Annotated in this window: 106 protein-coding genes, 2 tRNA genes, 1 other RNA gene and 1 pseudogene (1 of these 110 running past the window's edge); 46 read left to right on the top strand and 64 right to left on the bottom strand. The window is 55.9% G+C overall.

Annotated features, from left to right (window positions below; all coding sequences use genetic code 11):
* The 3 genes from USG84_RS11115 to USG84_RS11105 form a co-directional block, all read right to left on the bottom strand.
* On the bottom strand, positions 1–2,125 hold the 5' portion of the coding sequence (locus USG84_RS11115) for an outer membrane usher protein (protein WP_320738265.1). Its footprint begins 386 nt before the window's first position; the window shows 2,125 of its 2,511 coding nt (coding positions 1–2,125); its start codon is at positions 2,123–2,125; its stop codon lies beyond the left edge, outside the window.
* An 8-nt stretch (positions 2,126–2,133) separates the two neighbouring features.
* Positions 2,134–2,652: a fimbrial protein gene (locus USG84_RS11110; RefSeq protein WP_151412348.1), complete on the bottom strand. Its 519-nt coding sequence runs from the start codon at positions 2,650–2,652 to the stop codon at positions 2,134–2,136.
* Between the two features lie 66 nt (positions 2,653–2,718).
* On the bottom strand, positions 2,719–3,273 hold the full coding sequence (locus USG84_RS11105) for a fimbrial protein (RefSeq protein WP_151412347.1): 555 nt from the start codon (positions 3,271–3,273) through the stop codon (positions 2,719–2,721).
* Between the two features lie 210 nt (positions 3,274–3,483).
* Between USG84_RS11105 and USG84_RS11100 the strand changes: the two genes are divergently transcribed.
* Positions 3,484–4,338, top strand: a complete 855-nt coding sequence (locus tag USG84_RS11100) for a hypothetical protein (protein ID WP_320738264.1) — start codon at positions 3,484–3,486, stop codon at positions 4,336–4,338.
* A 268-nt stretch (positions 4,339–4,606) separates the two neighbouring features.
* Here the strand turns inward: USG84_RS11100 and USG84_RS11095 are convergent, their stop codons facing one another.
* Positions 4,607–5,953 carry an IS4 family transposase gene (locus USG84_RS11095; protein WP_320738291.1) on the bottom strand — a complete coding sequence of 449 codons (1,347 nt, stop codon included), beginning with the start codon at positions 5,951–5,953 and terminating at the stop codon, positions 4,607–4,609.
* On the opposite strand from USG84_RS11095, the gene USG84_RS11090 reads away from it, so the two are divergent.
* The 5 genes and pseudogenes from USG84_RS11090 (at position 5,894) to USG84_RS11070 (ending at position 8,595) form a co-directional block, all read left to right on the top strand.
* A complete protein-coding gene (locus USG84_RS11090) occupies positions 5,894–6,418 on the top strand; it encodes a tyrosine-type recombinase/integrase (RefSeq protein ID WP_414146789.1) in 525 nt (174 codons plus the stop codon). The genes USG84_RS11095 and USG84_RS11090 overlap by 60 nt on opposite strands.
* Positions 6,412–6,620 (top strand): annotated as a pseudogene (locus USG84_RS11085) (hypothetical protein). Before USG84_RS11090 ends, USG84_RS11085 begins: the two are co-directional and overlap by 7 nt.
* 116 nt (positions 6,621–6,736) lie before the next feature.
* Positions 6,737–7,198, top strand: a complete 462-nt coding sequence (locus tag USG84_RS11080) for a hypothetical protein (protein ID WP_253543253.1) — start codon at positions 6,737–6,739, stop codon at positions 7,196–7,198.
* 10 nt (positions 7,199–7,208) lie between these two features.
* Positions 7,209–8,342, top strand: coding sequence for a PAAR domain-containing protein (locus USG84_RS11075; RefSeq protein WP_151412611.1), 1,134 nt, complete (start codon positions 7,209–7,211; stop codon positions 8,340–8,342).
* Entirely contained in the window at positions 8,332–8,595 is a 264-nt protein-coding gene (locus tag USG84_RS11070; protein WP_035889611.1) for a hypothetical protein, read from the top strand. Before USG84_RS11075 ends, USG84_RS11070 begins: the two co-directional genes overlap by 11 nt.
* Before the next feature lie 508 nt (positions 8,596–9,103).
* On the opposite strand, the gene USG84_RS11065 is transcribed toward USG84_RS11070, so the two are convergent.
* Positions 9,104–9,177 (bottom strand) — tRNA-Gly (locus USG84_RS11065).
* Between the two features lie 80 nt (positions 9,178–9,257).
* Positions 9,258–10,001 (bottom strand): amidase activator ActS, encoded by a 744-nt coding sequence (actS, locus tag USG84_RS11060; protein WP_041908359.1) that lies wholly within the window; start codon positions 9,999–10,001, stop codon positions 9,258–9,260.
* Between the two features lie 163 nt (positions 10,002–10,164).
* On the opposite strand from actS, the gene idi reads away from it, so the two are divergent.
* Positions 10,165–10,707: an isopentenyl-diphosphate Delta-isomerase gene (idi, locus tag USG84_RS11055; RefSeq protein WP_151412612.1), complete on the top strand. Its 543-nt coding sequence runs from the start codon at positions 10,165–10,167 to the stop codon at positions 10,705–10,707.
* A 38-nt stretch (positions 10,708–10,745) separates the two neighbouring features.
* Here idi and lysS read toward each other — a convergent pair whose 3' ends face one another.
* The 5 genes from lysS to xerD all read right to left on the bottom strand — a co-directional run bounded on the left by lysS (position 10,746) and on the right by xerD (position 16,839).
* On the bottom strand, positions 10,746–12,263 hold the full coding sequence (gene lysS / locus USG84_RS11050; RefSeq protein ID WP_014885130.1) for a lysine--tRNA ligase: 1,518 nt from the start codon (positions 12,261–12,263) through the stop codon (positions 10,746–10,748).
* A gap of 9 nt (positions 12,264–12,272) precedes the next feature.
* A protein-coding gene (gene prfB / locus USG84_RS11045) for a peptide chain release factor 2 (RefSeq protein ID WP_096059326.1) occupies positions 12,273–13,371 on the bottom strand; the annotation gives its coding sequence in 2 pieces (ribosomal slippage) (positions 12,273–13,295 and positions 13,297–13,371; 1,098 coding nt in all).
* A gap of 90 nt (positions 13,372–13,461) precedes the next feature.
* The gene (gene recJ / locus USG84_RS11040) at positions 13,462–15,195 is read right to left on the bottom strand and encodes a single-stranded-DNA-specific exonuclease RecJ (protein ID WP_253543254.1); all 1,734 of its coding nucleotides are present in this window, start codon (positions 15,193–15,195) and stop codon (positions 13,462–13,464) included.
* A 5-nt stretch (positions 15,196–15,200) separates the two neighbouring features.
* Positions 15,201–15,914 (bottom strand): bifunctional protein-disulfide isomerase/oxidoreductase DsbC, encoded by a 714-nt coding sequence (gene dsbC / locus USG84_RS11035; RefSeq protein WP_049136419.1) that lies wholly within the window; start codon positions 15,912–15,914, stop codon positions 15,201–15,203.
* A gap of 28 nt (positions 15,915–15,942) precedes the next feature.
* Positions 15,943–16,839 carry a site-specific tyrosine recombinase XerD gene (gene xerD, locus USG84_RS11030; RefSeq protein WP_061097153.1) on the bottom strand — a complete coding sequence of 299 codons (897 nt, stop codon included), beginning with the start codon at positions 16,837–16,839 and terminating at the stop codon, positions 15,943–15,945.
* Between the two features lie 101 nt (positions 16,840–16,940).
* On the opposite strand from xerD, the gene fldB reads away from it, so the two are divergent.
* Complete coding sequence (fldB, locus tag USG84_RS11025) at positions 16,941–17,462, top strand: flavodoxin FldB (RefSeq protein ID WP_061097152.1); 522 nt, start codon at positions 16,941–16,943, stop codon at positions 17,460–17,462.
* 6 nt (positions 17,463–17,468) lie between these two features.
* Here fldB and USG84_RS11020 read toward each other — a convergent pair whose 3' ends face one another.
* Positions 17,469–17,879 carry a protein YgfX gene (locus USG84_RS11020; protein WP_028014322.1) on the bottom strand — a complete coding sequence of 137 codons (411 nt, stop codon included), beginning with the start codon at positions 17,877–17,879 and terminating at the stop codon, positions 17,469–17,471.
* A complete protein-coding gene (gene sdhE, locus USG84_RS11015; RefSeq protein ID WP_014071654.1) occupies positions 17,860–18,126 on the bottom strand; it encodes an FAD assembly factor SdhE in 267 nt (88 codons plus the stop codon). Before sdhE ends, USG84_RS11020 begins: the two co-directional genes overlap by 20 nt.
* 294 nt (positions 18,127–18,420) lie before the next feature.
* On the opposite strand from sdhE, the gene ygfZ reads away from it, so the two are divergent.
* A complete protein-coding gene (ygfZ, locus tag USG84_RS11010) occupies positions 18,421–19,401 on the top strand; it encodes a tRNA-modifying protein YgfZ (protein WP_253543256.1) in 981 nt (326 codons plus the stop codon).
* A gap of 110 nt (positions 19,402–19,511) precedes the next feature.
* On the opposite strand, the gene trhA is transcribed toward ygfZ, so the two are convergent.
* Positions 19,512–20,171 carry a PAQR family membrane homeostasis protein TrhA gene (gene trhA / locus USG84_RS11005; protein WP_023331242.1) on the bottom strand — a complete coding sequence of 220 codons (660 nt, stop codon included), beginning with the start codon at positions 20,169–20,171 and terminating at the stop codon, positions 19,512–19,514.
* Between the two features lie 265 nt (positions 20,172–20,436).
* On the opposite strand from trhA, the gene USG84_RS11000 reads away from it, so the two are divergent.
* Together USG84_RS11000 and bglA are read left to right on the top strand one after the other, a co-directional pair.
* A complete protein-coding gene (locus USG84_RS11000; RefSeq protein ID WP_061097150.1) occupies positions 20,437–21,168 on the top strand; it encodes a MurR/RpiR family transcriptional regulator in 732 nt (243 codons plus the stop codon).
* 116 nt (positions 21,169–21,284) lie between these two features.
* The gene (gene bglA / locus USG84_RS10995) at positions 21,285–22,718 is read left to right on the top strand and encodes a 6-phospho-beta-glucosidase BglA (RefSeq protein WP_151412613.1); all 1,434 of its coding nucleotides are present in this window, start codon (positions 21,285–21,287) and stop codon (positions 22,716–22,718) included.
* A gap of 47 nt (positions 22,719–22,765) precedes the next feature.
* On the opposite strand, the gene USG84_RS10990 is transcribed toward bglA, so the two are convergent.
* The 8 genes from USG84_RS10990 to USG84_RS10955 form a co-directional block, all read right to left on the bottom strand.
* Complete coding sequence (locus USG84_RS10990; RefSeq protein WP_151412614.1) at positions 22,766–23,509, bottom strand: SDR family oxidoreductase; 744 nt, start codon at positions 23,507–23,509, stop codon at positions 22,766–22,768.
* Between the two features lie 70 nt (positions 23,510–23,579).
* The gene (gene gcvP / locus USG84_RS10985) at positions 23,580–26,453 is read right to left on the bottom strand and encodes an aminomethyl-transferring glycine dehydrogenase (protein ID WP_253543257.1); all 2,874 of its coding nucleotides are present in this window, start codon (positions 26,451–26,453) and stop codon (positions 23,580–23,582) included.
* Positions 26,454–26,523: 70 nt separating this feature from the next.
* Entirely contained in the window at positions 26,524–26,913 is a 390-nt protein-coding gene (gene gcvH, locus USG84_RS10980) for a glycine cleavage system protein GcvH (RefSeq protein WP_014885143.1), read from the bottom strand.
* A gap of 23 nt (positions 26,914–26,936) precedes the next feature.
* Positions 26,937–28,031: a glycine cleavage system aminomethyltransferase GcvT gene (gcvT, locus tag USG84_RS10975; RefSeq protein ID WP_151412615.1), complete on the bottom strand. Its 1,095-nt coding sequence runs from the start codon at positions 28,029–28,031 to the stop codon at positions 26,937–26,939.
* 397 nt (positions 28,032–28,428) lie between these two features.
* Entirely contained in the window at positions 28,429–29,631 is a 1,203-nt protein-coding gene (gene ubiI, locus USG84_RS10970) for an FAD-dependent 2-octaprenylphenol hydroxylase (protein ID WP_151412616.1), read from the bottom strand.
* 12 nt (positions 29,632–29,643) lie between these two features.
* Positions 29,644–30,822 carry a 2-octaprenyl-6-methoxyphenyl hydroxylase gene (gene ubiH / locus USG84_RS10965; RefSeq protein ID WP_151412617.1) on the bottom strand — a complete coding sequence of 393 codons (1,179 nt, stop codon included), beginning with the start codon at positions 30,820–30,822 and terminating at the stop codon, positions 29,644–29,646.
* Positions 30,819–32,132 carry a Xaa-Pro aminopeptidase gene (gene pepP / locus USG84_RS10960; RefSeq protein ID WP_151412656.1) on the bottom strand — a complete coding sequence of 438 codons (1,314 nt, stop codon included), beginning with the start codon at positions 32,130–32,132 and terminating at the stop codon, positions 30,819–30,821. The genes ubiH and pepP overlap by 4 nt, the downstream gene beginning before the upstream one ends.
* Before the next feature lie 31 nt (positions 32,133–32,163).
* Entirely contained in the window at positions 32,164–32,742 is a 579-nt protein-coding gene (locus USG84_RS10955) for a YecA family protein (protein ID WP_028014333.1), read from the bottom strand.
* Between the two features lie 167 nt (positions 32,743–32,909).
* Between USG84_RS10955 and zapA the strand changes: the two genes are divergently transcribed.
* The 3 genes from zapA to USG84_RS10940 all read left to right on the top strand — a co-directional run bounded on the left by zapA (position 32,910) and on the right by USG84_RS10940 (position 34,085).
* On the top strand, positions 32,910–33,239 hold the full coding sequence (gene zapA / locus USG84_RS10950; protein WP_006811891.1) for a cell division protein ZapA: 330 nt from the start codon (positions 32,910–32,912) through the stop codon (positions 33,237–33,239).
* A gap of 41 nt (positions 33,240–33,280) precedes the next feature.
* Positions 33,281–33,464, top strand: a non-coding RNA gene (ssrS, locus tag USG84_RS10945) — 6S RNA.
* A gap of 24 nt (positions 33,465–33,488) precedes the next feature.
* On the top strand, positions 33,489–34,085 hold the full coding sequence (locus USG84_RS10940) for a 5-formyltetrahydrofolate cyclo-ligase (RefSeq protein ID WP_151412618.1): 597 nt from the start codon (positions 33,489–33,491) through the stop codon (positions 34,083–34,085).
* Positions 34,086–34,182: 97 nt separating this feature from the next.
* Here the strand turns inward: USG84_RS10940 and serA are convergent, their stop codons facing one another.
* A complete protein-coding gene (gene serA, locus USG84_RS10935; protein WP_041908347.1) occupies positions 34,183–35,415 on the bottom strand; it encodes a phosphoglycerate dehydrogenase in 1,233 nt (410 codons plus the stop codon).
* A gap of 266 nt (positions 35,416–35,681) precedes the next feature.
* Positions 35,682–36,341: a ribose-5-phosphate isomerase RpiA gene (gene rpiA / locus USG84_RS10930; RefSeq protein ID WP_022649322.1), complete on the bottom strand. Its 660-nt coding sequence runs from the start codon at positions 36,339–36,341 to the stop codon at positions 35,682–35,684.
* Between the two features lie 127 nt (positions 36,342–36,468).
* Between rpiA and argP the strand changes: the two genes are divergently transcribed.
* Positions 36,469–37,362 carry a DNA-binding transcriptional regulator ArgP gene (gene argP / locus USG84_RS10925; protein ID WP_003860089.1) on the top strand — a complete coding sequence of 298 codons (894 nt, stop codon included), beginning with the start codon at positions 36,469–36,471 and terminating at the stop codon, positions 37,360–37,362.
* Positions 37,363–37,410: 48 nt separating this feature from the next.
* On the opposite strand, the gene USG84_RS10920 is transcribed toward argP, so the two are convergent.
* From USG84_RS10920 to tkt, 7 genes are all read right to left on the bottom strand, one after another.
* Positions 37,411–38,151, bottom strand: coding sequence for an oxidative stress defense protein (locus USG84_RS10920; RefSeq protein ID WP_253543260.1), 741 nt, complete (start codon positions 38,149–38,151; stop codon positions 37,411–37,413).
* A 92-nt stretch (positions 38,152–38,243) separates the two neighbouring features.
* Positions 38,244–38,879: an arginine exporter ArgO gene (argO, locus tag USG84_RS10915; RefSeq protein ID WP_151412620.1), complete on the bottom strand. Its 636-nt coding sequence runs from the start codon at positions 38,877–38,879 to the stop codon at positions 38,244–38,246.
* A 145-nt stretch (positions 38,880–39,024) separates the two neighbouring features.
* Positions 39,025–39,879 (bottom strand): small-conductance mechanosensitive channel MscS, encoded by an 855-nt coding sequence (mscS, locus tag USG84_RS10910; RefSeq protein ID WP_151412621.1) that lies wholly within the window; start codon positions 39,877–39,879, stop codon positions 39,025–39,027.
* A 186-nt stretch (positions 39,880–40,065) separates the two neighbouring features.
* The gene (gene fbaA / locus USG84_RS10905; protein WP_061097137.1) at positions 40,066–41,145 is read right to left on the bottom strand and encodes a class II fructose-bisphosphate aldolase; all 1,080 of its coding nucleotides are present in this window, start codon (positions 41,143–41,145) and stop codon (positions 40,066–40,068) included.
* A 92-nt stretch (positions 41,146–41,237) separates the two neighbouring features.
* The gene (gene pgk, locus USG84_RS10900; protein ID WP_023309116.1) at positions 41,238–42,401 is read right to left on the bottom strand and encodes a phosphoglycerate kinase; all 1,164 of its coding nucleotides are present in this window, start codon (positions 42,399–42,401) and stop codon (positions 41,238–41,240) included.
* A 49-nt stretch (positions 42,402–42,450) separates the two neighbouring features.
* Positions 42,451–43,470: an erythrose-4-phosphate dehydrogenase gene (epd, locus tag USG84_RS10895; RefSeq protein ID WP_061097136.1), complete on the bottom strand. Its 1,020-nt coding sequence runs from the start codon at positions 43,468–43,470 to the stop codon at positions 42,451–42,453.
* Positions 43,471–43,807: 337 nt separating this feature from the next.
* Positions 43,808–45,799 carry a transketolase gene (tkt, locus tag USG84_RS10890; RefSeq protein ID WP_151412622.1) on the bottom strand — a complete coding sequence of 664 codons (1,992 nt, stop codon included), beginning with the start codon at positions 45,797–45,799 and terminating at the stop codon, positions 43,808–43,810.
* Between the two features lie 271 nt (positions 45,800–46,070).
* Here tkt and USG84_RS10885 point away from each other — a divergent pair, with 271 nt between their 5' ends.
* Positions 46,071–46,829: a M48 family metallopeptidase gene (locus USG84_RS10885; protein WP_028014340.1), complete on the top strand. Its 759-nt coding sequence runs from the start codon at positions 46,071–46,073 to the stop codon at positions 46,827–46,829.
* A 210-nt stretch (positions 46,830–47,039) separates the two neighbouring features.
* Positions 47,040–48,308: an OprD family outer membrane porin gene (locus USG84_RS10880; protein WP_151412623.1), complete on the top strand. Its 1,269-nt coding sequence runs from the start codon at positions 47,040–47,042 to the stop codon at positions 48,306–48,308.
* Positions 48,309–48,402: 94 nt separating this feature from the next.
* Here USG84_RS10880 and USG84_RS10875 read toward each other — a convergent pair whose 3' ends face one another.
* The 14 genes from USG84_RS10875 to USG84_RS10810 all read right to left on the bottom strand — a co-directional run bounded on the left by USG84_RS10875 (position 48,403) and on the right by USG84_RS10810 (position 61,093).
* Positions 48,403–50,043 carry a thiamine pyrophosphate-binding protein gene (locus tag USG84_RS10875; protein WP_253543262.1) on the bottom strand — a complete coding sequence of 547 codons (1,641 nt, stop codon included), beginning with the start codon at positions 50,041–50,043 and terminating at the stop codon, positions 48,403–48,405.
* 13 nt (positions 50,044–50,056) lie between these two features.
* Entirely contained in the window at positions 50,057–51,526 is a 1,470-nt protein-coding gene (locus USG84_RS10870) for an aldehyde dehydrogenase (protein WP_253543263.1), read from the bottom strand.
* 9 nt (positions 51,527–51,535) lie between these two features.
* A complete protein-coding gene (locus tag USG84_RS10865; protein WP_061097131.1) occupies positions 51,536–52,306 on the bottom strand; it encodes an aspartate dehydrogenase in 771 nt (256 codons plus the stop codon).
* 9 nt (positions 52,307–52,315) lie between these two features.
* Positions 52,316–53,110, bottom strand: coding sequence for an SDR family oxidoreductase (locus tag USG84_RS10860; RefSeq protein ID WP_151412624.1), 795 nt, complete (start codon positions 53,108–53,110; stop codon positions 52,316–52,318).
* On the bottom strand, positions 53,094–53,864 hold the full coding sequence (locus tag USG84_RS10855) for an alpha/beta fold hydrolase (protein WP_253543264.1): 771 nt from the start codon (positions 53,862–53,864) through the stop codon (positions 53,094–53,096). The genes USG84_RS10860 and USG84_RS10855 overlap by 17 nt, the downstream gene beginning before the upstream one ends.
* Positions 53,865–53,873: 9 nt before the next feature.
* Entirely contained in the window at positions 53,874–54,404 is a 531-nt protein-coding gene (locus tag USG84_RS10850; RefSeq protein WP_112791640.1) for a cupin domain-containing protein, read from the bottom strand.
* Between the two features lie 10 nt (positions 54,405–54,414).
* Positions 54,415–55,671: an MFS transporter gene (locus tag USG84_RS10845; protein WP_253543265.1), complete on the bottom strand. Its 1,257-nt coding sequence runs from the start codon at positions 55,669–55,671 to the stop codon at positions 54,415–54,417.
* A 21-nt stretch (positions 55,672–55,692) separates the two neighbouring features.
* Positions 55,693–56,880 (bottom strand): NAD(P)/FAD-dependent oxidoreductase, encoded by a 1,188-nt coding sequence (locus USG84_RS10840; protein ID WP_151412626.1) that lies wholly within the window; start codon positions 56,878–56,880, stop codon positions 55,693–55,695.
* Complete coding sequence (locus tag USG84_RS10835; protein ID WP_253543266.1) at positions 56,877–57,803, bottom strand: VOC family protein; 927 nt, start codon at positions 57,801–57,803, stop codon at positions 56,877–56,879. The genes USG84_RS10840 and USG84_RS10835 overlap by 4 nt, the downstream gene beginning before the upstream one ends.
* 78 nt (positions 57,804–57,881) lie before the next feature.
* Positions 57,882–58,670: an IclR family transcriptional regulator gene (locus USG84_RS10830; RefSeq protein ID WP_151412657.1), complete on the bottom strand. Its 789-nt coding sequence runs from the start codon at positions 58,668–58,670 to the stop codon at positions 57,882–57,884.
* A 12-nt stretch (positions 58,671–58,682) separates the two neighbouring features.
* Positions 58,683–59,432: an SDR family oxidoreductase gene (locus USG84_RS10825; RefSeq protein ID WP_151412627.1), complete on the bottom strand. Its 750-nt coding sequence runs from the start codon at positions 59,430–59,432 to the stop codon at positions 58,683–58,685.
* Positions 59,432–60,454 (bottom strand): Rieske 2Fe-2S domain-containing protein, encoded by a 1,023-nt coding sequence (locus tag USG84_RS10820; RefSeq protein WP_151412628.1) that lies wholly within the window; start codon positions 60,452–60,454, stop codon positions 59,432–59,434. Before USG84_RS10820 ends, USG84_RS10825 begins: the two co-directional genes overlap by 1 nt.
* A 10-nt stretch (positions 60,455–60,464) precedes the next feature.
* On the bottom strand, positions 60,465–60,773 hold the full coding sequence (locus tag USG84_RS10815; RefSeq protein WP_061097122.1) for a recombinase-like helix-turn-helix domain-containing protein: 309 nt from the start codon (positions 60,771–60,773) through the stop codon (positions 60,465–60,467).
* A complete protein-coding gene (locus USG84_RS10810) occupies positions 60,770–61,093 on the bottom strand; it encodes a Rieske (2Fe-2S) protein (protein WP_061097121.1) in 324 nt (107 codons plus the stop codon). Before USG84_RS10810 ends, USG84_RS10815 begins: the two co-directional genes overlap by 4 nt.
* A 414-nt stretch (positions 61,094–61,507) precedes the next feature.
* Between USG84_RS10810 and USG84_RS10805 the strand changes: the two genes are divergently transcribed.
* Positions 61,508–62,719, top strand: a complete 1,212-nt coding sequence (locus USG84_RS10805; RefSeq protein ID WP_253543267.1) for an MFS transporter — start codon at positions 61,508–61,510, stop codon at positions 62,717–62,719.
* A 3-nt stretch (positions 62,720–62,722) separates the two neighbouring features.
* Here USG84_RS10805 and speB read toward each other — a convergent pair whose 3' ends face one another.
* A complete protein-coding gene (gene speB, locus USG84_RS10800) occupies positions 62,723–63,643 on the bottom strand; it encodes an agmatinase (RefSeq protein ID WP_042290372.1) in 921 nt (306 codons plus the stop codon).
* A gap of 439 nt (positions 63,644–64,082) precedes the next feature.
* On the opposite strand from speB, the gene USG84_RS10795 reads away from it, so the two are divergent.
* The 6 genes from USG84_RS10795 to USG84_RS10770 all read left to right on the top strand — a co-directional run bounded on the left by USG84_RS10795 (position 64,083) and on the right by USG84_RS10770 (position 78,227).
* On the top strand, positions 64,083–64,643 hold the full coding sequence (locus tag USG84_RS10795) for a fimbrial protein (protein ID WP_151412630.1): 561 nt from the start codon (positions 64,083–64,085) through the stop codon (positions 64,641–64,643).
* A gap of 63 nt (positions 64,644–64,706) precedes the next feature.
* Positions 64,707–65,441: a molecular chaperone gene (locus USG84_RS10790; protein WP_151412631.1), complete on the top strand. Its 735-nt coding sequence runs from the start codon at positions 64,707–64,709 to the stop codon at positions 65,439–65,441.
* Positions 65,442–65,473: 32 nt separating this feature from the next.
* Positions 65,474–68,056, top strand: coding sequence for a fimbria/pilus outer membrane usher protein (locus USG84_RS10785; RefSeq protein WP_320738263.1), 2,583 nt, complete (start codon positions 65,474–65,476; stop codon positions 68,054–68,056).
* 6 nt (positions 68,057–68,062) lie between these two features.
* Entirely contained in the window at positions 68,063–69,073 is a 1,011-nt protein-coding gene (locus tag USG84_RS10780; RefSeq protein WP_151412632.1) for a fimbrial protein, read from the top strand.
* A gap of 17 nt (positions 69,074–69,090) precedes the next feature.
* Positions 69,091–70,824 (top strand): ShlB/FhaC/HecB family hemolysin secretion/activation protein, encoded by a 1,734-nt coding sequence (locus USG84_RS10775; RefSeq protein WP_151412633.1) that lies wholly within the window; start codon positions 69,091–69,093, stop codon positions 70,822–70,824.
* Positions 70,825–70,838: 14 nt separating this feature from the next.
* A complete protein-coding gene (locus USG84_RS10770; RefSeq protein WP_320738262.1) occupies positions 70,839–78,227 on the top strand; it encodes a hemagglutinin repeat-containing protein in 7,389 nt (2,462 codons plus the stop codon).
* A gap of 54 nt (positions 78,228–78,281) precedes the next feature.
* Here the strand turns inward: USG84_RS10770 and speA are convergent, their stop codons facing one another.
* From speA to USG84_RS10750, 3 genes are all read right to left on the bottom strand, one after another.
* Entirely contained in the window at positions 78,282–80,258 is a 1,977-nt protein-coding gene (gene speA / locus USG84_RS10765) for a biosynthetic arginine decarboxylase (protein WP_253543270.1), read from the bottom strand.
* Between the two features lie 8 nt (positions 80,259–80,266).
* The gene (yqgB, locus tag USG84_RS10760; protein WP_127312443.1) at positions 80,267–80,398 is read right to left on the bottom strand and encodes an acid stress response protein YqgB; all 132 of its coding nucleotides are present in this window, start codon (positions 80,396–80,398) and stop codon (positions 80,267–80,269) included.
* Between the two features lie 306 nt (positions 80,399–80,704).
* Positions 80,705–80,923, bottom strand: coding sequence for a hypothetical protein (locus USG84_RS10750; protein ID WP_151412634.1), 219 nt, complete (start codon positions 80,921–80,923; stop codon positions 80,705–80,707).
* A gap of 138 nt (positions 80,924–81,061) precedes the next feature.
* Here USG84_RS10750 and metK point away from each other — a divergent pair, with 138 nt between their 5' ends.
* The 8 genes from metK to ruvX all read left to right on the top strand — a co-directional run bounded on the left by metK (position 81,062) and on the right by ruvX (position 88,131).
* Complete coding sequence (gene metK / locus USG84_RS10745) at positions 81,062–82,216, top strand: methionine adenosyltransferase (RefSeq protein ID WP_061097111.1); 1,155 nt, start codon at positions 81,062–81,064, stop codon at positions 82,214–82,216.
* 358 nt (positions 82,217–82,574) lie between these two features.
* Complete coding sequence (galP, locus tag USG84_RS10740) at positions 82,575–83,972, top strand: galactose/proton symporter (RefSeq protein WP_059355451.1); 1,398 nt, start codon at positions 82,575–82,577, stop codon at positions 83,970–83,972.
* Between the two features lie 58 nt (positions 83,973–84,030).
* Positions 84,031–84,528, top strand: coding sequence for a SprT family zinc-dependent metalloprotease (locus USG84_RS10735; RefSeq protein ID WP_061097110.1), 498 nt, complete (start codon positions 84,031–84,033; stop codon positions 84,526–84,528).
* 94 nt (positions 84,529–84,622) lie between these two features.
* Entirely contained in the window at positions 84,623–85,330 is a 708-nt protein-coding gene (gene endA / locus USG84_RS10730) for a deoxyribonuclease I (RefSeq protein WP_061097109.1), read from the top strand.
* A gap of 51 nt (positions 85,331–85,381) precedes the next feature.
* Entirely contained in the window at positions 85,382–86,113 is a 732-nt protein-coding gene (rsmE, locus tag USG84_RS10725; RefSeq protein WP_041908327.1) for a 16S rRNA (uracil(1498)-N(3))-methyltransferase, read from the top strand.
* A 19-nt stretch (positions 86,114–86,132) separates the two neighbouring features.
* Positions 86,133–87,080, top strand: coding sequence for a glutathione synthase (gshB, locus tag USG84_RS10720; RefSeq protein ID WP_023331278.1), 948 nt, complete (start codon positions 86,133–86,135; stop codon positions 87,078–87,080).
* 74 nt (positions 87,081–87,154) lie between these two features.
* Entirely contained in the window at positions 87,155–87,715 is a 561-nt protein-coding gene (locus tag USG84_RS10715) for a YqgE/AlgH family protein (protein WP_028014368.1), read from the top strand.
* Positions 87,715–88,131 carry a Holliday junction resolvase RuvX gene (gene ruvX, locus USG84_RS10710; protein ID WP_021242076.1) on the top strand — a complete coding sequence of 139 codons (417 nt, stop codon included), beginning with the start codon at positions 87,715–87,717 and terminating at the stop codon, positions 88,129–88,131. The genes USG84_RS10715 and ruvX overlap by 1 nt, the downstream gene beginning before the upstream one ends.
* Positions 88,132–88,141: 10 nt before the next feature.
* Here the strand turns inward: ruvX and USG84_RS10705 are convergent, their stop codons facing one another.
* Positions 88,142–89,122, bottom strand: a complete 981-nt coding sequence (locus USG84_RS10705; RefSeq protein WP_061097107.1) for a type IV pilus twitching motility protein PilT — start codon at positions 89,120–89,122, stop codon at positions 88,142–88,144.
* Positions 89,123–89,139: 17 nt separating this feature from the next.
* Here USG84_RS10705 and USG84_RS10700 point away from each other — a divergent pair, with 17 nt between their 5' ends.
* The 6 genes from USG84_RS10700 to USG84_RS10675 all read left to right on the top strand — a co-directional run bounded on the left by USG84_RS10700 (position 89,140) and on the right by USG84_RS10675 (position 92,856).
* Positions 89,140–89,841, top strand: a complete 702-nt coding sequence (locus USG84_RS10700; RefSeq protein ID WP_253543272.1) for a YggS family pyridoxal phosphate-dependent enzyme — start codon at positions 89,140–89,142, stop codon at positions 89,839–89,841.
* 21 nt (positions 89,842–89,862) lie between these two features.
* Positions 89,863–90,429 carry a YggT family protein gene (locus USG84_RS10695; protein WP_116341962.1) on the top strand — a complete coding sequence of 189 codons (567 nt, stop codon included), beginning with the start codon at positions 89,863–89,865 and terminating at the stop codon, positions 90,427–90,429.
* Positions 90,426–90,722, top strand: a complete 297-nt coding sequence (gene yggU / locus USG84_RS10690; RefSeq protein WP_008499758.1) for a DUF167 family protein YggU — start codon at positions 90,426–90,428, stop codon at positions 90,720–90,722. Before USG84_RS10695 ends, yggU begins: the two co-directional genes overlap by 4 nt.
* Before the next feature lie 3 nt (positions 90,723–90,725).
* Entirely contained in the window at positions 90,726–91,319 is a 594-nt protein-coding gene (locus USG84_RS10685) for an XTP/dITP diphosphatase (protein WP_253543273.1), read from the top strand.
* Positions 91,312–92,454: a radical SAM family heme chaperone HemW gene (hemW, locus tag USG84_RS10680; protein ID WP_151412636.1), complete on the top strand. Its 1,143-nt coding sequence runs from the start codon at positions 91,312–91,314 to the stop codon at positions 92,452–92,454. The genes USG84_RS10685 and hemW overlap by 8 nt, the downstream gene beginning before the upstream one ends.
* Positions 92,455–92,517: 63 nt before the next feature.
* Positions 92,518–92,856 carry an endonuclease domain-containing protein gene (locus tag USG84_RS10675; protein WP_151412637.1) on the top strand — a complete coding sequence of 113 codons (339 nt, stop codon included), beginning with the start codon at positions 92,518–92,520 and terminating at the stop codon, positions 92,854–92,856.
* A gap of 84 nt (positions 92,857–92,940) precedes the next feature.
* On the opposite strand, the gene USG84_RS10670 is transcribed toward USG84_RS10675, so the two are convergent.
* Genes USG84_RS10670 through trmB form a run of 3 tightly spaced genes read right to left on the bottom strand, consistent with a single transcriptional unit; the run spans position 92,941 to position 94,760 of the window.
* On the bottom strand, positions 92,941–93,657 hold the full coding sequence (locus USG84_RS10670; protein ID WP_151412638.1) for a DUF2884 domain-containing protein: 717 nt from the start codon (positions 93,655–93,657) through the stop codon (positions 92,941–92,943).
* 57 nt (positions 93,658–93,714) lie between these two features.
* Complete coding sequence (locus tag USG84_RS10665) at positions 93,715–94,041, bottom strand: YggL family protein (protein ID WP_151412639.1); 327 nt, start codon at positions 94,039–94,041, stop codon at positions 93,715–93,717.
* Positions 94,041–94,760 carry a tRNA (guanosine(46)-N7)-methyltransferase TrmB gene (gene trmB, locus USG84_RS10660; RefSeq protein ID WP_151412640.1) on the bottom strand — a complete coding sequence of 240 codons (720 nt, stop codon included), beginning with the start codon at positions 94,758–94,760 and terminating at the stop codon, positions 94,041–94,043. Before trmB ends, USG84_RS10665 begins: the two co-directional genes overlap by 1 nt.
* A 144-nt stretch (positions 94,761–94,904) precedes the next feature.
* Between trmB and mutY the strand changes: the two genes are divergently transcribed.
* The 4 genes from mutY (at position 94,905) to USG84_RS10640 (ending at position 98,936) form a co-directional block, all read left to right on the top strand.
* Positions 94,905–95,957, top strand: a complete 1,053-nt coding sequence (mutY, locus tag USG84_RS10655; RefSeq protein ID WP_253543274.1) for an A/G-specific adenine glycosylase — start codon at positions 94,905–94,907, stop codon at positions 95,955–95,957.
* Positions 95,958–95,982: 25 nt separating this feature from the next.
* Entirely contained in the window at positions 95,983–96,255 is a 273-nt protein-coding gene (locus USG84_RS10650) for an oxidative damage protection protein (protein ID WP_023309138.1), read from the top strand.
* A gap of 56 nt (positions 96,256–96,311) precedes the next feature.
* Positions 96,312–97,388, top strand: a complete 1,077-nt coding sequence (gene mltC / locus USG84_RS10645; RefSeq protein WP_061097099.1) for a membrane-bound lytic murein transglycosylase MltC — start codon at positions 96,312–96,314, stop codon at positions 97,386–97,388.
* Positions 97,389–97,679: 291 nt separating this feature from the next.
* Positions 97,680–98,936, top strand: coding sequence for a nucleoside permease (locus USG84_RS10640; protein ID WP_151412641.1), 1,257 nt, complete (start codon positions 97,680–97,682; stop codon positions 98,934–98,936).
* 33 nt (positions 98,937–98,969) lie between these two features.
* Here USG84_RS10640 and citG read toward each other — a convergent pair whose 3' ends face one another.
* The 8 genes from citG to USG84_RS10600 are packed head-to-tail and all read right to left on the bottom strand — an operon-like array spanning position 98,970 to position 106,278.
* On the bottom strand, positions 98,970–99,773 hold the full coding sequence (gene citG, locus USG84_RS10635) for a triphosphoribosyl-dephospho-CoA synthase CitG (protein ID WP_151412642.1): 804 nt from the start codon (positions 99,771–99,773) through the stop codon (positions 98,970–98,972).
* Positions 99,751–100,290, bottom strand: a complete 540-nt coding sequence (citX, locus tag USG84_RS10630) for a citrate lyase holo-[acyl-carrier protein] synthase (RefSeq protein ID WP_151412643.1) — start codon at positions 100,288–100,290, stop codon at positions 99,751–99,753. Before citX ends, citG begins: the two co-directional genes overlap by 23 nt.
* Positions 100,291–100,292: 2 nt before the next feature.
* Entirely contained in the window at positions 100,293–101,810 is a 1,518-nt protein-coding gene (gene citF, locus USG84_RS10625; RefSeq protein WP_320738290.1) for a citrate lyase subunit alpha, read from the bottom strand.
* A 10-nt stretch (positions 101,811–101,820) separates the two neighbouring features.
* Positions 101,821–102,696 carry a citrate (pro-3S)-lyase subunit beta gene (citE, locus tag USG84_RS10620; RefSeq protein WP_253543276.1) on the bottom strand — a complete coding sequence of 292 codons (876 nt, stop codon included), beginning with the start codon at positions 102,694–102,696 and terminating at the stop codon, positions 101,821–101,823.
* Positions 102,693–102,986, bottom strand: a complete 294-nt coding sequence (citD, locus tag USG84_RS10615; RefSeq protein ID WP_061097093.1) for a citrate lyase acyl carrier protein — start codon at positions 102,984–102,986, stop codon at positions 102,693–102,695. Before citD ends, citE begins: the two co-directional genes overlap by 4 nt.
* Before the next feature lie 16 nt (positions 102,987–103,002).
* Complete coding sequence (citC, locus tag USG84_RS10610; RefSeq protein WP_253543277.1) at positions 103,003–104,025, bottom strand: [citrate (pro-3S)-lyase] ligase; 1,023 nt, start codon at positions 104,023–104,025, stop codon at positions 103,003–103,005.
* Between the two features lie 10 nt (positions 104,026–104,035).
* The gene (locus USG84_RS10605; protein ID WP_151412645.1) at positions 104,036–104,899 is read right to left on the bottom strand and encodes a fumarylacetoacetate hydrolase family protein; all 864 of its coding nucleotides are present in this window, start codon (positions 104,897–104,899) and stop codon (positions 104,036–104,038) included.
* Between the two features lie 17 nt (positions 104,900–104,916).
* Positions 104,917–106,278: a 2-hydroxycarboxylate transporter family protein gene (locus USG84_RS10600; RefSeq protein ID WP_023333366.1), complete on the bottom strand. Its 1,362-nt coding sequence runs from the start codon at positions 106,276–106,278 to the stop codon at positions 104,917–104,919.
* A gap of 345 nt (positions 106,279–106,623) precedes the next feature.
* Here USG84_RS10600 and USG84_RS10595 point away from each other — a divergent pair, with 345 nt between their 5' ends.
* Positions 106,624–108,249 carry an ATP-binding protein gene (locus tag USG84_RS10595; RefSeq protein ID WP_253543278.1) on the top strand — a complete coding sequence of 542 codons (1,626 nt, stop codon included), beginning with the start codon at positions 106,624–106,626 and terminating at the stop codon, positions 108,247–108,249.
* Complete coding sequence (locus tag USG84_RS10590) at positions 108,239–108,931, top strand: response regulator (protein ID WP_151412646.1); 693 nt, start codon at positions 108,239–108,241, stop codon at positions 108,929–108,931. The genes USG84_RS10595 and USG84_RS10590 overlap by 11 nt, the downstream gene beginning before the upstream one ends.
* Positions 108,932–109,039: 108 nt before the next feature.
* Here USG84_RS10590 and USG84_RS10585 read toward each other — a convergent pair whose 3' ends face one another.
* Positions 109,040–111,175, bottom strand: a complete 2,136-nt coding sequence (locus tag USG84_RS10585; RefSeq protein ID WP_320738261.1) for an ornithine decarboxylase — start codon at positions 111,173–111,175, stop codon at positions 109,040–109,042.
* Positions 111,176–111,356: 181 nt separating this feature from the next.
* On the opposite strand from USG84_RS10585, the gene USG84_RS10580 reads away from it, so the two are divergent.
* Both USG84_RS10580 and USG84_RS10575 read left to right on the top strand, forming a co-directional pair.
* On the top strand, positions 111,357–112,070 hold the full coding sequence (locus tag USG84_RS10580; protein ID WP_151412647.1) for a DUF554 domain-containing protein: 714 nt from the start codon (positions 111,357–111,359) through the stop codon (positions 112,068–112,070).
* A gap of 95 nt (positions 112,071–112,165) precedes the next feature.
* Positions 112,166–112,241, top strand: a tRNA-Phe gene (locus tag USG84_RS10575).
* 700 nt (positions 112,242–112,941) lie between these two features.
* Here USG84_RS10575 and USG84_RS10570 read toward each other — a convergent pair.
* Both USG84_RS10570 and USG84_RS10565 read right to left on the bottom strand, forming a co-directional pair.
* Positions 112,942–114,156, bottom strand: a complete 1,215-nt coding sequence (locus USG84_RS10570) for an SIR2 family protein (RefSeq protein ID WP_253543280.1) — start codon at positions 114,154–114,156, stop codon at positions 112,942–112,944.
* 185 nt (positions 114,157–114,341) lie between these two features.
* Positions 114,342–115,343: hypothetical protein (locus tag USG84_RS10565; protein WP_320738260.1), on the bottom strand; the 1,002-nt coding region annotated here is incomplete at its 5' end.

Below are 115,343 nucleotides of genomic sequence, written 5' to 3'. Positions count from 1 at the left end.
AATAGTCGTTCATGCTGCCCACCACTGCCTTACCAAAATAGTTGGTATAGGTACTGCGTCCTGAATCAGCGATGGGGATACCCGACACGCCGTGCGTATCAATTAGCATACGCGTCCCCCCCGACGAGCTAATGCGGTGCAGGGCTGCGCCCTGGGGTGTGACGGTCGCGCCCCCCTGCACTGACACGCCGTACGACTCATACTGACCTTCAACCCAGCTGCCGGTCGCCGTTACATCCGCAATCGAGCCGTTATAACCATAAAAGCCGTTGACTTCGTTTCGCAGCTGCGATTTACCAAAACCAATTTGATAGCTTTGGTTATCGCCGGGACGATCGTAATAACTCACGTTGTTGCGCTGCTCACGTCGGGAATACGCGCCGTTATAGCTGAGACGCGACCGCTCGCCCAGCGGCATGGAGAGCGTTAAATACATGCCTTCATCGTTATCATTCCTGTATTTATTTCGGAATCCCGTCAGCGAGAGATTCACGTTACGGAAACGCCAAAAATCAAAACCTCGCGACATCGTCAGCGTATAGCTGTCGCTTTCCGGGCGATCCCAGTAGGTCTGGTGGTTGTAATTGAGATTGGCCGTCAATCCCAGCGGCTCGATATACTGGTTGAAACTGAGCGTATACATCTCTTTATTACGACCATAACGAGACCACTCGCCCTGAAGACGCGCCGCCAGATAATCATTCATGTTGGCAAAGTCCTGTTCCGAGAAGCGATAGCCCGCAAACGTTATCTGGCTGTTCGTGCTGTCAAAGCGTTTCGAGTAGCTCAGACGGTACGAACGCCCACGCAGCAACGCCCGGTCGGCAAGGCGCATTCGTGACTCTGTGATATCGCCAGAAAGGGCACCGAACATCATTAAGTCACGGCCTACGCCCAGCGACAGCGCCTGATATTGACTGTCGCCCAGCAGTCCGCCATATAGCGACCAGCCGTTGCTGACGCCCCATGCAAATTCACCGCCGGCAAAGAGTGAACCGTTTAAACGGTGTTCCCAGTCAGAGGGCTGCCCCACCGTCACTTTGTAACGCACCAGGCCGGGTCGCGTCAGATAGGGAATAGTTGCCGTGTCAACCTGCAGGCGCTGCTCGTTGCCATCCTGCTCTTCAATCAGCACGTCTAACGTCCCGTTTACCGCGCTGCTCAGGTCCTGAATGCGAAAGGGGCCAGCGGCAACCTGTACTTCTTTAATTAAGCGCCCTTGTTGCGAAATCACTACGCGCGCGTTGGTGCGTGCCACCCCTGTGACCTCTGGCGCATAGCCGCGCAGGTTGGGTGGCAGCATGGCGTCATCCGTTGCCACATTCACGCCGGTGTAGCGAAAACTGTCAAACATGGCGGAGTTGAGATAGTTCTCGCCTATCGTCAGTCTCGCCCCCATCTCACCCAGCGTGCGATAGGCATAAATACGACTCCACTGCCAGGGTTGCTCAGTCCCGGTCTGGTGTGGGGTTTTCTCATGACGCGCTTGCCAGTCGCCGCGCAAACGCCATGCGCCGGCATTGACGCCTGCGGTCCCATTCGCTGACAGATAATGCGAGGCACCGGCGCTTTTCTGTTTTTGTGTCTGCACATTGACGTTGTAATCAAATAGCGCGCCTGAAATACCGTTTTCCCAGCGTACGGGTGGATCCCAGTCCGGATGGCTATATTCCAGATAAGCCTGCGGCACGCTGACATATAATGTCGCGCTGGAGAGATCGGTACGGATTTCCATGCCGGGCAAACTGGCTGTCGACAAACACTGACCGTCGTGCCACCAGGTTAAATCGCGTAATGCACTCTTCTTTAATCCCAATTGCTTTATTATATCCTTAGTTAAACAAGCCTCACTGCCGTTGGGATCGTCATCTGGCACAATAAAATCTATATTTTGTTCTGGTAATTTCTGTTCATTAAGCTGTATGGCGAGGCTATATATACCCGGTAGAATATAGCCCTTACGGGAAAACTGACTTAAGTCATAATTCTCGCGATCTTTCACGTCCAGAATATCGGTATTGAACTGGATCTCCTCTGCATGGACCGAGCTTATTGATCCAGCCAGCACAGCCGCCAGCGCCTTACGGCAGTAAATATTCATCGCTGAACGACGAAAAATACGCATGGGATACCTCAGTTATAATCCACTCTGAACCTGACCGCCGGGCGGTAAAAACCATCCTTCAAAAGCCTGCTGTCTCCCCTGAAATGGAAAGTATATTTTAATGCTCTGGTGTCAAATGAATGCCGAACAGGTTGATAACCATACCCGCTCACTATTTCATTACCTGCTGCGTCACGAATACTAACGTCCGGAAAGTTCAGGCTCGTCTCCTGTGCAGTCATAGCTTCAGCAGGTAAAATTTCAAAACCGATGTCCGCGTGATGGTGAGACAGCGTCGGGGTGTTACACCCTTTCAAATCAATTGCCAGCGATAATGAACGCCTTATATTGTTAACGTCTTCTGAGGCAATATATTTATCATTCCACGCTTTCGCATTATCCGAAAAATTGATCAGGCAGGGGGAGCTTAGGATTTCTCCCTGCAGGCTAACATGGCCATGCTTTAAAAAATCAGCCTGAGCAGTACGTTGTATAAATAATGATAAAACACCTAATAAAAATGCTGCGCTGGGTTTGTGATTATTCATTATGTTTTGCGCAATATATTTTTCAGTTTAACAGTCCCCTTCTGCTCAACAGAAGGAGACGCATCATTAGTTGTAGCTCAGTGCAAATGTCACCGGCACGGTGAATGCCCCCGGCACAATGGGAATCAACTCTGGATCAGCCCCCGTGGTGCTACCGTCACCTTTTAGCTTTGCTGCAAATTCCAGTGTCATATCACCTCTACCAAAGCGCTGAGCAACGGATTCTTCACCCAGTCCGATTTTAGTGCCGTCTTTTTCAGTCAGCACCAGATGCGCACCAGACGCCGAACCGTTCAAAGCAAAGCTTTTCGGGTCAGCGGAAGCGGCATCACCCGTAAACTTAGCGCTGACGGTATTAGCACCAGTGCCCGGAGAACAGCCTTCCAGCTTAATGGTGAAAGGTTTAGGCGCGGTTTCTCCCGTGTTGCCATTAGTTTCAAGAATAGCGTTACCAATCTGGCCCATATCAATATTGCTGGCATCGCCACCTTCGCCAGAGGCAATGGAGCAAGAAGCCGTAACGATTGAACCAGAGAAGTTTACGGTACCGGTAGAAGCCTGTGCAGCCGAGAGACTTGATGCAGCAATTGCCGCAGCCAGTGCTAAACGTGTTAATTTCATTTTTTATCCCTAAGGTATTGATGTTGATATCTGGCTCGGACGTTATTGAGGCTAACATCCGTGAGATAAATTTAAACTTGCAACATTCTTTCCACTACAAGAGCACTCTCAAATTAGGTTTAATTCAGCCATGTTTGTTTTGAGAGCGCTCTTATTTATTAACCCCTCACACTTCGCATAATAACAACCTATAAAATAAATGGTGAAGTCATGCAAAATAGAGCCTTAAATAAAAATAACCCTGCCTTAATACTCTTTATATTACTGAGCTTTGATGGGCAAACTGCGACAATAAATAATCTTGTTACATTAAGCCCCGGCATCGTCATGACCAATAATGTACCTTTTAATTACGGCAATCCTGGACAGGTTTCAGTTCCAGTTCCCAATAGCATGGCTAATAAGTTTTATCCTTCAAGCATACCTGAAGGTCAAACCTGGGTTATTCATAAATTCGTTGAGGAAGAGACAGGAGATGAAAAAATCCTTGCATCCTGTACCAGAACGGGAACTTCGGCGACGTGGCCTAGAATGAGCTGCACAGGACAGGTTAAGATTTTTCCTGGATGGACTAATGAAGCCTTAATCGACGGACCTGTTATTCTTCAACTCAATAACACGGGCAGCAGAAGAACGAAATGGTGCCACTATTTCCGTACAACGGAGGGTGGTTGGGTCTCAGGTTGTTTAGCCGAATTTCAGCGAGAACCCTGCACGTTTACTACAACGGCCTCTAACGTATCGCTCACAACCTACGTTGCAGGCAGTAGAGAAGACCAGGCAACAGCGGCGGTGACATGGTCATGCCCGCAGAACGAAAGGCCCAAAGTAGAAATACTTGACCAAACCTATTCTGACGATTGCAAGACATCCAATGAATATCAGGATGTAAAAAACGCCAGCGGAACTGATATTGCAAAATATCGCGTCAAGCTGGAGGGAGTTTGTAATAACCATACGCCTGCTTATGCCAGCAACGGCACTATTACTACCAAAATATTTGGTAAAGGCGTAAGTGCCGGCACAGGCACAACCTCCTTTGTCATGCGTATATCGTTGCCGTAAGGTTTCTTGTTATACAAACTGTATTACACAAAGTGATGCTCAGAGTGCTACCAAACACTTTCTGTTAATTTCAGAAAACACACAACGGTAGAACACACAGGCGACTAAGAGATAACTATTTAATTTTCTGATAGAGAAGGCTTTTAAGGCTACTGTACAAGGGGAGAGATCTGGAGCGGGCGAAGGGAAATCACCCCCACTCCAAAGATCTCGTAATCCCATGGATTTATTAACAAAAACCTGACACATTGTAGGTAATGCCAGTCAGTTAAGCAACTGACTGGCTTTTTTTCGGGGCTGTGGGGTATCTCCAGGGCCTTTCCTTTACCACCCTCGGGAAGGCCCTTTCCCTTCTTGTCGGTAACTTTACCAGTTGCGCCATGCTTTCAAGATCACGCATCAGCTCAGGGATACGCCCCGGTGAAGCGCCCTGCAGCGTCATCAGCATTCTCATGACCATGCCGCATGATTCTGAGAAGCTCAGCTGATTCGGCCAGTATCCTTTCAGATGGCCCGCCATTTTAATCATCTGATATCGCACCAGATTATACGCCAGTAACACGCCCCATAACTCCTGCTCCACAAGCTCCGGCTTTTTACTTCTCAGCGTCAGCCTGCTCAGTTTCATCGTTTGTTTTATCTCCCTGTACCCCAGCTCTATTTCCCAGCGATGGCTGTACAGGTCTGCCATTTCTCCTCCGGGATAGCGCATGGCGTCCGTCATCGACGTCAGCAGATGGCTGACTTTCCCTTTGCGCGTTACGGTCAGCAGACGGGCTGTCATTTCATCTCCCAGACCCGGCCATTTTTTTCGTGCCTGTGGGCTGGTTTTCAGCTTCACCAGATAATCGCCTTTACCCAGCTTTCTGACCTCTTCATACTGTGCTCCCTTTCTGAGAGGGAGCATCCAGTGAAGGTGTTCTCCCGCCTGGCTCCACGCATTCAGCAGCCCCAGCGAGTAATAGCCTTTATCCATTAACGTAAGGGTGTTATCGCCGGTCTGCTCTATCAGTTGCTCCGCGAGCTCATTTTCGCTGTTTTTCATCGTGCCGAAGGCCGCTGCCGTCAACAGATGGCTGGTCAGCTCCATCTGACAGACCATTTTTACCTGCGGGTAGAGTGCCGGGTTTCCGCCATGCGTCTGACGGGGGAAGGCGCTGTCGTTTTCCGGCGTGTCCGGTGTTCGCCAGAACACACCATCGATGGCCAGCAGGGTCAGGCCGCACCAGTGAGGATGCGGCGTGGCGTTATGCCAGAGCTGCGCTGTTTGCGTGAACACGCGGCGGACGGCTTCGCTTCCCAGCCGCTGACGGGCCTGGATCACGGCGCTGGGGGCAACGAACGGACGGTTGCCGGGTAACATGATATCCAGCCGGTTAACGATCTGATGAAGCGGCTCCTTGCGCTCAAGGGCCATACCGATAATGCACCAGACCATCATTTCCAGAGGAAGGCGCCGTTTGCGTAACGTGACGGTGCCGGATTCTTCAAGGCAGCGGGAAATCAGTTCCGGGTCAAGACAGTCGCCCAGAGAAGTCAGAGGGTTACGCAGAGAATCGTAACGGGATACCAGATCAAGAGCCTGTCCAATATGCATAAAAAAATCCGGATGTATGAAAGCGGTCTAGGTATCTCTGACGTCCTCAAACTTAAGTATGAAGATGTAGAGGGGCAATCTCACCTCAAGGTGAAGCAGGAGAAAACTGGAAACGTAGTGAGGCCAAAGGTGACAGCCGCAATGCTCTCTGTCGTGGCACAACGCAAGGCAGAGCAAGCAGATATGCCAGTGAAGACGGATTTCATCTTTAGCAAGGGCGATCTTCGTAGCAGAGGCAAAGCCGTAACCCGTAACACGGTATTCACTGAATTTGGGAAGATGGGACGTAGAGCAGGATTCTCTAACGTGGGCTGCCATACACCGCGAAAAAGTCGGGGGCGAATCCTATTCGAGAATGGGGTGGCTATAGAGACAATCGCCCATTTCCTGGGACAGACAGATCCGCGCTCAACTATGTATTACATCGGGTACGGTCAGGAGGTGCAGGACGATTTAAAAGAAGAGTTTTCTTTAGAGTGGTGATCGATATGAAACACTTGATTGTGCTGATAGTGGCGCTATTACCAGCCCTGGCGAATGCCGGACAGATAACCCTGATTCTCAGTGATGAAGAGGAGACAGGCAACGTGAAGATTTGCGTATCAGCAACGCCAATTATACGGAGATAGTGACGATCAGACCGTCGCAACAATGCCGCTACACAATGACCTTTGAGGAGGAGTAACCCCTTTACTGGTTGTTACGAAACATAATTTTGCTTAAGTCTAATACTTGTTGCTCATGTGGTCATTGCTTGTAAAATAGCCACTGAAATTATTTCCATAGCAAGTAGAGGGACTTATGAAGCAATACACCAATGAACTCACCGCCGAAATGCTGGCAGCATTTGACCAGTCACCATTCACAGCTGAACAGCTCGCGGAAATGAACGAAGAAGCCCGTAATCTGATCGCTGAAAGAAACGACTACAACCTCGCTCACCCAGTTACAGCCGCTTATCTGATTGCTACAGAGGGTAGCTTAACCCGCAACGGGGGAACGGTAATCAGTGAATACAACGGGCAGCAGATCGAAATTGAAGACGGAACACGCCTAAATGTATCTCTTGTGGGTGATGAAGTTCGTTATCCAGATGGAACCACCGCGAAAATCAGCACTGGAGTAGGCAATACCTCTGGTGACTCCGCCGCTCTTGTCGGTAGCTTACTCGACAACGGCGACGAAATTATCAGTAGCCCACAGAATGCCGGAAGAAGAGTAGTCCGAGCAGGGGAATCGTTGCCAGAAAACTTTCTGAAATAAGGCGGTCACTATGGCATCGGTTAACAGAGGCTGCACAGTTCACGGTAAGAACGTTGGTCTACATGGAGATAAAACATTTACAGGCGCACAATGTATTGCCGCCCGCCCCGGTATGTCTGTCATGGGCAAGTGGAAACTCTATATCGGCGATAAGACCACCCCTTGCCCGAAATGCGGGAAAGTGGGGGTGATAGTGAGCGGTGATCCTCGCTGCTCAAATAGCGCCGCAGTCGCCGTGGACGGAGCAGAAATCCACTGCGGTTGTCCACAGGGTACTAATTTTCTTATCGCGCCTGGCACCGTTGAGGTGAATACCCCTTCTTGGGCGACAGCGCCTGTAGAGCCAGTGCAACATGCACAGGCAGCGAAGAAGCAAAACACCTTTGCTGATACCTGCAAGCCAGAAGATAACCAGCTATTGAACGGCGTTTACCTCTGGACTGAAACAACAAGTGCAGGTCATGCTTTCGTTTCAGTGCATGAGAATAACAGCATCTATCTCTACACCTATGGACGCTATGGACGCACTGATAAAAGTACCTTCACTGGGGATGGGATTTTAGACTTTTTCCAAGATGAAGATGCGCGTAAGTATTACCGATACGAACTTTATGAAATGGGTGCTCGCGCTTTCCGCATTGATGATGCAGATCCTAAAATAACCCGTAACTTCTTCGAAAACCTTTGGAATGGCGGTGTAGCACCAATTCAAACGCCAAACATGCAAGACGGTACAAAGCGAAGAGGCCGCACGATTGATAAGTATGATGTGACTGGTAGCAACTGTACCACCCACTCAGTTGAGGGGATCAAGTTTGCTGGCTCAAAGTTATTCGATCATGGTTACACATCCACGACAACACAGCTACCAATCGACATAGAAGAAGATTTCACTATTCCGGTATCACTGCAAAGTTATCTTGAATCAAAGAGTGCAAACTTCTCCTCAATGCTCGTTGTCGAAATGACTAATACATTCAAACAGCAGTACCCTAACACCGAGAACAAAAGCCCTCAACCAATGAGAGGAAGTGCAAAAATTCAACAAGCTGCTGCCGATTCCGCTGCTGTTGCTGGCTCAACATCCCCATACTCAGGCGGTACAGTAGGCGGTTCATTGGGAAGCACTTACGATGATGAATAAGAAGTTCTGGATCAGGTGGGTAAGTATCGCGCTGATCTGCGTAGCGTATTACGTTATCGTGCTTTATTTCGATCTGGTCTTCGCTCTTAACTTTTCAGAGACAATGAGCCAAGGAGGAGAATTTACCCCTTCTCAATGCACTTGGTTTGTTAAGGAGCTATCGCAAAATCACTCTGATTCGGCTTTAGCCTCTATCATTGGTTTCGCTGTCTGCGTCCCTCTGATCCTGCTTATCTTCAAGAAAGTGAGATAACCGCCAAAGGCTGGAGAGATCCAGCCTTTCCCCTTTTCCCTAATTTTAGATAATAGAAGCCATAAAGCCCCGTTGGTGATACAACAACAAGCGGAGCGTAGCGACTTCATCAGACTGTCAGAGGGATCACACCTTATCAGGATAACCGTGTACCCTTGCGGGAGCGTGGCTGAAAAGCTGATAGAGCCTACATGTCGTTTGTAGGTACGTTATCACCATAAACCTGTTTACGTAGCTTTGAGAGCCGCACATCGGGCTTGAAATGCGTATGATCAATCTTTCGATGACATAACTATGCCTGGATGGGCTTTTTCTTCACGTTTTACTATCGCGGTGTGAGGATGCAACTGCCGCCAACGCTGAGTTATACTGTCATCTCACCATGTAACTTAGCGTGACAGTTACCAAGGGCGGATCACAATGGTAGAACCCATAGGCGACTAAAATAAGTAACTATTTAAGTTGCTGATAGAGAAGGCTTTTAAGGCTTCTCCACAAGGGAAAAATCTGGAGCGGGCGAAGGGAATCGAACCCTCGTATAGAGCTTGGGAAGCTCTCGTTCTACCATTGAACTACGCCCGCTTTGAGGTGCGTAAGGCATTATAGACCTTACGCCTCTTCATACAAGCCTCTTCACCACTAAGTGGCGATTAAATAATCACTTAGCACTTCGGTTTGCTGCCGGGCGCAGGAAGATAACGCTGCGGATCGATGGCCGTCGCCTTATAGCGAATCTGGAAGTGCAGCTTCACCGAATCGGTACCGGTACTGCCCATGGTGGCAATCTTCTGCCCAGCTTTAACGTTCTGGCCGTTGTTGACCAGCATCGTGTCGTTATGCGCGTAGGCGGTGATGTAGTCTTCACCGTGCTTAATCATGATCAGATTACCGTAGCCGCGCAGCTGGTTACCGACGTAAACCACCTTCCCTGCCCCGGAGGCATAAACCGGCGTACCGCGCGCAGCGGCGATATCAATACCCTTGTTACCACCTTCAGAGAGTGAGTAAGGGGCGACAACTTTACCGCTGGCAGGCCAAATCCAGCAGCGCTGTCCAACCGGCGGCCATGACGATTGCGGTACCTGATAGGACGGCGTCACTTTGGCGGTTTTGCCTTTCGATGAGGATTTTTTGCCCGAGGACGAACTGCCGTTCACCTTAAGCTTTTGTCCCACTTCGATGGTGTACGGCGGAGAGATGTTATTCAGGCGCGCCAGATCCTTCACGCTGGTCCCCGTTGCGCGCGAAATCCGGTACAGTGTATCCCCGCGCTTAACGGTATAGACCGAACCGGAATAGCTACCCATATCCGACGATTTGCTTCCTGAGCAGCCTGCCAGGAATAGCGTCAGCGTCAGGCAAAAGATGGCGATGATGGGGTTTCTCGTCAGGCTTCCTGCAAACAAAACAGATCCTCGGTCAGCGTGAATGGCGCTCTATGATAGCAGCCCGGAGAGTTATGGGTCAGCCCTTTTCCGCTCCTGGAGACAAACCGTTCGTATAAGAATGCCGTATAATGCTCTCTGCTGATGGTGCAGAACCATCCGCATCGTTGGCACTGGAGCATGAATGAGTATTCAAGAACACGTTATTTTGGTAAATGACCAGGGAATGGTGATTGGCACTCAGGAAAAATACGCCGCGCACACCACCCAAACCCCGCTGCATCTGGCTTTCTCATCCTGGCTCTTTAACGCCGAAGGCGAGTGTCTGGTAACACGACGCGCGTTAAGCAAAAAGGCCTGGCCGGGCGTCTGGACGAACTCCGTCTGCGGGCACCCTCAATCCGGTGAAAAGACGGAAGAGGCGATTATCCGCCGCTGCCGCTATGAGGTTGGCGCTGAGATCGCCGCGATTACGCCTGTCGCCTCGGAGTTTCGCTACCGTGAAACCGATCCTTCCGGCATCGTGGAAAATGAAATTTGCCCGGTCTTCGCGGCACGCGTCACCAGCGAACTGCGTATTAATCACGATGAAGTAATGGAATTCGAGTGGGTCAGGCTTGAGTCGTTATTCCGCGCGCTGGACGCCGCGCCCTGGAGCTTTAGCCCGTGGATGGTGCTGGAAGCAACGGCCGCACGAGAGGCGTTGAGAGCGTTCGCAGCGCAATAAAAAAGCCCCTTTCGGGGCTTTTTTAGCAACGTAGCACCTTATTTCACCGGGCGCATCGCCGGGAACAGGATCACGTCACGGATGGTGTGGCTGTTGGTGAACAGCATCACCATACGGTCGATACCAATACCCAGACCTGCAGTTGGTGGCAGGCCGTGCTCCAGCGCGGTCACGTAGTCTTCGTCGAAGAACATCGCTTCGTCGTCGCCTGCCGCTTTCGCGTCAACCTGATCCTGGAAGCGCTGCGCCTGGTCTTCTGCATCGTTCAACTCGCTAAAGCCGTTGCCGATTTCACGGCCGCCGATGAAGAACTCGAAACGGTCAGTGATTTCAGGGTTCTCGTCATTACGACGCGCCAGCGGAGAGACTTCAGCCGGGTATTCGGTGATGAAGGTCGGCTGAATCAGGTGCGCTTCCGCAACTTCTTCGAAGATCTCGGTCACGATACGGCCCAGACCCCAGCTCTTCTCAACCTTGATGCCGATGCTTTCAGCGATCGCTTTCGCAGAGTCGAAGTTATCCAGATCAGCCATATTGGTTTCCGGACGGTATTTCTTGATGGCTTCGCGCATGGTCAGTTTTTCGAACGGCTTGCCGAAGTCAAACACTTCTTCACCGTAAGGGACCTGCGTGGTGCCCAGAATGTCCTGCGCCAGGGTACGGAACAGGGATTCGGTAAGCTCGATCAGGTCTTTGTAGTCCGCGTACGCCATATAGAGTTCCATCATGGTGAACTCTGGGTTATGACGAACGGAGATACCTTCGTTACGGAAGTTACGGTTGATTTCGAACACGCGGTCGAAACCACCGACCACCAGACGCTTCAGGTACAGTTCCGGCGCGATACGCAGGTACATGTCCAGGTCCAGGGCGTTGTGATGGGTGATAAACGGACGCGCAGACGCGCCGCCTGGGATCACCTGCATCATCGGGGTTTCCACTTCCATAAAGTCGCGGTTCACCATGAACTGGCGGATACCGGCCATGATCTGGGAGCGAATTTTGAAGGTCTTACGGGATTCATCGTTAGAGATGAGATCCAGGTAGCGCTGACGGTAGCGCGCTTCCTGATCCTGCAGGCCGTGGAACTTGTCCGGCAGAGGGCGCAGGGCTTTGGTCAGCAGACGCAGCTCGGTGCAGTGGATAGACAGTTCACCGGTTTTAGTTTTGAACAGCTTACCTTTCGCGCCCAGGATATCGCCCAGGTCCCACTTCTTGAACTGCTCGTTGTAGATGCCTTCCGGCAGGTCATCACGGGAAACGTACAGCTGAATACGGCCGCCAACGTCCTGCAAGGTCACGAAGGAGGCTTTACCCATGATGCGACGGGTCATCATACGGCCAGCAACGGCCACTTCGATGTTCAGCGCTTCCAGCTCTTCGTTCTCTTTACCGTCGAAGTCAGCGTGCAGTTGGTCTGAGGTATGGTCGCGACGAAAATCGTTCGGGAACGGCACGCCCTGCTCGCGCAGCGCTGCCAGCTTCTCGCGGCGGGTTTTCAGTTCGTTGTTAAGATCGACTACCGCGTCAGCGCCCTGTGCTTGTTGTTCAGACATGTTGGTTCCTCATAACCCTGCTTTCAAACTTGCTTCGATAAATTGGTCCAGGCTGCCGTCCAGCACCGCCTGCGTGTTGCGGGTTTCTACCCCGGTACGCAGGTCTTTGATGCGGGAGTCATCAAGGACGTAAGAACGGATCTGGCTGCCCCAACCGATGTCGGACTTGTTATCTTCCATCGCCTGTTTCTCAGCATTTTTCTTCTGCATCTCCAGCTCATAAAGCTTCGCTTTCATCTGCTTCATGGCCTGGTCTTTGTTCTTATGCTGGGAACGGTCGTTCTGGCACTGTGTTACCAGCCCGGTTGGAATGTGGGTAATACGCACCGCAGATTCCGTACGGTTAACGTGCTGACCACCCGCGCCGGATGCGCGGTATACGTCAATGCGCAGGTCCGCCGGGTTAATTTCGATATCGATATCTTCGTCTACTTCCGGGTAAACAAACGCGGAGCTGAAGGAGGTATGACGACGACCGCCGGAGTCAAACGGGCTCTTACGCACCAGGCGGTGAACGCCGGTTTCGGTACGCAGCCAGCCGTAGGCGTAGTCGCCAATGATCTTGATAGTGACGGATTTAATACCGGCCACTTCACCTTCAGACTCTTCGATAATTTCGGTTTTGAAGCCGCGCGCTTCCGCCCAACGCAGGTACATACGCGTCAGCATGCTGGCCCAGTCCTGCGCTTCGGTACCGCCAGAACCTGCCTGAATATCGAGATAGCAGTCAGCGCTGTCGTATTCGCCGGAGAACATGCGACGGAATTCCAGCTGCGCCAGCTTCTCTTCCAGCACGTCGAGTTCTGCCACGGCTTCGTTAAAGGTTTCTTCGTCGTCGGCTTCGACGGCCAGCTCCAGCAAACCGGAAACGTCTTCCAGCCCCTGAGCCATTTGATCCAGCGTATCTACGATAGCTTCGAGAGAGGAACGCTCTTTACCCAGCGCCTGTGCGCGTTCAGGTTCGTTCCAGACGTCCGGCTGTTCCAGCTCGGCGTTTACTTCTTCAAGACGCTCTTTCTTGGCATCGTAGTCAAAGATACCCCCTAAGAACGTCAGAGCGCTCCGTGAGGTCCTGAATACGGTTTTTTACCGGATTAATTTCAAACATGGTCTGTTTTCTTTTATGGACTTGTCAAAATGCGGTGATAAGAGCGGGATTGTACCGAATCCACGCCCTTTTTTATAGAGATTACTGCCGCTAAATTGGCCAGATATTGTCGATGATGATCTGAAGGGTGCGGTTACCGCGAAACTCATTGATATCCAGTTTGTACGCCAGTTCGACCTCGCGCACGCCGTTGTCCGGCCAGATGGAGGTGTCAACGTTGAAGGCGATGCCGTCCAGCAGCGGTCCGCCGCCCACGGGCTCGACCATCACTTTAAGGTGACGTTCGCCGACGATACGCTGCTGCAGCAGGCGGAAACGACCGTCGAACAGCGGTTCCGGGAACATCTGCCCCCACGGCCCCGCATCGCGCAGCATCTGCGCGACGTCCATCGTCATTTCAGAGACAGACAGCTCACCGTCAGAGACCACTTCGCCCTGCAGCAGCGCCGGGTCAATCCACTCGGTGACCAGCTCGCCAAACAGGCGCTGGAATTCGTCGAACTTCGCCTCTTGCAGCGACAGGCCTGCCGCCATCGCGTGGCCGCCGAACTTGATCATCAGCCCCGGATACAGCGTATCCAGACGCTCCAGCGCATCGCGCATGTGCAGCCCCTGAATCGAACGGCCAGAGCCTTTCAGCGTGCCGTCGCCCGCGGGCGCAAACGCGATCACCGGGCGGTGGAAGCGCTCTTTAATGCGCGACGCCAGAATGCCGACCACGCCCTGATGCCACTCAGGATGGTACATCGCCAGCCCGCCCGGCAGCGTATCGCCGCTGCGCTCAAGTTTTTCGCACAGGGTCAGCGCTTCGGCCTGCATCCCCTGCTCAATCTCTTTACGGGTCTGGTTCAGGGCGTCCAGCTCGTTGGCCAGCACGCGCGCTTCGCCGATGTTGTCGCACAGCAGCAGCGCCACGCCGACGGACATATCGTCCAGCCTTCCGGCAGCGTTCAGGCGTGGCCCGAGGGCAAAGCCCAGGTCGCTTGCCGCCAGCTTGAGCGGATCGCGGTTGGCAATCTCCAGCAGCGCCTTAATTCCGGGACGGCACTTGCCCGCGCGAATGCGGCTTAAGCCCTGCCAGGTCAAAATGCGGTTATTGGCATCAAGAGGCACCACGTCCGCCACGGTGCCTAACGCCACCAGGTCGAGGTATTCGGCCAGGTTTGGTACGGCAATGCCGCGGGATTCGAACCAGCCCTTATCACGCAGCAGGGTCCGTAACGCCAGCATCAGATAAAACGCCACGCCCACGCCGGCGAGGGATTTTGACGGGAAATCGCAGTCGCGCAGGTTGGGGTTAATAATCGCTTCCGCAGCGGGGAGCGTGTCGCCGGGAAGGTGATGATCGGTGACCAGCACCGGGATCCCCAAAGCGTGAGCATGATCGACGCCCGCATGGGAAGAGATCCCGTTGTCTACGGTCATGATCATCTGCGCACCGCGGGCATGGGCCTGATCGACCACCTCCGGGCTGAGGCCATAGCCGTCTTCAAAGCGGTTCGGCACCAGATAGGTGACGTTATCGCAGCCCAGCGCGCGCAGGCTGAGCACGCTCAGGGCGGTGCTGGTTGCGCCGTCGGCGTCGAAATCCCCAACCACCACAATGCGCGTTCCCTCACGAAGCGCGTTGTAGAGCATTTCGGTGGCTTTCTCGATACCGTTCAGTTGCTGCCAGGGCAGCATCCCTTTCACGCTGCGCTCAAGATCCTCCGCGCGACGCACGCCGCGGCTGGCGTAGAGGCGCTTTAGCAGCGCCGGGAGATCGTCCGGCAAATCAACGTGTTCAACCGCCTCGCGGCGGCGCAATTTGATGGGGGCTTTCACGCGAATTATTTACCACCAAACTGTTTCTGGTGCGCGTCGAGGAACTCTTTCATCTCTTTCGGTCCCTGGTAGCCCGGAACAACGTAACCGTTACTCAGGACAATCGCTGGCGTACCGCTCACGCCAAACTGCACGCCCAGCGCGTAGTGGTTAGCAATGTCGATGTCGCAGGAGGCAGGCTTAACGTCTTTACCGTTCATCGCGTCATCAAACGCTTTGTTGCGGTCTTTAGCACACCAGATCGCTTTCATGTCCTGCTCTGGCTTGCTCTGTACGCCTGCGCGCGGGAAGGCCAGGTAACGCACGGTAATGCCCAGCGCGTTATAGTCTTTCATCTGTTCATGCAGCTTGTGGCAGTAGCCGCAGGTGATGTCGGTGAAGACGGTAATCACATGTTTTTCCTGCGCCGCTTTATAGACGATCATCTCTTTTTCGAGCGCGTTCAGGTTTTTCATCAGCAGCTGGTTGGTGACGTTCACCGGCTGCGCGCCGCTCACGTCGTACAGCGGTCCCTGAATGAAGTGTTTGCCGTCTTCGGTGACGTACAGCACGCCGCTGTTCGTCAGTACCGTTTTCATACCGGCAACCGGCGCAGGCTGGATGTCGCTGCTGGTGACGCCAAGCTTGGCCAGAGACTGTTTGATGGCGGCGTCATCCGCATGGGCGAAGCCGGTAAATGAGGCTGCCAGCAGGGTGAACAGCGCGAAAGACTTTTTCATAATTGATCCTGTTACAATTTGTCGGCACTCACGCACGAGGGTGGTGCTGTTGGTGTAGCTGCCGCAGGCGTTCCGTCGCGACATGGGTATAAATTTGCGTCGTTGAAAGATCGCTGTGTCCCAGCAGCATCTGCACCACGCGTAAATCTGCGCCGTGGTTTAACAGATGCGTCGCGAAGGCGTGACGCAATACGTGCGGCGAAAGCTTTTCACTGTCGATACCCGCCAGTGTGGCGTAATGCTTGATGCGATGCCAGAACGTTTGCCGCGTCATCTGCTGCGCGCGCTGGCTCGGAAACAGGACGTCGATAGACGCGCCATTGAGCAGCCAGGGGCGGCCATGCTCAAGGTACGTCTCCAGCCAGTAAACCGCCTCTTCTCCCAGCGGAACCAGCCTTTCCTTGTTTCCTTTACCGATGACGCGCACCACGCCCTGACGCAGGCTGATGTCGCTCATCGTCAGGCCCACCAGTTCCGAAACGCGCAAGCCGGTAGCATACAATAGCTCAAGCATGGCTTTATCGCGTAACTCCAGCGGCAGGTCAACAGCCGGTGACTGTAATAATCTCTCAACTTGTGCTTCGCTGAGATCTTTCGGCAGCCGCTGCGGGAGTTTCGGGGACGCCAGCAGCGCGCTGGGATCGTCTTCGCGAATCTTCTCCCGGTAAAGATGCTGGAAAAGCCGACGCATTGCGCTGAGCAAGCGTGCAGAGCTGGTGGCTTTGTACCCCCCTTCTACGCGTTCAGCGAGCAGCGCCTGCAGGTCGTCGCTTTGCGCGCTGGCAAGCGATAGCGCCCGACGCGCCAGCCACTCCACCAGCATGGTGAGATCGCGCCGGTACGCACTGAGGGTATTCTCGGCCAGATTTTTCTCCAGCCACAGCGCGTCGAGAAACTGTTCAACGAGTGCGAGATCCTTTTCCACATCAGCCCCTTTGATTTTGCAGTCAGGCCATTATGCCTGATTGCGACCGGTTTCTGGTACACTACGCGCAAAGTCAAAGCATGAATTGAGATAGTTACGCGATGAATATTGGTCTGTTCTATGGTTCCAGCACCTGCTACACCGAGATGGCGGCAGAGAAAATTCGCGACATCATTGGCCCGGAACTGGTGACGTTGCATAACCTGAAAGATGACGCGGTCGCGCTGATGGAGCAGTACGACGTGCTGATCCTCGGCATCCCAACCTGGGATTTTGGTGAGATACAGGAAGACTGGGAAGCCATCTGGGATCGGCTCGATTCAGTCAATTTCGACGGTAAAATTATCGCGATGTACGGCATGGGTGACCAGTTAGGCTACGGCGAATGGTTCCTGGACGCACTCGGCATGCTGCACGACAAGCTGGCACCAAAAGGGGCGGCGTTTATCGGCTACTGGCCAACCGAAGGGTATGAATTCACCAGTAAAAAACCGATTATTGCCGACGGCGAGCTGTTTGTGGGGCTCGCGCTGGATGAAACCAATCAGTACGATCTCAGCGACGAGCGCCTGCAGGCCTGGTGCGAGCAGATCCTCGGCGAAATGGCAGAAAAATTCAGCTAACGCGCGTTACTCCTGCGTCGGCTGTTGCAGCAACATCCGGCGCAGATCCCGCCATTCAGACGCGTCCATACTGTCCGCCGCCAGCCACAGGTGCTGGCAACGTCCGCCCCCCACTTTGCGTAACCGTAACATCATCCCGGCGTTAAGCATCCAGGGCACACCGAGAATATCCCACTCTTTTCCCTGCCAGCGCAGGCGGGAATCCATCAGCAGCTTGATCTCGCCCTGACGCGCGTTAATGCGGCGCTGGCTGCGTACGCTGTCAAAAACAACAAACGAAAGTAATAGCAGCCACAGCGGCGTATAGCTGAGCGGCCACGGCATGAGTAACACGATGGCCGCAACCAGACCGTGGAGCAACAAAGACATCCACTGCGAGCGCCACGAGACGCGAAGATCAGATTGCCACAGGACCACGTTCCCGATTCCGTGTTTGAATTAATTGCACCATCCGTTGCAACTCGGTGTCGGCGGGTTTGCCGTGGTTCATCAGCCAGTTGAATAAATCCGGGTCGTCAGACTCAAGCAGGCGAACAAACAGACGCTTATCATCCTCGCTTAAGCTGTCGTACTCATATTCGAAGAAAGGCATGATGGAAATATCAAGTTCACGCATGCCGCGACGGCATGCCCAGTGAATACGGGCCTTGTTGTTAATATCCATGTTCAGGTTCCTGCATTACGTTTGGCACAGTCGGTACCCCGTTCTCTGTTCTTAATTTCTCTACGGGGACACCAGCTAGTGTAACGTGTTTTTGACCGTTTCATTACTGGAATATTGCGATCGACGAGCTGGCTTCCAGAATAATCCTTACAAAGACAGCGGATTACACTATTTTGCGTAGCGCTACGCATAAGCGGTTTATGGCACAAATGGTCTGCTGAAAGCGCTTGCAATGCCTGCAGGCTCTTTTACCATTAGGCATTATCAAAGCGTTAAGCAATTCAGGATACCGTTATGGCATTTACACCATTTTCTCCTCGCCAGCCCGCCGCCTCTGCGCGTCTGCCGCTGACGCTTATTTCTCTTGATGACTGGGCGCTGGCAACCCTCTCCGGCGCCGACGCCGAAAAATACCTGCAGGGTCAGGTCACCGCAGATGTCGCCCAGTTGACTGAACACCAGCATCTGCTGGCCGCGCACTGCGATCCTAAAGGCAAAATGTGGAGCAACCTGCGTCTCTTCCGCCGTCAGGACGGTTTTGCCTTTATTGAGCGCCGCAGCCTGCGCGATGCGCAGCTCAAAGAGCTGAAAAAATACGCGGTCTTTTCCAAAGTCACCATCGCCCCGGACGACGAACATGTTCTGCTGGGCGTGGCGGGCTTCCAGGCGCGTGCGGCGCTGAAAAACCTGTTTGCTGAACTGCCGGATGCAGAAAAACAGGTGGTCAGCGAGGGCGCGACCTCCATCCTGTGGTTTGAACACCCGGCAGAGCGCTTCCTGTTAGTCACGGATGCCGCAACAGCCGAACGCGTGACCGAGGCGCTGCGCGGCGAAGCGCAGCTCAACAACAGCCAGCAGTGGCTGGCGCTTAACATCGAAGCGGGTCTGCCGGTAATTGACGCAGCCAACAGCGCGCAGTTTATTCCTCAGGCAACTAACCTGCAGGCGCTGGGGGGCATCAGCTTTAAAAAAGGCTGCTACACCGGTCAGGAGATGGTCGCGCGGGCAAAATTCCGTGGGGCAAACAAACGCGCGCTATGGACACTGGCAGGCCATGCCAGCCGCGTACCGGAAGCAGGTGAAGACTTAGAGCTGAAGATGGGTGAGAACTGGCGCCGCACCGGTACCGTGTTAGCCGCCGTCCAGCTGGACGATGGCCGTCTTTTGGTACAGGCTGTAATGAATAACGACATGGAAGCGGACAGCGTGTTCCGCGTGCGCGACGACTCTAATACGTTGAGTATTGAGCCGCTGCCGTATTCACTGGAAGAGTGATGCTGTATCGCCCGGTGGCGCTGCGCTTACCGGACCTACGGTTTTGGTGTCCTCCCTCTCCCTGTGGGAGAGGGCCGGGGTGAGGGCCACCGCCCGCACGGTGGAAAAAACTACACCTGCCCTACGTACAAATAAATCGCCAAAAAGTGGCATACGCTGCCGCCCAGCACAAAGCCGTGCCAGATGGCATGGTTGTATGGGATGCGCTTGCAGACGTAGAAAATGACGCCCAGCGAGTAGACCACACCGCCCACCGCCAGCAGCGTTACCCCGCCGACCGCCAGCTTAATCGCCAGCTGATACACCACAATCAGCGACAGCCAGCCCATCGTCAGATAGGTGACCAGCGACAACACTTTAAACCGGTGCGCAATGGTCAGCTTAAACAGGATCCCCAGCAGCGCCAGGCTCCAGATAACAATCATCAGGCCGCGCGACAGCGGTGAATTGAGCCCCACCAGCAGGAAAGGCGTATAGGTACCCGCAATCAGCAGATAGATAGCGCAGTGGTCAAATTTCTTAAGCCATATTTTGGCTCGCTGATGCGGAATCGCGTGATAGAGCGTCGACGCCAGGAACAGCAGGATCATACTCCCGCCATACAGGCTATAGCTGGTAATGGCCATCGCGCTGGCATTGGTATCCACCGCCTGTACCAGCAATAACACTAAACCGACAATCCCAAACACCAGGCCAATGCCGTGGCTGATGCTGTTGGCTACTTCCTCAGCCAGCGAATATCCCTGTGCGATTAATGGTCTGCTCGCCATACAAAACTCCGGGAAAACTAAAGATGATTATTCATCGCAAGACTATGCTAACTGAGAATGATTCCAGTGAACACCTGTTAGCTAAAATAATTTTAACGTAAATTTTTATAATAAAAATCAAAAACATAAACAAATAATTCACCTGACATTTGTTCACATAAAAATTTTAGCGTTACTAATCAATGGCATAAAATTGGCTCCTGCCGTCTGGCTGCGTGATATGATGGATCAATGAGGTCTGAATGAGAGTTTTGCCACTGTGAGTATGTTCACCCACTCCGCCATTGCCAGTCTCAATAACCTGGAAATGATGGTCTACAACTATGTCATCAAAAACCGAGACAAAGTGATGTACATGACCATCCGCGAGCTGGCGGATGCGGCCGGCGTCTCAACCACCACCATCCTGCGCTTTTGCCGCAAGCTCAACTGCGAAGGGTATTCTGAATTTCGCGTGCGCTTTAAGCTCTATCTTGAGCAGAACGAGCCTCAGCAGGCGAATTTCGGCGCCAGCGAAATTATCAGCTTCTTTAAAAGCGTGAATAATGAGGAGTTCGATGCGCTATTAAATGACGCGGTAAATATCATTCTCTCTTCAGAGCGTATTATATTTGTCGGGGCGGGAACCTCAGGCTCACTGGCGAAATATGGTGCACGTTTCTTTTCGAATATTGGTAAATTCAGTAACCATATTGATGACCCTTATTTCCCGGTCACCAATGATATGGCGAAAAATGCGCTGGCCATCGTGCTCTCCGTCTCGGGTGAAACCGAGGAGATCCTGCGCTTCGCCAGCCAGTTCAGCCTGCATCGCTGCAAGGTGCTCTCCATCACCAGCCATGAGCACTCGCGTCTGGCAAAACTGGCGGACTTTAATCTCTCCTGGCACGTGCCCCAGACGCGAATTGGCGGCGTCTACGATATCACCACGCAAATTCCCGTTATCTATATTCTGGAATCTCTCGGACGCAAGCTGGCGAAGAAACTAACGGAATAAAACACCCTGTTTTTTTGATGTGACAAATCACAATTTCCGCAAATTGTTATATCGTGACATTCAATTTCGCTTTGCTAGACTCAATGCCAATAAGCCATTTATTGAGAATAGCAGCGATGAAAAAATTAACCTTACCAAAAGATTTTTTATGGGGCGGTGCGGTTGCCGCTCACCAGGTTGAAGGCGGCTGGAACAAAGGCGGCAAAGGGCCAAGCATTTGCGACGTCTTGACCGGCGGCGCACACGGCGTGCCGCGCGAAATCACGCAGGAGGTGGTGCCGGGTAAATACTACCCAAACCACGAGGCCATCGACTTCCACGGCCACTACAAAGAAGACATCAAGCTGTTTGCCGAGATGGGCTTCAAGTGCTTCCGTACCTCTATCGCCTGGACGCGCATCTTTCCGAAAGGTGATGAAACGCAGCCAAACGAAGAAGGGCTGAAGTTTTACGACGATCTGTTCGATGAGCTGCTGAAGTACAACATCGAACCGGTGATTACCCTCTCCCACTTCGAAATGCCGCTGCACCTGGTGCAGGAGTACGGTAGCTGGACCAACCGCAAAGTGGTCGATTTCTTTGTGCGCTTCGCGGAAGTGGTATTTGAGCGCTACAAGCACAAGGTCAAATACTGGATGACCTTCAACGAAATCAACAACCAGCGAAACTGGCGCGCCCCGCTGTTCGGCTACTGCTGCTCGGGCGTGGTCTATACCGAACATGAAAACCCGGAAGAGACCATGTACCAAGTGCTGCACCACCAGTTTGTGGCCAGCGCCCTGGCGGTGAAAGCCGCGCGCCGCATCAACCCGGAGATGAAAGTCGGCTGCATGCTGGCCATGGTTGCGCTCTATCCGTTCTCCTGCAAGCCGGAAGACGTGATGTTCGCCCAGGAATCCATGCGCGAACGCTATGTCTTTACTGACGTCCAGCTGCGTGGTTACTACCCGTCCTACGTGCTGAACGAGTGGGAGCGCCGCGGCTTCTCCATCAAAATGGAGGCGGGCGACGAGCAGATCCTGCGTGAAGGTACCTGCGACTACTTAGGCTTCAGCTACTACATGACCAACGCGGTGAAGGCGGAAGGCGGCACCGGTGACGCCATCTCTGGCTTTGAAGGCAGCGTGCCGAACCCGCACGTGAAGGCGTCCGACTGGGGCTGGCAGATTGACCCGGTGGGCCTGCGTTATTCCCTTTGCGAGCTTTACGAGCGTTATCAGAAGCCGCTGTTTATCGTGGAAAACGGCTTTGGCGCCTACGATAAGGTGGAAGAAGACGGCAGCATCAACGACGACTATCGCATCGACTACCTGCGCGCCCACGTGGAAGAGATGATCAAAGCCGTCACCCACGATGGCGTGGATCTGATGGGCTATACGCCGTGGGGCTGCATTGACTGCGTGTCGTTCACCACCGGCCAGTACAGCAAGCGCTACGGCTTTATCTACGTCAACAAGCACGACGACGGCACGGGCGACATGTCCCGCTCCCGTAAGAAAAGCTTCGAATGGTATAAAGGCGTGATTGCCAGCAACGGCGAGAAACTTTAACGCCGTGATCCCCTCTCCCCTTTGGGGAGAGGGTTAGGGTGAGGGGTTTATTTCCCGCCAGCCAGCTCGATAAAACTGCCCGTTACGTACGACGCCTTCTCGCTCAGCAGCCAGACAATCGCCTGAGCCACCTCTTCCGGCTGGCCGCCGCGCTGCATCGGCAGCAGCGACTTAACCCGATCAACCCGCCCCGGTTCCCCGCCGGAGGCGTGAATATCGGTATAAATCAGCCCTGGCCGCACGCAGTTCACGCGAATGCCCTGCGCCGCCACCTCCAGCGATAGCCCGGTTGTAAGGGAATCTACCGCGCCTTTAGAAGCGGCATAGTCTACGTACTCACCCGGCGCGCCCAGACGAGATGCGGCGGATGATACATTTACAATCGCCCCACCCTTGCCGCCATGCTTGATGGACATGCGTTTCACCGCTTCGCGACAGCAAAGAAAGTAGCCCGTGACGTTGGTCGCCAGCACGCGGTTAATGCGCTCAGCGGACAGATTCTCAATGGTGGATTGCTCAAACAGAATGCCCGCATTATTGACCAGCGCGCGAAGCGGCTCACCTTCACGATCGATGCTGTCAAACATCGCCAGCACCTGAGCTTCATCGCTGATGTCCGCACGCACGGCAAACGCTTTGCCGCCGGCCTCAACGATCTGTTTGATCACGTCCGTCGCGGCTTTAATGTTGTGGTGATAGTTCACCGCCACGGTGTAGCCTTCGCGCGCCAGCTGCAGCGCGGTGGCTTTCCCAATGCCCCGGCTCGCGCCGGTGACAAGTGCAATTGCCATTCTCTTCTCCCAATAAAAAAGCCGGGTGGCGGCTTTGCCTTACCCGGCCTGTGTTACTACACCAACAATGTTACTGGTATTCGCTCATCGGCACGCAGGAGCAGAACAGATTACGGTCGCCGTAAACGTCATCAAGACGCTTCACGGTCGGCCAGTATTTGTTTGCCACGCCTGCCGGGAAGACGGCCAGTTCGCGGGAGTAACCGTGGTTCCACTCTGCCACTATCTCGTGCTGGGTGTGCGGGGCGTTAACCAGCGGGTTATCTTCCAGCGGCCATTCGCCGTCCTGCACGCGATCGATTTCTATGCGGATGGCCAGCATCGCGTCGATAAAGCGGTCCAGCTCGGCTTTGCTTTCAGACTCGGTCGGCTCCACCATCAGCGTGCCCGCCACCGGGAACGACATGGTTGGCGCGTGGAAGCCGTAGTCGATCAGACGCTTGGCGATATCCAGCTCGCTGATGCCGGTCTGCTCTTTCAGCGGACGAATATCCAGAATGCACTCGTGCGCCACGCGACCGTCGCGGCCGGTATAGAGCACAGGGAAGGCAGACTTCAGGCGAGTCGCAATGTAGTTGGCGTTGAGGATCGCCACCTGGCTCGCCTGCTTCAGCCCTTCCGCGCCCATCATGCGGATGTACATCCAGCTTATTGGCAGGATAGAAGCGCTGCCGAACGGGGCCGCAGAGACCGCGCCCTGACGGGTCAGCATGCCTTCAATCTGCACCACGCTGTGGCCCGGTACAAACGGCGCCAGGTGCGCCTTCACGCCAATTGGTCCCATGCCCGGGCCGCCGCCGCCGTGCGGAATGCAGAAGGTTTTGTGCAGGTTCAGGTGCGACACGTCCGCACCGATAAAGCCCGGAGAGGTAATACCCACCTGAGCGTTCATGTTCGCGCCGTCGAGGTAAACCTGACCGCCAAACTGATGCACCACTTCGCACACTTCACGGATGGTCTCTTCGTACACGCCGTGGGTGGACGGGTAGGTCACCATGATGCAGGAGAGCTTATCACCCGCCTGCTCGGCTTTCGCACGCAGATCGGCCAGATCGATGTTGCCGTTCTTATCACACGCCACCACTACCACTTCCATGCCCGCCATCTGGGCTGAGGCCGGGTTGGTGCCGTGGGCGGAGCTTGGGATCAGGCAGATATCGCGGTGACCTTCGTTGCGGCTTTCGTGATAGTGACGGATCGCCAGCAGGCCCGCGTATTCACCCTGCGCGCCGGAGTTCGGCTGCATACAGAGCGCGTCGTAACCGGTCAGCTTCACCAGCCAGTCTGAAAGCTGGTTGATCATCATGTGATAGCCTTCCGCCTGTTCTGGCGGGCAGAACGGGTGCAGTTCGGAGAACTCAGGCCAGGTGATAGGGATCATCTCTGCCGCGGCGTTCAGCTTCATGGTGCAGGAGCCCAGCGGGATCATCGCCTGGTTCAGCGCCAGATCCTTGCGCTCCAGAGAGTGCATATAGCGCATCATCTCGGTTTCGCTGTGATAGCGGTTAAACACCGGGTGAGTCAGGATCGCGTCATTGCGCAGCATGCTTTCCTGAATGGAGCGGCTGTCGAGCGCGACCTCTTTGTCGAGCGTATCAACGTCCAGACCGTGTGCGTCGCCCAGCAGCACCTTGAACAGGTTCAGAATATCGTCGCGAGTGGTGCTTTCATCCAGCGTAATGCCGACCGCATTGTGGATGTCGCTGCGCAGGTTGATTTCTGCTGCATCCGCACGCGCCAGCACGGCCGCTTTGTCTGCCACTTCCACGCACAGGGTATCGAAGTAGTGAGCATGGCGCAGCTTGAGGCCCTTCTGCTGGAGGCCGCAGGCCAGAATATCGGCCAGGCGGTGAATGCGGCTGGCAATGCGCTTCAGGCCAGCCGGGCCGTGGAATACTGCATACAGGCTGGCGATGTTTGCCAGCAGGACCTGGGAAGTACAGATGTTGGAGTTCGCTTTCTCGCGGCGGATATGCTGCTCGCGGGTCTGCATCGCCATGCGCAGCGCGGTGTTACCGGCAGCATCTTTTGACACGCCGATGATACGGCCTGGCATGGAGCGTTTGAATTCATCTTTCGCGCCGAAGAACGCCGCGTGCGGGCCGCCGTAGCCCATCGGTACGCCGAAGCGCTGCGCGGAGCCGAATACAATATCCGCGCCCTGTTTGCCCGGCGCGGTCAGCAGCACCAGCGCCATAAAATCGGCGGCAACGCTGACAACCACTTTGCGGGATTTCAGCTCGGCAATCAGCGCGCCGTAGTCGTGAACTTCGCCGGTGGTACCCACCTGCTGAAGCAGCACGCCGAAGACGTCCTGATGATCCAGCACTTTGTCGGCGTCGTCGACGATCACGTCGAAGCCGAAGGTTTCCGCGCGGGTGCGCACCACGTCCAGCGTCTGCGGATGCACGTCAGCCGCCACGAAGAAGCGGTTGGCATTTTTCAGCTTGCTGACGCGCTTTGCCATCGCCATCGCTTCGGCGGCTGCGGTCGCTTCATCCAGCAGAGAGGCGGAGGCGATATCCATACCGGTCAGATCCAGCGTAACCTGCTGGAAGTTCAGCAGCGCTTCCAGACGCCCCTGGGAGACTTCTGGCTGATAAGGGGTGTAAGCGGTGTACCAGCCCGGGTTTTCCAGCATGTTGCGCAGGATAACCGGCGGCAGCTGCACGTTGGTGTAGCCCATGCCAATGTAAGACTTATAGCGCTTGTTCAGGCCTGCGATAGCCTTCAGCTCCGCCAGCGCGGCAAACTCCGTGGTGGCTTCCCCCACCTGAGGCGGCGTGGCAAGCTGGATGTCTTTTGGCACAATCTGGCCGATCAGTGCGTCTAATGAATCCGCGCCAACCGTCTTCAGCATCTCCTGCTGTTGCTGAGCATCCGGCCCAATGTGACGTTCAATGAAGGCGCCACGGTTTTCAAGCTGGCTTAAAGTCTGTGTCATGAGCGATGGTTCCTGAAACGTGCAGTGAATGTGTTTTCTCCCTCTCCCCAAAGGGGAGAGGGAGAATGGCTTACTCGTCTTCTAACAGTGCTTCGTACGCGGTCGCATCCAGCAGCGCGGCAACCTGAGATTCGTCGCTGGCTTTGATCTTGAAGATCCAGCCGCCTTCATACGGCTCGCTGTTGACTAGTTCCGGGGAGTCGCTCAGCGCGTCGTTCACGGCAACAATCTCGCCGCTTACCGGTGCGTAGATATCGGATGCCGCTTTGACGGACTCCGCCACGGCGCAGTCATCGCCCGCGCTGACGGTTGCGCCCACTTCAGGCAGGTCAACAAACACCATGTCGCCCAGCAGCTCTTGCGCGTGCTCGGTGATCCCTACGGTGTAAGTGCCGTCCGCCTCTTTGCGCAGCCACTCGTGTTCTTTGCTGTATTTCAGTTCTGCTGGCACATTGCTCATTGAAGTTCTCCTGATAAAAATAGTTAGGCGACCGGCTTACCGGCGCGAACAAAAATCGGTTTGGTCACGTGGACCGGCATTTCGCGGTTGCGGATTTGTACCACCGCCGTGTCGCCAATGCCCGCCGGCACGCGTGCCAGTGCAATACTGTAGCCCAGCGTCGGGGAGAAGGTACCGCTGGTGATCACGCCTTCGCGAGGATTGCCGTCGGCATCGGTAAAACGCACCGGCAGTTCGCCGCGCAGCACGCCTTTTTCCTTCATCACCAGGCCAACCAGCTGTTCGGTATCCTTCTCGCGCTGCATCTCCAGCGCTTCACGGCCAATAAAATCACGGTCAGCCGGTTCCCACGCGATGGTCCAGCCCATGTTGGCCGCCAGCGGAGAAACCCCTTCATCCATCTCCTGACCGTAGAGATTCATCCCCGCTTCCAGACGCAGCGTATCGCGCGCGCCCAGACCCGCAGGCTTCACGCCCGCTTCTACCAGCGCGCGCCAGAAATCGGCTGCTTTCTCGTTCGGCATCGCAATTTCGTAGCCCGCTTCACCGGTATAGCCGGTGGTGGCGATAAACAGATCCCCCGCCTGCACGCCGAAGAACGGCTTCATGCCTTCGGTGGCGTTGCGCTGATTGTCGTCAAACAGAGACGCGGCTTTTGCCTGCGCGTTCGGCCCCTGCACGGCGATCAGCGACAGATCGTCACGGACGGTGATGTCGATGGCATAAGGTTCGGCGTGTTGGGTGATCCAGGAGAGGTCTTTTTCGCGGGTGGCGGAGTTTACAACGAGGCGGAAGAAATCTTCGGCGAAGTAGTAGACGATAAGGTCATCAATCACGCCGCCCGAGGCATTCAGCATGCCGGTATAGAGCGCTTTGCCCGGCGTCTTCAGCTTGGCGACGTCGTTTGCCAGCAGATAACGCAAGAACTCCCGGGTGCGGCTTCCGCGCAGGTCGACAATCGTCATGTGGGACACGTCGAACATACCGGCATCGGTGCGCACCGCGTGGTGCTCATCAATCTGCGAGCCGTAGTGCAGCGGCATCATCCAGCCATGGAAGTCCACCATGCGGGCGCCGCATAACACGTGCTGTTCGTACAAAGGAGTCTGTTGAGCCATCTTGTCCTCGTTGAAAAATTCACCGTGAAACCCGGTATCGGCCTCGTTCCCGAATGCCGACGCAAACGTTCTCTTTTACCTGAACTTACCACCGAAACCGGCGGTTAACCATAAGGTAAAACGGGTCATCACATTAGCTTATGACCAAAAAACGCTGAAAAGCCTACAGAGTTATTCACTGGAAAAATGCGATTAACCCCGCACAAAATTAACAATGATCTAACAGGATTTAGCACATGGTGATATTTCGTGCGGAAAAACGGGCCGAATTTCCGTCACGTAAAAATCATGACATGAGAATATCTAATGCGAAAAATGGCGTGGAATTAGAATATTTCAAACGAGGGAATTTTCCCGGCGCAGAGGCCGGGAAAATAAAGTGTGACGGGGATCGAGATTAGCGTAACCAGTCGGGAAGATCGTTTAGACCCATTGCCTGACGAAGAAGTTGAGGTTTGACGCCGGGAAGGGTGTCGGCCAGCTTGAGGCCGATATCGCGCAGCAGTTTTTTCGCCGGATTTGCCCCGGCAAACAGCTCGCGGAAGCCCTGCATGCCTGCCAGCATCATCGCCGCACTGTGCTTGCGGCTGCGCTCGTAGCGACGCAGATACAGATGCTGGCCGATATCTTTACCTTCACGATGCAGACGACGCAGCTCCTCGACCAGCTCCGCCGCGTCCATAAAGCCGAGGTTAACGCCCTGCCCCGCCAGCGGATGAATGGTATGGGCCGCATCGCCCACCAGCGCCAGACGGTGCGCCGCAAACTGGCGCGCGTAGCGGCCGGTTAACGGGAACACCTGACGCTCGCTTTCAAGCGTGCACAGGCCAAGGCGGTTATCAAACGCCACGCACAGCGCCTGGTTAAAGGCCTCCGGCGTCGTCTCCTGCATCTGCTGGGCTTTCTCCGGCACCAGGGACCAGACAATCGAGCACAGGTGCGGATCGGCAAGCGGCAGGAACGCCAGAATACCGTCGTTGTGGAAAATCTGCCGGGCCACGCCGCCGTGCGGCTCTTCGGCACGGATCGTCGCCACCATCGCATGATGGCGGTAATCCCAGTACGTCAGCGGAATATCGGCCTTGTTGCGCAGCCAGGAGTTGGCGCCATCGGCCCCCACCACCAGACGCGCGGTGAGCATGTCGCCGCTTTGCAGGGTGATAAACGCCTCGTTTTCGCCCCATGCCACCTGCTGGATCTGCGCAGGCGCTACCAGCGTCACGTCGCTGCACTGCTCTGCTTTCTGCCACAGCGCGTGGTGGATCACCGTATTCTCAATGATATGGCCCAGATGGCTATAGCCCATGCTTTCATCATCAAAGGCAATATGGCCAAAGCTGTCTTTGTCCCACACTTCCATGCCGTGATAGCAGCTGGCGCGCTGGGCGATGATATCTGACCAGACGCCGAGACGCGTCAGCAGCTTTTCGCTGGCCGCGTTAATCGCCGACACGCGGAGTTCCGGCGGGGCATCAGGCGCGACGGGCTGGGGCGGCTTTTGCTCCAGTACGGCCACGCGCAGGCCGCTGCCCTGTAATCCACAGGCCAGCGCCAGCCCAACCATTCCGCCGCCAACGATGGCAACATCAACATTTTGCACGGTGATAACTCCTTAACGCGCGACCCAACCCAGGGTCCGCTGCGCCAGCACGTCACGTGCCGGAATGAACAGTTCCATCGCCATCAGCCCGAGGTTGCGACCAGCAACCAGCGGCGCCCAGCGATTGGCAAAGAGATGGACTAAACCATCGGTGACGCCAATTGTCGCCTCTTTATCGGCCTGGCGTCGCGTCTGGTAATGGCTTAGCACCGAATATGCACCGCAGTCTTTTTGTTCGCTCCACGCCTGCGAAAGCGTTTCTGCCAGGCTCATCACATCCCGCAGGCCGAGGTTAAAGCCCTGACCGGCGATGGGGTGGAGGGTTTGCGCCGCGTTGCCAACCAGCGCCACGCGGTGAGAAACAGACTGTGATGCCGTGGTTAACGACAGCGGATAGACCGCACGTTTTCCGGCATGGGTAATACGCCCCAGCCGCCAGCCAAAGGCTTTCTGCAGCTCGGTACAAAAACGTTCGTCTGACCAGGACTTAACCTCTTCGGCCTTATCCTGCGGGTGGCACCAGACCAGCGAGCAGCGCCCGTCCGTCATCGGCAGCATCGCCAGCGGGCCGTGCTGGGTGAAGCGCTCGAACGCCCGGCCGTTGTGTTCTGCTGCGGTCGAGACGTTCGCAATGACCGCGACCTGCCCGTAAGGCTGCTGCCGCCACTCTACGCCGCACTGGGTGCCGAGCGCCGAGCGCGACCCGTCAGCCGCAACCAAAAGCTGTCCGTCAAGCACGGTGCCATTGTCCAGCGTTACGCTGACCGCGTCTTCACTGCGGGTGAAGCTGGCAACGCGTGCCGGGCAGTGCAGCGTAACGCCCGGCGCGTCCTGCAACAGGCGGAACAGGCGCAGGCCAATATCGTGCAGTTCAACGACCTGACCCAGCGCGTCAATACGGTAATCGTGGGCATCCAGCGTCACAAACCCGGCATGGCCGCGATCGCTTACGTGCACGGTATTAATGGCGGTGGCGCAGTCGGCGATGGCCTGCCAGATGCCAATGCGCGACAGCTGCTGGCAGGTTCCTTGCGCCAGGGCAATGGCGCGGGAATCAAACCCAGGGTGATTCTTCGCCTGCGGCGCGACGGCTTCAACCAGATGCACCGGAAGCTGGCCCTTCGTCAAATGCGAAATGGCCAGCGCCAGCGTGGCGCCGGTCATGCCGCCGCCAACGATAATCACGCTCATACGCGCGCCGCTGCCATCAGCGCCTCGATATCGTCCGCTTTTTTCACCACGCTCGCGGTCAGGTTTTCGTTGCCGGTTTCGGTAATGACGATGTCGTCTTCAATACGAATGCCAATTCCGCGGTATTCCTCTGGCACGTCGGCATCCGGCGCGATGTACAGACCCGGCTCGACGGTCAGCACCATGCCCGGCTCAAGCACGCGCGAACGTTCAGGGCCGTACGCGCCCACGTCGTGCACGTCCAGCCCCAGCCAGTGGCTCAGGCCGTGCATAAAGTACGGACGGTGAGCATTCTCGGTAATCAGGGTGTCGACATCCCCTTTGAGGATCCCAAGCTTAACCAGCCCGGTAATCATGATGCGCACCACCTCACCGGTCACCTCCTGAATGGAGGTGCCAGGGCGATACAGCGTGAGCGCCGTCTCAAGCGATTCGAGAACAATGTCATAAATCGCCCGCTGCGCCGGTGAGAATTTACCGTTCACCGGGAAGGTACGGGTGATGTCGCCCGCATAACCCTGATATTCGCAACCGGCGTCAATCAGCACCAGATCGCCGTCGCGCAGCGCGCTTTCGTTTTCGGTGTAGTGCAGAATGCAGCCGTTTTCCCCGCCGCCAACGATGGTGTTGTAGGACGGGAAGCGCGCGCCGTGACGGTTAAATTCGTGGTGAATTTCGCCTTCCAACTGGTATTCGAACATTCCGGGACGACATTTTTCCATCGCGCGGGTGTGCGCCAGGGCGCTGATTTCGCCCGCACGGCGCATCACGTTCAGCTCTTCTTCAGATTTGAACAGACGCATCTCGTGCACCACCGGACGCCAGTCCGTGAGGGTGGCGGGCGCGGACAGGTTCTGCCGCGAGCCTTTACGCAGCTTTTCCAGCGCGTTAAAAACAATCTCATCGGCGTAGGCGTATTCGCCCTGCGCGTGGTAGAGCACGTCGAGGCCATTAAGCAGCTGATAGAGCTGCTGGTTGATTTCGCTAAACGCCAGCGCGCGGTCAACGCCCAGCTTTTCCGGGGCGGCCTCTTGCCCTAAGCGGCGGCCAAACCATATTTCAGCGGTTAAGTCTCGTACGCGGTTAAAAATCACGCTGTGGTTGTGGGTGTCATTGCTCTTAATCAGCACCAGCACCGCTTCCGGCTCGTTAAAGCCGGTGAAGTACCAGAAATCGCTGCTCTGGCGATAGGGATATTCGCTGTCTGCGCTGCGCGTCACTTCGGGCGCGGCAAAAATCAGCGCCGCGCTGCCCGGCTGCATCTTTGCCAGCAGCGCCTGACGACGGCGCAAATACTCTTGTTGCGAGATAACCATGACACCCTCCTGTGCGTTATTTTTCTTAATGTAAGGTTGGCTTGCGAACTTCCGGCGCGGTCGGCTGCGAGCGCGTGAAATTGTCGTGGCACAGCAGCGCCGCCACGCGCACGTACTCGATGATCTCTTCGAGAGACATCTCCAGCTCTTCCTGATCTTCTTCTTCATCGTAGCCAAGCTGGGCGATGTTGCGCAGATCGTCAATCGCTTCACCCGCTTCGCCGGTGACTTTATCAAGCTTAGGCTGGGTGACGCCCAGGCCAAGCAGATAGTGGTTTACCCACCCCGCGAGCGCATCGGCGCGATCGAAGACGCTGACATCGTCGCCTTCAGGCAGATAAAGCTGAAAAAGGAAGCCATCGTCTTCCAGCGAATCGCTGGTTGCCGCGTGCATTTTTCGCAGCGCTTCCGCCAGTTCGTGGCCAAACGCCAGCCCTTCGTTCGTGAGGTCGTGGATCAGCGGCTGCCATGAGCTGTCGCTGTTTCCGCCACACAGTATGCCGCTGATCAGACCGTGCATTTCGGCAGGGGTAAGACCGACTCCCTGCTGGTTCAGTAACTGGTTTAAATCCTTGTAACCAGGCATTTCGTTCTGTATAGACATACGCATTCGTCATCAAAGGGAGGATATTCATGATATGCTACCACTTTGGACCCTGGTGATACCAGAAAAGGGCTTGTATCTTCACATCAGGGTAGCTATAGTGTCGCCCCTTCGCAGCCCCCGGGGCAGTAAGCGAAGGCAGCGCAGTCAATCAGCAGGAAGGTGGCATGTCTGCACAACCCGTCGATCTCCAGATTTTTGGCCGTTCACTGCGAGTGAATTGTCCGCCTGAACAAAGGGATGCTTTGAATCAGGCTGCGGACGATTTGAATCAGCGGTTGCAAGATCTAAAAGAACGCACTAGAGTCACAAATACTGAGCAGCTGGTTTTCATCGCCGCGTTGAACATCAGCTATGAACTGACTCAGGAAAAAGCGAAGACCCGCGACTACGCGGCTAGCATGGAGCAGCGCATTAAAATGCTCCAGCAGACCATTGAACAGGCGTTGCTTGATCAAGGTCGCAATCCCGAAAGACCGGGACCAAAGTTTGAATAACACTTCTCAGTTGACTATGGTAGAGTAACTGTGAAGACAAAATTTCTCTGAGATGTTCGCAAGCGGGCCAGTCCCCTGAGCCGATATTTCATACCACAAGAATGTGGCGCTCCATGGTTGGTGAGCATGCTCGGTTCGTCCGAGAAGCCTTAAAACTATGACGACACATTCACCTTGAACCAAGGGTTCAAGGGTTACAGCCTGCGGCGGCATCTCGGAGATTCCCTCTTTCTTCTTCTACCCACTACCATGACTCAATTCCCTGAAGTTACTGCCTCACGCCAGGATATTCGTCAGCTCATTCGCCAGCGTCGTCGCGCACTTACGTCCGAACAACAAGCATACTTTGCGCAGCAGGCCGCCGCCCGCATGATGGCGTATCCGCCTGTGGTGATGGCCAACACGGTCGCTCTGTTCCTGTCGTTTGATGGCGAGCTGGATACCCAACCGCTTATCGACCAGCTCTGGCGCGCCGGAAAGAAGGTTTACCTGCCGGTACTGCATCCGTTTAGCCAGGGTAATTTGCTGTTTCTGCACTACCACCCGCACAGCGAACTGGTGGTAAATCGTCTGAAAATTACCGAACCGAAACTCGACGTGCGCGACGTATTACCGCTTTCCGAGCTGGACGTGCTGATTACGCCGCTGGTGGCGTTTGATGAACAGGGTCAGCGTTTAGGCATGGGCGGGGGATTTTATGACAGAACCCTGCAAAACTGGCAGCAGTACGGGCTGCAGCCGGTCGGCTATGCGCATGATTGCCAGGCTGTAGAAGCCTTGCCGGTGGAGAAATGGGATGTGCCGCTGCCGGCGGTGGTGACGCCCGGCAAAATCTGGGTCTGGTAGAAAAAAGCCGGGTGGCGCTTACGCTTACCCGGCTTACAAAACCTCAACGTAGGTCGGGTAAGGCGCAGCCGCCACCCGACACCACAGACCGCACGTATCAGTACAGCAGACGCGCGCGAATTGTCCCCGGTATGGCCTTCATGCTCTGCAGCGCTTTCTCGGCAACATCTTCATCGGCTTCAATATCAATAACCACATAACCCATCTGCGAGTTGGTTTGCAGGTACTGGGCGGCAATGTTCACGCTCTGCTCGGCAAAGATCTGGTTGATGGCGGTCAGCACGCCAGGACGGTTTTCGTGGATATGCAGCAGACGACGACCGCCGTGCAGCGGCAGAGAGACTTCCGGGAAGTTCACCGCAGAGAGCGTTGAACCGTTGTCGGAATATTTGCTCAGCTTACCCGCCACTTCCAGGCCGATATTCTCCTGCGCTTCCTGAGTAGAACCGCCGATGTGCGGCGTCAGGATCACGTTGTCGAATTCGCACAGCGGAGAGTTAAACGGATCGCTGTTGGTGGCCGGTTCCGTCGGGAACACGTCGATGGCCGCCCCCGCCAGATGCTTACGCTTCAGGGCATCGCACAGCGCAGGGATATCGACCACCGTACCGCGCGCGGCGTTGATCAGCAGAGAGCCCGGCTTCATCAGCGCCAGCTCTTCCGCGCCCATCATGTTTTTGGTGGAGGCGTTTTCCGGCACGTGCAGGCTGACTACGTCGCTCATGTTCAGCAGGTCAGAAAGATGCTGTACCTGCGTCGCGTTACCCAGCGGCAGCTTGCTTTCGATATCGTAAAAGTAGACGTGCATCCCCAGCGACTCCGCGAGGATCCCCAGTTGGGTACCAATGTGGCCGTAGCCGATGATGCCCAGCTTTTTACCACGGGCTTCGTATGAGCCCGCGGCCAGTTTGTTCCACACGCCGCGGTGCGCTTTGGCGTTAGCTTCCGGGATACCGCGCAGCAGCAGCAGCAGTTCGCCAATTACCAGCTCCGCCACGGAACGGGTGTTGGAGAACGGGGCGTTAAAGACCGGGATACCGCGTTTTGCGGCAGCGTTCAGGTCGACCTGGTTGGTGCCGATGCAGAAGCAGCCAATAGCAACCAGCTTTTCTGCCGCGGCAATCACGTCTTCAGTCAGGTGGGTACGGGATCGCAGGCCAATGAAGTGGGCATCACGGATGGCGGCTTTCAGCTCTTCCGTGTCCAGCGCGCCTTTGTGAAATTCGATGTTGGTGTAACCCGCCGCACGAAGGCTATCAAGCGCTTTCTGGTGCACGCCCTCGACCAGCAGGAATTTAATCTTGTCTTTCTCCAGTGATACCTTTGCCATTTCCCCGACCCTGTTTTTATCTGAACTGATGTTGTGCTGGATTGAAATCCGCTGTAGCCAACATATCAAAAAAAACTATTGCAGCAATATGAACGTTTGCGTCGGCACTCTGAAGAAAAGTCATACAGGGCAAAATGACAGAGTAAAATGCTGAGGAAATTTACAAACGTGGCAGGATCGGCAAAAGAGGCGGAAAAGCGTGACACAAGTCACCAAATTTAGCTTTTCAAAAATTTTTTAGCGGGGGGAGCACTCCCCCCGTCAGATCATTTTACGATGGTTTTCACACCGTCAGCCGTACCGATCAGCGCCACGTCCGCGCCGCGGTTGGCAAATAACCCTACGGTGACGACGCCAGGAATGCCGTTGATAGCGTTTTCCAGGGCAATCGCGTCGAGAATCTCCAGACCGTGAACGTCGAGGATGACGTTACCGTTGTCGGTGACCACGCCCTGACGGTATTCCGGACGGCCGCCTAGCTTCACCAGCTGACGGGCAACCGCACTGCGCGCCATTGGGATCACTTCAACCGGCAGCGGGAAACTACCCAGAATGTCGACCTGCTTGGAGGCATCCGCGATGCAGATGAACTTGTCCGCCACGGAGGCGATGATCTTTTCGCGGGTCAGCGCCGCGCCGCCGCCTTTGATCATCTGCATATGGCCGTTGATTTCATCCGCGCCATCAACGTAAATGCCCAGACGATCCACTTCGTTGAGATCGAAAACGGTAATGCCGAGGCTTTTCAGCTTTTCCGTGGACGCATCGGAGCTGGAAACCGCGCCCTCGATCTGCCCCTTCATCGTGCCCAGTGCATCGATAAAGTGCGCCGCCGTTGACCCCGTACCAACACCGACAATGGTCCCTGGCTGTACGTACTGGAGAGCGGCCCATCCTACTGCTTTTTTCAGTTCATCCTGCGTCATGATCGTTTTGCCTGTGGTGTGAAAACTCAGGGCGCATTATAGAACACGTCGAATGGATTTCGTCTGCCAGGAAGGGAAAATTGTGTCATAGTGCAGATTAAGCAAAATTTAGGAGCCAGCCAGAGCAATGAAACGTCCGGACTACAGAACACTACAGGCACTTGATGCAGTTATTCGTGAACGCGGCTTTGAGCGCGCAGCGCAAAAGCTGTGTATCACCCAGTCCGCCGTATCACAGCGTATCAAACAGCTTGAAAACATGTTCGGGCAGCCGCTGCTGGTGCGTACCGTGCCGCCGCGCCCAACGGAGCAAGGGCAAAAACTTCTCGCCCTGCTGCGTCAGGTTGAGCTGCTGGAAGACGAGTGGCTGGGTGACGAACAAACGGGTTCCACGCCGCTGCTGCTCTCGCTGGCGGTCAACGCCGACAGTCTGGCGACCTGGCTGCTGCCGGCCCTTGCGCCAGTGCTGGCCGACTCCCCTATCCGCCTGAATCTGCAGGTTGAAGATGAAACCCGCACCCAGGAGCGCCTGCGTCGCGGCGAAGTGGTTGGGGCGGTCAGTATCCAGCCTCAGGCGCTGCCAAGCTGTCTTGTCGATCAGCTGGGCGCGCTCGACTACCTGTTTGTCGGTTCAAAAGCCTTTGCGGAGCGCTACTTCCCGAATGGCGTCACCCGCGCCGCGCTGCTGAAAGCGCCTGCCGTGGCGTTCGACCATCTGGACGATATGCACCAGGCGTTTTTGCAGCAAAACTTTGACCTGCCGCCGGGCAGCGTGCCGTGTCATATCGTCAACTCGTCAGAAGCCTTTGTGCAGCTGGCGCGTCAGGGCACCACCTGCTGCATGATCCCGCACCTGCAAATTGAGAAAGAGTTGAAAAGCGGTGAGCTAATTGACCTAACGCCGGGGCTCTATCAGCGCCGGATGCTTTACTGGCACCGCTTTGCGCCGGAAAGCCGCATGATGCGCAACGTCACGGATGCGCTGCTGGCGTTTGGGCATAAGGTGTTGAGACAGGATTAATCGCTTGAATTCCCTCTCCCTGTGGGAGAGGGTTAGGGTGAGGGCAAATTACTGCGCCTTAGCCGCCTCAGTTTGCTGAGTTTGAGTTGGCTCCAGTTGGAACACCACATCCACCTGATCGTCGAACTGAATGGTCGGCTGCTCGTAAGTTTCCTGAGCAGAAACCGGCGCGGCGTCCGCCTTCATCATCCGCACCATCGGGCTTGGCTGGTAGTTAGAGACGTGGTAACGCACGCTGTATACCGGGCCAAGCTTGCTCTTAAAGCCAGACGCCAGCTGTTCCGCCTGATGAATGGCATCATCAATCGCCGCTTTACGCGCTTCGTCTTTGTATTTCTCCGGTTGCGCAACGCCCAGCGACACCGAACGGATTTCGTTCAGGCCGGCCTTCAGCGCGCCGTCCAGCAGGGAATTCAGCTTGTCCAACTGACGCACGGTCACTTCCACGGCGCGCACGGCGCGATAGCCTTTCAGAATGCTTTTGCCGTTCTGGTAGTCGTAATCCGGCTGGGTACGAAGGTTAGCAGAGCTGATGTCTTTTTTAGCGACACCGTTCTGCTCCAGGAAGGAGAGGTATTGCGCAACACGATCGTCCGCCTGTTTCTTGGCGGAAGCGGCATCTTTCGCCGCCACGTTCACTTCAATCGCCAGGGTTGCAACATCCGGTACCGCATCGACGCTTGCGGTGCCTGACGTGACGATGTGCGGGCCTTCCGGCAGTTCACTTGCCTGCACCGACACCGCACCGAAACTTACTAATGCCGCCAGGGCCATCACTTTAAACTTCACTGTCATTCCTCCATGTTGCGAAGAGTGCCCCAACAACAGGGCGCATGCCAGCAAGCTTAGCGGGTCTTGTTCAGTTGTCCATAAGACAACGCTTAGTTGAGCAATCCCTGTACATGATGAATGCCCTCTTTCGCCAGCTGGAAAGCGATAAACCACATCACCAGACCGACCAGCGTATTGATGATGCGCTGCGCTTTGGCAGTCCGCAGCCGCGGAGCCAGCCACGCCGCCAGGATCGCCAGGCCGAAGAACCAGAGGAAAGAGGCGCTGACCGTGCCGAGCGCAAACCAGCGTTTTGGCTCAACGTCCAGCTGTCCGCCCAGGCTGCCCAGCACCACGAAGGTATCGAGGTAAACGTGCGGATTTAGCCAGGTGACCGCCAGCATGGTGACGATAATCTTCCAGCGGCCCTGCTTCATCACTTCAGCGCTTGCCAGCTCAACGTTGCTGCTCATCGCCGTTTTCAGGGCACCGAATCCGTACCACAGCAGAAACGCCACGCCGCCCCAGGTCACCAGCGCCAGCAGCCAGGGTGACTGCATCAGCAGCGCGCTGCCGCCAAAAATGCCGGCGCAAATCAGCAGCAGATCGCTCACCGCGCACAGCAGGGCAATCATCAGATGATACTGGCGGCGAATGCCCTGATTCATGACGAACGCATTTTGCGGGCCGAGGGGGAGGATCATGGCCGCACCTAAGGCAAGCCCTTGAAAGTAATACGATAACATGACGAAATTCTCACAGTATTGTTCTGAAGGTTGACTATACTGCGCGAATCACATTAGCGGAAATGGATAATATTAATTGGGTATTAGCATGACTAATAACAAAAAAGCCCGGTGGCGCTAGCGCTTACCGGGCCTGCAGGTAAAGTTATTCTGCTTCTTTGACTTTTTTAACGTTTACGTCCATCTGCGGGTAAGGGAAGCTGATGCCGTTGGCGTCGAAGTCGCGCTTGATGCGCTCCAGCACGTCCCAGTATACGTTTTGCAGATCGCTGCTTTTGCTCCAGATACGCACCACGAAGTTAATAGAGGAAGCGCCCAGCTCGTTCAGGCGAACCGTCTGCTCTCTGTCTTTCAGAATGCGGTCGTCAGAGGCGATGATATTCGCGATCAGCGACTTCACCCGATCGATATCGGAGTCATACGCCACGCTGATAATCAGCTCGTTACGGCGAACCGGCTCGCGGGAGAAGTTAATGATGTTGCCCGCGATGATTTTCCCGTTCGGCACCACCACGATGCGGCCATCGACGGTACGCAGGGTGGTAGAGAAAATCTGCACCTGCAACACGGTACCGGCGATGCCGCCAAGGTCAACATATTCACCGGAACGGAACGGACGGAAGGTCACCAGCAGCACGCCTGCCGCCAGGTTTGAAAGCGAGCCCTGCAATGCCAGACCAATAGCCAGACCTGCAGCACCAAGTACGGCAATAACGGATGCCGTCTGTACGCCCACACGACCCAGCGCCGCAATCAGCGTAAAGGCAATGATGCCGTAACGTACCAGCGCGGAGAGAAAATCAGCCACCGTGGCGTCGATGTGTCGCGCGACCATCACACGGTTGACGGCGTTCGACACGATGCGCGCCACGATCATACCCACGATGATGATGGCAATTGCCGCAACGATGTTCACCGCATAGCTCAGGAGCAGCGCCTGGTTACGCACCAGCCAGTTACCGGCGTGATTGATGCTGTCTACAACATCGAGTTGTTCCATTTATTCTTCCTTTTGTTAAACCAAAACACTAAATCTATCCCTCAGAGAGACAGGCAGGTCAGTAAAGGGTAAACAAAAAGCGCAAGTTTTGCCAAACAGATCACAAAAGCAGATGTTGCAGCATGTTGAAAACGCATAAAAAAAGGCCCGCATTTGCGGGCCTTCTGATGCTGTTAGCAGCTCAAATTACAGAACGTCGATCGCGTTCAGTTCTTTGAATGCCTGCTCCAGACGGGTCACCATGGACGTCTGCGCTGCGCGCAGCCATACGCGTGGATCGTAGTATTTCTTGTTCGGCTGGTCTTCGCCTTTCGGGTTGCCCAGCTGGCCCTGCAGGTAAGCTTCGTTGGTTTTGTAGTACTGCAGGATACCGTCCCAGGTTGCCCACTGGGTGTCGGTATCGATGTTCATTTTCACTACGCCGTAGCTTACGGAGTCTTTGATTTCCTGAGCAGAAGAACCGGAACCGCCGTGGAAGACGAAGTTCAGGCTGTTGTGCGGCAGGTTGTGTTTCTTGGAAACGTATTCCTGAGAATCACGCAGGATAGTTGGCGTCAGAACCACGTTACCTGGTTTGTAAACGCCGTGTACGTTACCGAAGGACGCAGCGATGGTGAAGCGTGGGCTGATTTTGCTCAGCTCGGTGTAAGCGTAATCAACGTCTTCTGGCTGGGTGTACAGGGCAGAAGCGTCCATGTGGCTGTTGTCTACGCCGTCTTCTTCACCGCCGGTGCAGCCCAGTTCAATTTCCAGGGTCATGTCCATTTTGGCCATGCGCGCCAGGTATTTAGAGCAGATTTCGATGTTTTCGTGCAGTGACTCTTCAGACAGGTCAATCATGTGAGAAGAGAACAGTGGCTTACCGGTAGCCGCGAAGTGTTTTTCACCCGCGTCCAGCAGACCGTCGATCCACGGCAGCAGTTTCTTCGCGCAGTGGTCAGTGTGCAGGATAACCGGAACACCGTAGTGCTCAGCCATCTGGTGAACGTGGTGCGCACCAGAGATAGCGCCCAGGATTGCAGCACCCTGAGGAATGTCAGTTTTCACGCCTTTACCTGCGATGAACGCAGCGCCGCCGTTAGAGAACTGAACGATAACTGGCGCTTTAACTTTAGCAGCAGTTTCCAGTACGGCGTTGATGGAGTCGGTACCTACGCAGTTAACTGCTGGCAGAGCGAAGTTGTTTTCTTTAGCTACCTGGAACACTTTCTGTACGTCATCACCAGTGATCACGCCAGGTTTTACGAAATCAAAAATTTTAGACATGTTGCTTAGTCCTGTATCTTCGGCCGTTAGAAAAGGTGCGAGCTCTTAAAAGCGCGCTGAAAATTGGGCAGGTTTCCCTGCCCTTGAATGGCTTACTTCTTAGCGCGCTCTTCGAGCATTGCTACTGCTGGCAGTACTTTGCCTTCCACGAACTCGAGGAATGCGCCGCCACCAGTGGAGATGTAGGAGATCTTGTCAGCGATACCGAACAGGTCGATTGCTGCCAGGGTGTCACCACCGCCTGCGATAGAGAACGCTTCGCTGTCTGCAATAGCGTTAGCAACGATTTCAGTCCCTTTGCGGAAGTTCGGGAATTCGAACACGCCGACAGGACCGTTCCACAGGATAGTTTTTGCGTTTTTCAGGATTTCAGCCAGTTTCTGTGCAGAAACGTCGCCCAGGTCCAGGATCTGCTCTTCATCTTTGATGTCGTTAACAGATTTCAGGGTCGCGGTAGCGGTTTCGGAGAACTCGGTCGCCACGCGAACGTCAGTTGGAACCGGGATATCACAGGTGCCCAGCAGGCGTTTGGCTTCGTCAACCAGGTCTGCTTCGTACAGGGATTTACCCACGTTGTGGCCCTGAGCGGCAACGAAGGTGTTCGCAATACCACCACCGACGATCAGCTGGTCAGCGATTTTAGACAGGGAATCCAGAACGGTCAGTTTGGTAGACACTTTAGAACCACCAACGATAGCAACCATTGGGCGAGCAGGTTCTTTCAGCGCTTTACCCAGTGCTTCCAGTTCGTCAGCCAGCAGAGGCCCCGCACACGCAACGTCGGCGAATTTACCGATACCGTGGGTAGACGCCTGCGCACGGTGCGCCGTACCGAACGCATCCATTACGAATACGTCGCACAGCGCAGCGTATTTTTTGGACAGGGTTTCGTCGTCTTTCTTCTCGCCTTTGTTGAAGCGAACGTTTTCCAGAACCACCAGCTCACCGGCGGCAACTTCAACGCCGTCCAGGTAGTCTTTCACCAGGCGAACCGGGTTGGACAGTTTGTCTTTCAGGTAATTAACAACTGGCAGCAGAGAGAACTCTTCGTTGTACTCGCCTTCGGTTGGACGGCCCAGGTGGGAGGTGACCATCACTTTAGCGCCCTGCTTCAGAGCCAGCTCGATGGTTGGCAGAGATGCACGGATACGCGCGTCGCTGGTCACTTTGCCATCTTTAACCGGTACGTTCAGATCGGCACGGATGAAAACGCGTTTACCAGCCAGATCCAGATCGGTCATCTTAATTACAGACATGGTGAATCCTCTCGTTGATTCTTAAAGTTTTGCAGACGCACGATGCGCCTTACCTGAAACCTTGAGCGGCCATTGCTAACGTGGTGTCGAGCATTCGGTTAGCAAAGCCCCATTCGTTATCACACCAGACCAGCGTCTTGATAAGGTGTGCGCCACTGACTCGCGTCTGCGTGCCATCGACGATGGCGCTGTGCGGGTCGTGGTTAAAATCTACTGAGACCAACGGTAATTCCGTATAGTCAACTATACCATGAAATGCTCCCTGTGCCGCTTTTTGCAGCAACAGGTTGACTTCACAGGCTTTTACCGGTTTTTTCACCGTCACGCTGAGGTCAATTGCCGTCACGTTAATTGTCGGAACACGCACGGCAATCGCTTCAAAACGGTCATTAAACTGCGGGAAAATTCGGGTGATCCCCGCAGCCAGTTTCGTGTCCACCGGGATGATTGACTGGCTCGCCGCGCGAGTGCGTCGTAAATCCGGGTGATAGGCGTCGATAACCTGCTGATCGTGCATGGCGGAGTGAATCGTGGTCACGGTGCCGGATTCAATGCCGTACGCATCGTCTAACAGTTTGATGACCGGAATAATGCAGTTGGTGGTGCAGGAGGCGTTGGAAACGATGAGGTGTTCAGCCTTCAGCTCATGCTGGTTGACGCCAAACACGACGGTCGCGTCGAGATCGTTACTGCCGGGATGAGAAAACAGGACTTTTTTTGCGCCAGCTGCCAGATGCGCTTCGCCGTGTTCGCGGTTACCGTAAACACCGGTGCAGTCGAGCACCACATCCACGCCCAGTTCACGCCAGGGCAGCCCTGCAATACTGCTCTCATGCAGCACGCGAATCGCATCGTCACCGACAAACAGCTGCTCTCTTTCCTGACGAACGTCCCAGGCAAAGCGGCCGTGGCTGGTGTCATATTTCAACAAATGCGCCATGCCCGCAGCATCCGCCAGTTCATTGATTGCCACCACGGTGATTTCCGCACGACGCCCGGATTCATATAAAGCACGAACCACGTTGCGCCCGATGCGACCGAAGCCATTAATCGCTACGCGTACGGTCATAGATCTCCTGCAAAGCTATCCCTGAGTTTGAGGTGGCTGAAAGAGTAATCCAGCTACGCCCGAAGGGGAATCTTTGCTATCACAAACTGCGATTGATTGGTCAATTGTCGAACATTTAATCGACTGAAACGCTTCAGCAAGAATAAGCGAATCGAGGAATAAAAGGAATGTCTGTCCAGATGAATAAGCGAGCTATATGACTTGCGTCACATTTTGGGTGGAATAATGCCTACAAAAAAGCCGGGTGGCGCGCTAGCGCTTACCCGGCCTGCTTTATACGCCCTCTCCCCATGGGAGAGGGCCGGCGTGAGGGCATCAGCCCGCACCGGACAAACAATTACAGCAGTTCTTTCGCCTTAGCGACAACGTTCTCAACGGTGAAGCCGAACTCTTCGAACAGCTGTTCTGCCGGAGCAGACTCACCGAAGGTGGTCATACCGACGATAGCGCCGTTCAGACCCACGTATTTGAACCAGTAGTCAGCGATACCCGCTTCCACCGCCACGCGAGCGGAAACCGCTTTAGGCAGTACGGATTCGCGGTAAGCCGCATCCTGCTTGTCGAACGCATCGGTAGACGGCATGGAGACCACGCGCGCCTTCACGCCTTCGGCAGTCAGTTTTTCCCATGCTGCTACGGCCAGTTCAACTTCAGAACCGGTCGCGATGAAGATCAGCTCAGGCTGGCCCGCGCAATCTTTCAGCACGTAACCACCGCGCGCGATGTTAGCCAGCTGCTCTGGGGTACGCTCCTGCTGCGCCAGATTCTGACGGGAGAGGATCAGCGCGGTTGGGCCATCCTGACGCTCAACGCCGTATTTCCACGCCACCGCGGATTCAACCTGGTCACATGGACGCCATGTGCTCATGTTCGGGGTCACGCGCAGGGAAGCCACCTGCTCTACCGGCTGGTGAGTTGGACCATCTTCGCCCAGACCGATGGAGTCGTGGGTGTAGACCATCACCTGACGCTGTTTCATCAGCGCGGCCATACGCACGGCGTTACGCGCATACTCTACGAACATCAGGAAGGTAGAGGTGTACGGCAGGAAACCACCGTGCAGGGAGATACCGTTCGCGATAGCGGTCATACCGAACTCACGTACACCGTAATGGATGTAGTTACCGGCAGTGTCTTCGTTGATTGGCTTAGAACCAGACCACAGGGTCAGGTTAGATGGTGCCAGGTCAGCGGAGCCGCCCAGGAATTCTGGCAGCAGCGGACCAAACGCTTCGATCGCATTCTGAGACGCTTTACGGCTGGCGATTTTAGACGGGTTCGCCTGCAGCTTCGCGATGAACTCGCTCGCTTTCGCGTCGAAGTCAGACGGCATATCGCCTTTCATACGACGAGTGAATTCAGCCGCTTCCTGTGGGAACGCTTTCGCATAGGCAGCGAACTTCTCGTTCCAGGCCGCTTCTTTCGCCTGGCCCACTTCTTTTGCATCCCACTGAGCGTAGATTTCAGACGGGATTTCGAAGGCAGGGTATTTCCAGCCCAGCGCTTCGCGAGTCAGCGCGATTTCCGCGTCGCCCAGCGGTGCGCCGTGGGAGTCATGGGTGCCCGCTTTGTTCGGAGAACCGAAGCCGATGATGGTTTTGCACATCAGCAGGGACGGTTTGTCGGTCACTGCACGCGCTTCTTCTACTGCACGTTTAATCGAGTCAGCATCGTGGCCATCAACGCCACGCACAACGTGCCAGCCGTAGGCTTCGAAACGCGCGGCGGTGTCGTCAGTGAACCAGCCTTCAACGTGACCGTCGATGGAGATACCGTTGTCGTCATAGAACGCAACCAGTTTGCCCAGCTTAAGGGTACCGGCCAGGGAGCACACTTCGTGAGAAATGCCTTCCATCATGCAGCCGTCGCCCAGAAACGCGTAAGTGAAGTGGTCAACGATGTCGTGGCCAGGACGGTTGAACTGCGCCGCCAGGGTCTTCTCGGCAATCGCCATACCCACAGCGTTAGCAATACCCTGACCCAGCGGGCCGGTGGTGGTTTCTACGCCAGCGGTGTAGCCCACTTCCGGGTGACCTGGAGTTTTGGAGTGCAGCTGACGGAAGTTTTTCAGCTCTTCGATAGGCAGATCGTAGCCGGTGAGGTGCAGCAGGCTGTAGATCAGCATAGAGCCGTGGCCGTTAGACAGCACGAAACGGTCGCGGTCAGCCCATGCCGGGTTCTGAGGGTTGTGGTTAAGGAAATCACGCCACAGGACTTCGGCGATATCAGCCATACCCATAGGGGCACCCGGGTGGCCGGATTTGGCTTTCTGTACTGCGTCCATGCTCAGCGCACGAATAGCATTAGCAAGCTCTTTACGTGAGGACATTTTAACTCCAGATCGGACTGTTAAAGGCCATGCCCTTGACGACAGCGCGTTTTGGGCTACGCCGGAAAAAAGTGCCAACAATGTAACCCAAGCCGCAGGGCATGTACATGGACCATTCTTTTGCAGCTTAAGAAATCTCTGGATCATGCTCGCATGTTGCGCAATCTGCTCGCCCGCGCCTGTAGATATTCCTTATACTTATCCCGCCCCGGCTTCGTTGCGGGTGCACTTTTCGGATTTTATTCAGATTAACGAGTACGGAAGCAACCTCATGAAAATGCGTGCAATAGTGCTGGCCCTGGGTACAACGCTCGTGCTGAGCGGCTGTCAGAATATGGACTCTAACGGTCTGATGACCTCAGGCGCAGAAGCCTTTCAGGCCTACTCCCTGAGCGACGCGCAGGTTAAAGCGCTGAGCGATCAGGCCTGTAAAGATATGGACGGAAAAGCCACGCTTGCGCCGGCTGACAGTACCTACACACAGCGTCTGAATAAGATTGCTTCCGCGCTCGGCGATAACATCAACGGCCAGCCGGTGAACTACAAGGTTTACATGGCGAAAGACGTCAACGCCTTCGCGATGGCCAACGGCTGTATCCGCGTCTACAGCGGGCTGATGGACATGATGACCGACAATGAAGTGGAAGCGGTGATCGGCCATGAAATGGGCCACGTTGCGCTCGGCCACGTGAAAAAAGGGATGCAGGTTGCCTTAGGCACCAACGCCATTCGTGCGGCGGCGGCCTCTGCGGGCGGTATCGTTGGCAGCCTGTCACAGTCGCAGCTTGGTGATGTAGGCGAAAAGCTGGTTAACTCCCAGTTCTCGCAGCGTCAGGAGTCCGAAGCGGACGACTACTCCTACGATCTGTTGCGCAAACGCGGTATTAATCCATCCGGTTTAGCCACCAGCTTCGAAAAGCTGGCAAAACTGGAAGCGGGTCGCCAGAGCTCCATGTTTGACGATCACCCGGCTTCAGAAGCGCGCGCGCAGCATATTCGCGACCGAATGGCCGCAGACGGAATTAAATAATATTGGCAGGAGGCATTTATGCCTCCTTTTTATTTCGCATGAATTGCTAACTAAATCGCACGTATCGGTAACACCTCTGAAAGCCCCGTCAAATCTACCCTTTCCGGCTGAAACGTCTGGTCACATATTGATTGCAATCGTTAACCTTTCCGGTAATTATCAAACGCGCAGTAATTCAATTTAATATATTAAGACAGAGACGTTCCCTCCGTGAAAAAAGAATTATCGTTAATTGCTTTAAGTTTATTCGCCGCATTACCCGCCGCTGCAAGCCAGCAATCTGACAGCAAGGGTTTTATCGACGACAGCCATTTAGACCTGTTTTTACGCAATGCGTATATCAGCCGTGACTACCATCAGGGCCAGCAGGATAAAGCCGAATGGGGCCAGGGCATCATCGCCACCTTTGAATCCGGCTATACCGAAGGGCTGGTGGGCTTTGGCGTGGACGGCATCGCGCAGTACGGCGTGCGCCTGGACGGCGGTCGCGGCAAGAGCGGCGCGGGCGGTATCGACTTCTTTAAACAGGAAGACGATGGCCGGGCCAAATCCGATTTAGCGAAATTTGGCGCTACCGCCAAAATGCGGATCTCGAATACCGTGCTGAGCTACGGTAACCAGCGTCCTGAACTGCCTATTGTTAACGCCGACAGCTCCCGACTGCTGTTTGAAAGCTACACCGGTGCCATGCTGACCTCGAAAGAGATCGACGGCCTGGAAGTGAACGCCGGTTACTTCACCGACGAGCAGCGTAAAAGCGACGACCGCCACGACAGCGGCCTGAAAAGCCTGACCTTCGGTGGCGCAAGCTACCAGTTCAACGACCAGTTCAGCGGCGCGCTGTACGCCTCTCATAACGAAGAGGTGATGAACAAACAGTACCTGGGGCTGAATTACAAACAGCCGTTCAGCACCGGGCAGCAGCTGGTGCTCGACTTTAACGGCTATAACTCACGTCTGGATCAGAGCTACGCGGACAGCCTCGACACGGGCCGCAGCAACACTATCTGGAGCCTGGCGGCGAGCTACATCTGGGATATTCACACGTTCAAAGTAGCGTACCAGCAGAGCAGCGGCAGCACCGGCTACAACTACGGCGGCTATCGCGATCAGGGCGGCGTAGGTGATGGCGGCAACACCATCTTGCTGGCGAACTCCTACTGGTCTGATTTCAACGGTGAAGACGAGCGCTCATGGCAGGCGTCGTACGGCCTGGACTTCGGCGGACTCGGCCTGCCGGGCCTGAGCTGGACCACCGCCTACGTGCGCGGCGACAACATTAAGACGTCTGAAACCAGCAACGGCAAAGAGCATGAATGGTTTAACCAGATCCAGTACCAGGTGCAGGACGGCCCGGCGAAAGATCTGAAGCTGAAGCTGCGCTACTCCGTGCTGCGCGTCTCCAGCAACGCCAGCGAGTACAACGTGGGCGGGGACGAGATCCGCGCTTACGTGGAATACCCGTTTAACGTGTTCTGATTTTCCCCCTCACCCGCTCCCCAAAGGGGAGAGGGGATTGTATACACCCTCTCCTCTTTGGGGAGAGGGCTGGGGTGAGGGGAAACCTCACACCTCAGTAAAGCGTCTTCTGCGGCGGCCCGGCAAACTTCAGCGCGCCAATCTGCCCCATCCGAACCTCCACCACCGACGGCCCCGGCATTGCCAGCGCTTCCGTCATCACGGCTTCAAAATCCTCTGCCCGCTCAACGCTCCACGCCTGCAGGCCAATTGCCTGTGCCAGCAGGGTAAAGTCCGGCGTATGCAGTTCGTTATAGTACTGACGCCCGCCGAAGTACTTATCCTGAATACCGCGCATCACGCCGTAGCCGCCGTCGTTCATGATCAGCAGCGTCACGTTAGCTTTCTCCTGCGCCAGCGTCGCCAGCTCGCCTAAATTCAGGCTCAGGCCACCGTCGCCCACCAGCCCCACCACCTTACGCTGCGGGTTGGCAATCGCGGTACCAATCGCCATTGGCAGCCCCATGCCAATCGCCCCGGCAAGAGAGTGAATGTTCATCAGCGGACCGTTAGCGCGAAGCAGACGACTGCCCCACAGGCTGCCGGAAACGGTGATATCGCGCACCAGCAGACCGTCCTGCGGCAGGGCTTTCTCGATGGCGTCGTTAAGCTTCGCATAGGCGCCGCACTGTTCGCGCAGCTCCTGCTCTGCTTCGGAAACCGCCTGCTGCACCTGCGTATCCCACTGCGCGTCCCCCCATTCCCGGCCCTGAGATTTCTCGGCCAGCGCGGGAAGCAACGCGGAGCAGTCGGCTATCAGCGTGTTATCCATCAGGTAATTGCGGCTCGCCGCCGCCGGGTCGATATCAATCTGGACGCGCGGAGAGGGCAGCGCCAGCGTCCAGGAGCGGGTTTCGTTGCTGCGCAGGCGTGAACCGGCGACCAGCGTAAAGTCACACTGCGCGATAAGCGCCTCCACCGACGGCGAGTTGTGGAACGCCCGCAGGCTGGCGCGATGGCTGTCCGGCAGCACGCCGCGCGCGTGGGTGCTTGAGATCACCGTCACGCCCGCATCCGCCAGCGTTTTAACGGCGTCAGCGCTTCCCAGCGCCCCGCCGCCCAGCCACAGCAGCGGCCGTTTCGCCTGCCTGAGCTGCGCCCACAACGCATCCACCATCGCGGGATCCACGGCTGCAGCCGAAGCCGGTTTCACCGGTGAGGTCACCAGCGACAGCGGAATTTTAGCCCCCTGAATATCAATCGGGATCTCCACTGATACCGGCCCGCACGGCGGCGTCTGCGCTTCCTGAATCGCTTTATGCAGAATCGCTATCGCCTGGCTGGCGTTGCCGATCCGATAAGCCCGCTTTGAGCTGGCCTTCAGGAAGGTCAGCTGGTCGCGGGTTTCGTGGATAAACCCGGTGTCGGCATCCAGCCACGCTTTCTCCACCTGTCCGGTTAAATGCAGCAGCGGCGTGCAGGCGTTCATCGCCTCCACCAGCGCGCCGACCGCGTTGCCCGCACCCGCGCCGGTGCTGGTTAGCGCCACGCCGAGGCCGGAAAAACGCCCGTGGGCGTCGGCCATGGTGACGGATCCCGCCTCACCGCGCGCGGGCACGAAGCGAATGTTGCCGCGCTGCCCCACCGCGTCCGCGATCGGAAGGTTGTGAATGGAGATGACGCCGTAGATGGCCTCAACCTGATACTGCTCAAGCGTTCTGGCGATGGCGTCGCCGACGGTTATCATTTCGCTCATTGCTCACCCTTTCTCAGTCGCACCAGTGGTTGACGCTATTACCCGTCGCCAGATAAATGCTCTTTTGCTGCATCCAGGCTTTCAGCCCCTGAATGCCCTTTTCGCGGCCCAGACCGCTCTCTTTAAAGCCCCCGAACGGGGTCGAAATCGCAAAAACTTTGTAGGTGTTGATCCACACCGTGCCCGCCTCCAGCTGCTCGCTCAGGCGCAGCGCGCGCCCGGTGTCGCGGGTCCAGATCCCTGCCGCCAGGCCGTAAACCGAGTCGTTCGCCTCGCGGATAAGCGTGGCTTCATCGCGAAACGGCATCGCCACCAGCACCGGGCCGAAAATCTCCTCCTGGCAGGCGCGGGCGCTGTTCGTCAGCCCTTCGATAATGGTCGGCTGGAAGAAGCTGCCGTTTGCCAGGTCTGGATCCGCCGGGATCTCCCCGCCGCACAGCACGCGGCCCCCTTCGCGCTTCGCCAGCTCGACGTATTCCTGCACGCTCTGGCGATGTTTCTCATTGATCAGCGGCCCAACGTGGACGCCCTCGGTGAAGGGGTGCCCCACGCGCAGCCCGCGAGTTAATTCCAGCAGCCGCGCCATCAGCGGCGCGTAGATGCTTTCGTGAATAAACAGCCGGGACCCGGCGATGCACGCCTGCCCTGCCGAACTGAAAATGCCGTAGCAGATCCCGCGCGCGGCCTGATCAACGTCGGCATCCTCCAGCACGATGGTCGGGGATTTTCCGCCCAGCTCCAGCGAGGCCGGGATCAGCTTTTCCGCCGCCACGTGCGCCAGATGGCGGCCGGTGGTGGTGCCGCCCGTAAACGAAATTTTCCGCACCTTCGGATGGCGCGCCAGCGCATCGCCAATCACCGAGCCTTTGCCCGGCAGGACGCTCAGCAGCCCGGCAGGTAGCCCGGCCTGTTCAAAAATCCGCGCCAGCTCCAGCGCCATCAGCGGCGTGGCTTCGGCGGGCTTTAGGATCGCTGCGTTACCCGCCGCAATGGCCGGCGCGACCTTCTGCATCTCGCTGGCAATCGGCGAGTTCCACGGCGTAATGGCGGCCACCACGCCGAGCGGCTCATAGCGGCTCAGGGTCAGCAAATCCGGCTGGCGCGGCGTCGGGAGCTCGCCTTCCAGCAGCTCGCAGGCGGCGGCAAAGTAGCGCGCCGTGCCCGCCGCGCTCATCACCAGCCCGCGCGCTTCCGCCAGCGGCTTGCCGTTATCGCGGCTCTGCATCTGCGCCAGTTCATCCACGCGGGATTCAATGAGATCCGCAACCTTGTGCAGGATCTTCGCCCGCATATGCGGCAGGCAGTTGCGCCACGCGGGATCGCGCCACGCCCGCTCGCCGGCCTCGATCGCGTCCTGCAGGTCGTCCAGACTTGCCGCATTCAGCGTCGCATTGATCGACCCGTCAGCCGGGAAATGGCTCTGCATCGTGTTACCGCCGCCGCGTCGCCACTGGCCGCCGATAAAAATCTTCAGATCGTCCATCGTCACTCCTCAGCTCAGCGCCAGTTCGCGGCAGGCGCGCACCGCGCTCAGTGCCGCAAGGGTGGAGGTTTTAGGATTAGACGCCAGCGGCAGCCCGCTCAGCTCCAGATGGAACTCGCCGAACAATCCTTCGACGTGCAGCGTGTGGGTATTGCGTTTCGTTGCCGGGTCGACCATCAGCTGCACGCGGGTGTCGTCCATCCCTACGCCGCCGAGCGCCACGGTTGCCGCCACGTTGGCGTTCGCCGGGAACAGGCGCGCCGCCTCGCGGGCGCTGCCTTCAAAGAAGACCTGCGCCTCTGAGACCGCGTTAAGATCGATAAGCTGCTCGGCGTAGCTGCCGCGCCAGCTGGCCGGGCTTTTGCGCGACTGATAGGTGACGCGCTCAAGCCCGCCCTCTTTCGCCGCCGCCAGCCCGTCAATGCCCGCAACCGCCCCGGAGAGCAGCGTCAGCCTGCCGCCCGCCGCGAGCAGGCACTGTTCCAGCGCGCTGTCCGCCAGCGCGCCGGTTGAAATAACGGCCAGATGCCAGCCGCGGCGCAGGATCGCTTCGCCATACTGCGCCACCGCCTGCTGGCTGGCGCACTCCAGCACCAGGTCGGGCGTTTGTGCGCAGTCTACCGGCGAGGTCAGCGCGATTACCGCATCACCAAGCTGCGCGCGAATGGCCGCGTGGTGGGCTTCACGCGCCACGATCCAGCCGATAGCCACGCCGGCGGGTAAACGTTCAATCACCGCCTGCGCCATGGCGCCAAACCCAATTAACATTACCTTTTTCATGATGCGTCCTTACAGATGGCGGCAGAAGCCGCCGGAAACGTCCAGCGCGGCGCCGGTGGTAAACGACGCCAGCGGCGAGGCGAGAAACAGCAGCGCCTGCGCGGGCTCCTGCGGCTTGCCGAGACGCGCCATCGGGATGCCGCGCCTGCGCGCGATATCCGCCGTCCACTCCGGCCAGCTCTGGCTTTTATCCGCCCGGTTTTCAAAGCGGCGCTGCCACTGGCCGGACTCCACCATGCCGAGCAAAATGGAGTTGACGCGAATGCCTTTGCCCACCAGCTCTTTCGAGAGCGTGAGCGTCATATTTAGCAGCGCGGCACGGGCAGCGGAGGTGGCGATCATGTGCTCCTCCGGCTGCAGCGCCAGCAGGGAGTTGACGCAGGTGATGGAGGCGATGTCGGACCGCTCCAGCAGAGGCTGAAACGCCTGAACAGGGTTGATCACCCCGAACAGTTTGAGTTCGGCTTCGTGCAGCCACGCCTCGCGCGGGGTGTCGTGGAAGTGCGCCACGTAGCCCTGCCCGGCGTTGTTGATCAGCATATCCGCCGCGCCGAAGCGAGCCTGAACGGCATCCGCGAAGGCCTGCACCTCGTCGGCGTTCAGCACGTCGCAGCGGTAAGAGAAAATCTCCCCGTTAGGGTATTCGTTTTGCAGCGTCGCGTGGGCGCTGGCGAGCCGGTCCGGGTCGCGGCCGCAGAAGGCCACTTTTGCCCCCTCGCCCAGCAGCAGGCGCAGCGTTTCAAAGCCAATGCCGGAAGAACCGCCTGTGACTACCGCTACGCGGCCGTCAATTTGTGCATTCATCGCGCACCTCTTCGTTAATGCGTAAAAGCTGTTGGTTAACAAACGCGTCGTTATCGAGATAGCTGGCGTGCCCGGCCTGCGGTATGGCGGTAAACGGCATGCGGTAGCGCAGCGCCAGCCCCTGCACCAGCTCGGGCTGCGTGATGGCGTCCTGCTCGCCGCACCAGACTTCAAACGCGCCTGAGTAACCTTTAAGCCAGCCGTGAATGTCGTCGTGCGCCAGCATCCACGCGGCGGCAAGGTAGCCCTCGGAACGCAGCGCGCGCATGCCCGCCGCGACGGTGGCGATATCTTCCGCGCGCGCGCCGGGGCGCAGCAGCTTCGCGGCGCGGGTCTGCGCGAGGATTTCACCGCCGAGCGCCATCTGCTGCTCGCGGCTGCGCCAGACCTGCTCCCGCTGTTCCGGGACTGCATTGCCGTAGCCCTGCGCGGCGTCCGCCAGCACCAGGTGCAGCACGCGCTGCGGATACTTCGCCGCAAAGGCGCTGGCCACCATCGCTCCCAGCGAATGGCCCACCAGAACCGCCTGCCAGACGCCCGCGCGGTCGAGCATCGCCGCCAGCGCGTCGGCGTAATCCCCCGCGTTTGCACGCTCAACCGCCAGCAGCGGGCTTTCGCCATAGCCGGGCATGTCCCACGCCAGCACGCGAAAGCCCTCCAGCGCCATCTGCTTGTGCCAGGAGGCCGCGCCGGAGCTGATGCCGTGCAGCAGCATCAGCGGAATACCGATTCCCTGTTCACGAAAACCCGTCATCGTGCCCCCTTAGTTCCGCTTCACTTTTGAGAGCGGATGATCGGAGGGATAGGTCGGGATTTCCGGCTTGTTGGTTCCCAGCATGACGCACATCAGCGCCTCTTCTTCCCCGTGGTTAAACAGGCCGCGATAGATCCCCGGCGGAACGGAGATCAGATCGCGCTCGCGCAGCACGGTTTCGGTGTAGTTGTCGCCGTCCTGGATCATCAGCGTGATCTGCCCTTTAAGCATGAAGAACACCTCTTCCACGTCGTCGTGCAGGTGCAGCGGCCCCTCGCACTTCGACGGCAGCACCATGGTGGAGAAGGTAAAGTGATCCGCCTGCACGGTGTTGGTGTCGTTCGCGACGCCCGTTGCGCCGGTGCCGATGTAGCGCATCTGCGCCCGGCGGTATTTCGGGTCAAAATCGGCCTGGAACTTCAGCGCGTTCCAGTCGTACTTGCGGCCTTCGAAGCGCGCGATGCGCGACTCGACCCACTCTTCCATCGTCAGGTGGTCAGGTTTGATGCCTGATGTGTTGGTTACGGTTGAATCAGTCATGACACTCTCCTCAGTAACGTCTCAGCAGCGGCAGTAACAGGACGCAGCCCACCGCCGCCATCACCGCCAGAAAAATCAGCCCGGAATCCATGCTGTGGGTGAAGGCGATAAGCGCGCCCATCACCGCCGGCGACAGCGCGCCCGCAAAGTTTCCCAGCCCGTTGAAAATGCCGCCCGCCGTGGCGCTCACCCGCGGATGGGTGGCCTTCGCCAGCAGGGCGAAAATGTTGGGTGCACCGGTGCCCCACATGAAGGTGCTGAAGCTCATCGCCGCGATGATGGTCAGCGGGGTGTCGAGGTGCATCACCGCCGCGAGACCTGCCGCCGCCCCGGCCATGGAGATAAAGCAGGCCGCCGCGCGCCTATCGACCCGGTCCGAAAGCCACGCGCCAATCACCTCGCCCGCCAGCATGGCGATGAACGGCATCGACGACAGCCAGCCCGCGTGTTCCAGATGAATGCCTTTGCCCTTGATGAGATAGCCCGGCAGCCAGCCGTTGATGCCCCAAAGGTAGGTCAGGAAGGCAATGTTAAAGATGCAGATGATCCAGAAGTGCGGGCTGACGAACAGCTCGCGGCGCGCGGCGCGGCGCTCGTCCTGAGACGCCTGCGAGGTGCCGGGTTTTGCCTCCAGACGGATCCCGCGCAGCCCGACGCGCACGAAAATCAGCACCGGCACGGTGAGCATCGCCATCACGAAAAAGGTGCTCTGCCAGCCGAAGGCGTTCAGCAGCCAGAGGGAGAGCGGGAAGCCAATCGCCGCGCCCACCGGCGTGCCCAGCAGCCACAGCATGGTGGCGCGCGCCTGCAGATGCTGCGGGAAATTGTGACGCACGATGGCGAAGGCCAGCGGGAACAGCGGCCCTTCCGCCACGCCCAGCAGGATGCGCAGCACGATCATCAGCGTGTAGTTATGGGTAAAGCCCATCGCCACCATCAGCACGCACCAGACGACCATCATTCCGGTGAGCAGGCGCAGCGGGGCGATTCTGTCGCCTAAGCCGCTTAAAAAGACTGACGAAAAGCCGTAGCTCAGCAGAAAGGCGCTCATCAGAATGCCGAGGCGCGTGGTGTCGAAATCAATGCCCATCGCCTGCTGGAAATGGCCGTCAGAAAACAGCGCCGCAATGCTGATTTTGTCGAAAAACGCCAGCAGCACGCAGGCCAGCAGCGACAGCGGGATGGCCCAGCGCACCGCTTTTTCAGGCGTGCGGGCTCCCTCACCGCTCGCCTCAGCGGGCGCGGTGTTGGTCTCTAATGTGGTCATGTCTCCCCCTACGGGTGCGGGTTATCGCAGTGACATCAGTGAAAAGGTCGGGTCGGCGAGCGGCACGTCCGATAAATCCCGCCCTGCCGCCATCCAGCGCTTCGCCAGCTTGACGGTGCGCGCATCGTTAAACGCCACCAGCTGCGTCAGCCGCCCGCTTTCGTCCAGCGAGAAGTACAGCGAATCTTCACGCGCTATCGTTGTGCTTCCCGGCTGCGGAATACCGAGGATTTGAATGTTGTGCTGATATTGATCCGACCACAGCCACGGCGCGTCGTCGTAGCCTGGCGCATCGGGGTTGAGCATCGCTTTTGCCGTCGCCACCGCCTGATTCTGCGCAAACGCCCAGGACTGAATGCACAGGCCGTAATGATGATGCTGGGCCACATCTCCGGCGGCGAAAATGGACGGATCCGACGTGCGTCCCTGAGCGTCCACGACGATCCCCCGTTCGGTGCGAAGCCCCACGTCGCGCGCCAGCTCCAGATTGAGATCGACGCCGATCCCCACCACCACCGCGTCAAAGGTTTCGCGCTGGCCGTCGCAGTGGATGACCGGCACACCGCTATCGTCCTCCAGCTCCAGCGCGCCGCAGCCGGTACGGATCTCCACGCCCTGCTCGCGGTGAAGGGCTTCCAGGCGCTGCGACACCTCGCCGCTCACCGAGCGCATGCACAGCGCGGGCTGCTGCTCGAACAGCGTGACCGCCACGCCGCTTTTGCGCGCGGAGGCGGCAATTTCCAGGCCAATCCAGCCGCCGCCGATAATCGCCAGCTTTTGGCTTTCCGCCAGACGCCCCTTCAGGCGCTGCGCGTCCTGCCAGTGGCGCAGGGTGTAGACCTGCGGATGCGCCGCCCACGCCTCCCCCGGCAGACGCGCCCGCCCTCCGGTGGCAATCAAAAGAATGTTGTAACTAATATGCTCATCGTTGCTTAACCGCACCGTTTTCGCCGCGCGGTCGATCTGCTCCGCACGCAGCGGGCGGTGCCATGTCAGGTTCAGCGCCTGCTGTGCTTCTTCACTAAACAGCCGCGGGAGTGCCGCGTCCGGCTCCAGCAGGGACGCTTTCGACAGCGGCGGACGTTCGTAGAAATCCCACTCCTCTTCCGCCACCACGCAAATCTCGCCGTCGAAGCCTTCGTCGCGCAGTGTTTTCGCCGCCCAGCCGCCCGCCTGGCCGCCGCCGATAATGACAATGCGCGACGTCATACCGCCTCCGGCTTTTTCTGCTGGCGGCGCGTGTCGTGGTCAATCCCACCTTCCACCGCCCATTCGGTAAAGGAGACCAGCGAGTGCTCCAGCTCGCGCGGCTGCCAGTTTTCGGTCAGGTAGTCGTCGTTGGTGTAATACTCAAACGCGCCGCCGGTCGGGCTGTTGACGTACCAGAAATAGGCCGACGACACCGGATGGCGGCCCGGCCCGATAAAGGTGCTCCAGTCGTGTTTATTCATCGCAATCCCGCCGCCGATCACCTCATGAATATCACGTACCGTGAAGGCCACGTGGTTGAGACCGCGCCTGCGGTTCGGCAGCTGCAGCAGGAACAGGTTGTGATGGCCGCCGCGCGCGCCGCAGCGCAGGAACACGGCCCGGTTGATGTAGCGGTCAGAGACCTGGAAGCCGAGCACCTCGCGGTAGAATTTTTCCACCGCCGCCAGCTCTTCCACGAAGAACACCACGTGCCCAACGTTGATGGGCTGGGCGCGATCGTAAACCGGGCTCGGGGTGTCGATCCGGCGGGCGTCGCCCCACTGGTTAATCGGCTCGACGTTCAGCTCCACCTCGGTCTGCTGGGTCACCTGCACGCGCAGGGTCATGCCGTTCGGGTCGAGGCACTCCAGCGCGTCGCCCACCTCGCGGAAGCCGGGCTGCTGCGCAAGCTTCGGGCGCAGCGCGTCAAGATCGGACTGCGCGGCAACCGCCCAGGTCATGCGGCGCAGGGTGTTGCCCGCCTCAAACGCCGGCGGCAGGTCGGGGCTGTCGATCGGGTTTAGCTCCACGCGCGCGCCGCTCAGGGTGGTAAAACGCTGGCCGCTGGCATCGCCCGTCAGGCCAAAATCACGCATAAATTTGGCGCAGTGCGTCAGGTCTTCCACGCCAAATTCCAGCTTTTCAATTCCGGTTACACTCATCGTTCGTTGCCTCATCTGGCCCAAATTGGGCGTAAACCATGCCCGACGCAGTTAAGCGCCTGACGTTAACTCACTGATTTAACTGGCCTGTGACAAATACCCTAAAAAGCCAGAAATTTTATCCGCCGCGAGGCGAACCTCGTTTTGCAGGCGCTCGCGGTCGGTCTGCGGGATCTCCTCCGACGGCACCAGAATGCTCACCACCGCCGCCACGCGTCCGCTTCGGTCGTACACCGGGTAGACGATGGAGGAGATGCCGTGGCGGAAGAAAGATTCGCCGATGACAAACCCGCGGGCTTTGTCCTGCTGCACCATCTGCCACAGGGCCTCGCGGTCGTGAAGCTGCCCCGGCGTGTTGCCCGGCAGGCGCTCGTGCGGGAACAATTGTTCAAAATCGGCGCGGGAAATATCGGTCAGCAGCATGCGGCCGAGCGAGGTGCAGTGCACCGGCAGACGGGTGCCAATGCTGACCTGATTGATGCGCGACCCGGCGGCGCTGACGCGGGCGATGTAGATAATGTCGCGCCCGTCGCGGATCGCCAGATGGCTGCTGCACTGGCTGACGTCGCGCAGCTGTTCGATCACCGGCTGGCCGACCTGCGCCACGTCCAGCGAGGCGATGTACTCAAAGCCCAGGCGCAGCACGTTCATGCCGAGCGAAAAGGTATTGGCTCGCGCGTTGCGCTCCAGAAACCCCATGAACTCCAGGGTCTGCACCACGCGGTAGGCGGTCGCCTTCGGCATATCCACCAGCCGGTGCAGCTCGGCAAAGGTCAGTTCGCGGTGCTGCTCGCCGAAGGCCAACAGCAGCTGCAGGCCGCGCTCCAGCCCCGGCACCAGATACTTCACTTCCCGATCGTTTGCCATAATCGCCATACCTCAGTTAAAGACAAAACCGCCGTTGACCGGGATCAGCTGTCCGGTGACAAACCGCGACAGATCGCTTAACAGCCAGACCACGCTGCCGGTCACATCTTCCGGCTGCTGCGCGCCCGTTAACGCCCGGCCGTTTTCGTAGAGCTGATGCCGTTCGGCGGGCACATATTCGGTTGCCTCGACGCGGGTCAGCCCCGGCGCGATAGCGTTGATGCGAATGCGCTTTTCGCCCAGCTCGCGCGCCATCGAGCGGGTCATGGCGATCACCGCCCCCTTGCTGGCGACGTAGGCCATCAGGCGCGGCGCGCCCCACAGCGCGGTATCGGACGCCACGTTCACGATTGCCGTCCCTTCGCGCAGCAGCGGTACGGCGGCGCGCGTCACCAGCCAGGTACCTTTGACGTTCACGCTCATCACGCGGTCCCACAGGTCCGGGTCGTAATCGAGCATGTTTTTACCGCCCACGCCGGTCGCCATCGCCGCGTTGTTCACCAGACCGTCAATCTGACCCTGCTCGCCAATGGCGCTAAACACCTGCTCAATGGAGTGCGGATCGGCCAGATCGATGACGTGTGATTCGATCGCAAAGCCCTGCTTGCTCAGCCCGTGGGCGCTCTCGGCCAGCTCGCCTTTGAGGATGTCGCACATCACCACCGCCGCGCCCTGCTCCGCGCAGGCTTTGGCAAAGTGATAGCCCAGCCCGCGCGCGGCGCCGGTCACGACGATGCGCTTTCCGCCCAGCAGTCCGTTCATCAGGCGGCTCCCTGCTGCGCTTCGCGCATCGCCAGCTGCTCTTTGGCGGCCTTCTGCATCATGCGGCGCAGGCGGGAAAGGCCGACGTCGTGCTGATAAAGGTATTCATGGTCGCGGGCGTTCGGGGCCAGGCTCTCCAGCACCACGCGGTCCTGCTCCAGCACCTCCCAGTGCAGCTTTTCCAGACGGTTGCGGTACATGAAGCGCCACATATCGCGTTGCCAGCCCTGCACGCGGCGAATGCGCCAGAAGAAGACGCGGCAGTTGTCGTTATCTTCCGGCACCACCATGCCGACGATAAAGAAGTGGCCGCCCGGTCCGAAGCGCTTCTTATACGGAATGGAGAGACGCATCCAGCAGGTGCCGCTGTTGCCCAGCTCCACCCAGTCAAAGTTGACGCCGCTCTGCCCTTTCTTCTCGAAGATGAAGCCGGTTTTGGTCGGCTGAAGAACCATGTCGGCCTTGCGATCCCCCTCCGCCATCGAGTGCGAGGATGAATGCAGATAGGTGCCGTGCATCGGATCCATCACATTTTCCAGCGCGTACTGGTAGTTGCATTTCCACGCTGCGGTGCAGAGGAAGTTGCTGAAATTTTCCGCGTCGGCGAGTTCATCCGGGAAGGTCAGCTCGTCCGGCTGCTGGTCGGCGGTCACGCCAAACCACAGGAAGATGGCGCCGTGCGCCTCCTGCACGTTGTAGCTGCGCACGCACTGCTGGCCAACCAGCGGGCATTTATCCACGGCGGGCACGTCTTTCACTTCGCCGTTGCCCGCAACTTCTACGCCGTGATACCAGCAGGCGATACGGTCGCCGAGGTTCCAGCCCATCGACAGGCGCGCGCCGCGGTGCGGACAGCGGTCTTCCAGCGCCTGGACCTGGCCGTCCTTGTTACGCCAGACCACAATCTGCTCGCCCAGGCGGGTGATGCCCACGGGAGCAGACTGCACTTCCCAGCTTGCCAGCACCGGATACCAGAGGCCGCGCAGACCTTTATCAAGATAATGTTGTACGGTAGTCGTCATCGCGTTGTCGTCAGTAGCCGTTAACCTGTAAGAAAGCCTGGAAGCTGGCGTTGCTCCACGGCTCGCCCTGCTGGTCGTGCATGCGCACCGCGTTCAGCCCGTTCACCAGTTCCGGTAGGGTTTCAACGCCCTGTTCGAAGAGATCTTCCAGCGTCGCAATCAGGTTCACCTCCCAGTTTTCCGGCTCGCGGCTGCGGGTTTGCCAGATGAGATTCTGGTAATCGCCCGGCTTATGAATGGCACCGTTACCGCCTTCGGCAGGTGGGGTAAACTGGCGGCTTTCCGGCAGCGCCGGATTGTAGTTCAGGGTGTCGCTCATGCCACGGTCTCCTCGACGAAGGTAATCTGGATTTGGTTTTCAAAGACCCGAACCGGGTAGCGGTTAAGGTTGCGACCGCCGGGGCCGTGCAGGCACTGGCCGGTTTTGACATCGAATACCGCCTCGTGCAGCGGGCACTCCACCTTGCCGTCTTCGACGAAACCCTGGCTCAGCAGGGCATAAGCGTGCGGGCATACGTCTTCCAGCGCGTAATACTCGCCGTCAATCAAATAAACGCCGATCTCTTTACCCTCGACGCTGCCGCTAAAAGGGAAATCTTCCTGTACTTGTTCTGCGTCACATACGCCTATCCAGCTCATCACGATCCTCCAGGCTTTCGTTTCATATATGAAACTCTGTTTCTTATTTAATACGGTCAATATAAAAGCGATGAATGTTTCGTCAAGCGGCAATGTGAAGAATTTGTTAAGCGAAAGCTAATTAATTAACTAAGTGTGGAAAGGATCACGAAAAAATGCAGCGATATGAAATTTTCATTATTGCGGCGTGAATGAATACGTTTTTTCAATGGCTTTAAATTTCAATATTCAGATATTGACTTCCTTTGTTTTTGCTTCGTAAAAATAAAAGAGCGGAAGAACCTTGCGTTTCACCTGTGAAACGATTTTTTATTTTATCTTTTAAAAACAAAGAGTTTCACAAGTTAACTATTTTAGGTCCGTGACAATCACGCTGATAAAAATACCACTATGCGCACGCGTAAGGCAGGCATCATGACGGCAAGATGGCAAGGAACAATTGCACTGTTATTACTCATCATTATCTCCTACGTCGACCGGGTAAATATTTCAGTAATGATATTAAATCCAGAATTTGCCCGGCACTTTCAGTTAAATGAAAACAGAATGTTACAGGGAATGCTAATGACCTGCTTTCTTCTGGGTTATGGTTTTTCGGCTTTATTATTAACACCAGTTATTGAAAGCAAATTTAATTATCGGCAGGGGTTATTAGGCAGCATTGTGATTTGGGCCGTGGTCTGTGCGATCTCTCCCCTGCTCGGCTCTCTGATGGGGATGCTCATCGCGCGCGTGATCCTGGGGATAGCGGAAGGACCGCTCTTTTCGCTGAAGACGCGCTTTATCAGCGATAACTTTAGCGCGGATGAGATCGGCAAACCCAACGCCGTAACCGCGCTGGGCGTCTCGCTCGGGCTGGCCGTGGGCTTTCCGCTGGTGACCTGGCTGATGGCCCATCTGGGCTGGGCCGGATCGTTTTACGCGCTGGCGATACTGAATCTTGCTCTCGGCGGCGGGCTCATCTGGCGCTACCTTCCCGCGCCGCGCGGCATCCCGAAGACAAAAAAACCGGGGTTTGCCCAGACCTTTACGCTGGCATGGCAAACGCCGCTGCTGGGCTGGATCTTACTGGTTGAAATCGCCACGCTGAGCTATCTCTGGGGGAACAGCGCCTGGCTGCCCGCATGGCTGCGCGATGAACACCACTTCTCGCTCCACGCCACCGGCATGCTTGCGGCCATTCCCTTCCTGCTGAGCCTGGGCTCTAAATTTCTCGGCGGCGTGCTGCTCGACAAAATGCGTCCGGAGCAGGCACCGGTGCTGTTTGTGGCGGGTGGAGCGCTGACGGCGCTATCCGTGGTCGGGCTGATGCTCAGCCATCAGCCCGCATGGCTGGCGCTGTTTATGCTGTCCGCCAACGTCTTCTGGGGGCTTCAGGGGGCGGCCATTCCTGCGGTGATCCAGCATCACGCCGCGCGGGAAGCGGTGGGAAGCGCATATGGGATCGTTAATGGTATAGGGAATATCTGCGCGGCGTTTATTCCGCTGCTGATGGGGATGGTGATGAAAACGGTCGGGTCGGTTAGCTCAGGCTTTTCGGTTTTGGTCGTTTCGCAGGTTATCACCCTGCTGGCCGGGGGTATGTTGCTGCTGCGCATGCGTCGCGCAGCAGCAATCAGCGCGTAAGGCTTATTCGCCTTTTTTCGCCGCCTGGATGTAGAGCATTTCCAGCGCCAGGGTCGCCGCGGCCAGCGCGGTGATCTCAGACTGGTCATAGGCAGGCGCCACTTCAACCACGTCCATCCCGACGATGTTCAGATCCTTCAGGCCGCGCACTAGCTTAATGGCGCGGTCTGAAGTCAGGCCGCCGATGACCGGCGTACCGGTGCCAGGCGCAAAGGCCGGATCCAGGCAGTCGATATCGAAAGTCAGGTACACAGGCATATCACCGACGATCTGCTTAACCTGAGCCAGAATATCGTCCACGCCGCGATCGTTGACCTGGCAGGCGTCCAGCACGGTGAAGCCGTTATCTTTGTCGAACTCGGTACGGATACCGATCTGCACCGAGTGGTTCGGATCGATCAGGCCTTCGTTCGGCGCGGTGTAGAACATAGTACCGTGGTCAAACTCGCAGCCGTTCGCGTAGGTGTCGGTATGCGCATCAAAGTGTACCAGCGCCATTTTGCCGAAGTGCTTCGCGTGGGCGCGAAGCAGCGGCAGGGTCACGAAGTGGTCACCGCCGAAGGAGAGCATGCGCTTGCCGGCAGCCAGCAGTTTTTCGGCGTGGGCCTGCAGCTTTTCGCTCATTTCACGCGCGTCGCCAAAGGCGTACACCAGGTCACCGCAGTCCACCACGTTCAGGCGCTCGCGCATGTCGAAGTTCCACGGGAAGCGGTTATGCTCCCAGGCCAGGTTGGTAGACACCTGACGGATCGCCGCCGGACCGTGGCGACCGCCCGCGCGACCGGACGTTGCCATATCGAACGGCACGCCGGTGATCACCCAGTCCGCGTCGCTGTCGTACGGCTGGAAGTTCATCGGAAGACGTAAAAAACCAAACGCGTTAGATACCAGAGAGTTATCGTACTGATGACCTAAAGTGCTCATGTCCTGACCTCATTGAAAGTCGTTGGGTTGAAAAATGTAAAAAAAATCCCTTCCGCGTCGTTAAGCCCGACGAGGAAGGGATCGATAGATAAGTAAAGCTGCATGGAAGAAAGAATAGCGTCTGGGATGTTTAATTTCAAGTCATTCATAACATGCTCACATAATTCAAATACCAACCATTCTCAAAACAAATATTGAATGATTAAAATATAAAATCGCCAGCGACTAAATCATTAACCTCAGCAATAATTAACGAATGATTTTTTAAAAACAAGCCATTATTTCTGCTTTGACGCTCCTTTAACATACATATCCATAAATAATAAGAATGCGAAGGCATGAATTAGGAATTTATTTAGGTCCGACCAGTAGTTTTTAGATATTCCTCTCATTACAATCCCCGCGCTTTATTACAATTTATTTCAAAATGGAATTTTCTATGAACAAATACTTAAAAGCATGTCTTTTTACCATTCTGGCGGGAGCAGGTTCTGCGGCGGCAGCGGAAGATGGCACTATTACCTTTGACGGTACCATCAGCGATGCGACTTGTACTATTACCGGTGGCGATGCGCAGGGTGAATCCACCTCCCCTGACTTCACCGTGCATCTGCCGACCGTCAGCACCACAGCGCTGGCAACTGCGGGCCAGCGTGCGGGGGATACACCATTCTTCATTAAACTGAGCGGAACAAACTGCACAAATAATAAAATCGCCAGCGTGTTCTTCGAACTGGCACAGAGCACCAATATCAATACCGCTACCGGTAACCTGAAAAACACCGAGACGACTGGCGGTGCCACGAATGTTGAAATCGGTCTTTCCGATTCAGCTAAAGCAGCACTTAACCTGACTACGGCGAATAATAACGCTAAAACTGCAACCATTACCGGTAATACCGCTCGTTTCGATTACTGGGCACAGTACGTTGCAACCGGCGGTGCGGCATCGGCAGGTAAAGTAACCACTGACGTGGTGTACTCCATCAAATATCAGTAAGCCTATTTAAGCAGTGGGCGTTGTCCCACTGTTTTTTTTGACATATTCAGGGAACCAATTTCGATGGTGAGTAATATATTAAAAGCGATGTTAATGATGGCATTGTTCGGGCTACCTTGCGCCCATGCCACCATTCAGATTTTAACCACGCGCGTCGTTTTCAACGGTAATGAAAATGAGCAGACCGTACGTATTAATAATCTGGGGAAAACGCCTGAACTGGTTCAGGTCTGGCTTTCAAGCACAGATAAAACAGACGGTGTTGAAAAAGAAAACCTGCCTTTCTTCATTAACCCGCCCGCAGCGCGTATTAACGGCCAAAAAGGTAAAGTATTCCGTATTTTCCAGACTGCCGAAGCCATAAATAAATATCCCAAAGATCGCGAAAGCCTGCTTTGGTTAAACGTGCTGGATATTCCACCTGAAATGCCGGAAGACGCTGATAAGAACAAACTCAAAATGGCTTTCCGCACGCTGATTAAATTCTTCTATCGCCCCGCAGGCCTGAAAGGCAACCCGATGCAGGCAGCTGACGAGCTTAAATGGGAGCTGCGCAAAACGGCGAAGGGTTACGACGTGGTTGGAACCAATAATTCTCCGTTCCATGTGAATATGACCAGCGTATGGCTGACGAATGCGGAAAATAAAGATATTGAAATACCGGGAGAGATGATTGTGCCCTACGGCACGCTTGTTTATCACTTCCCTCAGGTCAGCGCGGTGAGCGGACGCGGCATATTTAAATATAACTATATTACCGATCTGGGTGCATATATTAAGCGCACTTATAACTTTTAACATCATTTAAGCCTCATTTTTGGGATAGCTGAATGTCCGCACTTTATAAAAAATACAAGCGTCGCAACAACGCAAAAAATCACTTTAGCCAGATTTTACTTCTGGCATTCTGCGTTTCAGGCCAGGTGTACGCCGAAAGCGAGAAAAAGCCGGTCAATTTTTCTCGCGGCTTTATGAATTTCTACAACAGCGGGTTGGATCTGACTCAATTCGATGGGGTCGAAAAGATCCAGCCCGGTGATTATAAACTGGATGTGATAAGCAACAGCAAAAACAGAGGCACCTGGCCCGTCACGTTCATCTCGGCAAAAAACCAACAGGGCGTAAATGCGTGCCTGACGCCGGAAATGATTATCCGCTTTGATATAGACACCCGCAAGCTGCCTGAAAACTGGAAAACGGGCAGCTGTCTGGTGCTTGAAGAGCTGGTCCCGGGCTCCCGCGTCGTCTACAACCAGGAGGACGAGCGACTGGAGGTAACCGTTCCTCAGGCGATGCTGCTTAACACGCCAGAGGGCTACATCAGCCCGGAACTGTGGGATAACGGCGAACCCGCGCTCATGGCCTCGTATGCGCTGAGCGGCTCCAGCACGCGCAACCGCGAGCTGGGGGAGACCAGCAACTATCTTTTCGGCAATTTACAGACGGCCATGACGCTCGGCGCCTGGCGTTTCGTCACTTACGACACGCTGAATATGGGCAACGACATTGCCGATGAAGGTGTTGATCACCTGCAGGCGTTTGCCACCCGGGGGATCGCCTCCTGGCAATCCGAAGTGGTGCTGGGCGATCTGAGTACCACCGGCGATATGTTTGATACCACGGCCATTCGCGGAGCGAGGATCGCGACGGACGATCGTATGCTGCCAGATTCCGTTCGCAGCTATGCGCCCGTCGTGCGTGGATTTGCTAACAGCAACGCTACGGTCACCATCAAACAATCTGGCAATACGCTGTATGAAAAGGTGGTGCCGCCGGGCGAGTTTGCCATCAGCGATCTCTACGCAACGGGTTATAACGGCGATTTTGAAGTTACCGTCAAAGAGACCGACGGCACGCTTCACACCTTTACGGTCCCCTACTCCAGCGTTCCGCAGCTGCTGCGTGAAGGCTATTTCCGCTATTCGCTCTCTGCCGGGGAGATCCGAAATACGTTTCTCGCCGACGATCCCTGGATGACGGAGGGCACGTTGCAGTACGGTCTGTTTAATAATCTGACGGGCTACGTTGGCGCACAAACCGCATTCGACGGGGATTACAACGCCCTGCTGGGCGGCGTGGCGATTAACACATCATTGGGCGCGTTAGGTATTGACGTAACCCGCTCCTACACGAACTTTTCGTCGGGCATTGAAAACGACGATTGCGGCTCGCTGTGCAATATGTCTTTGCGCATCAGCCTTGCTAAAAACCTCTCGGAAACCGGTACGAACTTCAGCCTGGTTGGCTATCGCTACTCCAGCAAAAATTACTATTCCCTCTCGGATGCCGTCAGCGTGAAGCAGGCGATAGAACACGGCAACGATAACTATCTACCGGAACGCTACCGCGAACGTCTGGAAGCAAACATTAACCAGATGCTGCCGCCTGGCTGGGGGAGTTTTTACGTCAGTGGCTTTGTCGGTAACGTCTGGAACGATCGGCTGAGTCGTACAGAAAAATCCAACTATGCGGTGGGATATAACAACCAGTTCGGCAGCTCCACCTGGGGGATTTCCCTCGGCCGTACCAACAGCGAGGACGGCGGTCACGATGATACGATCTATCTGAGCGTTTCAATGCCGCTGGGCCACCGCTATGAAAAGCAGGCCCGACTGGGAGCAAACTTCAGTTACAACAGCGATGAAGCCACCTTCCGTACCTCGTTAAGCGGTTCTGCCGGTGAGCGCTCGCAGTATGGTTTCAGCGGCTACTTCAGCGAATCCAGCCGACCTGAAACGAACTTCGGCACCAACCTCTCGTACGTTGGAGATAGCGCCTCCGGCGGCGTCGCGTTTAGCCAGTCCCTGCACAGCTTTATGGGTGGACTCAATATGAACGGCGGCGTGGTGGTGCATCGTGGCGGGATCAACCTGACCCCAACCTTAGGCGACACCATCGGGATTATCGAAGCCAAAGGAGCAGAAGGTGCTCGCGTTTATCCTGACTCCACTGCCGTCATAAAAGATAACGGCTATGGGATTGTCGGCTACCTCGCCCCGTATAAGTACAACGAAGTCTTTATCGACCCGAAAGGCACCTCAATGAGCGTCGACGTTGAGGATACGCGGAAAAGCATTGTGCCCACTGCCGGTGCGGCCGTGCATATCAAGATGGAAACGCAGCAGCAACAGCAGACGTTTGTGCGATTTATTCATGCCTCCGGTATAGAGATCCCGTTTGGTGCACAGGTGACTGATGCCGGCAATAACTCACTTGGCATGGTGGGACAAAGTGGCCTCGCCATGGTGACGCTGTCTGACGCGAAAAATCCGCTCACCCTTAAGTGGAATAAAAATAAGGTGATGAACACCTGTATTGCTGACGTGAATAACGCTTCTGAGAACCGTGCTGCTCAGGATATTAAAAACGCGGCTCCCCTCGATGCAATAAATATTACCTGTAAAGGTCTTTGACATAAGATGAATAAATACATCACGGCTTCGCTCAGTACTATATTGCTGTCTCTGGCACTCCTGTTTTCATTTGAAGCAAATGCGGCGCTGTGCCAAATGGACGGCGCGGTAAAAGTATTAACCATTACCGACAATATCACGCTCAACCCGGCGGACAAAGGTACCGCAGGCACCATACTCTGGTCGAAGACCTATACGGTACCTAATATCAAATACAGCTGTGACGCCTCCACGCAAACGCAGTGGCATGCAGAATATAGCCGTAGCTACCTCGCTGCTTCGCTGGATAATGTCTATAACACCGAGATCCCCGGTATTGGCATTCGGATAAAATGGCCGGCAAATGCAAGCAATTCCTGGCTACCGGGTAACTCAGGCAACCCTGTTACCTGTAGCCCGAGCTGTTCAATCGACAATAGCTCGGTACTGGTTGAGTTTGTACAAACCAGTACCATCGAGCAAGGGGAAACCGAGGTTCCTGCGGGTGAAATCGTCCATGTAAACGTTAAGCCGTTACTCGCCCCGGAAGATGAACTGCGTATTCTTAACATTAATTTCGGAGTACCGATTAAAGTCAATACGCGCTCATGCTCCATTTACCCCTCTACGACGAACGTCGATTTGGGCACCTACAGCGTGGCATCTTTCCAGAACAACCCGACTTTCCAGGGCGATAAGAAAGACTTTTCTATTACCGTGACTTGTCCCACCGTTGAAAAAGTGGGTTTAACCATTGTCTCGATGCTTAATTCACCTTTTGGATCATCACAAGGTTTATTGGGCGTGGAGAGCGGTGAAGGCTACGCAAACAACTTTGCCATTCTGGTTTCCGAGAAATTGAACCCTTATGTCTCAAGCGCAGTAACGCTTGGGAAAGAATCTGTTTTTGATGTCACCTCACGCGTAACCAAAAACTATCAGGCACAAATATATGTTCCCACGGACGTGAATCGGGCGAATTCATTAAGCGCCGGAAGGGTTGTCGGCGCTATTCAATACACAATGGCAATAAAATAACGATCAAGGAGAGATAAGTGTTTCAGCGTTTATCAAAATATGCGCTTTTTTTGGTGCCACTCATTCCGGCGGTTCACGCTGCAGGCATGCTGCCTGGCCAGCAAAATAAACAGGAACTGGATCGTCTGGAAAGAAAAACCAGCCAGATCCTGATCGAAGAAGCCAAGCGTACCGAGCAGTTACTTCAGCAGCAGCGAAGCCAGCGGGAAGCCGAAAAGGAGAGCCTGGCCGGTAGCGACTCGACGTGGAAGTTCCAAATCGACCATATTACGATTCTGGACGACACGCGATTTGAGCACGCCCCGCAGCGCCAGGATATTATCGATCGCTATGAAGGTAAGGCGCTCGGCAAAGCAGAAATCTTTGAGCTGGTAAAGGAACTGACCGACTTTTATATTTCTCGCGGCTATGCCACCACGCTGATCGGTATTGAGCCGGGAAATATTAAAACCGGAACGCTTACGCTTCGCGTACTGTGGGGAAAAATTAACGATTTTAAGGTTAACGGCCAGCAACCGTCTTTCCGGGAAAGTGCGCGACTTTTCACCGCTTATCCGTTTGCCAAAGACAACCTGCTGAATATGCAGGATATCGATCAAATGGTCGAAAACCTGCTGCGCGTTTCATCCAAAGATAATATCGAAGTTCAGCCATCCGTTCTGAACGGCTACTCCGATCTTAACCTGCTGCATGAAGCGGAGTTTCCGCTTTCGGTCGTGGCCGGGCTAAATAACTCCGGGGTAAAAGCTGATGGCTGGCAGCAATATTACGGCAGTCTGACCGCTAAAAATATTGCCGGGCTGAATGATATTTTTAATGCCTATTACGCGCAGTATAACCTCAAAAATAACCAGGATAATCAGGATGCATGGTCATTAAGCTATAGCGTCCCGCTGGGCTACTGGGCTTTCGAAGCTTTTTATTACCAGTCAAGCTATGACAAAACCCTCGCCGGATATAACGACGATTATGCGTCAGCCGGGGAATCCGATCGCGCTTCGCTGCGCGTAAGCCGCATGCTGGGGCGTAACGCTACGGGCAAAACAAGCTGGTGGGCGAAAGTCGAAAGACGTAATAACGAAAACAGCATTGAAAACCAGCAAATTGGCGTCAGCTCCAAAACCTACACCTCGCTTTCAACCGGTGTGACCTGGGTTGGCGCGCTGATGAACGGATGGTTCTACGGCGATCTGGGCGTGACGGCGGCAGTGCCGTGGTTTGGATCGGCCTGGACAAACGATGCCGACCTCACCGGTTTTGATACCAACTACATGAAGTACAACGGCATCGCCAGCTGGACACGCCCGCTTTTCCAGGCCGCTCGCCTGGGCGGCGTCTATGAGCTTAATGCCGGCTTCCAGTATACCCCTGACGTCCTTGTCAGCGATGCCAAATTAACCCTGGGCGATGAATTCACCGTACGTGGATTTAAAGACGATAGCCTGCTGGTGGATAGCGGTGGCTGGATCTCGAATACGCTGCAGTTTCCTTTCAATATTGGTGTCGGCGGAATTTACCAGTTGATTCCTTATTTTGGCTATGACCTGGGATACGCCAAAGATAATTGCCCTGTCGGTGCCAGTGTATGCGATAGCCAGTTCATGATGGGCGGCTCGGTCGGTATTAAAGCGACGGGTAGCCATTTTTCAACGTATGTCATGGCTGGCTGGCCCATAAAAAAACCGGATTCACTGGAAGAGAATACCGTCGATAACACGGTGGTTTATTACAAGCTGGAAGTAATTTTTTAATTTAAGGATACCTCATGCGTAAAAAAAACAGATCAAAACCCGCGCTTACAGCCGGGAACTTACATAAACATCTTTGCCCTCTTTTTATTTCGATTGCCGGTATTCTTTCGGCAAACGCAGAGGCCGCTACAGTACCCGATACAAACCAAAGCAATGGCCCAACCATGGGACAAGCGGCTAACGGCACACCGGTGGTTAATATTACCGATCCCAATGCGAAAGGCGTGTCGCTGAATAAGTTCGACCAGTTTAACGTCGATCAAAAAGGGCTGATTCTGAATAACAGCATGCAGGACGGCGTATCGAAAATCGGGGGTTATACGGTTAAGAACGCCCAGCTGGAACACGAAGCGAAAGCCATTATCAGTGAAGTGACAGGCGCGCAGGCATCCTATATTAACGGGACGATGGAAGTCTTCGGTAAAAAAGCGGATGTAATTATTGCCAACGAAAACGGCATAAACGTTAATGGTGCCACCACCATTAACGCTAATAGCCTGACCCTGAGTACCGGTAAAGTCCAAATTAAAGAAGATGGCAACTATAAGCTCGCCGTGGAAAAAGGCAATGTCTCACTGACGGGACAGGGTATTTCCACCGATGGGCTGAGCTATTTTGATATCGTCAGCCGTAGCGCCAAACTTGAAGGGGAAATCTCCGGCAACGCAGATATCAAAATTGTCGCAGGCCAGAACGATTACGATCTGACCAGCCGCAGCCATACCGTTCGTGCCACGAGCGATCGGAATGTCCCGGATGTCGCCATTGATGGCCGGGCAATGGGCTCCATGTACGGCGGTAAAATTCAGCTTATCAGCACCGAATCGGGCGCTGGCGTGCGCCATGAGGGCAGTATTATTGCCACCGACGACATCGACATCAGCGCGAACGGCGACGTCACCCTAACAGGCCTGCGCAGCGATAAAAACGTCAACGTCAGCGGCAAAAACATTGCGCTCAATAAGAACAGCAGCGGCGTGGGCAGTACTGAAGCGCAGCAGGATATCGTCCTGCGTGCACTCTCTGGTCTGACGGTCAATAATGACCTGATCTCCCGGAACGGCACTATCCGCATTGATGCCTCTACCCTGCTGCAAAATAGCGCGGCGATCGTGGCGAAAAACGGCGCCACAACGGCAGTACCGGCTATCCAGATTAACGTTGCGGGCCAGTACACGCTGAGCGGCAAACTCAAGGCGCTGGATGCTAGCGGCGGCGTTATTTCCGGCGGCGTGGTGACGTTGAAAGATGGCGACTTTGTGGTCATGAAAAACGGCCAGCAGGTTGCATTCAGCAGCATCGTTTCTGATACCGAAATTGTGAGCAATAGCGGCGATGTGAAAATCAACGCTGGCAGCCTCAACAACAACGAAGGCGTGATCCTCGCGAAGAGAGGCACCCTGCAGATCGATCTGAACGGCGCGTTCGAAAACAACGGCTCCATCAGTGCAACCGGCGATATTCGTATTGCCTCCGGTTCAATGAAGAATAACGGCATTCTGTATGCCACCAATGCGCAGACCCTGACGGTCGGACGCCTCGACAACGCCGGTCGTCTGTATGCCGATAATAACCTGGTCATGACCGCCAGCGCCCTTAATAACAGCGGCCGCATCGGTGCCGGTAGCGGTGAAGTCCGCATCAAGTCCACAGGCGATATGAGCAACAGCGGCACCCTGAACGGTGACGATGCGCTGGTGTTTATTGATGCCGACGGCAACATCGTCAATGACGGCACCATCGCCAGTAACAGAAACGATGTTACCCTGGCTTCAGGCGGTCAGTCCGTCAGCAACAAGGGGCGTATCGAAGGGCTGAATGTGACTGCCAGGGCGAGCAACGCTAACGCCACCGTCAGCAACAGCGGCAGCATCAACGCCGGTGAGCAGTTAACCCTGGAAACTGCCAACCTGAAAAACCAGGCCGGCACGCTGAGCGCCGCCAAAGACATGCAGCTCAAGGTGACTAAACAGCTGCACAACAGCCAAAACGGCACCATACTGGCCGGTAAAACGCTTACCGTAACCGGCAGCGGTGACTTAGCGCTGAACAATGACAACGGGAAAATTCAGGGCGAAAATATCACCGCCACCGGTCTTTCCAGCGTAACCAACACCCACGACGCGCTGCTGGCGGCAAAAGAAAACATTACCCTTTCTGCAACGTCTGTACTCAACGATGCCGCGACAATTCAGGCCAGCAGCCTGATGCTGGATCGCATCGATACCGTTGATAACCTCAATGCCGCCACGCTGTACGCCGCCAACACGCTGACGCTTTCCAGTCTGAATACGCTGAATAACGACGGCGGTTTTGTGATTTCTGACGGTAAGCTGACGCTGTCGGATATTAAAACCGTTAATAACACTCAGGGTGCAACCCTGTTTGGCGCTGGCGATACCACGCTGAAAAACGTGGGTACCCTCAATAACAGCGGCGCATCGCTGATTAAATCCGATACGGCGCTCTCTGTTGCCTCCGTAACCACGCTCAATAACAGCAGCGATGCGGTAATCGCCTCTTCCGCCGATCTGAATATCAACGCCGTGAAGACGTTAAACAACCAGTCCGTAATGGTGAGCAACGGAACAATCACGATCGATACCGTTGACGAGCTGAAAAACGAAGGCGTCGTTCAGGCGGGTCTGGATCTCATCATCCGCAATATCAAAGATCTCACCAGTACAGGCGAAAACCACGTTCTGGTCGCGCTGCGCAATCTGACAATGGAAGACATTGAGTCGCTGACCAACGGCAACGGCGCGATTATCTCCGCCAATATGAATGTGGTGCTCAATGCCATCGGTATTCTGACCAACCACACGGCGGGTATTATTCAGGCCGTTGAAGGATCGCTGGATATAACCGCAGAAATCCTGCGAAACATGGGCAACATCACCGACGAAGATGGGCAACAGTCTGTATCCGCTATTGTGGCGGGCGGAGACATCAACATTGATGCCGTTCATGTGTACAACAACGATGGGGCGGCCATTGTCTCAACGCTGAACGATCTCACAATCGATGCGTTCGGTAGCGTGATTAATGCCAACAATGCCGTTCTTTCCGGGGCTCAATCCACCACGCTGAACGTTGCGAAGGGGAATGTGACTAACGAAAACAACGCGCTAATTGCAGGGAACAACGTCACAATCAACGCCGGAAATTTGACGAACCATCAGTCCGGCGCAACGATCGCGAATAATGATTTAACGCTGAATATCGACTCGCTGAATAACACAAGCGGCATCCTTGAAGCTGGCCACGATCTTCTCCTGAAGATAAAAGACTCGTTATCGCTTGATGATAACAACAGCAATATCCGCGCGGGGCATGACATGACGCTCAGCACCCAGGGCTCGCTGTTCAACAACACTATGACCGAAGCCAAAGGCAATCTGAACCTGCAGGCTGACGGCACATTTGTGAACAACAAGTCAGTGGTGACGGGCGGGGATCTGCATATCCGCGCGAAGGACGTTGCCAATAACAGTAATACTCTGCTCTGGTCGCTGGGTAATCTGGAGATCGATGCCCGCGAAGGCGCGTTCGTGAACGACTATACCGGCAACGTGATGAGCATGGGCGACATGTCCCTGATTGCCAATACGATCCTCAACTACGCGGGGATCATTCGCTCCGAGCAAAATATTAATATTGATGCGGCATATCTGGAGAACCAGAGCACCTGGACAGGGGGTGAGATTTCCCAGACCCAAACCCAGGATGCCGTCGGTCAGTGGTCGGGCATTGATAATGTTATGACTAAAGCCAGCATTACGACGGCACTGCACATTCCCGTGCTGTCGTCCGATATTGCCATGGATAAGCTTGGCGAAATCAGCGCCGGAAAAGATATTAATATCAACCAGCGCGGCATTTTTACTGAGAAAGAGATCAAAAATACTGGCGGTCTGATTCAGGCTGGTCGCGATATTACCATTACCGGCAATCTCCTGAACTCCCCGAAATATACCGCGGAGTCTATGTATGATTATCTTAACCTCACGCTCGAAGATCCTATTGTTCTGACGGACTTCTGGAAAGTTGCCATTGACCACTACACTACGCTGACCTTTACTTCGTTATATCAGTACTTTAACTTTATCTTCGGTGACGGTCAGCCTGAAACCAAAACCGGGAAAGAAGACCCAAACCGTGAGCGTAGCTATAAATCGCTGCTCGACGCCTCCAATTCGTCAACCCAGCTAAGCTATGTGATGAGTAAAGTGTTTGGCGAAACCTGGAACGCTCAGGAATTCAGCACGCTTAGCACCGCCTGGCGCAGCCTCACAGAGAGCTCATACAATCCGTTAAGACAAAATATGATCTATTTTGTGCCTGCAGAGAAAGGTGAAATCACGGCGGGTCGCGACTTTATTCATAACGGCGGCACGCTGGATAACGGTCTGGCCTACGCTGGCATCATCAAGGAAAACGCAACCATTCAGAATATCGACGTGGGTGACTACAGCGTGGATACGGTGATTGCGGGCTATGATGTTGACATGAACACCAAAACCGTTGAAGAACTGGCGATGGGTATCAGTCCGCTGCCAACCATAAAAGATCTGGTTTCGCTGCCAGGGATGTTCGAAGTCACGAACGAATTTAAAAAAGCGTCGGCGGCAGAGAAAAACGGCACGGAATATCACGGCCCGAGCAATAACATCATCCCGATTTTCGAAACCCGTCCGGAGATGATCGACCAGAGCCAGTACAGCGGTTCTGACTACTATTTCGATCAGGTGGATTACACCGCAACGGAGCCGGTTAACGTTATTGGCGACAACTACTTTATCTCCGAGCTGATCCGTCGTGAAATCAGCCATTCCGTCGGCAGTATCTTCGCCGTGCGTGATGGGCTCGAAGGCGATGCGCTGGTACAAAACCTGATGGATAACGCCGGTGTAGCCGCCAAAGACAGCAATCTGAATCTGGTGGTCGGGCAGCCGCTTAGCGAAGAACAGCGCGAGGGTTTAACCCAGGATATCGTCTGGTTCGTCAGCCAGAATATCAAAGGGACAGAAGTGCTGGTGCCAGTTGTATACCTGTGTCCGGAAACGCTTCATCAGATTGAATCCGGCGATGTGACCAAAGGCACGGCGGCCATTGCGGCCGGAAATTCGCTTTCCGTTGATGCGACAGCAATCAATAACGTCAACGGCACCCTGACCACGCAGGGAGATATGTCTCTGGTGGCGCAAGGCGATATCAAGAATATCAGTAACGCGACTGACGCCGGTATCAATGCGGGTGGCAATATCAGCATGACGACCGTCAGCGGCAACATTGCCTCTAACGGGGCGGCGATCAATGCCGGCGGCAACGTTGATATGGCAGCCGAAAATGGGGATATCACCCTGACCGCTTCCGTAGGACACGGCGAAGACGGCAAGCAGGTTATCCATGCGCATGACGACGGCGTTACCGCTGGCGGCACGGTTAACATGCAGGCCAAAACCATCACCTCCAATGCGGCGGATATCACCGCAGGCCAGGATGTGAACATGAAGGCCACCGAGGGTGACGTCACCTTCAACGATCTGCATCAGATCGAGAAAGCGCAAAATGGCCAGGCGATCAACGCGGGTACGACTACCGCGGAAGTGCTGGGCGATGTCTCTAACGTGCTGCTTAACGATCTGGCGGGTGCTTCCATCACCGTCGGCGGCACGTCGACAAAGACCACCGAGACCACGACGAAAACGGCAGAAAATATCTCCAGTATTAATGCCGGTAACGTCAGCATCAACTCAAGCGAAGACACCACGCTTAACGGCGTTAACATCAACTCCAGCACAACGACGATCAATGCTGGCGGCGATGTCTCAATGAACGCAGCGAAGACAACCACGGAAACCACCACCTCCAGCACTCAGCATAAGGGCGGCGTCACCGTGGGCGCGGGCGTCTCGCTTTCAGGCGGCAGCAGCGGCGTTTCGGTTGATTACAGCGGCAATAAGGAACACGGCTCCAGCTCGTCCACGTCTCATCGCAATACCATCATCAACGGCGACAATGTCAACGTGAACGCGGGTGGCGATCTGAACATGAACGGTGCGAACGTTGCTGCTCACACCGCTGATGTTAACGTGGCGGGTGACATGAATGTCGTCTCTCAGCAGGACACCGAGCACACGGGAAGCAGCCGTACAAACTGGGGCGCATCTGTGGGTATTGCCGTTTCTGGTGCAGGTGTAGTCCCTACCGTTGCAGGAAACGGTGGCGGCGGCTCCGAAAGCTATGACTCAGCGAAAACCACCACACAGTCGGGCATCAATACCACCGGCGAGATGAACGTGAAAACCGGCGGCGATCTCAACATGACCGGTGCTAACCTGGTGTCTCAGGATGGTACCGGTTCGGTTGCCGTGGCGGGTGATATCAACGCGAAAACGCTGGAAGATCGCGTTGAACAGGATGGTATTTACGGCGGTGCCGGCCTTGGCTTTGGTGGCACACCGGGTCAAAGTGCCGGTATTCCGTCTGCCAACCTGTATGTCGATACCGTGGATGAAATTCACTATAACGAAACGCAGAAATCGACCATTGCGGTGGGTGAAACCACCAGCGCTGGCGTTAACGGCGACGTGAATAGCAACAAAGACGAAATGTCAGTGGTCACGCGCGACGAAAAAGAGGCCGGAAACAATATCTCCTACACGCTTGCCGATCCAGGCATTCGTAAGAAGAAGAAAGCGGACGCGGATATTGATACCGACACGCCTTCTGTTCCGGATGAGGTTCCGTCCGGTGGCGGTTGCCCGCATACCTGCATTCCGGTAAAACCGGGCAGTTCGTCGCAGACCACCATCAAAAATACGACGAATAATTCGCAGCATGCGACCACGTCAACAACGGTGAAAACAACAGAGACGATCAACGCAACGGCGGCATCATCTTCCTTGCGCGCAGATAGCGTGGCAACGAACACGGTGCGCAGCGAGGCCGTTCCTGCCGTCACGCCTTCCCAGGCGCAGCCGCTTACGCCGAAAGAAAGCACGCCAGCCGCGAAGAAAACGCCTGCAACCGCCACGCCGGTGAAAAAATGGGCGGTACCGGATACCCACTATCCAGTGCTCTCTCCTGGCTCCTCTACCGCGAAAACCGGTAAAGACATGCCTAAAACACCGGAACATAAGCAGTGGAATGGCGAAATGACCAACGGCGTTGCGCCGTCCAGCGATGCTAAGGGCAGTGACGTTAAGCTCTCTCCGGGCTCTTCCACCGGGCAGACCGGCATGGATATGCCAAAAACGCCTGAACACAAAAAGTGGAACGGCGATATGAGCAAGGGCGCAATGAACGCGCGCCCGCAATGGAAACCGCTGCAGGTTGATCGGCCGATCAACATCTACGCATCGGTGACCATTACCTTCACCGACCAGCAGTACAGCTAAAAGCAAAAGGGTCTGACTTTCGTCAGACCCTTTTTTTAGCGGCCATTCCGGGGATTATTCATCTTCCAGGTAGGTATACCCGTACAGACCCGCTTCGAACTCTTCCAGGAACTGCTGCTGCAGCGCATCGTCCAGACCGGTGTTTTTCACCTGATCGCGGAACTGGGTGAGCAGCGTTTTCGGATCCAGCTGCACGTATTCCAGCATGTCCGCCACGGTGTCCCCTTCGTCAGACAGCTCCACTTCCACGCTGCCGTCAGGGAACACGAACACGTCAACCGCTTCGGTATCGCCGAACAGGTTATGCATGTTGCCGAGGATCTCCTGATACGCCCCGACCATAAAGAAGCCCAGCATCGGCGGGTTCTCCGGGTCGTACTCCGGCATTGGCATGGTGGTGGCGATACCGTCGCCGTCAACGTAGTGGTCGATAGCGCCGTCGGAGTCACAGGTGATGTCCAGCAGCACGGCACGACGTTCAGGCGCGTGGTTCAGCCCTTCCAGCGGCAGAACCGGGAACAGCTGATCGATACCCCAGGCATCCGGCATAGACTGGAACAGCGAGAAGTTGACGTAAATCTTATCCGCCATACGCTCCTGCAGCTCGTCGATAATCGGACGGTGCGCGCGGTTGCTCGGGTCGAGCTGCTTCTGCACTTCATGGCACATGTTCAGATAGAGCTGCTCCGCCCACGCGCGCTCCTGCAGGCTGAAGGTGCCTGACGAGTAGCCGACGTGAATATCGTGCAGATCCATCTGGCTGTCGTGCAGCCACTCGCGCAGGGAACGGCGCGTGCCCGGCTCGTGCATCTCCTGCCAGGTTTCCCACATGCTTTGCAGGGAGCGAGGGGCATCATCTTGCGGAGGCGTCGCTTCGCTGATTTCGCTACGCTCAACGCCAATGATGTTAGACACCAGCACCGTATGGTGAGCGGTAACCGCGCGGCCAGATTCGGTAATCACCGTCGGGTGCGGCAGGCCGTGCTCTTCGCAGGCATCGCCAATCGCCCAGATGATGTTGTTGGCATATTCGTTCAGGCCGTAGTTCACCGAGCAGTCGGACTGCGAGCGGGTCCCTTCGTAGTCCACGCCCAGGCCGCCGCCCACGTCGAAGCACTGAATATTCACGCCAAGCTTGTGCAGCTCAACGTAGAAACGCGCGGATTCACGCACGCCGGTGGCGATGTCGCGAATATTCGCCATCTGCGAGCCGAGGTGGAAGTGCAGCAGCTGAATGCTGTCCAGACGACCGCGCTCGCGCAGAATCTCCACCAGCTGCAGCACCTGGTTCGCCGCGAGGCCGAACTTGGATTTTTCGCCGCCGGAGGACTGCCATTTACCGGAACCCTGCGACGCCAGACGCGCACGCACGCCAAGGCGCGGGATGACGTTCAGACGCTCGGCCTCTTCCAGCACGATGGCAATTTCGGTCATCTTCTCGATAACCAGATAGACCTTGTGGCCCATCTTCTCGCCAATCAGCGCCAGACGAATGTATTCGCGGTCCTTATAGCCGTTACAAACGATCACCGAGCGGGTCATGCCCGCATGCGCCAGCACGGCCATCAGCTCCGCTTTGGAGCCCGCTTCCAGCCCCAGCGGTTCGCCGGAGTGGATCAGGGATTCAATCACGCGGCGGTGCTGGTTCACCTTGATCGGGTAAACCAGGAAGTAGTCGCCTTTATAGCCGTAGGATTCACGCGCGCGCTTGAACGCGGCGTTAATAGAACGCAGACGATGTTGCAGGATCTGCGGGAAGCAGAACAGTGCAGGCAAACGCTGGCCCTGTGCTTCGCGGGCTTTCACCAGCTTGGCGAGGTCCACGCGCGCTTCAGGGACGTCCGGATCCGGGCAGACGCTGATGTGGCCCAGTTCATTGACGTCGTAGTAGTTATTGCCCCACCAGGCAATATTGTAAGTGCGCAGCATCTTGCTGGCTTCCTGGGAGCTCATCGCAACCTCCTGCATAGAACGTAGTACACCCTGTTCGCCCGCTGACGAAGGCGAAAAAGAAGACATGTCGTCAGACATAGCGAACCTCAACTCTTTGTATTAAGTGTAAAACAGTTGACTACTATCGCAGCGTTATACGGCGATAACAACCCATAAACGGCTCCGTTTCCCAGCAGAGTATGCTGAAATCCAGACCGTGCGACCGGTTTCTTATTCATATCATTGTAAAACACGTATCCGAACTCTGTATGACAAGGTTCGGCGAAACCACGAGAAAACTCTTGTATTAACAAGAGCGCCCTTGTTCAGTTTTCACAGAGCGTAACCGGCCCTTGAATCCTGAGAAGCGCCGAGATGGGTATAACATCGGCAGGTTTGCAGACTAGAAATGCGGGTTGCGGGAATCAATGGCGCGCCAGAACGGCAGCGCTGAGTTAGCGGAAAACGATGGTTCATTATCTCGTATCACCTCCACGGCCGCCTCTGCTGAAACGGACCTCAAGCCAAAGCTAAAAGTTCACTGCTCAACCCGGCTGGAAGTGGCGACACGATGAGTTCATCGAGCGCTTTTTTTGTATGAGCCGCGCGCCGCGTTTTATACCGATAAGGGGGCTAAAAAGCAAAACAAAAATGCGCGCGTTGCCAGCAGCGTCAGGAAAAATTTCCAGCAGCCATTTCAACGCAGTGAGAGGTGAATCAAAAAAAACTGGAAATCGGGCGAAGAAGTGACCTAAAATAGCCATCCAGATGTTAATCCATCTATACTGATTAACACTCATACTGCCAGTGTCAAAAACCTGCAGGCCTTGGTAGAATTATCTCCTTTGGCTATTCCACACAGCAGCTTGAGCTAACCAAATTCCTCTTAGGTGAAATAAAACATGGCAAAACACCTGTTTACGTCCGAGTCCGTATCAGAAGGACATCCTGATAAAATTGCTGACCAAATCTCCGATGCGGTGCTGGATGCGATCCTGGCGCAGGATCCTAAAGCGCGCGTAGCGTGCGAAACCTATGTCAAAACCGGCATGGTTCTGGTTGGCGGTGAGATCACCACCAGCGCATGGGTTGATATCGAAGAGATCACCCGTAACACGGTGCGTGAGATCGGCTATGTGCATTCTGATATGGGCTTTGATGCCAACTCCTGCGCGGTGCTGAGCGCGATTGGCAAACAGTCTCCAGACATTAACCAGGGCGTTGACCGTGCCGATCCGCTGGAACAGGGCGCGGGCGACCAGGGCCTGATGTTCGGTTATGCAACCAACGAAACCGACGTGCTGATGCCAGCGCCTGTGACCTACGCACACCGTCTGGTGCAGCGTCAGGCTGAAGTGCGTAAAAACGGCACCCTGCCGTGGCTGCGCCCGGATGCGAAAAGCCAGGTCACCTTCCAGTACGACGACGGTAAAATCGTCGGTATTGATGCGGTGGTGCTCTCTACCCAGCATGCCGAAGATATCGATCAGAAATCCCTGCAGGAAGCAGTGATGGAAGAGATCATCAAGCCGGTTCTGCCGACCGAATGGCTGAGCTCTGCGACCAAATTCTTCATCAACCCAACCGGACGCTTTGTTATCGGCGGCCCAATGGGCGACTGCGGCCTGACCGGTCGTAAAATCATCGTTGATACCTACGGCGGCATGGCGCGTCACGGTGGCGGCGCGTTCTCCGGTAAAGATCCGTCTAAAGTTGACCGTTCTGCCGCGTACGCTGCACGTTATGTGGCGAAAAACATCGTTGCTGCCGGCCTGGCCGACCGCTGTGAGATCCAGGTTTCCTACGCTATCGGCGTGGCTGAGCCAACCTCCATCATGGTGGAAACCTTCGGTACCGAGAAAGTGCCTTCAGAACAGCTGACCCTGCTGGTGCGCGAGTTCTTCGACCTGCGTCCATACGGCCTGATTCAGATGCTGGATCTGCTGCACCCAATCTACCAGGAAACCGCTGCATACGGTCACTTTGGTCGTGAACATTTCCCATGGGAAAAAACCGACAAAGCCGCTCTGCTGCGTGAGGCTGCCGGTCTGAAGTAATCGACTGACAGCGCTAAACAGGCCAGCCTTTGTGCTGGCCTTTTTTGTGTCAGGTGGCGGCCAAAAAGCCGCACGACTGGAAGCGATTACACCGCACCGGATATATCCCGCTTTCAGAATATTCTCTTTGCATGATCGCCTTTCTTCTGCTGTTACATTTCCTTTCAGTTAAGTCTGAAATTCAAACAAACGCGATGCACATCACCTCGTTTACCTCTATATTTTCAAAGCTTTAATATTTTTTACGGTTATACGCTAGTGTAACCGATTACACCATTGTGATTAATCTCACATATTTTTATGGGTCGCTCACCTACCCTTAACATCAATAAAACTGATAACCCAACTGGAGGGCATAATGCCTGACAATAAAAAACAGGGGCGTACGTCCAACAAGGCGATGACTTTCTTCGTCTGCTTCCTCGCCGCCCTGGCAGGATTACTCTTTGGCCTGGATATCGGCGTCATTGCCGGCGCTCTTCCCTTCATCGCAGACGAATTCCAGATTAGCGCGCATACCCAGGAATGGGTGGTCAGCTCCATGATGTTCGGTGCGGCCGTTGGGGCCGTCGGCAGCGGCTGGCTCTCCTTCAAGCTCGGACGCAAAAAGAGCCTGATGATCGGTGCGATCCTCTTTGTCGCCGGTTCGCTCTTCTCCGCTGCCGCCCCTAACGTTGAAGTGCTGATTCTCTCCCGCGTGCTGCTGGGCCTTGCGGTGGGCGTGGCGTCTTATACCGCTCCGCTGTACCTCTCTGAAATTGCACCGGAGAAAATCCGCGGCAGCATGATTTCCATGTACCAGCTGATGATCACCATCGGTATTCTCGGCGCTTACCTGTCCGATACCGCGTTCAGCTACAGCGGCGCATGGCGCTGGATGCTCGGCGTGATCATTATCCCGGCCATTCTGCTGCTGATTGGCGTCTTCTTCCTGCCGGACAGCCCGCGCTGGTTTGCCGCAAAGCGCCGCTTCGTTGATGCCGAACGCGTGCTGCTTCGCCTGCGCGATACCAGCGCCGAGGCGAAAAACGAGTTGGAAGAGATCCGCGAAAGCCTGAAGGTAAAACAGTCCGGCTGGGCGCTGTTTAAAGAGAACAGCAACTTCCGTCGGGCGGTGTTCCTCGGCGTGCTGCTGCAGGTGATGCAGCAGTTCACCGGGATGAACGTCATCATGTACTACGCGCCAAAAATCTTTGAGCTGGCGGGCTACACTAACACCACCGAGCAGATGTGGGGCACGGTTATCGTGGGCCTGACCAACGTGCTGGCGACCTTTATCGCCATCGGCCTGGTGGACCGCTGGGGACGTAAGCCAACCCTGACGCTGGGCTTCCTGGTGATGGCGACGGGTATGGGCGTTCTCGGTACGATGATGCATGTGGGCATCCACTCCCCAACTGCCCAGTACTTCGCGGTGGGCATGCTGCTGATGTTTATCGTCGGGTTTGCGATGAGCGCCGGTCCGCTGATTTGGGTACTGTGCTCTGAGATCCAGCCGCTGAAAGGGCGTGATTTTGGTATCACCTGCTCTACCGCAACCAACTGGATTGCCAACATGATCGTCGGCGCAACGTTCCTGACCATGCTCAACACCCTGGGCAATGCCAACACCTTCTGGGTCTACGCCGGTCTGAATATCTTCTTTATTGTGCTGACCGTCTGGCTGGTTCCAGAAACCAAACACGTTTCACTGGAACACATTGAACGTAACCTGATGAAAGGTCGTCCGCTGCGCGAAATCGGCGCACACGACTAATCCTCTTTCGGGAGGCGCCTCTTGCGCCTCCCCGCTTCCCGCTTTATGCTCTGCCCCTATGAAAGCTCCCCGTCTCCCCATTGCCATTCAGCAAGCCGTTATGCGCAGCCTGCGGGAAAAACTCGCCCAGGCCAACCTGAAGCTCGGCCGCAACTATCCTGAACCGAAGCTGGTCTATCAGCAGCGCGGCACCGCGGCCGGCACCGCCTGGCTGGAATCGTACGAGATCCGCCTTAACCCAGTGCTGATGATGGAAAACCAGCAGGCGTTTATTGAAGAAGTGGTGCCGCACGAGCTGGCGCATCTACTGGTGTGGAAACACTTTGGCCGCGTCGCGCCGCACGGAAAAGAGTGGAAGTGGATGATGGAGGCGGTGCTCGGCGTTCCGGCCCGCCGCACCCATCAGTTCGAGCTGGAATCGGTGCGCCGCAACACCTTCCCCTACCGCTGCCGGTGCCAGCAGCACCAGCTTACCGTCCGCCGCCATAACCGCGTGGTGCGCGGCGAGGCAACCTACCGCTGCGTCAAATGCGGCGAACCGCTGGTCGCCGAGTAATATCCTGAACTTTCAGGAACTTTCCTGATCTCACTGATTGCATACGGGAACAACATTCGTTACGTTGCGGGCTCGTTTTGACACGGAGTGTAAGATGTCCCGTAATTTCTCTCTCGCGGTCGCTTTTCTGACGACGGCGCTTTCCGGCCAGGCCCTGGCCGACGGTATCAACAGTTTTTCCCAGGCCAAGGCAGCAGGCGTGAAGGTGAACGCCGATGTGCCGGGCGATTTCTACTGCGGCTGCAAAATTAACTGGCAGGGCAAAAAAGGGGTCGTTGACCTCGAATCCTGCGGCTATAAGGTGCGTAAAAACGAAAACCGCGCCAGCCGCATCGAATGGGAGCATGTCGTTCCGGCCTGGCAGTTTGGCCACCAGCGCCAGTGCTGGCAGGACGGCGGACGTAAAAACTGCGCCAAAGATCCGGTATATCGCCAGATGGAAAGCGATATGCACAACCTGCAGCCTGCGGTTGGTGAAGTGAACGGCGACCGCGGCAATTTCATGTACAGCCAGTGGAACGGTGGCGAAGGCCAGTACGGCCAGTGCGGCATGAAGGTGGATTTTAAGGAGAAAGTCGCCGAGCCCCCAGCCCGCGCGCGCGGCAGCATCGCCCGCACCTACTTCTACATGCGTGACCGTTATGACCTCAACCTTTCGCGCCAGCAGACGCAGCTGTTCAATGCCTGGGATAAGCAGTATCCGGTGACGGAATGGGAATGCCAGCGCGATGAACGCATTGCCAGAGTCCAGGGGAATCATAACCCGTACGTCCAGCGGGCTTGCCAGGCGCAAAAGAGCTAACCTACACTACGGCAATTCGCTTATACCGCATGACATATGGAATTTTTGACTATGCGCATTCCCCGCATTTACCACCCTGAACTGATTACCGCAGGCCGTGAGATCGCCCTGTCTGACGACGCCGCTAACCACGTTGGCCGCGTGCTGCGCATGGGAGCAGGCCAGGCAATACAGCTGTTCGACGGCTCTAATCAGGTTTTCGACGCGGAAATCACGCGGGCGGATAAAAAAAGCGTGCATGTAAACGTTTTGCGCGGCGAAGTGGACGACCGTGAATCGCCGCTGCACATCCACCTTGGGCAGGTGATGTCGCGCGGGGAAAAAATGGAGTTCACTATTCAAAAATCCATTGAGCTGGGTGTAAGCCTCATTACGCCACTTTTTTCCGAGCGCTGCGGCGTTAAACTGGATGCTGAACGTCTGAACAAAAAGATCCAGCAGTGGCAGAAAATCGCCATTGCTGCCTGCGAACAGAGCGGCCGCAACCGGATCCCGGAGATCCGCCCGGCGATGGATCTGGAAGACTGGTGTGCGGAAGAGGATAGCGGGCTGAAGCTCAATCTTCATCCGCGCGCCAGCGCCAGCATCAATACGCTGCCGCTGCCCGTTGAGCGCGTACGCCTACTGATTGGACCCGAAGGCGGCCTGTCGGCGGACGAAATTGCGATGACGGCGCGCTACCAGTTTACTGATATTCTGTTGGGACCTCGCGTTCTGCGCACTGAGACAACGGCACTCACGGCCATTACCGCGCTACAGGTACGGTTTGGCGATCTGGGTTGAAGTATTAACGGAGAAGAACATGATAAAGCTCGGCATCGTGATGGATCCCATCGCAAACATTAACATCAAGAAAGATTCCAGCTTCGCCATGCTGCTGGAAGCGCAGCGTCGCGGCTATGAACTCCACTATATGGAGATGAACGATCTTTATCTGATCAACGGTGAAGCCCGCGCACGCACCCGCATCGTTAACGTCGAGCAGAACTACGACAAATGGTACGAATTCGGCACCGAGCAGGACATTGCCCTGGCCGACCTCAACGTTATCCTGATGCGTAAAGACCCGCCGTTCGACACCGAATACATCTATAGCACCTACATCCTTGAACGTGCCGAAGAGAAAGGGACGCTGATCGTCAACAAGCCGCAGAGCCTGCGCGACTGCAACGAGAAGCTTTACACCGCCTGGTTCTCTGACCTGACGCCGGAAACGCTGGTGACCCGCAGCAAAGCGCAGCTGAAGGAGTTCTGGCAGAAGCACGGCGACATCATCATGAAGCCGCTGGACGGCATGGGCGGCGCGTCTATTTTCCGCGTGAAGGAAGGCGACCCGAACATTGGGGTGATTGCCGAAACGCTGACCGAGCTGGGCACCCGCTACTGCATGGCGCAGAACTATCTGCCAGCCATTAAAGATGGCGATAAGCGCGTGCTGGTCGTGGACGGTGAGCCGGTGCCTTACTGCCTGGCGCGTATCCCGCAGGGTGGTGAAACGCGCGGTAACCTGGCGGCCGGTGGCCGTGGTGAACCCCGTCCGCTGACCGAAAGCGACTGGGAAATTGCCCGCCGCGTTGGCCCTACGCTGAAAGCCAAAGGCCTGATCTTCGTTGGCCTGGATATCATCGGCGATCGCCTGACTGAAGTGAACGTCACCAGCCCAACCTGCATTCGCGAAATTGAAGCGGAGTTCCCGATCTCGATCACCGGAATGCTGATGGACGCCATAGAAAAACGTTTACAGAAATAACCTGTGACAGCGCCTGTGTTTATCCCCATACTGGGCGCTGTCGCTTTTTAAACCAGGAAACAGTACCTCTGACAATGAATTTACAGCATCACTTTCTTATTGCCATGCCTGCTCTCCAGGATCCGATTTTTCGCCGCGCCGTGGTTTATATTTGTGAATACAATGAAGACGGCGCGATGGGTATTATCATCAACAAACCGCTGGAAAACCTGCAGGTTGAAGGGATTCTGGACAAGCTGAAAATCTCGGCTGAAGCGCGCCTGCCGGAAATTCGGCTTGATAAACCGGTGATGCTGGGTGGTCCTCTTGCCGAAGATCGCGGCTTTATCCTGCATACTCCTCCGGTATTCTCTTCCAGCATTCGCATCTCCGACAACACCGTGATCACCACCTCGCGCGACGTGCTTGAAACGCTGGGCACCGCTGAGCAGCCTTCCGAAGTGCTGGTGGCGCTGGGCTATTCGTCGTGGGAGAAAGGCCAGCTTGAGCAAGAGATCCTCGATAACGCCTGGCTTACCGCGCCTGCGGACATGAATATTCTGTTTAAAACCCCGATTGCCGATCGCTGGCGTGACGCGGCAAAGCTGATTGGCATCGATATCCTGACGATGCCTGGCGTAGCGGGGCACGCCTGATGAGCGGAACACTGCTGGCCTTCGATTTTGGCACCAAAAGCATCGGCGTCGCCGTGGGTCAGCGCATCACCGGTACCGCGCGTCCGCTCACGGCCCTGAAGGCCAACGACGGCACGCCAGACTGGAACCTTATCGAGCGCTTGCTCAAAGAGTGGCAGCCGGATGACGTCATCGTTGGGCTACCGCTGAACATGGACGGCACGGAACAGCCGCTGACCGCCCGGGCGCGTAAGTTCGCCAATAAAATCCATGGCCGCTTTGGCGTCTCCGTGAAGCTTCATGACGAGCGTCTCAGCACCGTCGAAGCGCGTGCAGGCCTGTTTGAGCACGGCGGCTTTCGGGCGCTCAACAAGGGCAGCGTGGACTCCGCCTCAGCCGTCATCATCCTCGAAAGCTATTTCGAACAGGGCTTTTAAACGCAGGGGCCTACAGCCGCCCCTGCGCCCGCCTCTCCGCCAGGCTCTGGTCAAAGTTCTGCATTCCCGCCTGCTGACCGGTTTGAATGATGCCGGGCAGCTGCCACGTCTTCCCCTCACGAATCAGATTCGCCGCCGCCGCGGTGTTTACCAGCAGCTCATACAGCGCGACGCGCCCGCCCTGAAGATCGGGAAGCAGCTTTTGCGCCAGCACCGCCCGCAGGCTGCCGGCCAGTTGGTTACGCACCGGATCTTTCTCCTGCGCCGGGAACGTATCGACCAGCCGTTCAATCGCCTGTGCTGCCCCGCGCGTATGCAGCGTCGCCAGCACCAGATGCCCGGTCTCCGCCGCCGTCAGCGCCAGGCGGATCGTTTCGCTGTCGCGCAGCTCGCCCAGCAAAATAACGTCCGGGTCCTCGCGTAAGGCACTGCGCAGCGCCTCTGCAAATGACGGGCTGTGCTGGCCTATCTCCCGCTGCTGAATCAGGCAACGTTCACTCTGGTACATAAACTCAACCGGATCCTCGAGGGTGAGGATATGGCCGTCAGTATGGCGGTTGAGAAAATCGACCATTGCGGCCAGCGTGGTGGATTTGCCGCTGCCGGTCGCTCCCGTGACCAGAATCAACCCGTTGTCGCTGGACAACAGTTCGGGAATGGCTCGCGGCACGCCCAGCGACGAGAGCTGCGGACAGGTGCGCGGCAACAGCCGCAGGGTAACGGAGATGCCCTTCATCTGCTTAAACGCACTGCCGCGCAGACGCTGGTCTCCTGCGACGGTCACGGCAAAATCGACCTGCCCGCTTGCCCACCAGGCTCCCTGCTGCTCGTCGTTGAGCCACGCTTTCAATAACGCCCCGACGTCAGGCGGCGGAAACGGGGCCGGCTCAAGGCGGCCTAATCTGCGCCAGCGGGGTGGTGAATCACTGCACAGGTGTAGATCGGAGACGTTATGCTTTACACTAAGGGCCACAATTTCTTCCACATCCATAGACTACTCCTCGGAAAATGAACGACATTGCGCATAACCTGGCACAGGTCCGGGACAAAATCTCAGCCGCTGCAACGCGTTGCGGCCGTGCTTCAGAAGAAATTACGCTACTTGCAGTCAGTAAAACCAAGCCTGCGAGCGCCATCGCAGAAGCCATTGCTGCTGGTCACCGGGCGTTTGGCGAAAACTACGTGCAGGAAGGCGTGGATAAAATTCGCTATTTCCGGGAACAGGGTAAAACCGACCTGCAATGGCACTTTATTGGACCGCTGCAGTCGAACAAAAGCCGTCTGGTGGCAGAGCACTTTGACTGGTGCCATACCGTTGACCGTCTGCGCATTGCCACGCGCCTGAGCGACCAGCGCCCGGCAGAGATGCCCGCGCTTAACGTGCTGATTCAAATCAACATCAGCGATGAAAACAGCAAGTCCGGCATTGCCCTGAGCGAGCTGGATGCGCTGGCCGCAGAGGTGGCCGCCCTGCCGCGCTTAACCCTGCGCGGGCTGATGGCAATCCCGGCACCTGAGTCAAGTTATGAAAGGCAGTTTGCCGTGGCACAGCAAATGGCTGTAGCATTTGAGGCGCTTAAAGCGCGCTATGAAACGGTAGACACGCTTTCACTGGGCATGTCGGATGATATGGAAGCCGCCATCGCGGCAGGCAGCACTATGGTGCGCATCGGCACAGCCATTTTCGGTGCGCGCGACTACACCAAATAATAAGGAAACCTGAGGAACGCCATGAAGACGTTGACTTTCCTGCTCTCAACGGTCATTGAGCTGTACACGATGGCGCTTTTGCTGCGCGTCTGGATGCAGTGGGCCCGCTGTGACTTTTACAATCCGTTCTCCCAGTTTGTCGTAAAAATCACGCAACCTGTTGTCGGACCGCTGCGCCGTATTATCCCGGCCATGGGCCCCATCGACAGCGCTTCGCTGCTGGTGGCGTTTATTCTGAGCGTGATCAAAGCCATCGTGCTGTTTATGGTCATCACCTTCCAGCCGATTATCTGGATTGCCGCCGTCCTGATTCTGATCAAAACCGTCGGTTTGCTGATCTTCTGGGTGCTGCTGGTGATGGCGATCATGAGCTGGGTGAGCCAGGGCCGTAGCCCGGTGGAGTACGCCTTGATTCAGCTGGCCGAGCCGCTGCTGCGTCCGATCCGGAACCTGCTTCCGTCCATGGGCGGCATCGACTTCTCCCCGATGATTCTGGTTCTGCTGCTCTATGTAATCAACATGGGGATCGCCGAGCTGCTCCAGTCTACGGGCGATATGCTGCTGCCGGGGCTGTGGATGGCGCTATGAGTGCAGTAAGCACCTGCGCCGACGGGCTGGTTTTACGGCTGTATATTCAGCCAAAAGCCAGCCGTGACGGTATTGTTGGGCTGCATGGCGACGAGCTAAAGGTCGCCATCACCGCCCCGCCGGTCGATGGCCAGGCGAACGCGCATCTGACCAAATATCTGGCAAAACAGTTTCGCGTCGCCAAAAGCCAGGTCATCATTGAAAAAGGTGAACTTGGGCGGCATAAACAGGTAAAAATCCTTAACCCGCAATCTATCCCGACGGAAGTCGCGGCTCTGACAGAACAGGACTAAACCATGCAAAAAGTTGTTCTCGCGACCGGTAACGCCGGTAAAGTGCGCGAGCTGGCCTCGCTGTTAAATGATTTTGGGCTGGACGTGGTGGCTCAGACCGAGCTGGGCGTGGAGTCCGCCGAAGAGACGGGGCTGACGTTTATCGAAAACGCGATCCTGAAAGCCCGCCATGCGGCGCAGGTAACCGGCCTGCCCGCGATTGCCGACGACTCCGGTCTGGCCGTCGATTTCCTCGGCGGCGCGCCGGGAATTTACTCCGCGCGCTATTCCGGCGTGGACGCCACCGACCAGCAGAATCTGGAAAAGCTGCTTGTGGCCCTGAAAGACGTGCCGGACGAACAGCGCGCCGCGCAGTTCCACTGCGTACTGGTTTATATGCGTCACGCGGAAGACCCAACGCCTATAGTCTGCCACGGCAGTTGGCCGGGCGTGATTACCCGTGAAGCGGCTGGCAGCGGCGGCTTTGGCTACGACCCGATCTTCTTTGTCCCGACCGAGGGCAAAACCGCTGCGGAACTGACCCGCGAAGAGAAAAGCGCGATTTCCCACCGTGGACGCGCGCTGAAACTGTTACTGGAAGCACTGCGTAATGGCTAATTTGCCGCCTCTGAGTCTGTATATTCACATCCCGTGGTGCGTGCAGAAATGCCCGTACTGCGATTTCAACTCGCACGCGCTGAAGGGCGAAGTGCCGCACGATGACTACGTCGCGCATCTGCTGGCCGACCTGGATGCCGATGTACCTTACGCACAGGGACGTGAAGTTAAGACCATTTTCATTGGTGGCGGTACGCCGAGCCTGCTGTCAGGCCCGGCAATGCAGACGCTGCTGGACGGCGTGCGTGCACGCCTGAACCTGGCGGCGGATGCGGAAATTACGATGGAAGCCAACCCCGGCACCGTTGAGGCCGACCGTTTTGTCGAGTATCAGCGCGCGGGCGTGAACCGCATCTCCATCGGCGTGCAGAGCTTCAGCGAGCCGAAGCTGAAGCGTCTGGGACGCATTCACGGACCGGAAGAGGCGAAGCGAGCGGCCAACCTCGCAACGGGGCTTGGCCTGCGCAGCTTTAACCTTGATTTGATGCATGGCCTGCCGGATCAGTCCCTGGAAGAGGCGCTGGACGACCTGCGCCAGGCAATTGAACTGAACCCGCCGCACCTGTCTTGGTATCAGCTCACCATCGAACCCAACACCCTGTTCGGCTCCCGCCCGCCGGTGCTGCCGGATGACGATGCGCTGTGGGATATCTTCGAGCAGGGCCACAGGCTGTTGACCGCTGCCGGGTATCAGCAGTATGAAACGTCCGCGTACGCAAAGCCGGGCTACCAGTGTCAGCACAACCTGAACTACTGGCGCTTTGGCGACTATCTGGGCATTGGCTGCGGCGCGCACGGCAAGGTGACCTTCCCGGACGGACGCATTCTGCGCACCGCCAAAACCCGCCACCCGCGCGGGTATATGGAAGGCCGCTACCTGGAGCGTCAGCACGACGTTGAGGCGGCGGATAAGCCGTTTGAGTTCTTTATGAACCGCTTCCGCCTGCTGGAAGCCGCCCCGCGCGCGGAGTTTGCGCTGTACACCGGGCTGGCGGAGTCGGTGATTCGCCCGCAGATTGACGAGGCGCTAGCGCAGGGGTATCTGACCGAGTGTGATGAGTACTGGCAGATCACCGAGCACGGCAAGCTGTTCTTAAACTCCCTTCTTGAGCTGTTCCTCGCCGAAGATTCCTGAAGCCTGATTCAGGATTTTGCATCCCGTTCTGCCGGCTGAGGGAAAGGCTGGCAGAGTGTGGGGATGGAAAAATCAAAACAACTCCGCAAACAAATGACACCCGAAGAATTACGCCTCTGGTATCTGCTCAGAGGTCGCCGCTTCTTTGGGTATAAGTTTCGCCGACAGATGCCGGTTGGACCGTACATCGTGGATTTTGCCTGCTTTAAAGCGAAGCTGATTGTTGAGCTGGACGGGGGGCAACATCAGGATAAAGAGGCCTATGACTCTCGTCGCACCGAGTTTTTAAATGCGAACGGCTGGGAAGTCGTACGGTTCTGGAATCATGAGTTCAGGACTAATGAGGAGGAGATGCTGATGGAAATTCTGCAAAGATTGCAATGCCTGATGCCCTCACCCTAACCCTCTCCCACAGGGAGAGGGAACTGGTTACTCCCTCTCCCTTGGGGAGAGGGCCGGGGTGAGGGGGGCCCAGCGCGCAGAGGGCTACTTCAACGTCCCCACCAGCGCCTTCCGGCTATCTTCCAGCGACACCACGCGTTTACACACGTCTTTGCCGAACTGCTGGAAATCATCTTCCTGGTTCTTCCACTCGTTCTGAATCGAGGTCTGCAGGCCGCCCAGGCTGCCCAGCACGCCCTGTAGCGGGTTACCGCCGCCTTTCAGCACGGCTTTGGCGCCCATCTCGTTGATGCTGTCCTGCAGGATGCCGCCCATCGCCTGGTTCACCAGCTGCTGGCCGTCAGCGCGAACCTGATCGATCGCCTTGTAGTGGAACGTCATGCCGTCGGAGCGCGTCTCGATAATGCGGTTCATCTGCTCTTTGAGCTGCTTGTCGAGCCTGGTCAGGCGGGAGCGCATGTTGCTGCTCTCCCCCACCTCTTTAGTGATGATTTTGTCCAGCGCGACGCGGCTCTTTTCGACGCGCGTCAGGGCGCCTTCGTTAATCCATGGCAGCGCGGTACGCAAATCGGCCTGATAATCTTTCGCCTGCTCACGCTGTGCGGCAGTCAGGGTGTACTGTTTGCCGTTAAAGGTGACGTTCCCTTCCGGCGTAATCACCAGATTGCCGTTCTCGCCTTTGACCTGCACGGTTTGCGGGCTTAACACCACGTCATCGCGCGGGGTGACGCTACATTGATAATCCGCATGGGCGGTGAATCCGGTTGCCATCAAAGCAACAGCCAGCAACGTTTTGCGCATCTTAAACACTCCCTCAGACAAAATGGGCCAGCTAATGCTGGCCCGCTTACTGCTTTATTAGTCCCACCAAACGTCGAAAAGTTCGCTGATGCGGACATCTTCCAGCTTGTGCTCTTCAAGCCATTTGCGAACCAGCGCCTGATGTTCTTCGGTGCATTTGCCCACTTCCTGGGTGCAGATCAGACCTTCCCACGCCAGATAGCCGCTACCGTCGAAGGCCAGCTTGTTAGGCTCGATTACCTCGTTGATGAACGCATCCACGTCCCGATCGATCTGTTCTACACTGGTGCCTTCCGGGAAGCGCCAGGCAACGGAGAAGCCCACTTCCTGGAATTCTTCGATGTGCATCTTTTTACGCAGACGACGGCTACGATTCTTTGCCATTATTTCACCCTCTCGAACATTAAGTCCCATACACCGTGACCAAGACGATGGCCACGCTGTTCAAATTTCGTTACCGGACGCGATTCCGGACGCGGTACGTAGTCGTTGCTCTCGGACTGGTTTTTGTAACCATCCAGCGACGACATCACTTCCAGCATGTGTTCCGCATAAGGTTCCCAGTCGGTCGCCATGTGGAAGACGCCGCCCAGTTTAAGCTTACTTTTCACCAGCTCGGCAAACGGTGCCTGAACGATACGGCGTTTATTATGACGCGCTTTGTGCCACGGGTCAGGGAAAAAGAGCTGAACCATGTTCAAAGAATTGTCATGAATCATTTTGTGCAGCACTTCCACCGCGTCGTGACACATCACGCGCAGGTTCTCAACGCCCTCTTCATGGGCGGTTGCGAGACAGGCGCCCACGCCCGGCGAGTGTACTTCAATGCCGAGGAAGTTCTGCTCAGGACGCGCCTTCGCCATGGTCACCAGCGATGTGCCCATACCAAAGCCGATCTCAAGCGTGACGGGCGCGTCGCGGCCAAACAGCTCAGTAAAGTCGAGTGGCTGCTCGCTAAACTCAACGCCCATCACCGGCCAGTAGTTGTCCAGCGCGTGTTGCTGCCCTTTTGTCAGGCGGCCCTGACGACGGACAAAGCTGCGAATACGGCGCAGCGGGCGGCCGTTTTCATCAAATTCCGGTGAAATGACGTCGTTTTTCATAAAAGAGTTGTCTGCTTGTGAGAGTGTTCGGGAAACGGGCATTATCCAAAGTTAAGGCTTCTATGCAAGCATGGGAAAGATCCGGTTTACAGCAGATTGACGCTGTGCTGCAATCTGCGTCCCTGATTATGCGAATCGATGACCATGCAAGCCTCTCAATTTTCAGCCCAGGTGCTGGACTGGTACGACAAATACGGGCGTAAAACCCTGCCCTGGCAAATTGAAAAAACGCCGTACAAAGTATGGCTCTCCGAGGTGATGTTGCAACAAACGCAGGTCGCCACGGTGATCCCTTACTTCGAGCGTTTCATGGCGCGCTTCCCGACGGTGACCGATCTGGCCAACGCCCCGCTGGACGAGGTGCTGCACCTGTGGACCGGTCTTGGCTATTACGCCCGCGCACGTAACCTGCACAAGGCCGCACAGCAGGTCGCGACGCGCCATAACGGTAAATTCCCGGAAACCTTCGACGAGGTGGCGGACTTACCCGGCGTCGGGCGTTCAACCGCAGGCGCCATTCTTTCCCTGTCTTTAGGCAAGCATTTCCCGATCCTCGACGGCAACGTGAAGCGCGTGCTCGCGCGCTGCTATGCCGTCGACGGCTGGCCGGGGAAGAAGGACGTAGAAAAACGGCTGTGGGAGATCAGCGAAGCGGTCACCCCGGCGAAAGGCGTCGAGCGTTTCAACCAGGCGATGATGGATCTTGGCGCAATGGTCTGCACGCGCTCAAAACCAAAGTGCGAACTCTGCCCGGTGAATAACCTCTGCGTGGCCTACGCCAACCATTCATGGGCGCAGTATCCAGGTAAAAAACCCAAACAGACGCTGCCGGAGCGCACCGGCTATATGCTGCTGATGCAGCACGGCAACGAGGTGTTCCTCGCCCAGCGTCCGCCAAGCGGCCTGTGGGGTGGTCTATACTGCTTCCCACAGTTTGAGGATGAAGCCTCGCTTCGGGAATGGCTTAAGCAACGCGGCATTGCGGCAGATGCCCTGACGCAGCTGAACGCGTTCCGCCATACTTTCAGCCATTTCCATCTGGATATTGTGCCTATGTGGCTTCCCGTGTCCTCATTCACCTCGTGCATGGATGAAGGCACTGCTCTCTGGTATAACTTAGCGCAACCGCCATCAGTCGGGCTGGCGGCTCCCGTGGAGCGCCTGTTACAGCAATTACGTGCCGGTGCAATGGTTTAGCATCGGCTAAAAAAGAGGAATACGTATGGCCAGAACCATTTTTTGTACTTTCCTGCAGCGCGACGCTGAGGGCCAGGATTTCCAGCTTTATCCAGGAGATCTGGGTAAGCGCATCTACAACGAGATCTCCAAAGAAGCCTGGGGACAGTGGCAGAAAAAGCAGACCATGCTGATCAACGAGAAAAAGCTCAGCATGATGAACCCGGAGCACCGCAAGCTGCTGGAGCAGGAGATGGTGAGCTTCCTGTTCGAAGGCAAAGACGTACACATCGAAGGCTATACGCCGCCGGAAAAATAACAGCGTGCGGGTGAAACCCCGCCGTTAAAGCAAACACAACACGCACTCCCGGAATGATGAAAAAACTTTTAGCGCTAGCCCTTGTTGCGCCGTTGCTGGTCTCGTGTTCGTCCAAAAAAGGCGATGAATACAACGAAGCCTGGGTCAAGGACACCAACGGTTTTGACATTTTGATGGGGCAGTTTGCCCATAACATCGAGAACATATGGGGATTTAACGAAGTTCTTATTGCCGGACCGAAGGACTACGTTAAGTACACCGACGCCTATCTGACCCGTAGCCACATCAACTTTGATGAGGGTACGATCACCATTGAAACCATCGCAGGCACCGACCCTGCGGCACGGCTGCGTCAGGCGATCGTCAAAACCCTGTTGATGGGTGACGATCCGGGATCTATCGATCTCTACTCCGATGCGGACGACATCACCATCTCAAAAGAGCCGTTCCTGTACGGTCAGGTTGTCGACCAGACCGGACAGCCGATCCGCTGGGAAGGCCGTGCCACGAAATTTGCCGACTACCTGCTGCAGACGCGCCTGAAAAGCCGCTCTAACGGCCTGAAGATTATCTACAGCGTCACCATTAATCTCGTGCCGAACCACCTCGACAAGCGTGCGCATAAGTACCTCGGCATGGTGCGTCAGGCCTCGCGCAAGTACGGCGTGGATGAGTCGCTGATCCTGGCAATTATGCAGACCGAATCGTCGTTCAACCCGTACGCGGTCAGCCGTTCTGACGCGCTGGGGCTGATGCAGGTTGTCCAGCACAGCGCCGGTAAAGATGTCTTCCGCTCGCAGGGCAAATCCGGCACGCCGAGCCGCAGCTACCTGTTCGACCCGCAAAGCAACATTGATACCGGCACGGCCTATCTGGCGATGCTGAACAATGTCTATCTTGGCGGAATTGATAATCCGACCTCACGTCGCTACGCGGTAATCACCGCCTACAACGGCGGCGCGGGCAGCGTGCTGCGCGTGTTCTCGAATGACAAAGTGCAGGCCGCGAACATCATCAACAGCATGGCGCCGGGGGATGTCTACTCAACCCTCACCACCCGCCACCCGTCTGCGGAATCCCGCCGCTATCTGTACAAGGTGAATACGGCGCAGAAGAACTATCGTCGCCGCTAGAAACTAACATCTCCCCTCACCCTAACCCTCTCCCCAAAGGGGAGAGGGAACTTGAACACCCTCTCCCCTTTGGGGAGAGGGCAGGGTGAGGGGGAATAAACCGCACTCACCCCATCCCACCCATACGAAAATGTTATTTGCATCACAATCCAAACTGCAAATTAATGTGGATTGCATTTTTTTGCGGGAGGTAACAAAACATATCGTTGCCAACTGATAGAATTGCATCAAATAACAACCCTGAATGTTCCAAAAACAACATATCTCCCGCTCACTTGTGAGGAAAGTAACATGAACCTTAAGCTGCAGCTTAAAATATTGTCGTTTCTGCAGTTCTGCCTGTGGGGTAGCTGGCTGACTACACTCGGCTCCTATATGTTTGTGACGCTCAAGTTCGACGGTGCGTCAATCGGTGCCGTATACAGCTCGCTGGGTATTGCGGCTGTCTTTATGCCAACGCTGCTCGGTATCGTGGCGGATAAGTGGTTAAGCGCGAAATGGCTGTACATGCTTTGCCATCTGGTGGGTGCGGGGACGCTGTTTATGGCGGCCGAAGTGACCACGCCGGGGGCGATGTTTATGGTGATCCTGCTTAACTCGCTGGCCTATATGCCAACGCTTGGGCTGATCAACACCATCTCCTACTACCGCCTGAAATCTGCCGGCCTGGATATCGTCACCGATTTCCCGCCTATCCGTATCTGGGGCACCATCGGCTTTATCATGGCGATGTGGGGCGTGAGCTTCGCGGGCTTCGAGCTGAGCCATATGCAGCTGTACATCGGCGCGGCGCTCTCCGTGCTGCTGGCGCTGTTCACCCTGACGCTGCCAACCATTCCGGTGTCTAACCAGCAGAAAAACCAGAGCTGGAGCACCATGCTCGGCCTGGACGCGTTCGCGCTGTTCAAAAACAAACGCATGGCGATCTTCTTTATCTTCTCCATGCTGCTGGGCGCGGAGCTGCAGATCACCAACATGTTCGGCAACACCTTCCTGCACAGCTTCGATAACGATCCGCTGTTTGCCGGCAGCTTTATCGTTGAGCACGCGTCGGTGATGATGTCCATCTCGCAGATCTCCGAGACGCTGTTCATCCTGACCATCCCGTTCTTCCTGAGCCGCTACGGCATCAAGAACGTTATGCTGATCAGTATCGCCGCGTGGATGCTGCGCTTCGGCCTGTTCGCCTACGGCGACCCGAGCGCGTTCGGTACCGTGCTGCTGGTGCTGTCGATGATTGTTTACGGCTGCGCCTTCGACTTCTTCAACATCTCCGGTTCGGTGTTTGTGGAAAAAGAGGTGAAGCCTGAAATCCGCGCCAGCGCGCAGGGTATGTTCCTGATGATGACCAACGGCTTCGGCTGTATTCTGGGCGGCGTGGTGAGCGGTAAAGTGGTTGAGATGTACACCACCAACGGCATCACCAACTGGCAGCCGGTGTGGCTGATCTTCGCGGGGTACTCGCTGGTGCTGTTCTTCGCGTTTATCGTGCTGTTCCAGTACAAGCATGTACGCGAACCGCACGGCGTACAGCCAGTCGCGCATTAATTGTTGTGCCGGGCAGGCGAAGCCGCCGCCCGGCTATTTTATTGCAGCAAGTACCCACCCCACTGACAGCAAATCCGCGCTGCCTCCAGGGCTTAAATTCCGTTCGATCAATGCATTATCCATTCTACGCAACGCCTCGCGGTCCCAGCCGTTAGCCAGCAGCTCCCGCGCGTAGCCCTGAACGTAGCGCAGCCCCTGAATGCCGCCGCGCGACACGAGATTGCTGTCCTGATTGACCGCCATCAGGCGCAACAGCAGGCCGTGAAGCGACCGTTCGTTCCACTGCCTCAGCGCCTTACGTACCGTCGCAAAACCGCTCTCCGCTTCGCCTCGTGCCCCGGTTAAGCCGTACTGCTGATACTGCCGCTCGCCCGCCGTCGCCCGTCCGCTGCGCGCGGCCAGCTCCCGCGACACCAGCCCGCGGCAGATGTTACTCACCTCACAGCAGAGACTGTCTGCCGAGACGTTTTTCACACGCCCGGCGGCGAAGCACAGTAAACCCAGAGCAAAAATCCCGCCCTTGTGGGTGTTCACCCCGCCCGTCGCGACGTACATCGCCTGCTCGCAGGCCATCCCCATCGGGCGGATTATCCGTAGCTGTGCGTCAGCGGGCTTATCCGCATGCGCGTTACCAAGTTCCGCAAAGCGTGAAAACCAGGGCGCAATCGCCATAATGCTGCGGACAAACAGCGCGTGGTCCATATCGCGATGGGAACCGCTGTTAAGCGTGTCCACCAGCCCCGGCTTGGGCGTCAGCTCCAGCTCCTGCCACAGCGCCGCTTCGGCAAGCGAGGGCACGTCAGCCGGGCGCGGCTTAGTCGCGAGCAAACCAGTCATCAATCATCTTCTCCACGCGGGAAACCACCGCCTCAACAGGATGCTTTCGTGAACGGGAGCAGGCGTGAGCGGGCTCGTCGCAGATCAGGCAGCGTCTGAGGTTCGCCCCCAGCGACTGGCGCCCGACGTGGCCGTTCTGAGGGCAAATCACGTCCAGATCCCACAGCCTGCCGAGCGGGTGCGTCTGCTCCAGCTCCGCACAGTGCGCTTTGATTTCCACCGCCGGATGCGCCACGCACCAGATGGCCTCAGGCCCGGTGGGCAGCCACAGCACCTGACGATCCAGCACCTGCCAGCGGTGCTCCCACAGCAGCTGGTCGCACGTTTGTAGCGCCACGCCCATGGTGTTGCGATAGCGCAGGCTGTCCTTAATTTCCCCTGGCGTGACCAGCGTGAGGGAGATCACCGGCTGTTTATAGTGCTCAAGCACGTCAGCCTGACGGGCTGCGCGGCGCTCTTTCGCCGCCAGCAGTTCCTCCAGGCTGACACCCGCCCGCACGGGTGTCGCAATCGTCATATTCACTCCTTTACCTGTCGCACAGTGTCGATCACGCTGCCGTCGCGGTAGCGGATCACCCCGACGATTTTGTCTGTAAATTCAATCGGTTTTGGTACGCCGGTCAGGGAAATTGCCCGCTCGTAGAGCGCGCTGATGTCCACAACCTTCAGCCCGGCCTTCAGCAGACGCTCGCGGATCTCCGGGCGCGCCGGGTTGACCGCAATGCCGTGATCGGTAACCAGCACGTCGATGCTTTCGCCTGGCGTAAGCCGCGTGGTAACCCGCTTCACGACCGTCGGAATGCGGCTTCGCAGCAGCGGCGCGACGACGATGGTCAGGTTTGCCGCGGCGGCCACGTCGCAGTGTCCGCCGGACGCGCCGCGCATCACGCCGTCGGAGCCGGTAATAACGTTAACGTTGAAATCAACGTCGATTTCGAGGGCGCTGAGGATCACCACGTCGAGCTGGTCGCAGCTTGCCGCCTTGCTGCCGGGGTTGGCGTAAACGTTGGTGGAGATCTCCACGTGGTCCGGGTTGCGCGCCAGCGAGGCCGCCGCCTGGCCGTCAAAGCACTGGGTGTCGAGCAGCTTTTCAATGAGCCCCTTCTCGTGCAGATCCACCAGGCTGCCGGTGATGCCGCCGAGCGCAAAGCGCGCCTTCACGCCGCTGCGCTCCATCTTCTCTTCCATAAAGCGGGTGCAGGCGGTGGCCGCCGCGCCGGAGCCGGTCTGCATCGAGAAGCCCGGTTTGAAGTAGCCGGAGTGTTCAATCACGTCCGCCGCATAGCGGGCAATCATCAGCTCGCGCGGGTTGCTGGTGACGCGCGCCGCGCCGACGCTGATTTTCGCCGGGTCGCCCACGCTCTCCACCTGCACGATGTAGTCCACCTGGTCCTGCACCAGGCTGGCGGGCATATTGGGGAACGGCACCAGCTCTTCGGTCAGCAGTACCACCTTGCGGGCAAAGTGCGCGTCCACCATCGCGTAGCCCAGGGAACCGCAGCACGATTTACCGTGCGTCCCGTTGGCGTTGCCAAACTCATCGCTGCACGGCACGCCGAGAAACGCCACGTCGATATTCAGCTCGCCGTCCTGAAGCAGCTTCACGCGCCCGCCGTGGGAGTGAATCTGCACCGGCTCGTCCATCAGCCCGTGGGAGATGGCGTCCGCCAGCCTGCCGCGCATGCCCGAGGTGTAAATCCGGGTGATGACGCCGCTTTCGATATGCTCGATCAGCGCGTCGTTGCAGGTCATCAGCGAACTGGAGGCCAGCGTCAGGTTTTTGAATCCCATTCGCGCCAGCAGCGCCACGACGGTGTTGATCACCCGGTCGCCTTCGCGAAACGCGTGGTGGAAGGAGATGGTCATTCCGTCCCGCAGGCCGCAGCGCTTAACCGCCTCTTCAATGGAGGCGCAGAGCTTGCGGCTATGCTTCGCGTCGCTGTCCGCCAGCCACGGCGTGGCGCTGTGGGCGGTATCAAAGGGTTTTAAGTCTCGCAGATGGGGAAAATTCACGTGAAGAAGTTCTGTCTGATTCATCATCTCATCCTTACCGACGCACGCCGGAGGCCGCCGCGCGCTCCAGCACCACCTGCGCGTGGTTAATAATCGGTGCATCCACCATTTTGCCGTTGAGCGACACCACGCCCAGGCCGTTACGCTCGCCCTCTTCTGCCGCCTCAATCACCCTTTTGGCGTGATCCACCTCTTCCTGAGTCGGGGCGTAGGCGTTGTGCAGCAGGTCAATCTGGCGCGGGTTAATCAGCGATTTGCCGTTGAAGCCCATCTTGCGGATCAGATCGACCTCGCGCAGGAACCCGGCCTCGTCGTTAACGTCTGACCACACCACGTCGAACGCGTCGATGCCCGCCGCGCGGGCGGCGTGCAGCACGGCGCAGCGGGCGTAGAACAGCTCGGTGCCGTCGCCGCGCTCGGTCTGCATGTCCATCACGTAGTCAAAGGCGGCCAGCGCAATGCCGATGAGGCGCACAGAGCTGCGGGCAATCGCCACGGCGTTGATGACGCCAACGGCTGACTCAATCGCTGCCATCACGCGAGTGGAGCCAACCGCCCGGCCGCACTCGCGCTCAATGCGCTCAAGGTGGCCTTCCAGCTCGTAGATGTCGTCCGGCGTGTCGGTTTTCGGCAGACGAATAACGTCCACGCCCGCGCGCACGGCCGCCTCCAGATCCAGCAGGCCAAACGGCGTGCTCAGAGGGTTAATGCGTACCACGGTTTCGATATCCTGATACATCGGGTGCTGAAGCGCGTGGAACACCAGCATGCGCGCGGTATCCTTCTCGCGCAGGGCGACGGCGTCCTCAAGGTCAAACATGATGGAGTCGGGGCGATAGATAAACGCGGTGGAGAGCATGGCGGCGTTGGCGCCCGGCAGGAACAGCATACTGCGGCGGAGCTTGCTCATTTCAGCGCCCCCCAGTTGATGGCCTGCTCATCGGCAGCGCGCAGAAGCGCGCTCTGCAGGCGGGCGCGGATCACACAGTCCAGCGCCCCTTTGTCTTCAATAATGATGAGTCCCTGGCGCACGTTCATAGCGCACAGCGTGTCGTTGACCACCTGGCGAATCTGCTCGCCAAACTGCTTAATCACTTCACTGTGGATGACAATCTCCAGCTCATCGTGAGCGGGAGCGATTTTCACCATCAGGTCGCTGGACTCCTGCGTTCCGGCCAGCGCCTCCCTTACAATTTTCATGATAAATTCCTGATAGTTATGCGACTTCCGCACTCGCACGATAATGCGTTTCGAGATGCGCGAAGGTGGAGTCCGGGACGATCTCCCGGATCCGGGAAAACTGCTGTGTCTTCAGTAAGCGGCGCACTTCGGACGCCGAAATAGCGTTGCCGGTGGCCTTGATGCGCGGCATTTCCACCACCTCGATGTGCGAGGCCAGCAGGTCGTGCAGCGTCTGGTTGTACTGGCGGGTGATATCGCAAAACGGCTCCGAGCCGATGAAGCGGTGGGTGATGCCGAGCGCCGGGGCGATGAAGTCCCGGAAGATCAGCACGTCGATCTCGCTCCACGCCTGCTGCACTTTGCCGGTCTCCTTCAGGAAGTAGGCCGGGAAGGTGGCGCGGGAGATGATGTACTGCGAGCCTTCATGCACCACCACGTTTGGCAGATGCGCCACGCCCGCGCGCACCATCTCAAGACGGGCGCTGAACGGGAAGAAGGACGCGTCTTCACGCACCACGAACAGATGCAGGGCATCGCACCGCTGCGCCGCCTGCTCCACCAGATGTCGGTGGCCGAGGGTGAACGGATTGGCGTTCATCACTATCGCGCCAATGTTCTCCCCGCACCTGCGCTTCGCGCGCAGGGAACGGCAGTAGCGCTCGATACCCTGCGGGGTGTTCTCCATCAGCACCGCGTTGTTGCCGCTCTGGGCAATCGGCCAGAAGCCGCTGCGGGCAAAGCGCTCCCGATTGCACGGACGGGTGCAGAGGAAGAGGTGAAAATGGCCGCGCTCCAGCGCCGCATTTTCCACCTCTGCCAGCAGCCGCGCGCTGAGGTTCTCGCCGCGAAGCTGCTCGTCGACCGCCACGCACTTGATAACGTTGGCGGCAAGCCCTGCGCAACCCACCAGCTGCGCGCCGGACCAGGCTTCGACAAACAGCGTGATGTCGTTGTCCAGGCCAAGGCCGCTGTCTGCCAGCAGGTAGCGGATCTGGCTTAAGCGTTCCGGGTGTTTCGCCACGAGGGTGTGGCGAAAATCGATGGGTTGACTGTTCATGCCGCCTTTCTCAGTGAGCCGCCGCAAGCCCGACGGCTGGCGCTTCCACGATCACGTTGCTCAGATGACCGATATGCTCGATCTCCACCTCAATGCGATCCCCCTCCTTCATAAACAGCGGCGGGTTACGCTTTTTACCCACCCCGCCCGGAGATCCGGTGATGATCACGTCGCCCGGGCTTAAGCGGGTGAAGGTGCTGATGTACTCGATCAGCTCCGCGACCTTGTGGATCATGCTGCTGGTGTTGTCTTCCTGCACCATGCGGCCGTTCAGCCAGGTGCGGATCGCAAGCTGGTGCGGATCCGGGATCTCATCCGCCGTCGCCATCCACGGACCAAACGCCCCGGTCTGGCGCCAGTTTTTTCCGGCGGTGAACCAGGTGTGCTGCCAGTCGCGGGCGGAGCCGTCCATGTAGCAGCTGTAGCCCGCCACGTGGCGCAGGGCGTCGTCGCGTCTGATGTTCTCCCCGCCCTTCCCGATGATCACCGCCAGCTCGCCTTCGTAGTCGAATTCGCTGGAGTGGCGCGGCTTCAGCACCGGCTCGTTGTGGCCGGTTTGTGAATCCGGGAAGCGGACGAACAGCGTCGGGGCCGGGTTGTGCTGGTCAAACTCCTTGCGCTTGTCGGCGTAGTTCATGCCCACGCAGAGGATTTTTTCCGGCTGCACGATCACCGGCAAGAAGGTGATGGCGCTCATCGGCACGTCCACCGCGTCGTTCAGGTAACGGGTGGCCAGCGCCAGCCCGTTGCCCTGCAGCAGCGCCTTGAGGTCGCCGTAGCGGTCGCCCAGACGGCGGCCTAAATCAATCACGCCTTCGGCCTGGACGATGCCGTAGCTGCGTTTTCCCTGGTATAAAAAGCTTGCGAGTTTCATTGTTCTTTCCTGAATACTTAAACGAGGAAGTTACCCAGAATCAGCAGTGAAATAGAGACGTTAATCGCCCCGCCGATTCGGGTTGCAATCTGGGCGAACGGCATCAGGCTCATGCGGTTGCCTGCGGTCAGGATCGCCACGTCGCCGGTACCGCCCTGCCCGCTCTGGCAGCAGGAGACGATGGCGACGTCAATCGGGTGCATACCAATCTTTTTGCCGACGAAGAAGCCGGTCGCCACCAGCGCGGAGACGGTGCTGACGATCACCAGCAGGTTGCTGACGGTGAAGGCCGCCACCAGTTCATGCCACGGGGTGATGGCCACGCCAACGGCGAAGAGAATCGGGTAGGTCACCGAGGTCTGGAAGAATTTGTACACCACCTGCGAGCCTTCCAGCAGGCGCGGAGAGGCGCCGTTGCAGAGCTTCACCAGCACCGCCATAAACAGCATGCCGACCGGAGCAGGCAGGCCAATCAGCTTGTGGCCGAGCATGCCGAGCATGTAGAGCAGCACCGCCAGCAGCGCGCCGGAGGCGATGGTGGTGACGTCCGCTTTGCCGGAAAACGCTGGCTGCGAGACGGTGGCATCGGCATTCGCGCGGTTAGGCATCAGCTGGCCTTCACCGGTCAGGTGCGGGTAGCGTTTACCGAGCTGGTTCAGGCAGCCGGAGATAATGATTGCCGTCAGGCCGCCGAGCATCACCATCGGCAGCACGCGGCCGAGCGCCACGCCCTGGTCCATGTGCAGCAGGGTGGCATAGCCGATGGAAAGCGGAATTGCCCCTTCCCCGACGCCGCCCGCCATAATCGGCAGAATGATAAAGAAGAAGATCTGGAACGGCTCAAGGCCCAGCGCCAGGCCGACGCCCATCCCCACCAGCATGCCGACGATTTCTCCGCACAGCATCGGGAAGAAGATGCGCAGGAAGCCCTGAATCAGCACGGTGCGGTTCATGCTCATGATGCTGCCGACAATAATGCAGCAGATGTAGAGATAGAGAATGTTGGTGGATTTGTAGAACTTAGTGGTGGACTCGACCACCACGTCCGGCAGCAGGCCGTAATAGACCAGCGCGGAAGGGATAAAGGTGGCGCAAATCGCCGCCGCGCCGAGCTTGCCGACAATCGGCAGGCGTTTGCCAAACTCGCCGCAGGCAAAGCCGAAGAAGGCCAGCGTCGCGACCATCACCACGATGTCGCTCGGCAGCTTTCCGCCCAGGCAGTCAATCGCAATCAGCGCGCCCGCCAGAACGAACAGCGGCAGAGGAATAATCCCGATTTTCCAGGTATCCATAATATGCCACCAGCGCTCCTTGAGCGAAGGCCGCTGAATTTCAATCGGGTCGTGGGTAACAGAGAAAGAATCGTCAGTTGTGCTCATAATAAGCCCCTTAGTTATTTTGTGCGTTCAGCTTAGAGTCACAAAGGCTTACTTTATGTGAGGAATGGCATATTAAAAGCGAAGTTTTAATGGCAGCTATGGTTTTAATGGTTTCTTTTATTTAATGTGATTTATGCCTTATTTATTATCGTGGTTTTTATGGTTTCTTTTCTGAATTGAACAAGCAAATAACATTTAACTTAGCGACATGAAGAGCCTAAGCCTTCAGGATAAATCATTTACAGCCCTTGCTGTGCAAGGGATCACAAGTTTCCCGCAAAGCGGACATCCGCATGAAAAAAGATGATATATTGACGATCTTTGCCGCTACTTTGCGTGATAGTTATGAAAGTCTCTTTCCAGATTAAGCTGTTTATTTCGCTGGTTGCCTTTTTCTCAGTGCTTTTTGCGCTGCTGGGCGGATATTATTATGCCGATGTCGGAAAACAGCTATATCAGGAAATGAGCGCGCGCGCCAAAATACAGGCGGAAGAGATTGCGCTTATTCCGTCATTGCGTACTGAAGTTGAACAAAAAGATATCAACGCCATTCATGATTTTATGCAGAAAATGGCCGCGCACAGCGACGCCAGCTTTATTGTCATTGGCGATAATACGGGACGGCATCTTTTTCACTCCGTCTTTGCCGACAGGGTGGGCACGACGCTGGTCGGCGGCGACAATGAAGCCGTGCTGCATGGAAAGAGCACGACAACCATTCGTAAAGGCGGGCTGGGCATTTCGCTGCGCAGTAAAGCGCCCATTTTCAACGACGCCGGGCAGGTAGTCGGCATTGTTTCGGTGGGCTATCTCACCAGCTACCTGGACACCATTACCGTCAGTAAAGTGGTCAATATCCTGATTGCCGCCGTGCTGCTGCTGATCGCCCTCTTTGTCTTCTCCTGGTTCTTTACCCGCAGCATCAAGAAGCAGATCTTCTCCCTGGAGCCACGAGAAATCGGCCTGCTGGTGCGCCAGCAAAAGGCGATGATGGAGTCCATCTACGAAGGCGTAATCGCCATTGATAACGAACGGCGCATAGAGGTAATCAACCAGGCGGCGCGCAAGCTGCTGGGCCTGAGCCAGCCGGCCCGGGAACTGCGCGGGCAGTTGATAAGCCAGGTGATCGATCCGGTCCCGTTCTTCGACACGCAGACGATGCTGGCGAAAGATACCCATGACGAGATTTGCCGCTTTAACGATCTCACGGTCATTGCCAGCCGGGTACACATCATGCTTGAGGGGTCACTGCAGGGCTGGGTGATCACCTTCCGCGATCGCAACGAGATCGACTCGCTGAGCGCCCAGCTCAGCCAGGTAAAACGCTACGTCGATAACCTGCGCATTATGCGCCATGAGCAGTTAAACCGGATGACCACCCTCTCCGGCCTGCTGCATATGGGCCGCTATGAGGAAGCGATTGGCTACATTCAGGCGCAGTCGGAGCATGCCCAGGAGCTGCTGGACTTTATCTCCTCCCGCTTTAGTTCCCCGACACTTTGCGGGCTGCTGCTGGGGAAAGCCGCCCGCGCGCGGGAGAAAGGCGTCGAGCTGAGTTTCGATCCGGCGTGTCGGCTGGACAAACCGTTCCTGCCGCTGGGGGAGCAAGAGCTGATTTCGATTATTGGCAACCTGCTGGATAACGCCATCGAAGCGACGCAGCGGTCGCCGCTTCCCCATGCGCCGGTGGAAGTGCTGATAAAACTCAGCGAGCAGGAGCTGATTATTGAAGTGGCCGACCAGGGCGTTGGCATTACACCGGCGATCCGTGACCGGATCTTTGAACGCGGCATCACCACCAAAACGCGGGGCGATCACGGGATTGGCCTGTATCTGATCGAAAGCTACGTCACGCAGGCTGGCGGCACAATAGAAGTTGCCGATAACACGCCGCACGGTGCCATTTTCTCACTGTTTATCCCGGCCTCGGGAACCGTCCGGCAACTGGAAGATACCGACTATGCAACATGAACTTATCGACGTACTGATTGTTGAAGACGAGAACGAACTGGCACAGCTGCACGCGGAGCTGATAAGTAAACATCCGCGCCTGCGGCTGGTCGGGATTGCCTCGTCGCTGGCCGACGCGCAGGTTCAGCTTGAGAGTAAACAGCCGCAGCTGATGCTGCTGGATAACTATCTGCCTGACGGCAAAGGCATCACCCTTATCAGTAACCCGATGCTGACCCGCGCCAACTGCTCGGTGATTTTCATCACCGCCGCCAGCGATATGGACACCTGCAGCCAGGCGATTCGCAACGGCGCGTTTGACTATATCCTCAAGCCGGTCTCCTGGAAGCGGCTCAGCCAGTCGCTGGAGCGCTTTGTGCAGTTTGCCGAACAGCAGCGGGTCTGGAAGATTGTCGACCAGCAGAACGTCGATTCGCTCTATCAGCTACAGGCGAAAAACTACCGCCAGGACAGCGGCAGCAAGGGCATTGAGGAGAATACGCTGGCGCGGGTTCAGGCGCTGTTTAACGCCAAGGCAACCCACTGCTTTTCGGTAGATGAAGTGGTAAGCGAGACGGGATTGAGTAAAACCACCACCCGGCGCTATCTGGAACACTGCGTGGAAACGGGTTTTCTGAGCGTGGAGATGCTGTACGGCAAGATTGGGCACCCGAGGAGGATGTACAAGCGTAGTGCGGCTTAATCCCCTCACCCCGGCCCTCTCCCCAAAGGGGCGAGGGTGAAAAGACGGCTCCGTGCCATCCCCTCTCCCCTTTGGGGAGAGGGTTAGGGTGAGGGGCAACGGCCCACACTACTTCAACACATACCCATACAGCCGCTTGATCCCGTCGGCATCCTTCTCGCTGTACACGCCCTGCAATTCCGGCGAGAAGCCCGGCAGGAGGTTGATGCCCTCCTCCAGCGCCAGGAAGTAGCGCTGTACCGCCCCGCTCCAGACTTCACCCGGCACCACGCACAGCACGCCCGGCGGATAGGGCAGCGCCCCTTCAGCAGCAATGCGCCCTGCGGCATCCCGTATGCGCACCAGCTCCACCTCTCCGCGAATATAGGCCCGGTTCGCATCCTGCGGGTTCATCACCACCGCAGGCAGGCTCTCCTTGCGGAACATCGCCTTCTGCAGATCCTTCACGTCAAAGCTGACGTAGAGATCGTGCATCTCCTGGCACAGCTGGCGGAGCGTGTAATCCCGGTAGCGCACCGGGTATTTCTGAAAGATCGTCGGCAGCACGTCCGCCAGCGGCGTGTCGTCTTCAATATGCTGCTCAAACTGGCCCAGCATCGCCACCAGCTGCGCCAGCTTCTCGCTGCTTTCGGCAGGCGTCAGCAGGAACAGGATCGAGTTGAGATCGCACTTCTCCGGCACGATGCCGTTTTCACGCAGGTAGTGCGCCAGAATCGTCGCCGGGATACCGAAATCCGTGTACTCCCCGGTTTCGGCATCAATGCCCGGCGTGGTCAGCAGCAGCTTGCACGGGTCGACAAAGTACTGCTCGCTCGCATAGCCTTCAAACCCGTGCCATTTGGCCCCCGGCTCGAAGCTGAAGAAGCGAAGCTCGCTGGCGATAGCGTGAGTCGGATGATCCTGCCACGGCCGCCCCGCCACCACCGGCGGGATAAACGGTTTGATCATATGGCAGTTGGCAATGATAGCCTTGCGCGCCTCAATGCCCAGCTCGACGCACTCCGCCCACAGCCTGCGCCCGCTCTCCCCTTCGTGGATTTTGGCGTTCACGTCCAGCGCCGCGAACAGCGGATAAAACGGGCTGGTGGAGGCGTGCAGCATAAACGCGTTGTTCAGCCGCTTGTGCGGGCAGAAGCGCGCCTGGCCGCGAATGTGGTTATCCTTTTTATGGATCTGCGACGTTTGCGAGAACCCGGCCTGCTGCTTATGCACCGACTGGGTCACGAAAATGCCCGGATCGTTCTCGTTCAGCTCCAGCAAGAGCGGGGACGTTTCCGCCATCATCGGAATAAACTGCTCGTAGCCCACCCAGGCGGAGTCAAAGAGAATGTAGTCACACAGATGGCCGATCTTGTCGATCACCTGGCGAGCGTTGTAGATCGTCCCGTCGTAGGTGCCAAGCTGGATGATCGCCAGGCGGAACGGGCGGGCCTCGTCGGCCTTCTCCGGCGCAGCCTCGCGGATCAGGTTCCGAAGATACGCGTCATTAAAGCAGTGCTCGTCAATCCCGCCAATAAAGCCAAACGGATTTCGCGCTGCCTCAAGATACACCGGCGTGGCGCCCGCCTGGATCAGCGCCCCGTGGTGGTTAGATTTATGGTTGTTGCGGTCGAACAGCACCAGGTCGCCGCGCGTCAGCAGCGCGTTGGTCACCACCTTGTTGGCCGCTGACGTACCGTTCAGCACAAAGTAGGTTTTGTCCGCGTTGAACACTTTCGCCGCGAACTTTTGCGCGTGCTTGGCGGAGCCTTCGTGGATCAGCAGATCGCCCAGCTTAACGTCGGCGTTGCACATGTCGGCGCGAAACACGTTCTCACCGAAGAAATCATAGAACTGTCGCCCTGCCGGGTGTTTTTTGAAAAATGCCCCGTGCTGGTGGCCCGGACAGGCGAAGGTGCTGTTGCCCATCTCCACGTACTGGCTCAGGGTGTCGAAAAAAGGCGGCAGCAGATCCTCTTCGTAACGGCAGGCGGCGCTCTCCAGTTCCAGAAACTCCTGAGCTTTACCCGAGATAATCGCCGTGACGCCATCAGGCATCTCTCCAGGCTCTTGCGAGAACATAAACACCGGTAGCTGAAAGCCCGTACGCTTCAGCAATGCGAGAATGCCGCTGTAGCTTTCAACCACCGTAATGACGACTGCCGCCACATCGGTGAAATCGGTGTTATCCAGCGTCACCTTTTCACGGTGCGTAGAAACTTTGGATACCAGCTCATGGCTGACGGCAATTTTCATGGTTTTCATAAGCGCAAATACCCTCACCGAACGGTGAGACAGGAAGGAGAAAATTCGCGCAATCATGTCACCTTTTATTTTGAGGCGCAAGAAGGAATCAGTATGCACGAAACCACCCAAAGCTAAGGCCCGCGCTGGCCTGACGTGCCATAATAATGCAATATCAATGAGTAAATAACAGGAGTTAACCGTGGTTATCGGGCCATTTATTAACGCCGGAGCCGTATTGCTGGGCGGCGTACTGGGCGCAGTGTTGAGTCAGCGGCTGCCGGAGCGTATCCGCTCATCCATGCCCTCTATATTCGGCCTGGCATCCTTAGGCATCGGCATCCTTTTAGTGATCAAATGCGCCAACCTGCCCGTCATGGTGCTGGCCACCCTGCTCGGCGCGCTGATTGGCGAGTTTTGCTACCTGGAAAAAGGCATCAATAGCGCGGTAGGCAAAGCCAAAAACCTGATTGCCCGTCCGGGCAAGGCGAAGCACGGCACGCACGAGTCGTTTATTCAGAACTACGTCGCCATCATTATTCTGTTTTGCGCCAGCGGCACCGGGATTTTCGGTTCGATGCAGGAAGGGATGACGGGCGACCCGAGCATATTGATTGCAAAAGCGTTTCTCGACTTCTTCACCGCCACCATTTTCGCCACCACGCTCGGCATTGCCGTTGCCGCGATTTCCGTGCCGATGCTGCTTATTCAGCTGGCACTCGCCACCTGCGCCACCTTGATTCTTCCGCTGACCACGCCGGCGATGATGGCGGACTTCACCGCCGTCGGCGGCCTGCTGCTGCTGGCGACGGGCCTACGTATTTGCGGGATCAAGATGTTTGCGGTGGTGAATATGCTGCCCGCATTGCTGCTCGCCATGCCGCTTTCTGCGCTCTGGACGCACTTTTTCGCTTAAGAGTGCGGCGAAATGGCGAGAGATTGCGCAGTCTGTAACGAAAACAACATTTTTCGTTGACGGCAACGGGCAGATCGGGTTTAATGCGCCCCGTTGCCCGGATAGCTCAGTCGGTAGAGCAGGGGATTGAAAATCCCCGTGTCCTTGGTTCGATTCCGAGTCCGGGCACCACTATTCATAAGGCCTCGCTGCAAAGCGGGGCTTTTCCTTTTCTGGCTACGGTAGATTTCTGGTCGTTGCAACAGGTTATTTGTTTGCTGGATTTCTCACCTTTTTCGCAGATCTTCGTTACTTTTAGACGTATCAACATCCTCTGGTATGCCTTTCCTTACCTCACAGCTACGGTCTTTCTACGGTCCCTTTCTCTCAGATTATTCATAATGAAGTAGAAAATACGGGGGAAACGGGGGAATTATCATTTCGCCTTAATCCGCTGATCTTAACGTGATTTTGTCGCGGGGAATAAAGTGGGGAAATCCCCGTTAGCAAGCGGGGAAACCTGACAACATATGCCCTCCACCAGTCACATGGGGATCTCCACTAGTCCGTCCACCTGCAACAAGCTCTTCTTTATCTTTCACTTCTTACCGTTACTAGAATCCCCCACTCTCCACTCCTTCATAAAATGATTTATCAGTAATAACACTTCTTAGCCTAAACGTATTGCACTGTTCAATCTAAGAACCAGTTTTAAGCAAGGGCGTACATAGCCTGTGGTAGCTTGGCATAAAACTAATTAAAGATATATTATCTAAATAGCTGACGACTTAGATATTTTGCACTATCAGTAGCGCTGATAAATATCTGACGGCTATTTACATATCATCATGAAACGCAATTTTCATGCTAACTGAAACAACCAGAAAAAATATTAATTCCACCCCATAAAAGTCAACAAGTTACAAATATCAGTTTCATCAGAAAAATAACCCTTGATAACTCTCAAGTGAGAATTCGGTATACCAAATTCCAGTCGAAACTTATCGGCGACTTTCTCTGGTTGAGGATCCAATATAGTAACATAAGGAATGTTTTTCCTATTCATAAATGCATCAACAAAAAGTTGGTTACTTTTTAAATCTGTTCTAGGGAAAGAATACCCAATAATAATGATATGATCTGCTCTTTCAATTCCTTTTTTAGCATTATCCCACAGGCCATCAAATAAAGCCCCATATCCATGGTAATTTTTTATTTTTACCGGAGGGATTATCAATGGAATGGATACTAGACCTCTATCACTCGCAATCCCCTCAGGAACCCAAGGTAATTTCATTCTGGTACGAACTAAAAAATGTCCATTATCAACCATCCTACCACGATCATCTAGTATATTTGGTGGATAATATCCATAAGAGAAATCCTCATAACCTGCTGAATATCTCCCAGCGAAACATGGATAAGGTTCAATGGTATTTTCATAGACCCATACAGTATCTGGTGCAGATTCCTGCGTTAGCACTATATCCTTTTCAGGGCTCATTGGATGACTACTTAACCAATTTACAGAGCCATGTAACTTAATTAGTTGTGGCGCATTCAAATTTGTATCATTTGGAGCCACCCATCCATTACGATATATACTTTTAGGTAGGAATCCATATCCAACATCAGTATTCCAATCCGTTTCAACATTTAAAGCACGATCCATTAGGGTATCCCAATTGAAAGTAGCAATCATATCGTGATGGGATAATATTTTTGCTAAAGAGGAGTGAGGGCGTGATACTGGACCATTTTGAATTGAATTTATTACTGAAGAAAATATGAATATTAGCTGGGTGTAAGACTTGAAAGCTCTTATTCTATCTATAGTAGCCTCTTTACCTATATATAAATTTAGATTTTCTTCTATTTCAGTGTATAACTCCTCTATGTCAATATCCTTTGAAAAGAATTCACTTGGATTTTCTTCTTTAACTCTTACAATAAAATCCATTAAACCATCTATAAGAACCCATGGATTGGATGAGACCTCCAAATGACAAAATGTAGAGAAAAAATCCCTTGCAATAGGCATTTTCACGCCTGTAGGACTATCAGAATAAGCTTTTGATGCTCCAGCCCCGAGTAACAAAAAATTCATAAGATCTTTCCCCCCGAGGAGTTAGAAAAAATTAAAGTAAGTAACTTCGTTCATGACAATTTGACTAAACATATTTCAAAATTATCCTTAACCAGTTTTTAATACTCCAAATCATCAAGTATGATTACTACCTCAGATAGATTTAATGAGGATTATTTAATATATAACCCTAAGTAAATGACGAACTAATTATTACTCAGGAGGATATTTTTAAACAGCAATCGATGGATCGGGCTTTCACTATAATTAAAAATCTCTTCATCACCAAGTAAAAACTGCAAATATGCATCATCTAAATTCGTCAAAAATTTAGCGGAAAAGACAAGCTTTTCCTTACTAAGCAATATAAATTTAATTATTTCATCTTGCGTAATAAGATATTTATCCTGTTCATCTTGCAATGCACTTTTATTCCACGCGTGAATCAACACAGGACGAGAGTTAGTATCCACCTTGAATATAAATGAAAAAATCCTTTCTGAGCAACCATCTGCATCACCATCATATGATTGACTAAACACCCACCCTTTTTTTTCACATGGAATTTCGTCATACTCAATAACGAACTCCTTTGTTCGAATCCCACTCAATAGTTTACCATAGAAAATTTCAGATTTTTCTATAGTGTCAGCAATAATCATTGATTTTTCCTGCATGTCATTAAGCTTTATTCTAATGGCTTCAATATAAACCTCATCATCTGTATGATTAGTAACTATACTTGAAAGTTGTAAAATAATACCTTTTGTCAAACGAAGATCTTTTTCAAGGCTGAATAATCTATATTTCAACATTTTCAAGGCTTGCAAATTAACGTATTCTAAATTTATTTCACTACTTGGCTGATCTAAAAAATGAAATAATTTTTGGTCGTGTTCGCTACAGTAACCTGGAAAGTTTGTAATATCACGTATGTGTTTATTACAAAAAGAAAAAAAGAATGAATTATTTTTTAGATCGCGTTTTAAAACGAATGCTTTATTATCACAATCGGCGAGGTGTATCAGAACCGATTTTTCTGAAAGTTCATGCGAGTAAGCGCTAGGTTTTTCACAATGTTCATGACCACACAGCCAATTTTTCTTTTTACCTTCATTGATGATTTCACCATACACTGCATTCACTTGATGATGAATATCTTTTTTTGGGTTTTGATAGAAACCTAAGAGAAGAATATCTCTTAGAGA

The organism is Enterobacter sp. 168J2 (assembly GCF_034107265.1).
Classification (GTDB): domain Bacteria; phylum Pseudomonadota; class Gammaproteobacteria; order Enterobacterales; family Enterobacteriaceae; genus Enterobacter; species Enterobacter nematophilus.
The sequence above is the reverse complement of the archived record's forward strand: the minus strand, read 5'-3'. Positions and strand labels throughout refer to the sequence as shown.

Coding starts and splice junctions, on each gene's coding strand:
- USG84_RS11110 (WP_151412348.1), bottom strand. CDS start 2,652: ATGAATAATCACAAACCCAGCGCAGCATTTTTATTAGGTGTTTTATCA.
- USG84_RS11105 (WP_151412347.1), bottom strand. CDS start 3,273: ATGAAATTAACACGTTTAGCACTGGCTGCGGCAATTGCTGCATCAAGT.
- USG84_RS11100 (WP_320738264.1), top strand. CDS start 3,484: ATGCAAAATAGAGCCTTAAATAAAAATAACCCTGCCTTAATACTCTTT.
- USG84_RS11080 (WP_253543253.1), top strand. CDS start 6,737: ATGAAGCAATACACCAATGAACTCACCGCCGAAATGCTGGCAGCATTT.
- USG84_RS11075 (WP_151412611.1), top strand. CDS start 7,209: ATGGCATCGGTTAACAGAGGCTGCACAGTTCACGGTAAGAACGTTGGT.
- USG84_RS11070 (WP_035889611.1), top strand. CDS start 8,332: ATGATGAATAAGAAGTTCTGGATCAGGTGGGTAAGTATCGCGCTGATC.
- idi (WP_151412612.1), top strand. CDS start 10,165: ATGAGTATTCAAGAACACGTTATTTTGGTAAATGACCAGGGAATGGTG.
- lysS (WP_014885130.1), bottom strand. CDS start 12,263: ATGTCTGAACAACAAGCACAGGGCGCTGACGCGGTAGTCGATCTTAAC.
- dsbC (WP_049136419.1), bottom strand. CDS start 15,914: ATGAAAAAGTCTTTCGCGCTGTTCACCCTGCTGGCAGCCTCATTTACC.
- fldB (WP_061097152.1), top strand. CDS start 16,941: ATGAATATTGGTCTGTTCTATGGTTCCAGCACCTGCTACACCGAGATG.
- sdhE (WP_014071654.1), bottom strand. CDS start 18,126: ATGGATATTAACAACAAGGCCCGTATTCACTGGGCATGCCGTCGCGGC.
- ygfZ (WP_253543256.1), top strand. CDS start 18,421: ATGGCATTTACACCATTTTCTCCTCGCCAGCCCGCCGCCTCTGCGCGT.
- trhA (WP_023331242.1), bottom strand. CDS start 20,171: ATGGCGAGCAGACCATTAATCGCACAGGGATATTCGCTGGCTGAGGAA.
- USG84_RS11000 (WP_061097150.1), top strand. CDS start 20,437: ATGTTCACCCACTCCGCCATTGCCAGTCTCAATAACCTGGAAATGATG.
- bglA (WP_151412613.1), top strand. CDS start 21,285: ATGAAAAAATTAACCTTACCAAAAGATTTTTTATGGGGCGGTGCGGTT.
- USG84_RS10990 (WP_151412614.1), bottom strand. CDS start 23,509: ATGGCAATTGCACTTGTCACCGGCGCGAGCCGGGGCATTGGGAAAGCC.
- gcvP (WP_253543257.1), bottom strand. CDS start 26,453: ATGACACAGACTTTAAGCCAGCTTGAAAACCGTGGCGCCTTCATTGAA.
- gcvH (WP_014885143.1), bottom strand. CDS start 26,913: ATGAGCAATGTGCCAGCAGAACTGAAATACAGCAAAGAACACGAGTGG.
- gcvT (WP_151412615.1), bottom strand. CDS start 28,031: ATGGCTCAACAGACTCCTTTGTACGAACAGCACGTGTTATGCGGCGCC.
- ubiH (WP_151412617.1), bottom strand. CDS start 30,822: ATGAGCGTGATTATCGTTGGCGGCGGCATGACCGGCGCCACGCTGGCG.
- USG84_RS10955 (WP_028014333.1), bottom strand. CDS start 32,742: ATGTCTATACAGAACGAAATGCCTGGTTACAAGGATTTAAACCAGTTA.
- zapA (WP_006811891.1), top strand. CDS start 32,910: ATGTCTGCACAACCCGTCGATCTCCAGATTTTTGGCCGTTCACTGCGA.
- USG84_RS10940 (WP_151412618.1), top strand. CDS start 33,489: ATGACTCAATTCCCTGAAGTTACTGCCTCACGCCAGGATATTCGTCAG.
- serA (WP_041908347.1), bottom strand. CDS start 35,415: ATGGCAAAGGTATCACTGGAGAAAGACAAGATTAAATTCCTGCTGGTC.
- rpiA (WP_022649322.1), bottom strand. CDS start 36,341: ATGACGCAGGATGAACTGAAAAAAGCAGTAGGATGGGCCGCTCTCCAG.
- argP (WP_003860089.1), top strand. CDS start 36,469: ATGAAACGTCCGGACTACAGAACACTACAGGCACTTGATGCAGTTATT.
- argO (WP_151412620.1), bottom strand. CDS start 38,879: ATGTTATCGTATTACTTTCAAGGGCTTGCCTTAGGTGCGGCCATGATC.
- mscS (WP_151412621.1), bottom strand. CDS start 39,879: ATGGAACAACTCGATGTTGTAGACAGCATCAATCACGCCGGTAACTGG.
- fbaA (WP_061097137.1), bottom strand. CDS start 41,145: ATGTCTAAAATTTTTGATTTCGTAAAACCTGGCGTGATCACTGGTGAT.
- pgk (WP_023309116.1), bottom strand. CDS start 42,401: ATGTCTGTAATTAAGATGACCGATCTGGATCTGGCTGGTAAACGCGTT.
- epd (WP_061097136.1), bottom strand. CDS start 43,470: ATGACCGTACGCGTAGCGATTAATGGCTTCGGTCGCATCGGGCGCAAC.
- tkt (WP_151412622.1), bottom strand. CDS start 45,799: ATGTCCTCACGTAAAGAGCTTGCTAATGCTATTCGTGCGCTGAGCATG.
- USG84_RS10885 (WP_028014340.1), top strand. CDS start 46,071: ATGAAAATGCGTGCAATAGTGCTGGCCCTGGGTACAACGCTCGTGCTG.
- USG84_RS10875 (WP_253543262.1), bottom strand. CDS start 50,043: ATGAGCGAAATGATAACCGTCGGCGACGCCATCGCCAGAACGCTTGAG.
- USG84_RS10870 (WP_253543263.1), bottom strand. CDS start 51,526: ATGGACGATCTGAAGATTTTTATCGGCGGCCAGTGGCGACGCGGCGGC.
- USG84_RS10865 (WP_061097131.1), bottom strand. CDS start 52,306: ATGAAAAAGGTAATGTTAATTGGGTTTGGCGCCATGGCGCAGGCGGTG.
- USG84_RS10860 (WP_151412624.1), bottom strand. CDS start 53,110: ATGAATGCACAAATTGACGGCCGCGTAGCGGTAGTCACAGGCGGTTCT.
- USG84_RS10855 (WP_253543264.1), bottom strand. CDS start 53,864: ATGACGGGTTTTCGTGAACAGGGAATCGGTATTCCGCTGATGCTGCTG.
- USG84_RS10850 (WP_112791640.1), bottom strand. CDS start 54,404: ATGACTGATTCAACCGTAACCAACACATCAGGCATCAAACCTGACCAC.
- USG84_RS10845 (WP_253543265.1), bottom strand. CDS start 55,671: ATGACCACATTAGAGACCAACACCGCGCCCGCTGAGGCGAGCGGTGAG.
- USG84_RS10840 (WP_151412626.1), bottom strand. CDS start 56,880: ATGACGTCGCGCATTGTCATTATCGGCGGCGGCCAGGCGGGCGGCTGG.
- USG84_RS10835 (WP_253543266.1), bottom strand. CDS start 57,803: ATGAGTGTAACCGGAATTGAAAAGCTGGAATTTGGCGTGGAAGACCTG.
- USG84_RS10830 (WP_151412657.1), bottom strand. CDS start 58,670: ATGGCAAACGATCGGGAAGTGAAGTATCTGGTGCCGGGGCTGGAGCGC.
- USG84_RS10825 (WP_151412627.1), bottom strand. CDS start 59,432: ATGAACGGACTGCTGGGCGGAAAGCGCATCGTCGTGACCGGCGCCGCG.
- USG84_RS10820 (WP_151412628.1), bottom strand. CDS start 60,454: ATGACGACTACCGTACAACATTATCTTGATAAAGGTCTGCGCGGCCTC.
- USG84_RS10815 (WP_061097122.1), bottom strand. CDS start 60,773: ATGAGCGACACCCTGAACTACAATCCGGCGCTGCCGGAAAGCCGCCAG.
- USG84_RS10810 (WP_061097121.1), bottom strand. CDS start 61,093: ATGAGCTGGATAGGCGTATGTGACGCAGAACAAGTACAGGAAGATTTC.
- USG84_RS10805 (WP_253543267.1), top strand. CDS start 61,508: ATGACGGCAAGATGGCAAGGAACAATTGCACTGTTATTACTCATCATT.
- speB (WP_042290372.1), bottom strand. CDS start 63,643: ATGAGCACTTTAGGTCATCAGTACGATAACTCTCTGGTATCTAACGCG.
- USG84_RS10795 (WP_151412630.1), top strand. CDS start 64,083: ATGAACAAATACTTAAAAGCATGTCTTTTTACCATTCTGGCGGGAGCA.
- USG84_RS10790 (WP_151412631.1), top strand. CDS start 64,707: ATGGTGAGTAATATATTAAAAGCGATGTTAATGATGGCATTGTTCGGG.
- USG84_RS10785 (WP_320738263.1), top strand. CDS start 65,474: ATGTCCGCACTTTATAAAAAATACAAGCGTCGCAACAACGCAAAAAAT.
- USG84_RS10780 (WP_151412632.1), top strand. CDS start 68,063: ATGAATAAATACATCACGGCTTCGCTCAGTACTATATTGCTGTCTCTG.
- USG84_RS10770 (WP_320738262.1), top strand. CDS start 70,839: ATGCGTAAAAAAAACAGATCAAAACCCGCGCTTACAGCCGGGAACTTA.
- speA (WP_253543270.1), bottom strand. CDS start 80,258: ATGTCTGACGACATGTCTTCTTTTTCGCCTTCGTCAGCGGGCGAACAG.
- yqgB (WP_127312443.1), bottom strand. CDS start 80,398: ATGAATAAGAAACCGGTCGCACGGTCTGGATTTCAGCATACTCTGCTG.
- USG84_RS10750 (WP_151412634.1), bottom strand. CDS start 80,923: ATGGCTATTTTAGGTCACTTCTTCGCCCGATTTCCAGTTTTTTTTGAT.
- metK (WP_061097111.1), top strand. CDS start 81,062: ATGGCAAAACACCTGTTTACGTCCGAGTCCGTATCAGAAGGACATCCT.
- galP (WP_059355451.1), top strand. CDS start 82,575: ATGCCTGACAATAAAAAACAGGGGCGTACGTCCAACAAGGCGATGACT.
- USG84_RS10735 (WP_061097110.1), top strand. CDS start 84,031: ATGAAAGCTCCCCGTCTCCCCATTGCCATTCAGCAAGCCGTTATGCGC.
- endA (WP_061097109.1), top strand. CDS start 84,623: ATGTCCCGTAATTTCTCTCTCGCGGTCGCTTTTCTGACGACGGCGCTT.
- rsmE (WP_041908327.1), top strand. CDS start 85,382: ATGCGCATTCCCCGCATTTACCACCCTGAACTGATTACCGCAGGCCGT.
- gshB (WP_023331278.1), top strand. CDS start 86,133: ATGATAAAGCTCGGCATCGTGATGGATCCCATCGCAAACATTAACATC.
- USG84_RS10715 (WP_028014368.1), top strand. CDS start 87,155: ATGAATTTACAGCATCACTTTCTTATTGCCATGCCTGCTCTCCAGGAT.
- ruvX (WP_021242076.1), top strand. CDS start 87,715: ATGAGCGGAACACTGCTGGCCTTCGATTTTGGCACCAAAAGCATCGGC.
- USG84_RS10705 (WP_061097107.1), bottom strand. CDS start 89,122: ATGGATGTGGAAGAAATTGTGGCCCTTAGTGTAAAGCATAACGTCTCC.
- USG84_RS10700 (WP_253543272.1), top strand. CDS start 89,140: ATGAACGACATTGCGCATAACCTGGCACAGGTCCGGGACAAAATCTCA.
- USG84_RS10695 (WP_116341962.1), top strand. CDS start 89,863: ATGAAGACGTTGACTTTCCTGCTCTCAACGGTCATTGAGCTGTACACG.
- yggU (WP_008499758.1), top strand. CDS start 90,426: ATGAGTGCAGTAAGCACCTGCGCCGACGGGCTGGTTTTACGGCTGTAT.
- USG84_RS10685 (WP_253543273.1), top strand. CDS start 90,726: ATGCAAAAAGTTGTTCTCGCGACCGGTAACGCCGGTAAAGTGCGCGAG.
- hemW (WP_151412636.1), top strand. CDS start 91,312: ATGGCTAATTTGCCGCCTCTGAGTCTGTATATTCACATCCCGTGGTGC.
- USG84_RS10675 (WP_151412637.1), top strand. CDS start 92,518: ATGGAAAAATCAAAACAACTCCGCAAACAAATGACACCCGAAGAATTA.
- USG84_RS10670 (WP_151412638.1), bottom strand. CDS start 93,657: ATGCGCAAAACGTTGCTGGCTGTTGCTTTGATGGCAACCGGATTCACC.
- USG84_RS10665 (WP_151412639.1), bottom strand. CDS start 94,041: ATGGCAAAGAATCGTAGCCGTCGTCTGCGTAAAAAGATGCACATCGAA.
- trmB (WP_151412640.1), bottom strand. CDS start 94,760: ATGAAAAACGACGTCATTTCACCGGAATTTGATGAAAACGGCCGCCCG.
- mutY (WP_253543274.1), top strand. CDS start 94,905: ATGCAAGCCTCTCAATTTTCAGCCCAGGTGCTGGACTGGTACGACAAA.
- USG84_RS10650 (WP_023309138.1), top strand. CDS start 95,983: ATGGCCAGAACCATTTTTTGTACTTTCCTGCAGCGCGACGCTGAGGGC.
- mltC (WP_061097099.1), top strand. CDS start 96,312: ATGAAAAAACTTTTAGCGCTAGCCCTTGTTGCGCCGTTGCTGGTCTCG.
- USG84_RS10640 (WP_151412641.1), top strand. CDS start 97,680: ATGAACCTTAAGCTGCAGCTTAAAATATTGTCGTTTCTGCAGTTCTGC.
- citG (WP_151412642.1), bottom strand. CDS start 99,773: ATGACTGGTTTGCTCGCGACTAAGCCGCGCCCGGCTGACGTGCCCTCG.
- citX (WP_151412643.1), bottom strand. CDS start 100,290: ATGACGATTGCGACACCCGTGCGGGCGGGTGTCAGCCTGGAGGAACTG.
- citF (WP_320738290.1), bottom strand. CDS start 101,810: ATGAATCAGACAGAACTTCTTCACGTGAATTTTCCCCATCTGCGAGAC.
- citE (WP_253543276.1), bottom strand. CDS start 102,696: ATGAGCAAGCTCCGCCGCAGTATGCTGTTCCTGCCGGGCGCCAACGCC.
- citD (WP_061097093.1), bottom strand. CDS start 102,986: ATGAAAATTGTAAGGGAGGCGCTGGCCGGAACGCAGGAGTCCAGCGAC.
- citC (WP_253543277.1), bottom strand. CDS start 104,025: ATGAACAGTCAACCCATCGATTTTCGCCACACCCTCGTGGCGAAACAC.
- USG84_RS10605 (WP_151412645.1), bottom strand. CDS start 104,899: ATGAAACTCGCAAGCTTTTTATACCAGGGAAAACGCAGCTACGGCATC.
- USG84_RS10600 (WP_023333366.1), bottom strand. CDS start 106,278: ATGAGCACAACTGACGATTCTTTCTCTGTTACCCACGACCCGATTGAA.
- USG84_RS10595 (WP_253543278.1), top strand. CDS start 106,624: ATGAAAGTCTCTTTCCAGATTAAGCTGTTTATTTCGCTGGTTGCCTTT.
- USG84_RS10590 (WP_151412646.1), top strand. CDS start 108,239: ATGCAACATGAACTTATCGACGTACTGATTGTTGAAGACGAGAACGAA.
- USG84_RS10585 (WP_320738261.1), bottom strand. CDS start 111,175: ATGAAAACCATGAAAATTGCCGTCAGCCATGAGCTGGTATCCAAAGTT.
- USG84_RS10570 (WP_253543280.1), bottom strand. CDS start 114,156: ATGAATTTTTTGTTACTCGGGGCTGGAGCATCAAAAGCTTATTCTGAT.